Origin of the sequence: Marinobacter sp. Arc7-DN-1 (assembly GCF_003441595.1) — a bacterium.
GTDB lineage: Bacteria > Pseudomonadota > Gammaproteobacteria > Pseudomonadales > Oleiphilaceae > Marinobacter > Marinobacter metalliresistant.
Window position 1 is genome coordinate 2,530,608 of record NZ_CP031848.1, and the last position, 114,806, is coordinate 2,645,413.

Here is a 114,806-nt window from a genome sequence, read left to right on the forward strand (position 1 = left end):
GAGCCACCCGGTTGTTGATTTATCTGCTCTGACATATGCATGACTGTTCCTGTCTGTTTTTGTTCTGGTACAGTTCTAGCACTACGCTAGCACCCAATTCGTGACCACGGAATATGAACTGAAATGCATACCAAGAAGCTCAACATATCTCCCGCCTGGGTCTTCCGGACCGAGGACGGTGAACTGTTCGAGCCGGTTCTGTTCCGCCTGCTCGAAAGTATCCGCGACACCGGCAAACTCACCGTCGCCGCCGAGGCGGCCGGCATCTCCTATCGGCACGCCTGGAACCTGCTTAACCGTGCCACCCATGTCTTCGGCCTGCCCCTGGTCATCATGCGCAAGGGCCAGGGCACCAGCCTGTCGGACCTCGGCGAAAAGCTGCTCTGGGCCGATCACCGGGTCAAGGCCCGGTTGGGGCCTCAGATCGACAGCATGGCCTCGGAACTCAATGACCAGGTCCAGCAGCTTCTGGCCGGCAGCCACCCGGTCCTGCGCCTGCATGCCAGCCACGGATACGCCGTGGCCCTGTTACCGGAGTTCCCGGACCAGCTGGAGATCAACCTCCAGTACCGCAATCCGGAAGAGGCCCTGTCGGCACTCAACAACGGTGAATGCGACCTGGCCAGTTTCCATTTCCCCACTTGCCCGGAACGGGCCCGGGAAATTCTCGCCCACTATCGCCATCATTTATCCGGCAACAACCTGAAGCTGATCCGCTTCGTCACCCGCCGGGAGGGGCTGATGTTCCGGAAGAACCAACAAAACCGGATCCAAAGCCTGCACGATCTTGCCGATTCTCAGTTGCGCTTCATCGGCCGGGACCGCCATTCCGGCACCCGAATTCTGTTTAACCTGCTGCTCAAGCAGCAGGGCCTGGCCGAAGACGCCATTAACCGGTCACCCCAGCAGGAATTCACCCACACCGCCGTTGCCGCCTTTGTGGCCGCCGGCATGGCGGACGTCGGTTTTGGCGTTGAAGCCGCCGCCCGGCAATTCGGCCTGACCTTTGTCGAGCTGGCCCGGGAACACTACCTCCTGCTGTGCCGGGAGGACCGGCTGAATCAGACAAACCTCTCTCGCCTTATTGGCCTGATGCGGTCCGAACCGTTCATTGGGCGTCTGCAGGAGCTGCCCGGTTACGCTCCGGACAACCCCGGCGAAATTACCACCTTCGAGGCGCTGATCGCCGGGGATTCAGATAATCAGGAATCGGAGGGTGCCGGAACCAAAGCAGAAGGGTTCCGGCAATAACCTTGACAGGGAACAGCTAAATCGGGGAGTTAACGGAGGTCGGGATTCAATGTGTAGGTACCGGTTACCCGGGTACTGGCCAGTACGTGGCCGGCCATCGCCTCGCGCACGTCGTTACCATCAAACTCGCCCTCAAGGCCCAGACTGTCCACATCCAGTGCGTGCACTTCAAAATGGTAGTGGTGAATGATTTCATCGTTCCACGGCGGACAGGGACCGTCATAACCGGCATAGGTGCCTGCCATGTCCGGGTTGCCGGCCAGGAACTGGGTGTAAGTGTTGACACCACGGACACCGATGGGCCCCGGACCGGGATCCTTGCCCTTGGGGATCACGCCATCACTGTCCTCGCCCTCCGGAATCCGGGTAATACTGGCCGGGATATCCACCAGCAGCCAGTGGAAAAAGTCGACCCGCGGAATGTCTTTGGAGACGGTTTTACCTTCCTGGTTAACATCATCCGCCACGCTGGGCACATCCGGATCAAACACCATTACCACAAAGCTTTTTGCTCCTTCCGGCGTATCTTCCCAGACCATCTCGGGGTTCCGATTGGGCCCGAAGCTCATGTGATCCTCTTCGCTGTAGACCCCGAACGCGAATTTCTCCGGAATCGGCTGGCCTTCTTCAATGCCTTGAACCTTCAGTTTCACGGCTTTGCCTCCTGTTAATCGTTGGCCTTTGGCTCTCTGACGGTGTCTGGAATGAGCCCGTTCTGTGATAATAGGTTGTAACACAAAATCAACTGACCTGACCATGGAGCCCTGATGAGCCACCAGAAACCCGGCCAGCCGCAAAAGCCCGCCAACCAGAAGGATGAGGACGCCGTTGCCTTTGCCCAGGGTATTTTCGATCTCGCGCGCAATGGCGGTGCCGGCCCGCTCAGCGTGATGCTGGATGCCGGCGTACCGGTTAACATGCGCACCAGCGAGGGCGAAAGCCTGCTGATGCTCGCCAGCCGGAACGGTCATTCCGAGACGGTCCGCCTGCTACTGGAGAAAGGGGCTGATCCCGGGGCCCGGAATAACGAGGGTGAGACCGCGCTCACACTGGCGAAAACGGACAGCGTCCGGAGCCTGATCAGCGACTCGAACCAGTAACCCGCAATGTTCAACAAGGGCGAGATTATTCATCACACCCGGGATGCCCTTGGAAGTATTCTGGTGATCGACTACCGCAAGCACCGGGTACTCACCTTCAATTCGGTGTTCGAGCAGAGCAAGATCGACCGGCGCTATCCGCATCTCCCGGTGCACGAATACAATCGGGCCATGCTGTTACCAGCGGCTTTTGCCCCTCCCAGCCATGTCACCATCCTCGGCCTCGGCGGGGGCGTTATGGCCAGCGCTTTCCATCATCTTTACCCGGAATGCCGGATTCACGCCGTGGAACTCCGGCAGGCGGTTCTCGATACCGCCCGGGAATTCTTTGACCTGCCCGTCAGCAATCGCCTTGAAGTCACCATCGCCGATGCCCGCAATGCGCTGGAAAAACTGCCAGACGCCAGCACCGGCATGATCCTGGCTGATCTTTATAACGCCGACCGTATGAGCCCCGCCCAGGCCCAGAGACACTTCGTGGATGACTGCGCCAGGGTGCTAGGCAGCAATGGCTGGCTGGTGCTGAATTACCATCGCACGCCGGATGTCGAGGGGCTGTATTTCAGGCAACTGAAGAAACACTTCACCGTGTTGCTGATGTTCAAAAGCAAGAGCAACAACACAGTCATTTACGCCAGTAAACAGCATTTCCAGTCAGTCCACTCAAAAGACCCGATTCTGGCGGAGCTGGAAACCCGGCTACCGATCGACTGGCGCCGCCTTATGGCCAAGGTCAGTCGCCTCGAGTGAGCAGGAAACTACCCGGGATTTGATCTCAATCCTTGAGGATTGGTGAGGATGCACCATAGTTTGTTGTAAGGAACTCACAGAAACCTGTAGGGAGTGCTGCCATGAGCGAGGAAGACTACAAGAAGCTCCACCCGGTGCTGAGCGAGGTCACCAAAACCTACGTTGACCTGTACACCAACCGGCCAAATGAAAAGAACCGGGCGCAGCTGATCAAGCTGGAAGCCCTGTTGCACGAGAAACTGGAAGCCATTCAGAAGGCAAAGGAAAGCAAGGGATAGCAATCTTCATTCGCCATCCCCGATTTTGTCCTGGGTCCGGGTCTCGAAATCACTGGCATCGTGCCGTTCGTGCAGCTGTGTATTCGGCTCGCCCCAGGTGCGGTTCACTATGCGCCCGCGCTTGACCGCCGGCCGCTGGGCGATCTCGTCCGTCCACCGGAGAACATGGGCATAGGTGTGAGCTTCCAGGAACTCGGCAGCCTCATAAACCTTGTTCTTCACCAGGGCGCCGTACCAGGGCCAGATCGCCATATCGGCAATGGTGTACTCATCACCGGCGATATAGCGGCTATTTGCCAGCTGACGGTCCAGGACATCCAGCTGGCGCTTGACCTCCATGGCGTAACGGTTGATCGGGTATTCGTACTTCTCCGGCGCGTAGGCATAGAAGTGACCGAAGCCGCCACCGAGCATGGGGGCGCTGCCCATCTGCCAGAACAGCCAGTTCAGGGTTTCTGTGCGCCGGACAATGTCCCTGGGCAGGAAGGCGTCGAATTTTTCCGCCAGGTACAGCAGGATCGAGCCGGATTCGAACACCCGGATCGCAGGATCGGAGCTGTGGTCCATGAGTGCCGGAATCTTGGAGTTGGGATTCACCTCAACAAAGCCGCTGCCAAACTGCTCACCTTCGGTAATCCGGATCGGCCAGGCGTCATAGTCCGCCCCTTCAAACCCCTGCGCCAGAAGCTCCTCCAGCATCACGGTGACCTTCACGCCGTTGGGTGTCGCCAGCGAATAGAGCTGCAACGGGTGTTTGCCAACCGGCAGTTCCTTGTCATGGGTGGGCCCGGCGATGGGGCGATTGATGTTGGCAAATCTACCCCCGCTCTCGGAGTCCCATTTCCAGACTTTCGGTGGTGCGTAGGTAGCGTCGGTCATGGCATTTCTCCTCACAAAGTAGCAGTCAGCTGGTTCCGAGGTCGCATTGAGCCCGGGGCCGAAAACTCTAGCATGGAAGATCAGACAAAAAGAACCACAGGAGTACTCCATGGCGGGGCGCATTGTGCTCCTTTTCACCTGTCTGTTTATCTTGCCCGCAGCCGACGCGGAATTGTCGGACAGCAAGCGGGCAATGATCCGGGAGCTGTTCCCCTCGGCAACCGTGATTCAAGACAAGTTGCCGGACTTTCCCGTGTACCCGGTGTATCAACTCCAGGAGCTGCTGGGTTATGCCTACGAGTCCGTGGACCACAGCCGTCTCCAGGGCTTCGCCGGCAAACCCATCAGTCTGCTGATTGGCCTGGACACCAAGGGTCGGTTTACCGGCGTAAAGGTGCTGAACCACCACGAGCCGGTCTTCCTGCACGGGCTGGGTGAAGAACCCCTGTTCGCCTTTGTAGACCAGTACGAAGGCCGTTCACTTCGGGAACAGATTATTGTCAGCACCTCAAATTCCAGCCGGTCCGGGCGTACCAGCGACGGCAGTGTGGTGCACTTTGACGGCGTCAGCAAGGCCACCGTGTCGGTACTGATCATCAACGACACCGTGCTTTCCTCGGCGCTGAAAGTCGCCCGCACCAAACTCGAAGGTTTTGCCCAGAGCGCCCCGACGCGGGCGAAACCGGAGTTCTTCGAGCCCCTGTCCTGGCAGCAGCTGGTGGACCGTGGCTATATCGGCCACTGGCAGGCCTCAGGAGAGGCCATTGAAGCGGCGCTCGGGCGGCCGCTCAGCGACTATCCGGTGGATATCGAGCCCGCCGGGGGTGAGCCCTTCAGCGAGCTGTTCTTCGGTTATATCAACTCGCCCATGGTCGGGCGTAACCTGTTGGGTAACGAAGGCTACCAGCGACTAATGCAAAGGCTCGATGACAACGCCCAGGTGCTCGCTGTTATGTCCCGTGGTGTGTTTCCCCATGTGTCCGAAGAGTTTGTCCCAGGCAGCTCACCGGACCGGATCGGCCTTATCCAGAACAACCTGGCCGTTGAAATGCGGGATCTGAACCTGCTTGATCAGGATCTGGACTTCCATGCTGCCGGCATCCCCTCGTTTGAGGCCCGCCACCTGTTCCGCGTCGGCGGTAACGCCGGCTTCAACCCCGGCGCCCAGGCCAGCCTCAAACTCAACGTGGCGCTGGCCCGAAACCATCTGATGGTAGATAGCACCTCACTGACAATACCTGTCAAATTCAATGATTCGCTGTTTGAAACCGTTGAGGTTGCCCCCAACCCCCGGGATATGCGGGAACCGGTGTGGGTCGGCCTCTGGAAAGAACGCTGGTGGCAGATCTCGCTGCTGGTTCTGAGCCTGGCATTACTGACAATGTTCTTCGCCAAACAGAGAACACTGAGCCGGCACCCGAGACTGGTGCACCGTTTCCGTTGGGGATTCCTGTTTTTTACTCTGTTCTTTATCGGCTTTTATGCACAGGGCCAGCTTTCGGTCGTCAACGTCTATACCCTGTTCCTGGCCATCTGGGACGGTTTTTCCCTGAATGTTTTCCTGCTCGACCCGGTGATTTTCATTCTCTGGGTCTATACCTTTATCACCCTGTTTATCTGGGGCCGGGGCCTGTTCTGCGGCTGGCTGTGCCCGTTCGGGGCCCTTCAGGAAATGGCCGCCTGGCTCGGGGAAAAACTGAAATTCCGTCAGGCCAGAATACCCGAGCACTGGCACAGGCGCCTGATCCTGATCAAATACCCGATTCTGCTGGGACTGGTAGGTACTGCGTTCTATTCTCTCACCCTGGCCGGGCAACTGGCGGAAGTGGAGCCCTTCAAAACCAGCATTACGCTGCTCTTCGTTCGCTATTGGCCATTCGTGGTTTACGCCGTTGGCCTGCTGGTGACCGGCATGTTCATTCACAAGTTCTACTGCCGCTACCTGTGCCCGCTCGGGGCAGGCCTTGCGGTGCTGGGCCGTCTCCGGCTGTTCAGCTGGCTGGACCGGGTCGAGCTCTGCGGCAATCCCTGTCAGCACTGCAAAAACGCCTGCGGCATCAACGCCATCCGCAAGGACGGCCGGGTAGACTACGATGAGTGCATTCAGTGCCTGGAGTGCGTCGTTATCCTGCGGGATGAGGAAGCCTGCGTCGACAAGCGGCTCGAAAACAGGAAACGGGCAAGGCAGGAAAACATTCTGGCAACCGACGCCAGCTGACTGTTATTGATTGATTACTCAAGCTATAATTGAGCAGTCATTCAAAACACGGTATTGGTGATTCGTTGTTATGGCCAGACATGCACGCTACGACAGAAAAATCGCTCTGGAAAAAGCGGTGGGACTGTTCTGGGAGAAAGGCTACCACGGCAGCTCCATGAAACAGATTGAGCAGGCCCTTGATATGCGCCCGGGCAGTATTTACGCTACGTTCGGCAGTAAGGATGGCCTGTTTTCAGAAGCCCTGGCGGCCTACGCCGAACAGGGGGGGCTTGAACTGGCGGCCCACCTTAAAGGGTACGAGTCCATCGTTGACGGGCTACAGGACTACCTGCGCGGCATCGCCTGCAGTTGTGGCGGTGAAGATACACCACCCTCCCGGGCGTGCATGATCGTGAAAACACTGCTGGAATCCAGCAACACTCACCTGGCCCTGGCCGCCCAGGCCAACAGCATTCTTGCTGCCATCGAGCAGTCCATTACGGAACTGCTGGAACAGGCCAGGGCAAGGGGCGAGCTGGTGCAATCGGTGGATTGCCGGCGCCTTGCCCGGCTGCTTCAGGCCCAGATTATGGGGCTCCGATCCATGGGTGAGCGTAAGCTTGAGGCCCAGACCATAAAGGAGCTCGGCGACGACATGGCAGCTATTCTGGACTGTTACCGCACCCACCACTAGGTTTACCGGCCCCGGGGGCGGGGCGGGGCGGGGCTGAAGGTAGCGACACTGCGGTAGCATTAGCACCCTATCTTTCATCGGTTCCCCAGTGAGGACAGCCAAGCGTTTTGCCTGCAGAGCGCTTGGCTTTCTTCACTTACAGGTCTGATTGCTATGGACAAACTTCATCATATTGTTGTGGTTGGCGGCGGCGCTGGTGGTCTTGAGCTGGTAACCAGCCTGGGCGACAAACTGGGAAAGAAGCGCAGGGCCAGAACTACCCTGGTGGATGCCGGGCTCACCCATGTCTGGAAACCCCTCCTTCACGAAGTCGCCTCCGGTTCCCTGGACGCCAACGCCAACGAGATCAACTACCGCGCCCATGCCAGGAAGCATCACTACGAATTCCAGCTCGGGCGCATGAGCGGGCTGGACCGCACCGCCAAAAAACTGGTCATTGCTCCGTTTCACGACGAAGAAGGCGCAGAAGTGGTGCCCGAGCGCCACATCAGCTACGACACCCTGGTCATCGCCGTGGGCAGCACCGCCAATGATTTCGGTACGCCCGGCGCCCAGGACAACTGTCTGTTCCTCGACAGCCTGAAACAGGCCAGGCGCTTCCACAAGCTCATGCTCAATGCCTTCCTGCGCAAGAATCACAAGGCACTGCAAGGTGCAGAGCACACCCTGAACATCAGTATTATCGGCGCCGGCGCCACCGGAGTGGAACTGGCGGCAGAACTTCGCCTGGCGTCCCGGGAGCTGCCGGTGTACGGAATGAATCACCTGCAGGCATCCGACGTCTCGATCAGTGTGATCGAAGCCGCTGACCGCATCCTGCCGGCACTGCCAGCCCGGCTCTCGGCCGCGGCCACGCGAGAGCTGGAGCACCAGAATGTACAGGTACTCACCGGCCAGCCGGTCAGCGAGGTCCGGGAGGCCAGCATTATCATGAAGGACGGCACCGAGCTGCCCGCCGAGATGACCATCTGGGCAGCCGGAATCAAGGCCCCGGCGTTCCTGGCCGAGCTGGACGGCCTGGAGGTGAACCGCAGCAACCAGTTGGTGGTGGAGCAGACCCTGCAGACTACCCAGGACACCGATGTCTTCGCCCTCGGTGACTGCGCCGCCTGCCCGCAACCGGATTCAGACCGGCCGGTACCGCCCCGGGCCCAGGCTGCCCACCAGCAAGCCGACACCCTGTTCAAGACCCTGTGCAACCGGCTTGAGAACGGCGAAGCTGTGCCATTCGTTTACAACGATCATGGTTCACTGATCAACTTCAGCCGCTATACCACCGTTGGCAACCTCATGGGCAATCTGTCAGGCCGCAGCATGTATATTGAAGGCAAGGTTGCGCGCCTGTTTTATTTGTCGCTTTACCGGATGCACCAGGTGGCGCTGCACGGCATGCTCCGCACCGGCATCATCTGGCTGATGGACAAAATCAGCCGTGCCATGCACCCGCGTCTCAAACTACACTAGAAAGGAAACCGGCCGGAGAGGCAATGGAGCGGGTGAAGGGAATCGAACCCTCGTATGCAGCTTGGGAAGCTGCCGTTCTACCATTGAACTACACCCGCAAAACAATGGCCGCGTGAGCAATATAAGCGGTCAGCCCGGTTATGGGCAAGCATTCTGTCTGGAGAATAAATGGACCCCACCCTGACCCTGCTCGGTGCCCTGATGCTGGTCATCAGCATTGTGCTCAGCCCGCTTTCCAGCCGGGTGGGTATGCCTGTGCTGCTGATATTCCTGATCGTGGGCATGATGATGGGCGAGGACGGCCCGGGCGGAATCGAGTTCAATGATTTTGAACTGGCGTTCGTGATTGCCAACCTGGCCTTGGGCGTCATCCTGCTGGATGGCGGCATGCGTACCCGTTCAGAAACCTTTCGGGTAGGTCTGAAACCCGCCCTGGTACTGGCAACGCTGGGGGTGGCCATGACAGCCGCGGGCGCTGCCGTTGTCGCCTGGTGGGTATTTGACCTGCACTGGCTGACTGCGTTGCTGATCGGTGCCATCATTTCCTCCACCGATGCCGCCGCCGTTTTCTCCCTGCTTCAGGGCCGCGGCCTGCACCTGAATGAGCGGGTCAGCGCCACCCTGGAAATTGAATCCGGCAGCAACGATCCAATGGCCATTTTTCTGACCCTGATGCTGGTTACCCTGATTGGCAATACCGGCGACCAGGCCGGCTGGGCAGCGCTGACCATGCTGGTCAAACAGTTCGGAATTGGAGGTATAGCAGGCATTCTTGGCGGCTTTGCCGTAGTGGAGCTGGCCAACCGCATTCGCCTGACACCCTCTTTATATCCGCTGCTGGTGGCCGCTGCCGGCATTTCGGTATTTTCCGCCACCAACACCCTGGGAGGCAGTGGCTTCCTGGCGATTTACCTGACAGGTGTGGTGATCGGCAACCGCCATGTACGGATGATGCCGATGATCCTGCAGGTCCACGATGGCCTCGCCTGGCTGGCACAGCTTTGCCTGTTCCTGATGCTCGGCTTGCTGGTCAATCCGTCCGATCTGATTCCGCTGGCCGGTGGTGGCCTGGTGCTGGCACTCGCCCTGATCTTTGTCATTCGCCCACTCACGGTTATGCTCACGCTCTGGCCGTTTGCCTTTAACCGGCGGGAGCTGATTTTTATCAGCTGGGTTGGCCTGCGCGGGGCGGTTCCGATCGTCCTGGCCCTGTTCCCGATCATCGCGGACCTGCCGGAGGCGCAGCTGGTGTTCCACGCGGCCTTCTTCATTGTCCTTGTTTCCCTGCTGGTTCAGGGAACCACCATGGCGCCCCTGGCCCGTAAACTGCGCCTGGAGGTTCCTGCCGGAGAGGACCCCTATCGCCGGCTGCCCCTGGATGCCCCTGCGGCGGGTGATCACGAACTGATGCTGTTTCCCCTGCGCGGCAAGAGCTGGGAGACACCGCGCCGTCTGAGCCAGCTGCGATTTCCGGAAAACACGGCGGTGGCCGGTGTTTTCCGCAATCGGGTCTGCCTGCAACCAAAAGGGGATCTGGAAGTGGCCAGTGGCGATATGGTGGCGATGTTTGCCACGCCCGGCGTGTTGCCGGAGCTCGGTAAGGCACTCAGCGGCCGCCATGCCCCCAAATACCTTGCCGAGCGGGCATTCTTTGGTGATTTCGTTCTCAATGGCGATGCCCTGCTGGGGGACGTGGAGCAGGTCTACGGCATCGAGTTCGACGAACTGCCCCCGGAACTGTCCCTGGCCGAGTGCTTCACCAGACGGACCAAGGGGCACCCGGTTGTTGGGGATATCGTAACCCTTGGGCCGGTTACACTGGTTGCCAGGGCTACCAGTGCCGACCAGGTGACCAAGGTGGGTCTTAAAATGGACAGTTCACAAAACAGCTGAGGGACGACCCGGATAGCTAAAAAAGTTAACAAAACCCCTTAACAGATCGCTGACAGGCTATGGTATAAAACGCCTGTACAAAGATTAATCATTGGTAAGTTAACGATATGCTGGTTACTCGCGCTGCTTTCTACGCCTTGGTCCTGTTCTGGCTGGCAATGACACCTCAGGCTATGGCCACGGAGTTGCTGGCCAAAGCCGACCCCCGGATGCCTGCAGAAACCGCATACACCCCCGTCGATATTCAGGATGTCAGCAAGGTCGTGGTTCGCAAGGGTGAACGGCGCCTTTACCTCATGAGCGGGGATCAGGTGGTGCGCAGTTATCGCATTTCCCTGGGCGACAACCCGGAAGGCCATAAGCTGTATGAGGGTGACGAACGGACCCCGGAGGGCGACTACACCCTGGACTGGCGCAACGCCGAAAGCGATTTCTACAGATCCATCCACATTTCCTACCCCAGCGAGCGGGACCGGGAGCTGGCTTCTGCCTGGGGGCTGGATCCCGGTGGCAGCATCATGATTCACGGCTTGCCGAACGGCAAGGAAGACATGGCGTTTGCCTATCGCGGCCTGGACTGGACCGACGGCTGCATCGCCGTTACCAACGAAGAGATAGACGAAATCTGGCAACTCGTGTCCAACGGCACCCCGATCAGCATTCATCCCTGAAGAGAGTCTGGCAACAGCATTAAGTTGTTGTCATAAGCTAAGAATATTTACCTATCCTGAGTTAACATTTTACCTTACAGTGTTTTACACTGTTTAACGACTCCGGTAGTCATTGCCTATTGCACCTATCGGGCAGGTTGACAGGAAGTCGTCTATACTGACTTTCGGATCACAGGAAATAACTCGACCAATAAGGGGATTTACAATGCGTAAACTGACGATCGCCGGGCTTGCACTGGCCACTGTTCTGACTGCAGGCTGTGCCACGACGGATCAGGGTGCCGTCGACGAAGCAAATGCAACAGCAAGCTCCGCTGAGAGCACTGCTAAAAATGCACTGAGCACCGCGAACAGCGCTGCCGGCACTGCCCGCTCTGCCCAGCAGACTGCGCAAGAAGCACTGGCGGCAGCCAAGGCAGCTCAAAGGGCTGCTGACGAAGCCAACGAGCGTGCCAAGCGTATGCTCGAGCGCTCAAGCATGAAGTAAGGCTCACGCCGATGATGCTGAAAAGGCCGGGTTTTCCGGCCTTTTTTTATGCCTCGGCGTCCGGTTTTTCCGGAGTCACCGATTTGTTCTCCTTCAGGAACGTTGTCATCAATTCCATCGGCAGCGGAAACACGATGGTGGCCGTATTGGTATTACTCATGTCCGCCAGCGTCTGCAAGTACCGAAGCTGCATCGACCCCGAATTCGCTGACATCACATTCGCCGCTTCTACCAGTTTCTTCGACGCCTGCAATTCGCCTTCGGCGTGAATGACCTTGGCCCGCCGCTCACGCTCGGCCTCTGCCTGACGGGCGATAGCACGAATCATGGATTCGTTCAGGTCCACATGCTTGATTTCCACATTGGCCACCTTGATGCCCCACTCCTCCGTCTGGGAATCGATGATCTCCTGAATGTCCGAATTCAGCTTGTCCCGCTCCGAGAGCATTTCATCCAGATCATGCTTGCCCAGCACCGAACGCAGTGTCGTTTGCGCCAGCTGGCTGGTGGCCGAGTCGAAATTCTCAACCCGGATAATTGCTCGCTCCGGATCCACTACCCGATAATAGAGCACGGCATTTACCCGAACCGTGACGTTATCCTTGGAAATCACGTCCTGACTGGGCACATCCAGTACAATGACCCGCAGGTCAACCCGCACCATCTGTTGTATACCCGGGATTATGATGATCAGGCCCGGGCCTTTCACCCCCTGAAACCGGCCCAGAAAAAACACCACACCACGCTGATATTCCGGCAGTATCTTGATGGCCGAGCCGAGAATCAGTAATAACACCACGATAGGTGCAAGGTAAGGAATCAGTTCGCCAATCATACGGCCTCCTTGTTTTGCCGTTAGACTCTGTTTGCCGGATCAGCCGTTTTCCGGGATGACCCTGACGGTTACCGTTAAACCCTCGATTGCTGCAACACGGACCCGGTCGCCCTCTTTGACGGGCTCCTCGCTTATGGCATTCCACCGCTCACCGCTGAGTCTGACGTGCCCCCGGTAGTGACCATGTTCTCCGGAAAAATCGTCCAGCGACACGCCCTCCTCGTGGGTTAACTGCTCGGTGCCACTGACCGGAGACCTGCGGCGCAGACCAATGAACCGGGTGACCGTCCAGAGGATAAACCCGGCCGCAACCACGGCGGTGCCGCCGATGGTCGGCAGGGAAATATCCCGGTGACTGCCATCCATCAGGATCACCGATCCGGTGACGAAGGCGACGATCCCCCCGACACCCAGTATTCCGAAACTGGGTACGAAGGCCTCACCCACGATAAACGCCAACCCGAGCAGGATCAGCGCCAGACCGGCGTAATTCACCGACAGCACCTGGAAGGCGAAGAGTGCAAGAATCAGACTGATGGCGCCAATCACGCCGGGCACCACGGCACCGGGGTTGGCCAGTTCGAAAATAATGCCGTAGAAGCCAATGATCATCAGGAAATAGGCGACGTTCGGATCGGTGATCACGGACAGCAAGCGGGTGCGCCAGTCTGGCTGGGAGCGGACAATTTCAAGATTTGCGGTTGCCAGCGTCATGTCTCCCGACGCCATGGCAACCTGACGGCCGTCGACTTGCTGAAGCAGATCCCGGAGATTCGGAGAAACCACGTCTATGACGTTCTTCTCAAGCGCTTCGGCGGCACCAAGATTCACCGCTTCCCGCACCGCCTCTTCTGCCCAGTCGGCATTACGGCCGTGGCGCTCTGCGAGCCCGCGAATGTAACTGACGGCATCCTCCAGCACCTTGCGCTCCATGGCGGTGGTGCCACGACGTTTGTTGCTCTCTTCCCCGGCATTTTCTTCGGCAGCAGGCGACTCAGCTCCGGACTCAGCGCCCTCCCTGGCATCAGCGTCTTTGGGTGCGGGTTCACTGGCCGGCTCCTGACTTCCCGGCAGGCCGCCCATCTGCACCGGGGTTGCCGAGCCCAGGTTGGTTGCCGGTGCCATGGCGGCGATGTGACTGCCATACAGAATGTAGGTGCCGGCGCTGGCTGCCCGGGCGCCCTGGGGAGAAACATAGGTAGCCACGGGCACTTCGGAGGCAAGGATGACCTTGATGATGTCCCGCATGGAGTTCATCAGGCCGCCGGGTGTGTCCATTTCGATAATAACGAGGCCGGCGCCTTCGGACTCAGCCCGGCGGATGCCTCGGGTGACATAGTCCATGGTCGCGGGGCCGATGGCGCCCTCAACGGTGAGTACCAGGGCGATGCCGGACGACTTCTGCTGGGCAAAGACCTGGTGCGCCAGAGAAGCCAGTGCCAGAAGCACACCGGTCAACAGCACCAGGGCCCAGAGCCGCAGACGGGCGGGATTCTGTGATCGCATGGCACGGTGTACCTGCATGAGGCCTCCCCGGATGCGGAAGAAATTCAGAATATTCGGGCGAGCACCGAAACCGGCAGACGCCGAAGCAAAAATCCGATCGGAGTCCAGGGCCAGGTGGGCACAAAACACTCGTCCTTACCCGACTCAATCGCCTTGACCATGGCCCTGCATCCTGTTTTTGCATCAACAATAAAGGGCGTGTTGCGGACCTTCTCGTTGATCTCGGTTCGAATATACCCTGGGTACAGTGTAGTCACTTTTATCGGGGATTTCGCTTTCGCAAGGTCCACGCGCAAACCCTCGGACAGAGCCGCAATACCAGCCTTGGTTGCCGCGTAGGTGGTAACATTCCCTGGCAGGCCCCGCACGGCTGTTACTGAAGATACGGTGACCAGATGGCCCCGGTTCTGTTCCCGGAAGAGCTCCATGGCCGCTTCCATCTGGGCGAGGGCCGCCACGAAATTGGTCTCCGCCGTCTGCCGGTTGGCATCGAACTTGCCGGTGCCCAATGGCTGCCCCTTACCGATTCCGGCGTTGACAATAATCCGCTCCAGGCTACCGAACTCGTCACGAAACGCCCTGAATACCGAAAACACCTGATCATGATCGTTCACATCCAGAGCCCGAAGACTCACCATGATGCCTGGGTACTCCCGGCCGAGTTCCTCCCTGAGGTTCTCCAGGCGATCGGTGCGCCGGGCGCACAGGGCCAGATTGTCGCCGCGGGCCGCGAATTCGCGTGCCATGCCTTCCCCCAGGCCGGAACTGGCGCCGGTAATCAGAATGGTTTGACTCATGGACACTCCCGGTTTTTCATTATTGTGAGGAATTGGACTGGCCGCAAGCTCCCCCTCAGAAGTAAAGCCGCTGTTCCGGTTCGCTCTCGGATTCGGGCGTTTTCTCGTCAACGGTCCTGTCCGCAGCCATCCGGGTAACCCGTTCACCAATCATGGTGGGCAGGCCATCGGCCTGATCCACGGCAAGCTCAATGGCGCTGCGCTTCACCTCTACCCCCGGATGGCTTGCCCGGAAAGACTCAACTTCGGCAAATACCTGCTGCCACAAACGGTCCCGGTCCTCACTATTGTAGTCCTCATGGGGGCGGTGCACTTCGAGCCAGACCTCGCCATCGGAAAACCCGATCTTGACGGCATCATGCACTACCTGAACCGGCGTGCCCTTTTCAACCTGGTAAACGAACCTTGAAATGTCTTCGTTATACATCCGGAAACAACCGTGGCTGACGGGCATACCCACACCAAACTTTTTGTTGGTGCCGTGAATCAGATAACCCTTCTCACTCAGCAACAGGGCATGAGTACCCAGGGGATTCCCCGGACCAGGGGGAATCATTCGGGGCAGATAATCACCAGATGCCTCGTACTCGGCCCGGATACTGGCCGGCGGATACCAGGCAGGGGATTCCAGGGGCATGGTCACTTCCGCATCGGTCAGGGGTGAGGGATTTTCCGCGGTACCAACTCCGACCGGGTAAACCTGCACGCCCTGGTCGGTAAAATAATAGAGGCGATATTCGGCCAGATTAATGACAATCCCCTCACGCCGGGCATCCGGCAAAACGTACCGGCGCGGCAGGGTAATGGTGGTGCCTTCGCCGGGCAGCCAGGGGTCAACGCCGGGGTTGGCCTTCACCAGCTCCAGATACCCCATAGCCAAGCGGTTACCAATAGCCGCAAAGGTATCCTCGTAACTGGTTTCATAGACTCCCAACTGTCCCGCCAGGTCACCCTGGACCGGGAAGGTCGGAACACGGGGGCTTCGGTCCGGCGCTTCCGGGCTTTCGGGATCGCCGGCATTCTCTCCACCCTGTGCAGACACACCTTCTGCAGGTTCCGCAGCCTGAAGTGCCGGTAGCATCAGGAACTGCGCCAGGAAAAACACCACTAGAGATCTCAACCACATAAACAAAGTTCCGAAAGCATCAGGGGCACCCCGGTAGTGACAGCAGGTACCTTCAGGAGTTCACGTGCAGGAGTTCACGTAGGTCGCCCATACCGTGACTACAGCAAGCACAATAAACAGAACGCCCGCACCAGTTCGCGCTGTGGCCAGGGGCAACCGTTCCGTCAGCCAACGCCCCGTCATAATAACCGGTATGCTGGCCAGCAGCATCCCCACCGTGACTCCCGGGATAACCCAGCGGGTCTTGCTGACACGAGCAGCGAGCACAACCGTCGCCACCTGGGTCTTGTCATCGGTTTCCGCTATGGCAACTAAACCCGCATCCGCCATACCGGTATCGCCGCAACCGCCACAAACACCGCCACCAGCCACCAGGCCGAATGGAAGGCGTTGACCGTGGGCATGCCCGCACTGTGTTCACCAAACTCAATGGTCAGCGCCACCAAGTTGACGCCGAAGGCGCCGCCCAGCTGTCGCATGAAATTGAGAGTACTGGAACCGGCACCCAGCTCCTGCGGTTCCAGCGGATTCAGGGCACCCGTTGACAGTGCCGGAAGCATAAAGCCGATACCGATCCGGCCCAGCACTGCCCATAGGGCCAGCCAGCCAAAGGCCAGATCCAGATCCGAAAGGGCGAACAGCGCCGCCGACAAGGCAAATACTGCAATGCCGAAGATAACCAGCTTGCGGGCGCTCTGCTTGTCCGCCAGACGGCCCGCCAGGGGGAAGATCATGCCCAGGACAATGCCGGCCGGCAACATCAGCAACCCGGCTTCTGTCGCCGTGAACCCCAGGGCGGTCTGTACAAACAGGGGAATCAGGTAGGTGGATCCGAACAGGGCAAGGCCCAGTGCCATAGCACCCAGACAGGCATAGAGAAAGGCCGGCTTGCGCAACAGGCTAATGTTCACCAACGGGTGCCGGATGCGCCGCTCCCGGAAGATGAAGAGCGACAGGGTTGCTATCGCCAGCAGTGCCTCAGCCATAAGCCATGCCTGCTGTCCGTCCGCCTGCTGCAGCCTGTTCAGGGTGTCGAGTGACAGTGCGATGGTAAATCCGAGCAACGCCAGGCCGGGAAGATCAAAGGGGTAGGGAGCCGGCCGCGACACTGGCAGAGGCAGAAAGCGCCATGCCATCAGGACACCCACAAGCGTCACCGGAGCCGGGGCAAACATCACGTATCGCCAGCTCAGCTGATCAACCAGAAAGCCGCCCAGTACCGGACCCAGAGCCGGCGCCAGGATCACGCCCATGCCATAGATGCCCATGGCCTGACCACGCCGGTTCCGGGGAAAAATACGGAACACCAGGTACATCCCCATGGGTTGCATCAGACCGGCCATGGCGCCCTGACCAATCCGCGCGACAATCAACTGCTCCGGCGAGCTGGCAAACCCACCGGCAAGGGAAATCAGCGTGAACAGGAACATGGCCGTGGCCAGGGTTTTTCGAACCCCGAAATGATCCAGCAACCAGGAAGAGGCGAGCATGGTGGTGGTCATGGCGGCGATGAATCCGGTTGCCAGCCAGTGCACCTGGCCCTGACGGATACCGAACTCCACCATGATGTCGTGAAGCGCCACGTTGACCACAGTGGCGCTGAGAACAGTGGCCATGGTGCCCGTAACCACCGTAGCCAGTGCCAGCCAACGCCAGCGATCCCCGTAGCGGGCCTTCAGGCCCTCAACCGAGTTATCAGCCAAGGATTACTTCTGCTTTTCAGCGTTTTCCAGGATTTTGTGGAAAACCTCGACGGTACACTCGATCTCTTCGTCGCTGATGCCCTCAAGCATTTCCTCCCGAAGTACCTCGGCTCGCCCGGAAAGCTCATCCATAAAGGCACGGCCAGCGCCCGTCAGGTGCAGGCGGCGGGCCCGGCGATCGTTCGGGCAGGGCCGGCGTTCAATCAGCCCCTGCTGTTCCAGGCTGTCCAGCAGCCGAACCAGGGTCGGATTCTCGATAGCCATGAGGCTGGCCAGTTCACGCTGGGTCAGGCCTTCACCGCCCTTCTCCAGATACACCATGGTGCTCCACCGTGCCTGGGTTACGCCAAGATCCTTCAGGCGCTCATCCAGCATTTTTCTCCAGCGGCGGGTAACCCGGGCTACCGCAAAAGGAAACTGCTCTCTCATTTGTCGTCACTCCGTTCAAAAAGGGACAAGGTCAAGCCTTCAGAAAGACCGGCAATAAGCCAATAAGCCACATATCGGAAAGTTACCAATAGTATGCTAATCATTGAAATAAAAACAGATGTGGAAGTAAAAACAAAATCGGGGAAAACCGAGAGCTGCGTCAGCCGGCCTGACGCAGCTCGTCCTGCATCTCATCGACTTCAGGAGACTGGTGGAACTCGCTATTCCGTGGATCCAGCTCGGTAAGCACCGGAGACGTTTCCGGCATGGCCGGCACAAAGTGCTCCTGATCTTTCACCGCAACATCCTCGGTATGACTGATCCGATAGCTGGTGATAACCGCCAGCACCAGAAGGAAGCCGGCATTGCCCAGAAACAGCCCTTTCGGCCCAAGCAGATTGATCAGTTCGGCCATGGCGACCGGCCCGATGACACTGCCAACACCGTAGCTGAGCAACAGCGTGGCGCTGGTAGCAACAATGCGGGTACTCTCCATGCGGTCATTGGTGATGGCCACCGCAATCGGATACAGGGTGGCAGACAGGCCGGTAAACAAGCCCACCAGCAGGGTCAGCAACCAAGGGTTAGACGCCCCCAGAACCCCGATACCGCCAGCCGCGGAGGCGGCAAACACAGCCACCCAGAACATCACCCGACGACGGTCAAACCGGTCACAGAGCCGGCCCAGTGGCCAGGCCAGTATCATCGCGGCCACGATGGCACTGGCCATGAAGGTGGACGTCCTGGCAACGTCCAGCCCGACCATCGTGGCATAAACCGGGCCGAGGGCATAAAAGCCGCCAATCATGATGCCACAGACCAAAGCACCGGCGACGCCGGTGAAGGACTCACGGGCCAGCGTAAAGATGGAGATACGCTGAACCTGTTCAATCACCGGTGCTTCCATACGGGTCATCGCCAGCGGAACCAGGGCCAGCGTCAGCAGAATCGCAGCAATCGAGAACGGCATGAAGTTGGCCGGGTCGCCGATATTGACGATTAGCTGGCCACCGGCGGCCGAGAGGTAAAATACTATCTGGTAAACGGCAAACAGCGCGCCCCGGTTGGCGTTGGTTGCCCGGCTGGAAAACCAGCTCTCGATAACAACCAGAACCCCGGCAATGCTGAAACCGGAAAGCACTCGCAGTGCCGCCCAGAAAATCTCGGAAATGGCCATCGGATAGAGCAGGGAAGTCACGGCAGCAATCGCAGCCAGCACCGCAAAGGCACGGATGTGGCCAACACGACCTATAATCCGGTGGACGTAAAGGGTGCCAAGCACAAAACCGATGGAGTAACAGACCAGAATCCAGCCGATAATATCTGGCGATATGGCCTCAATGCTGAGGCGGATACCCAACAGGGTCATCAGGAACGCATTACCGCTGACCAGCAGAATGATACTCAGAATCAGGGCAGACAGGGAGGCGACCATTCGGGTCATTACAGCAGCTCCGGGCGTTACAGGATGTTTTCGGGGTGATGGAACTCAAAGTAGCAGCAAGCACCGGACCTTGCCGGCTACGTATTAGATCAGGAGCCTGAAGTAAAACCACTAAGCACTTCCCGAAACCTGTTAACTCTGTCACAAAATCCTGCAAAGGCCGCTATATTGCTGTTTAACAGAGTTTTACATTAATGTGCCGTAACAGACCCTGCGTGTCGGAGCGGGTAACATGAAATCAAGCTATTCATTGGATCACGAGCGCCTGGTTATGAAAAAAACGGACTGGCCCATCCGCTGGGATCTGCTGCTTCGCTACCGACTGATTGAAACCATTGCCCTGTGGGAAGGTCGACTGACCACCAACCACATCTGCCACAGCTTTGGCATTGGTCGTCAGCAAGCATCCAAGGACATCAATACCTACCTGCGTGAGCTGGCACCCGGCAATCTGGTTTATGATCGCCATCTGAAGGGCTATGTGCCAGCCGCGAAATTTCGGCCGGTGGTTACCCGGGGACTGGTGAACGAGTATCTGGACCTGCTTGCCCGCCAGCAGAGCCTGAGTAGCACCTTCAAGTCCCTGAACATCGGCCTGCCCGACAGTACGGTTGTCCAGGGCCCCAACCGGGTGATTGCGCCTGAAACCATGCGGACGGTGGTCGCGGCAACGCGGCAAGGCCGACAATTGCGGGCCAGCTACGCGTCCCTGAGCCGGCCTGAAGCCGTGGAAAGCATCCTTGAACCACACACCCTGGTTTGTGCCGGCAACAGCTGGCACCTGAGGGCCTGGTGCGATTCAAACCGGGAATTCCGCGACTTCGCCCTGAGCCGCTTCCGCACCTCCCCGGAAGCTCTGAGACCACGGGCAAAACACACTCGCGAGCAGGACGACGACTGGAACCGCGAAGTCACCCTGGTGGTAACACCGGATCAGCGCCTGACCGAGGCCCAGCAACAGATTATCGCCAGGGATTACGGCATGGAACGTGGCCGGCTGGAGATCGATACCCGCGCTGCGCTCGCACCCTACGTGCTGTCACGCCTGGGGATTACCTTCGATAACCAGCACCCGGACCCTCTGGTACAACAGCTTGAACTGGCCAACCCGGATCAGCTTGGTTTCGGCAGCAAACGCGAGCAGGCGCTCAAAGCCGTCGCCGGCCTCTGCTAGACTCCCGGTGTGAGCTCCAAAACCCGGTTTCTTCCCTTCCTCAGTTTTCTGGTTCTGCCGTTGCTGCCAATGGCAACAACGGCAGAACCAGGCTGTGGTGAACCGGCCACAGCTATTTCTGCTGTCCAGGGCGATGGCCTTGCCTCTGCCCTCACCGGCCAGACGGTGACGGTGGAGGGCATTCTTACCCTGGACTCCCGCTCAAAAGGCGGGTTCGGCGGCTTCTATCTTCAGCAGGCAGACCACCAGACCGACAACAACCCGGCCACTTCTGAAGCGATTTTCGTCTATACCAATCGGAATACCGGAAAACCCGGCATGCGTCTGCGAGTAACCGGCAAGGTCAGGGAATTCCACGGACTGACCGAACTGGTCGCCGTACAGAACCTCCGGATATGCGGCCAGGAAGCGCAGCCAGAGCCGGTCATCATTGAGCTGCCCTGGTCCAGGGACCCCGAGAGCCTGGAAAACATGAGGGTGACCTTCCGCTACCCCCTGACAGTGGTGGATAACTACAACCTCGCGAAATACGGCGAACTGGCATTGGCGGCATCGGATCAGGTCCAGCCCACCGAGTACCTGGCCCCCGGGCAACAGGCGCACCGGCTGTCCGCCAGCCACCGGCAGAACCGGGTGTTGCTGGATGACAACCGCTCCCAACGGGACCCCAGGCCGGTCCCCTGGCCGCCAACCGGCCTGTCGCCATCAGCCACCGTGCGGGCCGGTGATCAGATCGACCAACTCGCCGGCATCCTCGATTTCCGCTTTGATGCCTGGCGAATCCAGCCGGGGCAAGAGCCCCGCTTCGTCGTGACCAACCCGCGCAAAAAGGCGCCCCCACGTCTGCCAGGCGATGCTGTGCGGGTGATGGCCCTGAATCTCGGAAACTTCTTCAACGGAAATGGCCAGGGCGCTGGCTTTCCCACCCCGCGAGGCGCTGAAACCAGGGCTGAGTTCCGCCAACAGCGACAGCGTCTGATCCAGACTCTTCAGGCGCCAGACCCGGACATCCTGGCGGTTGCCGAACTGGAAAATGACGGTTATGGCGCCGCCAGCACAATCGCCGGGCTGGCCCGTTTTCTCGGGAGTCCATGGGAATTTGTCAGCACCCCGGGTAACGACGGTGGCGACGAAATCCGTACCGCCTTGCTATACCGCCGCGACCGGATAACACCAATCGGTTTACCCGAACGCCTGACCGAAGGTGTCTTTCGATCCGGAGGCCGCCCCCCTCTGGCACAGGATTTTCGCCGTGTTGACGGTGAGCAGACAGTCAGGGTTGTTGTCCCTCACCTGAAATCGAAATCCTGCCGGGGCGCCGTGGGCGAAGATCAGGATCAATCCGACGGGCAGGGTTGCTATACCAGCCGGCGGGTTGCCGAAGCCAGGGCCCTGGCCAACTGGCCCGGTGCCTTTTCCCGGGACACCCGATCCGCCGGAACCCTGATTGTCGGCGACCTCAACAGTTACGCCCGTGAACAGCCGCTTTCCGTTCTGACCAGGGCCGGCTTTACCAGCATGGTGCACCAGTTCCACCCCTGCACTCGCGCGACCTGCCCCCACTACACCTATCGTTACAAGGGTGAGAAAGGCACCCTGGATTACGCCCTGGCCTCCAAAAGCCTCCGACCACTGGTACTCCAGGCACAGACCTGGCTGATCAATGCCGATGAGCCCCGGGCGCTCGGCTATCAGGGCATTTCCCAATCCGATCAGCAAGGGCCCTGGCGATCCTCCGACCACAACCCGGTGATTATCGACCTCAGGCTCTGAGAACTGTCCGCCCGGTCAACGCTACCGATTGCCCGTCCGCCGGACCAGACCGGCAGTTGGCCTTTCGGGCCATTTTAATCCGTCAGCGAAGTCATGGGGGAATGCATCGAGAGTCGCCATAATCGGACACGCTATGCGATCCGCTAAATAACAACAACAGAACCCGACGAGGAAACCCCATGCGCGCCTCAGTATCAACGGCACAGGATCTTGGCATGCCGGCCATTTACCTGCACCTTCTGGCCGAACTGCTGAACACCATTGGTGTTGATGAGCAGGACCTTCTGCTCCGGGTCGGGCTGGACCCGGCCAGGCTGAAATCCACTGAACTCCGGGTCAGCCAGACCCAAGCCAGCGAGTTTGTCACCCGGGCCATCATCGAAAGCGGAGAGCCGGGACTCGGCATCATGCTCGCCCGGAAACTGAAGCTTCCGCTCCATGGTGCCCTGGGTACCGCCGTCATGAGCAGTCGCACCCTGGGTGACGCCATGGAGCTGATGACCCGGTACCTCACCCTGCGGGTACCTCACCTCCAGATCAGCAAACGCGAAAACGCCAACCTCGTCTGGTACATCGTGACCTGCGATATCGATCTCGGGCCGCTGCACGGCTTCATTATGGATGCCATGCTGTTCGGCTGCGTGTCCATGGGAGCCCAGTTGACCGGATCGGTCGTTGACGGCTTGCGGATCCTTCGACGGTGCCCGGAACCCGCTTATTTTCAGCGGTTTCGCTCACAGATACCGGTACCGGTGGAGTTTGGTGCCACCGACAACGCCCTGGTGATTCCCGTCTCCCGGCTGAGCCTGCCGGTGCGGTTCACCGACGACCAGCTGGCTGCTTCCTCCCGGGCCCAATGCGAAGAGGCGTTACGGCAGCTGACCGAGGACGCCGGATTCGCCTGTCGGGTACGGCGGGTTATTGAAACCAGCCATCCCTTTCCACCGAAACTCGCCCGGGTTGCCGGCACCCTGTTTATCTCCGAACGGACACTCAAGCGCCGGTTGCAGGAGGAAGAGGCCAGCTTTCAGCAGCTGGTGGATCAGGTCCGCCTGGAGCGGGCGGGCGACCTGCTACGAAACACCACCATGAACCTGAGCCAGATTGCCGATGCCCTGGGTTACGCCGATGCCGCCAATTTCACCCGGGCCTTCAAGCGCTGGACCAATACCAGCCCAAGCCATTACCGAAACGCTTCGAGGGCACCTGGCTCCGTGCCAGCGCCAACAGACCGGATACTGACAGCCGGGTAGTCAGTCGATACCGATGATCTTGTGCATTTGCAGGGTCAGACGCCATTGCGGGTGGGCCAGACAGTAATCCGTGGCAAGGCGGGTATTGCTTTGCCTGACGCCGTCAACACCACCTTCCGGCGCTGACGGCGATGCCATCGGGGAAAGAAAATAGTGACTGGCCCGAATGTGCAGGAACCGCTCCGGCGTGGCCAGAGGCTGCGGATACACCAGTTTCAGCTCGTCACAGGTTTCGATAACCACCGGCGCATCCGCCTTCGGGCTGACACACAGCCAGTCAATGCCAGCGGGGGCCGGCAGGGTGCCGTTGGTTTCCACACCGACTTCGAAACCCTCCCGGTGGAACGCCTCGATCGCGGCCGTGTCCAGTTGCAACAAGGGTTCACCGCCGGTACAAACCACATAGGGTTTACCGGGCGCATCCGGCCAGAGGCTGCGAATGTGCCCGGCCAGGGCTTCCGGTGAGTCAAACCGGCCACCGTTCTGGCCATCGGTGCCAACAAAATCCGTGTCACAGAAATGACAGACCGCACTGGCGCGGTCTTTCTCCCGACCGGTCCAAAGGTTGCACTTGCTGAACCGGCAGAAGACAGCGGCCCGGCCGGCCTGGGCGCCTTCACCCTGCAAGGTATAAAAGGCTTCCTTGACCCGGTACATCAGCAGTTATCCTCGTACTCGATTGGATCTGTAACACCATTGGCAGCAAACGCCTCAAGCCGCTCCACACAGGAGCCACAGCGGCCACAGGCGCGCTCGCGACCGTTGTAGCAGGTCCAGGTCTGTGCATAATCCAGCCCCAGACGGAGGCCTTCGGCCAGGATCCGGCCCTTATCCATAGCCATGAAGGGCGCTTCGATGCCCACCGGCTCATAGTTGGCCACACGGCACACCGCGTCCATCCTTGCCACAAATTCAGGGCGGCAATCCGGGTAGATGGCATGATCACCACCATGGGCACCGTACCATACAGCCCTGGCACCCACCGTTACCGCGTATCCGGTGGCCAGGGACAGCAGGATCATGTTGCGGTTGGGCACCACGGTGGCCTTCATGCTGTCTTCTTGATAGTGACCTTCGGGCACCTCGAGTTCCGAGGTCAGCGCCGAGCCGGCCATCACCTCGCTCATGGCCCGGATATCAATCACCTTGTGGGGAATGTCGTGGGCTTCACACACTGAACGGGCACACTCCAGTTCGCGGACGTGTCGCTGCCCGTAATCGAAAGACAGGGCATGAACCCGGTAACCACGATTTCTGGCCAGGTGTAGCAGCGTGTAGGAGTCCATACCTCCGGAATAGATTACAACCACGGTGTCAGTCATTCGGGCTCCCCGTATGGTGCGATTCGAGTTCGGCTGGTTTACTGTCGGGCCCGTTCCTGTTGCTGTCATCGGGCTTTTACAATGAATGGACATATTGTAACAGTGCAGGCTCAGGTTGGGTTCGCGTCTCGGGTTCGGGGCGGGTAAACTCGGCTAAAAACAACTCATCATCTACACTGATCCCATGACTACTATCCGCCCGGCATTTATCGATTTCGAGGCATCCAGTCTTGATCTGATCGCAAGCTACCCGATTGAGGTAGGCATCTGTATGCCGGACGGCACCCTGCACAGTTGGCTGATCTGTCCCTACGTTCTGTGGCGAGACTGGTCGGAGAGCGCTGAACAGATTCACGGCATTTCTCGCCAGACGCTTGAAGCAGAGGGCATTGCGGCCAGTGAAGTGGCTCGGGCCCTGAATGAGCTGCTACCGGAACAGGTATTTTGCGATGCCTGGACCTTCGACAGTTTCTGGCTGCACCGGTTATTCAGGGCAGCCCGTATCAGGCCCACCTTCCAGCTTGAGTCTATCTCGGCGCTGCTGAACTCGCAGCAGCTACGGCAGTGGTCCGCCATGCGCCAGCAGGTGATTTCAGAACTCGGCTTACCAGTACACCGGGCGGCCAATGACGCCCTGATCCTCCACAAAACCTGGGAACGGATCGCCCTGCCAGAAGACTCCACGATGCCACTGGCCGGCCACAGCCGCCAGGCCTGATCATTTATCGCCAGAGATGGGTCGGAAATCTGTACGAAAAATCTGTACGAACTAGTGGCTACGAGGTTTCCACTACGTTTTCACTAGGTAAAAAAACGCAGCCATAAAGGCTGCGTAGAAAGGAGAGATCCACCAACTGCCTGGCGCGGCAGGCAGCCGGGATTGCACAACGTAAAACACGTGACGCTGGGAATTATGCCAACCGCCCATGGCGCCGTCTGTAGGGGTTTGCCGAAGATGCCGGCCTATTGCAAACGGCCCGTTAGCCTATACACTGGTAGTCGAACCGAAACACAAGAGCCGGTATGACCAGAATGATTCCACAACTCATTGCTTACTACACAGCCGCAGGTTGCCATGCAGGGCAGTCTGTTCGCGCGATGGTGAACGACATCTGACGGCTTTCGGTCAGTCCCGGGAGCCTCTGTAGCGACCGGGTCAGCTTCTCCGCAAAACCCCGGTCGCCCTCGGCACCGGGGTTTTGTTTTTGCAGCCGCAAAACGACAAGGAGAACATCATGAAAAGACATCCGACAACACGAGCAGCGAACCAGCCCATGAACAATCGCCAGGGCCCGATCAAGCGTCCGGAAAAGCTGCCACTGCTGGATGCGATCTGCAAAAAACTGAATCAGCGGATCAATCTGGATGACGAGCAGCGGGTGCTGGGTGTGTATGAACGTGGCTGGATATTCAAGGGCGTTCTGGGCAATCTGGACGATGCCGAGGCCCGTTACGTCAGGGCACTGGCTAATCGCTATAACTCCTGGATTGCGCGTCAGGTCGCCTGACCGCCCTCTTCAGGGTTGGAACGTACAGGGCCTGAACCGGTCAATGGCGCCGGTTCAGGCCCTGTATCATGGCCATGTCTTCTCCGTGGACCATGGCGTAGTTGTTCACCACATCATGAATCTTTTCCTGGGAGTAGGGCTTCACCACATAACCGTTGGCGCCAGCACTGATGGCCCGCTGGATGCTTTCAATGGAATCATCGGCTGTCACCAGCACGATATGCTGCTGCTCCCGGCTGCGCTTGAACTCCAACATCAGCTCGTGGCCATCGCCGTCAGGCAGGCCCAGATCCAGCAGAATGATCTGAAACTCCTGGGCTTCAAAAGCCGCCCTGGCTGAGCCCGCATCCACACATTCGGCTACCTGCGTTGCCCCGGCCTTGTAGAGCATCTCCACCAGCCGCTCTCTCATCACCGGCTCGTCTTCTACTACCAACACTCTCAGATCTGTCATGGGTTGCTCCTGTCATACTGTTGGGTCGTTGCCCGTGCGCCGGGGCAGATCCAGTGGCGCAGGGCGGGGCTGGTCCGGCTCCCTGAGATCCGAGCTGGCCGATACCTCCTGCGGCCCGGTCAGTGATTCCTCCATACCAAATCGGGTCAGGATATTGCTGATGCTCACCGCCGTGGTGTACAGGGAGATGGCGATGATCAGGAGGATCGGCTGAACAAAGGTGACAAAGCCGGGCACATCGGAACTTCCCAGTATACTCAATATCAGAATGATTGCCGGGCCCAGCACCACAAACAGGGTCAGCGCGATAAAGAAAACGATGCGTTCCTTGTAGCGCCCCAGGTCCCGGTTGGTAACCAGCCCAAGCACAAACTTGCCAATGGCAAGACCGGCCAGAATGGCCGCCGCAATACTCAGATCCGGCCGGAGCAGGGTTTCGTAGAGCCGGCCTTCCCACAGCCGCTGCATACCAATGACCAGAAAGGGAAACAGGACGAACAGGATGTCCGCATAGGTCCCGTACATCATGCTGAGGGAATGGTGCTCTCGACGTTCCGGCAGTTCACTCATTGCGTTGCTCCTGTTGGTTGTTCACGGGTCGAATCAGCCCGGGGCCTCCGAAGCCGTCAGGGCGCGGTCTATCATTTCACCGAGACCTTCCAGTTCGCTGCGAACCCGATCCCAGTCCGGGTCAGTGGCTTTCAGAAGGTCTTCAAGCCTGCCCGCCTGGCGGGTCATCAGAGGATAGCCCATTGCCCCTGCTGTTCCCTTAATCTGATGGGCTTCCGTTCTTAAGACTTCCCGATCGCCATGGGCCAGCGCCTCTTCCATCCTATGCCGGCGATCCGCCAGACTGTCAAGAAACCGGGCTGCCAGGCCGGCAACCTCGGCCTCCTCACCGGCCTCCGTAACGGAGGCCGGGCTGGCAACCAGCAGTCGTTCCAGCAACGATCGGAGATGCGACTGATCAATAGGCTTGTTCAAAACCCCATCACAACCGGCATCAAGCAGAGCATCCGTTTCCTGCTGATCGCCGGCGGTAAAGGCAATCACCGGCCGCCGGAACCCCGCCTGGCGGAGCAGCGCGGTGGCGGCAACGCCATCCATGCCAGGCATATGGCGATCCATCAGGACCAGATGGATCGTGTCTGAAAGCGCCGTCCGGACCGCTTCATCCCCACTGGTAACGGCCACCACGTCCACCCCTTCACGGCGCAGCATACGCTCCACCAGCTGACGGTTTTCCTCGTTGTCTTCCGCCACCAGCACCTTGCCCTGATAACGCCGCGCGGGCCGTTGCGCACTGTCCGGGCTGACCACAAGATACTTGGCCAGGGTTTCGAAAAACCGCTGTTTGTCAATGGGCTTGGCCAGATGCTCATTACAGCCCGCCAGCCGGTAATCGGCAATATCCTCAGACATCACATTGGCAGTGAGGGCAATAACCGGCGTATTCACGCCGGCTTCGCGCAGCGCCGCAGTCGCATCCCGACCATTCATGACCGGCATCTGGATATCCATAAGAATCAGATCGAAAGGTTCACGAATGGCCAGCTCCAGTGCTTCGGCGCCATTGCCCACATGCACCAGCTCTGCCCCGGTGCGAGACACCAGCAGGGACACCAGACGCCGGTTAACGTCGTTGTCTTCGGCACACAGGATTCGGCCAGAGAGTCGCGGCGCCACCACCATGGGTATGGCTCTGCGACGCTGACTCAGCTCCGAGGCATCCCGCAGGAAATGCACCTGCTCCAATGACCCGGTACGGATCGAAAGCTCAAACTCACTGCCCTCGCCATAGGTACTGTCTACCCGGATACTGCCCCCTAACATTTCCGCCAGACGTCGGGAGATGCTAAGCCCCAACCCGGTTCCACCGTATTGTCTGGAAATGGCGGCACTACCCTGGGCGAAGGGATCAAACAGCCGGCCCAACTGCTCCGGCTTCATGCCGATACCGGTATCGACAATCCGGGCCACCAGTAGCTCCTGATCGCGATCGCATCGTACGACCAGGGAAATCGAGCCTTTTTCGGTGAATTTCAGGGCATTTCCACACAGATTTATAATGATCTGGCGCAACCGGGTCGGGTCCGTCTGGATTTGTTCCGGTAACGGGTATTCACAGATAATGCTGAAATCGAGGCCCTTTTCCCGGGCCCGGGGCGCAAAAAAAGCCCGGATTTCATCCAGCAGTTCCGGCAGGTTGACCGAGACGATATCCACGTCCAGTTTGTTGGCATCGATTTTCGAGTGATCAAGAATATCGTTGACCAGTTCTAGCAGATGGCGCCCGCTGCGCACCACTGTCTCGGCACTGCTTCGTTTCTCCGGCTCGCCCAGGTCCGGGTCAAGCAGGGTTTCGCCATAACCGATGATCGCTGCCAGCGGCGTGCGGATTTCATGGCTCATGTTGGCCAGGAACTGGCTTTTCGCCTCGGCCGAATTGCGGGCCAGCTCCTTCTCCAGACGCTCCTGCTCTCGTTCCCGTTCGATGCGCTGCCGGTTATGGCTCTCCGTGGCATCGATGCAGGTTCCCTCCAGGTGCGTCGGTTCGCCATCGGCGTCGTACACCGTATGCAATGAAATGGTGGCCCAGCGCTCATCGCCGTCCCGGGTCAGGTACCGGGCTTCGATACCCTTCACCGTGCCCCTGGACTCCAGCTGTTCGACCACCAGTTGGCGCAGGCGGGCATCGGCAATGCAGGTTTCCAGCACGTCCGGGTTGTGTTTGAGCAGCTCCCGGCTGCTGCTATAGCCCAGCAACCTGGCCATCGCCGGGTTAGCCGTGACAAAGCGCCGGTCCGGGGACATCTGGAACACCCCCTCAATGGCATTGTCAAACAGCGACTGGTAGCGCTGCAGATTCGACAAGGCCCGCTGGCTCCAGCCCAGGGCTTCGCCCTGGACCTGCTTGATCCGGTCCGCCAGCGCAAACGAAAAGAGTATGATCTGGGCGGTCAGACCGAACTGGGGTGAATAGCTGGTGAAGGTGTTCAGGGGCAGCAGGCCCATTACCGTAAAGGCATAGATCCCGAAGCCAACAAGCGCCAGGGTCCAGGCAAAGAAGTAGGAACGGGCCGCCGGGTTGTAATAGCGCCAGGACAGGTAACTGACCACGATCATGATCAGGCTCAGCAGGATCGAGCCGACAACAATCCATTCCATTGCTACGTGATAGGGCAGGAACAGCGACAGTACAAACGTGGTGACCACGGCGTAGAGACAAAGCCGGATGACCTGATCAAGATCCGCTGATCGCTCCCGGGTTTCCAGCAGCGACCGGGCCATCAGCAGGCCCCAGAACCAGGTCAGAGTGATCTGGAAGTGCAGAAACTGCTTGTTGAACAGGGCAGGCCGGCTCTCCAGTAACTGGATACCGTGGACCTGTTCGGTGAAAATAAAGACGGTCGCTGACACCAGATAGAGCACGTAATAGATGTTACTGCGCTCACGAACCGAAACGGCGACAAAAAGGTTATAGGCCAGAATCGCCAGCACCGCTCCCAGCAGGATACCCCGGACCAGTTCATCCACCGATACCTTTTCAATGTAGCTGTCGGGGTGCCACAGGCTGATGGGCAACCGGAAGGTATTGGTGTTGATGACCCGCAGGTAAACCCGGTTCAGGGTATCGGGCGCCAGGGACAGCCGGAAGGTCGGGTTGGGCACCGCCAGGTCCCTCTCCGCCCAGTTATCCTGGTAGCCGGCCCGTCGCTGCTCAACCAGGGTGCCGTCGCGAACCATGAACAGGGCGACTTCATCCACCAGGGGCAGGGCCAACTCCAGAATCCAGTCGGTCTGGTCCGGGTTATTGTCCGGGCGCAGATCAAGGCGTACCCAGTAGGCGGATTCCGTGTAGCCAAAGTTCAGCACGCCGCCGTCGTGACGGGTGAACGCGCCAGACTCAAGTTTGCGGACCTCATCCAGAGTCAGGGTCTGGCCCGGGTCCTCCAGGTACCAGATACAGCCCCCCAGATCCCGGATACTCTCGACCCCCGCACTCAGGATAATCTCGCCATCACGGCAGGGCCCGGCCGCACCGGCCGACGCCGGCATCGTGATGGTGGCCAGGAACAGCAGCACCATTAACGAACGCGTCACCGCTGGGAGCGCCAATGTAAGCCGTTGCCGCAAAATGTGATCTCCGCGAGGGTAGATACCGGTTTTATGTTTTATTGTCAGTAGCCGCACAGGGGCATTCGCCCCGCGGTCATTCACTTTAGCCGTTTACACCGTTTTTCGCATCCCGGGGCCTCCTGAAATGAGACATTCTTACCTGTTCGCCGCAACTTCCATTGTGACCCTGGTTCTGGCAGGGTGCGACCCGGACACCTCCGGTGGTGGCTATCTGAACCCTGCAACCGACGTAGACCTGCCGTTGGAAACCTTCCGGCTGAGAGACACTGAAGGGCTGGACTCGGTTCTGCAATACACAATCTTCCAGGACCTCTACCGGGGCATGGAGCCGGCAACCGGGGGCAACGATAACGGAAGCGCCATGGCGATTCGAAATCATCTGGATAACTTCCTGGGTACAGAGCCGGATTCCGGAGGGTCCGATTACATCAGCTTGCGCAACCCTCTCGACCTCATCAATGAGGTGATTCGCTCAGGCCAGGTGGATAACTTCAATGAGGGGCGTCGCCTGATGCGGGACAGCATTGAAAGGGACGAAGCCGCAAGCTTTAACACTCCGGCCAACGACGCACTGATCCGGTTCACCGAAACTGGAAGCGAGGACAGCGCCTCACAAGCCGACAGCACCTGGATCTACGTGATGCTGGACTGGACTTACAACCCTGCGATGAAGAAAGTGTTTCGTGCCAGCCAGTTTGTTGCCAGGCAACCGGCCGAGGATGACGAGAACCCGGCAGAAGTAGCCAGCGCGGCCTGGAGCGGCCGATTCAGCTCGAATACGTTTGGCACCACCGGATTCAACCAACCGGAATTTTCCGCCACAAGTTATACCGGTCGCACCCTTGGCAATGTGGAGCTTCTTCAGGAATTCATGGAAACCCAACGCGATACCCTGACACTCACTAACGCCTCAGGAATTGTCATTAACGGGGACGAGCCGGATTGCGTGAAAGTCATAATAAATTACGGGGAGACGCGGGCCCGGGTTTTTACCTCGAAAGACGAACCCGCCATGCTGGAAGAGGGAGACGCAAGAACGCGCAATCCGCAGCATTGCGGAAACCAACGGAGTGGAGATGAAGCTTTTATCTACACTACGATCAACGTCGAAGATCGTCAGTGACCCTCTTCGCGCAGATCCCAGTTCCGCAGAAAACCCTTTTTCCGGTCGATCATCCGCTCATAGGTGGAAATCATGATCGCCGCGTGCGGGGCTTTAACTAAACGAAGCGTTTCAATCCGGCGCTCAAGGCGCTCTACTTCCGAACGCACCTGCTGATGCACATGATTGCGAACACTGTCATGATGATCCAGCCTGACCTCGCGGGAGACAGACTGGTGGCTGGGTAGTGTGGGTTTGTCCATTCGGCCTCTCGTCCATTGAGTCGTGATAGATCCTTTTCCCATTTCGTAAGTCTGCACAACTGTCAGACAAAGCGCAATGAAAATGAATAGAGTTTCATTTTTAGGGTGATCGGATTATCTGGTTGATACATCAACCTACTGCTGGTGCATGCTTCCCTCGCTAATTCCAGCAAGAACCCCACACGCCTCAACTTCCCGGTCATCGTTGCAACTCGCTCTCAGTGAAACGAGTTGCTTCTCAAGCGCTTGCAGAGCGGTTATCTGCGACCGCACATGAGAGATGTGATCATCGAGCAAGGCGTTGACGGCAGTACAAGGCTGATGAGGGTCGTCCTGATAGCTCTGTAGTTCGTGAATCTCAGCCAATGAGAGGTCCAGGATTCTGCAGCGACGGATGAAGGCCAGCCGCTCACTATGCTTCTCGGTATAGACACGGTAACCGTTTTCCTGCCGATCAGGCGGCGGTAACAAGCCCTGCTGTTCATAGAAGCGGATCGTCTGTGTATCGACCCCTACTAACCGTGCCAACTGACCAATGCGCATCAGACTCCTCCTCAACGGATTCTCTCCGCTTTGTTGACCTTATAGTGGCTATATGGTTTTAAATGATAACCCAATAATGTTCAAGTGGAGTCGTATCATGAGCAAAACCTGTGGAGACGCCTGTGGCTGCGATGCAACGCCCCCAGCGGATACCGATATGCGGGACTCCTCCGAAGCATCGGGGAAATGGGTCAGCGTTTATGCCGTGCCGAAGATGGACTGTCCATCAGAAGAACGAATGATTCGCCTGGCCCTGAACGGCTTTGAAGATATTCGGACGCTGTCGTTCGACCTGTCGAACCGTCGGTTGGAGGTCGTGCACGACGGCGAGGTCGAGCCCATCACCGCGAAACTGACGACCTTGAGGCTAGGAGCCTCGCTTCAGGAAACTGTTGCTGCCGATCCGGAGACAATCAAGGCCGCCGAGTCCTCGGCAGCCTCTGCTACGCAAGAGTCCGGCACCCTGCGTTGGTTGCTCGGCATCAATGCAGTCCTGTTCGTGGTGGAAATGACTGCCGGTCTGATTGCCCAGTCCACCGGCCTGATTGGCGAGTCCCTGGACAATTTTGCCGATGCGGCAGTGTACGGGCTCGCCCTTTATGCCGTTGGGCATAGCGTGAAAATGCAGGTACGTGCCGCGCATCTTGCTGGTGTACTCCAACTGATCTTGGCTGTTGGCGTACTCGCAGAGGTGGTGAGACGCTTTTTATTCGGTAGTGAACCCGAATCGCTGATGATGATGGCTATCGCATTCGTCGCATTGATTGCCAATACCATTTGTCTGCTGCTGATATCCAAACACCGAGAGGGCGGGGCGCACATGAAGGCAAGCTGGATATTCTCGGCTAATGACGTGGTAATCAACGTGGGCGTCATCGCCGCTGGCGCCCTGGTCGCGTGGACCGGATCCAATTATCCGGATCTGATAATTGGTACCATCGCGGGGGTTGTCGTGCTTAACGGTGCCAGGCGTATTCTGGCGCTCAAGGGTTAAATAATGTCCATTATTGGCAAAAATCTCTCGCCGTATGCCCTGTTGTCCATATGAATACGTGGAGAAGGAATCTTTCAACCACCCCTACACCTTCGTGGCAGCCCAGACCGGCCTGGACGAGAAGACGGTACGGGAAATATTCAACGCCCGCGCCGAGTTCCTGGGTCGCTGGCACCGCTTCGAGACGCCCCGCATTTTGGGCATCGACGAGCTGTACCTGAACAAGCGCTACCGCTGCATTCTGACCAACATCGAGGAGAGGACCCTGCCCGATCTGCTGGCCACCCGCCGTCAAAGCCGTGCTGCCACAAGCCCGAATCGTCGTCGATAAGTTCCATCTGGTGCGCATGGCCAACGATGCCCTGGATGAGTGGAAAATCCGTATACCCCATTTTTATTTATGGGCTGGCAGAATCCGCATGCGGCTCAGGCAACAGAACCCCTGCTATAGTTCCCTGTAGACAAGAAATTTCCCACCCTTACAGGAGCTACCATGACCCAGACATCCGTGGCGGATACCCTGCGTGAATACCTGTCACTGCTGGAACTGCTGGACGATGCCTACTGGGAAGCCAGCAGCATTCATCACAAGGACATGCTGTATGACATCATCAGCATCTTCAGCCAGGAAGTGGCCGAGATCAACAAGCTCAGCATCCAGGATCACCACTATCCCTACGAAGTGATTACGGAAGGTATCAGGCGGGTTGTCCCAAAACTGGAACGGCTGGATGAAAACCGGGAGGACGTGATCCAGCGCACCCAGACACTGACCGATTTCCGCGACATACTGTCGTCTGTGCTGGGCATTCTGGAAGCACAGCTGCGAACCATGTGAGGCCTCCGCCTCAGGCGGCAATCATCGGTCGCCGGTGCTCCGGGATCAGTGGGAACCGGTTGCAGACAGTGTAGACAAACTTCCCCAGTGCCGGCAGGTGATGGCCAACAATCGGAAAGCCGGTGTTGAGCAGGCTGACCGAGATATCCCGGGCAGCATCGGCCCAGCACAGCTTGTTGATCAGACCAACATGGCCAAAGGCAAACCGGCTCTGCTGTCCCCAGAGACCCACCGGATTTCCGCCCAGCATCATGCCGGCACTGAACCGCATGGGCACCATCATGGTCCGGTCGATCTGGAGCGAGCCGAACTGCTGGATGGCACGACGAATGGTGAGCTCACTGCAGACCCGCCGGCCATTCCAGAGGCCCCCGTTCAGCATCATCTGGAAAAAACGCCCCATTTCTTCTGCTGTCCCACACAGGTTCCCTGCCGGGATCACAGCCTCCTGAAAGCGGGGGTCGCTGGCAACCCTCTCAACTGTCCGGATGTCGCCACCCAGGGCCCGGTTTACTATCCAGGAAACCGGGAACCTGGGCGTCGGACCGGTGGCGTAATTACTGGCCAGATCATTCAGGTGCTCGGGGGCAATGCCATAGGTAAACCATTTCATGCCCATCGGCCGGCGCAGGTGCCGGTCGAGATAGTTTTCGATGGTGTCCCCGGTGACACTCTCCAACACCCGCTGTAACACAAAGCCACCGGTGATGGCATGGTAGGCAACCTTGGCACCGTCCACTTCCACAGGCCTGGCCGCGCATAACAGGCGCCAGATCTCGTCGCGATCCCACAACACATCAATGGGCGTTTCCCTCGGAATGGCCGGAATACCGCCGCGGTGGGAGAGGATTTGATGGACCGTGATGGTCCGTTTCCCATTACTGGCAAACTCCGGGCAATAGTAGGACACCGGATCCATCAGGTTAACCAGCCCCTGTTCCGCCAGAATATGCATCAGCAGGGCAGTTACCGCCTTGGAGGCGGAAAAGTAGCAGATCGGTGTATCGGTGGTCATCGGAACCCGGACCGCATTCGGGGGGTCGTGCGGTCCGTTGCCGGTGGCGTGGCCAATGGCGCGATGCAGGATCTGTTCGCCCTGGTGGCGAACAGAAATCTGGATTCCGGGGTGCACTCCTGTCCGGTAAAGCCCCTGGACGCTGCGCCAGATCGTCTCGACAGTCTCTTCACTGACACCTGCGGCTGCCGGATTTTCACCCGCAGCGTCCCGGAAGGTGACGGTCTCGAGATCTCCGGGAATCTGGCAGGTGTGAAGCGCACGACGGGCAAATCGGTTCATCTGGTCAAACCTTTATCAAGATGGTTGTTTTTATTCTATCTTCAATTCAGCCGACACAAATGACATTGGCCGGATGGCGTCCGGGCCAGCGTCAACGACTCCCCCCGGCAAGGGCCTCAGGACTCATTATGAACCTGGTCGTGGAGGTGCGCCATGGCCACACAGTTACGGCCCCAGCCCTTCGCCAGATACATTGCCTTGTCCGCGGCGGCACACAGTGCTGCCCCGTTCTGGGCGTGTTCGGGGTAGACCGCGACACCGACGCTGATGGTCAGTGGCACGGTTTTTCCGTCGCCCAGTGGCTGTGGCGCCCCGGCTACTTTGCGGCGCAAACGCTCGGCGGTGTCACGTGCTTCGTCCAGACCCATTTCCGGCAATACAATCACAAATTCTTCGCCCCCGAACCGACCGATGGAATCGACACTGCGGACGCTGCCCAACAGCAGACGACTGATAGAACGGAGCACCGAATCACCCGCGGCATGGCCGTAGGTATCGTTAACGTCCTTGAAATGGTCAAAATCAATCCAGAGCAAAGCCATCGGTCGCTGGTAACGCCTGGCCCGCTCCAGCTCCTCCTCCAGAACCCTCGACATTTCCCGCCGGTTGAAGAGTCCGGTCAGTGGATCCCGGATCGCCAGTTCCTCCAGCTCGGATTCCAACTCCTTGCGGTCGGAGATGTCCAGGACAATGCCCTCGAGCACGACCGTGCCGTCCTCCTCCTCAACACCCCGGCCACGCTCCCAGACCCAGATCCGGCTGCCGTCCTTACGGGTCAGGCCATATTCCAGTGAAAACGATTTGTCGTTCGCCAGTGCCGCCTTCACTTCGCAGAAGATACGCTCACCGTCCTCGTCGTCCATCAGGCTGGCATAACTGGTTACGCGGTTTTCTATCAGTTCCTCCGGCTCGTAACCCGTCAACCGGGCACAACCCCGGGAGACAAACAGCATGGTCCATTGGGGATCGTACCGGCACCGGTAGGCCATGCCCGGGAGGTTGTCCATCAACACCTGGAGCTGGCGCTCCCGTTTACGCAGCGCCAGACGCTGGCCGTGCTGCAGGGCCAGCAGCGCCCGGTCCCTGGTGAGCTGGCGGAAAAGCACCGAAAACAGCACCAGGCCGGTCGTAAGGACAAAAAAGAAGCCTTTCCAGGTCTGAACCATAGACAGGGTCTTCGGGTCCGGAAACCAGACCTCGGCAAGGGCATCGGAAAACATAATCCAGGCGAAGCCGGCGATCAGGTACACCGTAACTGCCCAGCCGGCCCGACGCAGAGGCGTCTGATTGCTGCTCAAAGTACTCATTCCCCGATGTTTCGCCCCTGAAGGCGCCATGGACACACTGTCACCAGCGTTTGGATTTTCATGATGTACGAAAAATAGTCATAAGGGGACTTCAAGTCGAGGGCCAAATGTCATTACCGGTAAAATCAGCGGGGTTCCTGTCCCTCTCCGCCCGCCAGCGAGCAGTTGTCGCTCTCGTCCTTAGCTGATCTAATCCCGGAATCCAGTCATTCCGAAGGAGCCGAGCATGACGCCGGGCATCAACGCCGCACGCAAGGCCAACGTGGCCCATTCCATTCACGAGTATGACCATGATCCGTCCAGCGAGAGCTACGGCACGGAAGCAGCCGAGAAAATGGCCGTTGATTCCGCCCGGGTGTTCAAGACACTGGTGGTCGCCATTGATGGCAAGGAGCTTGCTGTCGGCGTGGTTCCGGTGACCACCATGCTGAACATGAAGCTGATTGCCCGGGCAGCCCGCGGCAAAAAGGCCGCCATGGCCGACAAACAGTCTGTACAGCGCAGCACCGGTTACGTATTGGGCGGAGTCAGCCCCCTGGGCCAGAAAAGAAAACTCAAAACCTTTATTGATGCGTCCGCCCGGAATTTCAAAACCATTTTTGTCAGCGCAGGCCGCCGGGGTCTGGAAATCGAACTGGCACCGGGCGACCTGGCCCGGCTGACCGGAGGCACCTTTGCCCCGTTGCATCAGGAGTAAGCGATGAATCACGCCACGGGGTGGTTGCCATCGACGATGCATGGAGGGCAATTCTCTTCAGCGTGCTGCTGGTATTCGCCGAATGTTCATTTTGCCGCTGGTTATCGGCTCCACCGGCATAAAAAAGCCCGTAAGACCAACACAGTCTAACGGGCTCCCGACGGAGGGCCGGGCGTGATTCCGTATCCTTATTTCACAGACGCTCGCGCATCGGCAAGGATCTTGTTGAAGGTTTCGCTCGGCTGCATCACCTTGCAAACCTCCTCCGTCGGCGGATGGTAGTAACCACCGAGATCAGCCGGATGGCCCTGGATCACACTCATTTCCTCAAGGATCTTGTCTTTGTTCTCTTCCAGCTGTGTGGACAGCTTACCGAAGAACTCCTTCAGCTCCTTGTCCTCGTCCTGGTTGGCCAACTCTTCCGCCCAGTAACGAGCGAGGTGGAAGTGGGAACCACGGTTATCCAGCTCACCGGTAACACGGGACGGCGACTGGTTGTTCTCCAGCAGGCGCTCGGTGGCCTTGTCCAGGGTCTGGCCCAGCAGGCAGGCGCGATCGTTCTTCTGTTTCTCGCCCAGCTCGTCCAGGGATACCGCGATGGCCAGGAACTCACCCAGGGAGTCCCAGCGCAGGTGGTTTTCCTGCAGCAATTGCTGTACGTGCTTGGGCGCGGAACCGCCGGCGCCGGTCTCGTAAAGGCCTCCACCGTTCAGCAGCGGAACAATGGACAGCATCTTGGCACTGGTGCCGAGCTCCAGGATCGGGAACAGGTCGGTGAGGTAGTCACGCAGTACGTTGCCGGTCACGGAGATGGTATCCAGTCCGCGGATCAGGCGTTCCATGGTCCAGCGGATGGCGCGAACCGGCGACATGATGTGAATCTCGAGGCCTTCGGTGTCGTGCTCTTTCAGGTAAGTCTCGACTTTCCTGATCAACTGGGCATCATGGGCACGCTCATCATCCAGCCAGAACACGGCCGGCATGCCGGTTGCACGGGCGCGGTTGACGGCCAGCTTGACCCAGTCCCGGATCGGCAGGTCCTTGGTCTGACAGGCGCGCCAGATATCACCCTGCTCAACGTTGTGCTCGGTCAGTACGGTGCCGTCTTCGGTCACGACACGGACAATGCCGTCTTCCCTGATTTCGAAGGTTTTGTCGTGGGAACCATACTCTTCCGCCTTCTGGGCCATCAGGCCGACGTTCGGCACCGTCCCCATGGTGGTGGGATCAAAGGCACCGTGGGTCTTACAGAAGTTGATCACTTCCTGGTAGATGGTGGCGTAGGTGGACTCGGGCATCACCGCCTTGGTGTCCTTGAGCTTGTTATCCCGGGCCCACATCTTGCCTGAGTTACGGATCATCGCCGGCATGGAGGCATCGACGATCACATCACTGGGCACGTGCAGGTTGGTGATGCCCTTGACGGAATCGACCATGGCAATTTCCGGACGGTGCTCGTAGCACGCATGCAGGTCTTCCTGGATCTGCTCCTGCTTGGATTCCGGCAGCTGCTTGATCTTCTCGACCACGCTGGAAAGCCCGTTGTTCGGGTTAACGCCGATTTCGTCGAACAGGTCGCCGTACTTATCGAACAGGTCCTTGTAGAAAACCTTCACCGCGTGACCAAACACGATCGGGTGGGAGATTTTCATCATGGTGGCTTTCACATGCAGGGAGAACATGACGCCGGTCTTTTCGCAGTCTTCGATGGCATCTTCGAAGAACTTCACCAGGGCCTTCTTGCTCATGAACATGCCGTCCAGCACTTCGCCTTCCTGCAGCGGCAGGTCAGACTTCAGAACGGTCTGTTCGCCCTTCTTGTTCTCGAACACAATGCGCGCGTTGGTGGCCTTGTCCAGGGTCACCGACTGTTCACTGGAGTAGAAATCGCCACCGCGCATGTGTGACACGTGGGTACGGGAAGCAGGACTCCATTCGCCCATGGAGTGCGGGTACTTGCGGGCAAACGCCTTGACCGCGGCCGGAGCCCGGCGATCAGAGTTACCTTCACGCAGCACCGGGTTTACCGCACTGCCGAGGACTTTGGCATAGCGGGACTGGATTTCCTTCTCTTCGTCAGTCTCGGGGTGTTCCTTGTACTCGGGAACCTTGTAACCCTGTTCATTCAGCTCCTTGATAGCCGCACGCAGCTGCGGGATGGAGGCTGAGATGTTCGGCAGCTTGATGATGTTGGCGTCGGGGTCTTTGGTGTAGTCGCCCAGTTCGGCCAGGGCATCCGGAACCCGCTGATCTTCTTCCAGATAATCCGGGAAGGTCGCCAGAATACGCGCCGCGAGAGAGATGTCGCTGGTTTCAAACTCGATACCAGCCGGCTTGGCGTAGGTTTCCAGGATCGGAAGAAGTGACCGTGTCGCGAGGGCGGGCGCCTCGTCGGTCAGTGTGTAGACAATCTTGGCTTTGGATGATGTCATTTTCGTCCTCAGGCTATTGGGTGGGTTCAGGACGGTCACGGCGGGGTCAGGCGTCTTTTGAACGTCCGACCTGGGCAATGACTGATTAGGAACTTTTGATAGACTGACTAAGATACCATTTTTTCGTAAATTTTGGTTACGATCTTAGTATAAGAACAGACTAAAAATGCCTGATCTTCGATTACAAGACGATGAAATGGCGGGAATTTACGAAACTTTCTAACATTGCCTTGGAGTAGACGCGGGGCGGGTAAAGCCTCCCAAAACACGCTCCTTGCGGCACATCCCTGTGGCGCTTGGGCTCCGCCATCCATGGCTCCGCACAGTTTTGGGAGGCTCCACCCGCCCCGCTGTTGGGCTATTCAGGTGAGTTCCGCAGGAAGAATCTCGCCCGTTTTCAGCGACTTATTGTCAACAAAACCAGCCTTATTCCGGCAACAACCCGACCGCAGCCAACCGCTCCCGAATATGGTCCAGGGCCTCGGGATTCCCAAGAGCATCCCGGTTGTCCGCCTTTTTCGAGCCGTTGATCAACCGCGCCACCGCCAGTTCCACCTTCTTGCCGCTGCGGGTGTACGGAATGTCATTCACCTGCACGATGTGCCTGGGCACGTGGCGTGGGCTGGCGCCTTCGCGGATCCGGCTCTTGAGCTGTTTCAGCAGGTCGTCGGTGATGGCCTGGTCTTCGGCAGGGACCACCAGCAGGACCACTTCCACATCGCCTTCGATCTGGCGGCCAACCACCAGGCTGTCTTTGACTTCGGCCACGGTCTCTACCTGACGGTAGATTTCCGCGGTGCCGATGCGGACGCCGCCGGGGTTAAGGGTGGCGTCGGAGCGGCCGTAAATGATGGCGCCGCCGTGTTCGGTGAATTCGATGAAGTCACCGTGGGCCCAGACACCGGGAAAGGTATTGAAGTAGGCGTCGCGGTAGCGTTCGCCCTCTGGGTCCTGCCAGAAGCACACCGGCATGGACGGCAGTGGCTGGCGGCAGACCAGCTCACCGCGGCCGTCGCTGACCGGCTTGCCGTCATCGCCATAGGCAACGGCATCCACCCCGAGGAAGCGACACTGGATCTCACCGCGGCGCACCGGCAGCAGCGGGGTAGAACCCACGAAGCAGCCACAGATGTCGGTACCGCCGGCGATGGAGCCGAGCAGCGCATCGGGGGCGCCATCGGTGTACATCCAGTCGTAATCTTCCGGCAGCAGCGGGGAGCCGGTGGAGAACACGACCCGCAGCTTGCTCTGGTCCAGGGTTTTCGCGGGCTGGAGCTCGGCCTTGCGGCAGCCGGCGATGAACCGGGCACTGGTGCCGAAGTGAGTGACCTTCTCCTCCGCCACGGTGTCCCAGAGGAAGCTGAGGCTCGGATAACCCGGGGAGCCGTCGACGGTAATCACCGCCGCGCCGGTCATCAGGGCGGAGGCCTGCCAGTTCCACATCATCCAGCCGCACGTGGTGAAGTAGAGGAACCGGTCCTCCGGGCCCACATCGCCGTGCAGCATCAGTTCCTTGGCATGATTCACCAGCAGGCCGGCGTTGCCATGGACGATGCACTTGGGTTTACCAGTGGTGCCGGAGGAGTACAGGATATAAACGGGATGGTCCGGTGGCAGCGGGGTGAACGAGGGCGGCTTGCCAGCACCGAAGGTCAGAGCGTCTTCCCAGGTGGTAACCAGGTCACCCGAAACAGGCGCTTCGTCCGGCAGTTGCTGGACACTGACGACGGTTTTAAGCGTCGGCAAGCCGTTGACCAGCCCGGCAAAGTCCTGCTGGCGGGCAAAGACCTTGCCGCCATAGCCGTAGCCGTTCACCACGATCAGTGCGGCGGGTTCAATCTGGCCAAACCGGTCGAGAATAGCACCCACGCCGAAATCGGGCGAGGCGGAACTCCACACCGCACCAAGGCTGGTAGCGGCCAGCATGCCGACCATGGCTTCATAACCGTTGGTCACGACACCCGCGACGCGATCCCCCTGGCGGATACCCCTGCTTCGCAGGAAGGCCTCCAGGGCGCCGGCGTCTGCCTTGAGCCGGGCATAACTGCGGCGCAGCACCGGCCGGGTTTCGCAATAGGCCACCACGGCCTCGCGGTCCGCATGCTCACCATCCGCCAGCCGGAGCAGGTTGGCGGCGAAGTTGAGTTTCATGCCCGGGAACCACTGGGCACCGGGCATATCGCGCTTGCCCAAGACCTGGTTAGCCGGGGTATCGCACACCAGGCCGCAGTAATCCCATACCTTCTGCCAGAAGGTATCCAGCTCATCAATCGACCACTGATGCAGGGCATGGTAATCCTCGAAAGGGCCGAAGCCCTGCTGCTCCAGCCAGGCCTTGAACTGGCCCATGCGGGAATTTTTCAGGGTGTCTTCCGAGGGAGACCAGACTACCGGTGATTGCTCTGTGTGACTCATCCGTCTCTCCTGTTACTCACTGCATGTGCCAGCCATGGCTGACCACGATGGATTGGCCGGTCAGCGCCGCGGACGGGAAGGCCGCCAGGTGCACGGCCAGTTCAGACACGTCCTCCAGCGTGGTGAACTCTCCGTCCACCGTATTTTTCAGCATCACCTTGCTGATGACCTCTTCCTCGGAAATGCCCAGTTCCTTTGCCTGTTCGGGAATCTGTTTGTCCACCAGTGGTGTGCGGACAAATCCGGGGCAGATGATATTGCTGCGTACCCCGTGTTCCGCGCCTTCCTTCGCAACCGCCCGGCACAGGCCCAGCATGCCGTGCTTGGCGGCGACATAGGGTGACTTCAGTGGAGACGCCTCCAGGGAATGCACCGAACCCATGTAGAGCATGGTACCACCGCCATTGGCGTACATCTGGTTCAACGCAGCCCGGGTGACCAGAAAGGCACCGTCAAGGTGCACGCTCATGACCTTCTGCCAATCGGAGAACGCCAGTTTGTGCACCGGGTCGATATGCTGGATGCCGGCGTTGGCCAGGGCGATATCCAGGCCGCCCCACTTTTCAACAATGGCGGCGACACCATCATCAACTGCCTTTTCATCGGTGACATCCATGGCCAGGGCCATGGCGGTGCCACCGGCCTTTTCGATGGCATCAACGGCTTCCCGGGCACTCTCCAGGGTCAGGTCGGCAACCGCAACCCTGGCGCCCTCGCGGCCATAATGTTCGGCGATGGCCCGGCCGATGCCGCGGCCGGCACCGGTAATCAGGGCAATCCTGTTTTCCAGACGCATTGTTATTTTCTCCTTAATCGTAAGCCACGCTCGGCAACCAGGTCGCGATTTCCGGTACCAGGAACACGATAGCCAGGGCTGCCAGCTGAATAATGATGAACGGCACAACGCCACGATAGATATCCGTTACCTTGATCTCCGGCGGCGCCACACCCTTGATGTAGAACAGCGCGAAGCCCACCGGCGGGGTCAGGAACGACGTCTGCAGGCACATGGCAAACAGGATGGTGAACCACACCAGGTCAAAACCGAGCTGCTGTACTACCGGTGCCACCAGGGGCAGGATGATCAGGGTGATCTCGACCCAGTCCAGGAAGAAGCCGAGCAGGAAGACAGCAAACAGGATGGTGAGAACCACGCCATAGGGGCCGAAAGGCAGGCCCAGCAGGGCGTCCTCGATCACCTGGTCGCCACCCAGACCCCGCAGTACCACGGAGAACGCGGTTGCACCCAGGAAAATGGCAAAGATGAACGCCGCCGTGCGGGTTGTCTGCTGCATGGAGGAGTTGAGCACTTCCAGGTTCAGTCGGCCAGACATCAGGGCCAACAGCAGAGCGCCCAGTGCGCCGACACCGGAAGCCTCCGTTGGTGTCGCTATTCCGGCAAAGATGGAGCCCAGCACACCCAGAATCAACGCGGCCGTCGGTACAACGGCCTTCGCCACTTCCCAGACGATGCCCCATGTCACTTTCTCCGTACCCTCCGGCACCGGCGCAATGTGCGGTTGCAGCATGGGACGGATAATGGCGTAGGTCACGTACATGGCACCCAGCATCAGGCCGGGGAAGAACGCCCCCATGAATAGGTCGCCGACCGACGCTTCGGGAACCGCCAGCCGGTCAGCCATCAGCACCAGCATGATGGAAGGCGGAATCAGGATACCCAGGGTCCCGGTGGCACAGGCCGTGCCCACGGCAAACCCCTTGTCGTACTTGTTCTCCATCATCACGGGCAGGGACAGCATGCCCAGCAGCACCACGGACGCACCGATGATACCGGTGGTCGCTGCCAGCAGTACGCCGATGACAATCACTGTAACCGCATAACCTCCGCGAACGGCGCCAAACAGTTTTACCATGCTGTTCATCAGCCGCTCAGCCACGCCAGACTGGTCAAGCATGATGCCCATGAAGATAAACATGGGCAGGGCGACAAGGGTCTCGCTGTTTACGACCTTCCATATCCGCTCAGGCACAAGCCCCATGGAGGAGGAATAGTCAAACCATAGATTGGCGCCAAAATTTTCGACCGCGATTACACCGATGACTGTCCAGATAACCGCGGTGCCACCCAACACCCACGCAACCGGGTAACCGGTCATCAACAGCGCCCCGAACGTGAGGAACATGCCGATTACAAACAGGGTTTCAAGCTCCATCAGGACGCATCCTCTTTCTTGTTATCCCCGGACTCGACCCGGATTGGCTTCGGAAAGCCGAAAAGCAGGGCAGTGACTTTCAGCAGACGGGACAGGGCAGCGATAATCAGCAGCACAAAAGACAGTGCCAGAACGCCCTTGAGAATCCAGCGATAAGGAAGGCCGGCGGGTGCCTGGCTGGTCTCGCCCTGTTGCCAGGAACTGAAGGCGTAGGGGACCATTTCGTAAACCGCTAACACGAGAAACGGTAGCAACAGGAATACCAGGCCAAACAGTTCAATCCAGGCCTGGCCTTTGAGGGACAGGCGCTCATGGATCACATCCACCCTGACATGATCGTCGGTCACCAGGGTATAGCCCAGCCCCAATAACCAGCCTGCACCGGCCAGGTGCCACTGGACTTCCTCCAGGGTTACCGACCCCGAGCCAAAGGCATAGCGACCGACCACGGCGTAGATGATTACGCCGGTAACCACAACCCAAAGCCAGGAGGCACTCTTGCCTATTGCAGAAATCACAGCGTCCATAACCTGGCTGAGCCAGGTTGTCGGAAACTCCGTGTGATGATGAATAAATTGACCGGCGTCCGACACCGATGCCCGCACACCAGACGGTGAGCCTTTATCAGACACTGCCATACAACAGTTCCTCGTTCAGAAAGCATGCCGTGAAACAGGGATGGCCCCGCAGGGCCATCCAGACTGGATCAGAGAACACCGGATTATCTTCCGGTGCTCAGGGTCAGCCCCGAACCTTACAGGTCCGCCGGAACATAGGCGCGTGTATCCCAGATCTTGTAGGTTTCCATGAACTCCTGCTGGCTTTCGTACACACGCTTGAAGTCGGCATCCTTGGACGCTTCTTCCTCAAGCACTTCCTGAGTCACGTCTTTCAGCTTGAGCAGAACGTCGCGGGGAATCTGGTCGGCCTGAACGCCCTTGTCCTGGAACTCGGCCAGAACCTTGCCATTCTTGTACTCACCCTCGGCCAGGCCACGGGTGGTGGCAGCGGTACAGGAGGCCTCAACCAACGCCTTCTGCGCCTTTGTAGCCTTGTTCCACTCATCCTTGTTGATCAGCATGTACTGGGCAGTAAATTGCTGGTGCCAGCCCGGGAACAGGTTGTACTTGACCACCTGATCAAAACCAAGGATCTGGTCAATGGCAGGCATGGAGAATTCGGTCGCATCAATGGTGCCTTTCTCCAGCGCCTGGTATAGCTCGCCGCCGGGCATCATGGTCACGGAAGCGCCCAGCTTTTCGAGCACCTTGCCACCCAGACCGGCGAAGCGAATCTTCAGGCCCTTGTAGTCTTCCAGTGTCTTGATGGGCTTGGAATACCAACCGGCTGTTTCAGGCCCGATAATGCCGCACAGCTGCGCATACACATTGAAGCCCTTGTTGGCGTAGGTTTCCTGCAGCATTTCGTGGCCGCCCCCGTAGTAGTACCAGCCAATGTAGGCCGGCGGCTTCATGCCGAAGGGTACAGCAGCAAACAGCGGAATCGCAGGCACCTTACCCTGGTCGTAACCGATCCAGGTATAACCTGCCGAAACCTTGCCGTCGGATACAGACTGAAGAATGTCGAAAGGGGGAACCAGTTTTCCCGGCTCATAAACACGAACCTGGATACTGCCGTCAGACGCAGTGGTCAGGTTTTCGGCAACCCAGGCGGCGGGAGAGCCGAGACCGGGAAGGTTGGTCGCGAAGGCAACCGGCATTTTCCAGCGCAGTTCGTCTGCGAAAGCGGAACCTGTGGTAAGGGCGACCGCACCGGCCACACCGGCGAGAACCTTAAGAAGTTTCATTGGCAAGTCTCCTAGCGTTGTTATTGTATCTGGCCTGGCGGCGTACAACCTGAAAGGCCTGGTCTGAGTATAGACAGAAATGCAGGAAAAGACGGACAGGGCAAAGTCGGGAGTCCAACGGTTGGCGTCAGTCTTGTTCTCTGCATTGTTCTGACGTCCTGCCACCGGACAAAGGCAGGCATCATGCCAAAAAATACTTTCCCTTTTATTTCATATACTTAAAAATATACAGAAGGCTCCAACAGAAACAAATCGTCCGATAATCCAGACACATTTAGACATCAGTCGTAGGTGATTGTACGGACACCAGGACAATCGTCCGGATTTCAGGACAATCTGGCGAGCTTTTCATACAGCACCGATCGGGAAATACCTAAAAGCTTGGCGGCCCTGGTCCGGTTGCCACGACTGGCTACCAGGGCTTCCTCAATGGCCTGGGCCTCGGCTTCAGCAAGTGTCTGGGATAAGGGCCGGACCGGTTGCGACGTTAATGAGGAGACTGAACGACTGCCATTTCGGGGTAGCACCTTGAAGATCGCATCGGCATCCAGCAGGCCACCATCCTCACCCATGGTCAGCGCCCGCTCCAGAACGTTCCGCAATTCCCGAATATTGCCGGGCCAGTCATAGCTGCCCAGGGCCGAAACGCCGGCGTCCGTAATTTCTCCCCGCAGCTCCAGGCCTTCACAAACCTCTTCCAGCAAGGCCTCGCAGAGCACCCCGAGGTCCGCCAGCCGGTCTCGCAAGGGTGGAATCGAAATTTCCAGAACGTTGAGCCGGTAATAGAGATCGGAACGGAACCCCCCTTCGGAAATCATGACTTCCAGATTGCGACTGGTAGCGGCAATAACCCGGACATTCACCGGAACAACTTTGTTGGAGCCCAAAGGTTCAATCTCCCCTTCCTGCAGCGCCCGGAGCAGTTTGGCCTGCAATGGAAGGGGCATATCACCCACCTCGTCCAGGAAAAGAGTGCCGCCATTGGCAAGCTGAAACTTGCCTTCCCGGGTTCTCCGATCCGCGCCGGTATAGGCACCCGGGGCCACCCCGAAAAACTCCGCTTCCAGCAGGTTGTCTGGAATGGCGGCTACATTGACACCCACAAACGGCTTTTCGGCACGGGCGGAAACCGAATGGATGGCCTGGGCCAGAACTTCCTTGCCGGTTCCGGTTTCCCCAAGCAACAGCACCGGCATGTCCCGTCCGGCAGCCAAGCGAGCCCGCCGCTTGACTTCAAGTGCGGCCGGGCTGGCACCGACAAAATCGCCCAGGCTGTACCGGGTTCCTCGCGCCTTCCTCGCCAAAGCCTTGCGGGCGGCAGCCAGATCCTGATGAAGTCGCCGGTATTTAGAAACCAGCGGCGTCAAGGGCTGCAGATCGTCATACAGGACAAACGCGACCGCGCCGACAATCTGTCCTTCCTCATCGTAAAAGGGGAGCCGGGTCACCACCAGCTGTTGCTGGTTGTGCTCCATGATATCCAGCAGCAGAGGCTTTCCGGTTTCGACCACCTCCGGCATCCGGGTCTGGGGAATCACCTGACGTACCGGCTTGCCAATGACCCGCGAAGGATCTCCCAGGCCCAGCAGGTGAGAATAGCTGGCGTTGATCCAGGTAATCCGGGCGTCCCGGTCCACGGCGATGGCACCGGCACTGGCCTCCTCAAACATCGGAAACAGGGCTTCAATCAGGTCCCGGGTCAGGCCACTCTTGTTCTTATCGGTAAACAGCTCTGTCATGTACCGCGCACCAACGGGTCGAATGTCATTCATGGTTAAAACCCCCGCACCCGGCCAGGCCGGATGCAGTCACGGAAGTATATGGGGCCCCCGGAGCGGGGGCAAACAAAGCCGGCCCGACACCAGCCCGGGCCGGCGAGCGACGCGGTTACTCCGGGATCCGGAGCTGGTTATCCACAAACACAATGCGGTCACCCTGGTCCGGGGCAGGATTGATTGCCGGCAGATTCACTTCCGCCAACGGTGTTGTGATGGCACCCCGGGGCACGGTCCGGACCACCTGGCTCGGTGGCAACGGCTGCTTCTCCGTCAGATTCGCCCAGACCAGATCCAGTGCCTGGAAGTAGTAGTGGTGCAGCGGAACATAGCGGTCGGCAACGCCCGGGAAACCGTTGAGCACGTCCAGATGATGGGCGTTCAGGATTTCGTAGTAACTCAGGTTGCTCTTGCCGCCTTCCACCCGCTGGTTCAGACCAAAATAGGGCCGGGAGGTATGATTAATGGGCAGGATGGCATCGGCGCGCCCGGTAACGAAAACCGCCGGCTTGCCCTGCAGATCACCGGTAGCACGCACTTCAGCAATGCCCTCAGCAATGGCGGATGCCAGCTCGGCTTGCGGGCCTGTCAGGGCCGCACCCGTCACCGCGTCACTGCCCCGGGCGAGGCTGCGCAGGCAAAGCAGGGCATCAAGGCCGTAATCGGGCTGACTGGAACTGGGCGAGGCACTGGCTGCGAGGTTGGTGGGCTGGCCCTCAGCGCTGTCATACACAATATTCACCCCGGCTGACGGCGGAATGCCGTTACTGGTCGCAAACAGGGCCGCCTCGGCGGCGGGCGCCAGTTGCGTCACCGCCCAGGCTGAATCGGTGGCGGCCAGGCTGAGGTCACATACCCGGTCTTCAACACCGGCGCGGCCGTAGGCATTGGCGTAGGTCAGCGAAATGCTCTGGGCCACGGCCAGCCCGAAGTGCACCGGCGCCAGCAGGTTCTGCTCAGGCTGAACCCCGAACCCCTCGTTCAGTATGCGCAAGGCATCGGTGGCCCGGTCGTCCAGGGTGGCACCGGTCACCAGCCCCTTATTGGCGAGCGAGTTACAGATGTTCTCGCCGATCACCGGAGGATTGAACGCCGCGTTCAGTGGCGCGGTGTCACGAATCGCCGGCGCCTGGTTGGCGCAACCCTGGTACACGGCCAGGGCCGTGGTGTAGTCCAGCAGGCTTCGGCTGTGCTCGGTAATCACCGGGCCTTCTCCCTGGCGGATGGTAAAGCTCCGGTCGACCGCCGGATTGACGTTTGGCTCGGATACGGCGATGCCATCAATCAGGCCATTCTTATCCTGTTCGGCGGCACGAATTGAAGCACCGCCGCCGTTGGACACACTGGACGCGATCACCAGAGTGTTCTTCGGCTTGATGGTCCGCAGAATCTCGCCATTGCCCAGCTCCCGGCCAAATTTTTCATTCAGCACGTAAAAGCCGAACTCGATGGACTGCAGCACATGGCGGCCCCAGTCTGCTTCCGGATTGGCCTTGGAATGGGCGTGCTTCCAGGCAAAGCGATCCGGCCAGCTGCTCTCGAACGCGGCCCTCTCTGCGTCGGTAAGGTCTGCCCGGAACTGAACGGCCCCGTCCGTGGCGCTCAGGGTGCCATCAATGCGTTGTGCGCTGTTGGTGGCAAGGTTGTGCGCACCGGTTCCCGTACCCTTGTCGGTATACACCACGGCACAGCCTTTCTTCAGACCCCATTCCCCGGCCGTGCCAATTGCACCGTAAATGCCACGGGAACCGGAGGACGGTGCCGTTACCATGCACGGGCGATCCGGATCAAAACTGTCTGGCACCTGGGCCATCACGGTCACCGGTACATCGGTACCAGGCACGGACATAAAGGCAATAAACTCCTCACCGGGAATCAGACCTTCACCGCCGCTACCCACCTGAGGACCAAAGAAGGTGCCGTAGCCGCCGCCCGGCGCAGTATCGACCAAAGCCCGGTAGTTGTTGTAAATCGCCAGACGCCGGAGTTCGGCGGCAGTGGGGTTGAGGGGATCAGCGAACGCCGGTGCCGGGCTACTGCCAAGACCAGTGGCACCCAGTCCTGCCGTCAGCAGGTCATCGGTAATGCCATCGTAGCTGGATTGCTGAATATCGCCCTGGACGAAATCAGGAATTTCATTGAACGGGGACTTGCCGTCCTTGCAGGCAGTCAACGCAAACCCCGTGGCGCCGATCAGGGCGAAGAGCATCATTCGTTTCATGGTCGTTCCTTGTTTGTTGTTGTTAACGAACGGGCCAGGCCCTGAGCCAGGCCCCGGGGAACGCCATGCGGATCCTGTGCCAATCACCCAGGGCATTGATTTTAAATGACCATATTTGAAATCCGGTAGATAGAGAGAAAGAATAATCCGGATATCCGGACAGTCCGGAGTGGGAAATGACGTAAAGATAGTGGTAAATACGAGCCTGGGCCAAGGTGTCCGGAAAATTGGACACCGTATGGATTATCGGACAAACGGCAACAGGCTCAGCCCCATAACCACCAAAATCGCCAGGCAGGCGGCCAGGGTCCTTAGCGGATGGCGTCTGAACATAAACCAGACACCGCCGGACTCGCCCCGGGCCAGGTTCTCCTCATAAACCCGCCGCTGGGTTTCCTGACGCTGCCGATGATAGGCCTCGAGCAACGCCCGGGCGCGGGCTGCCTCGTCGTCATCGTGTACCCAGAAGCCTCCCATACTGATACCCCAGCGGCTTGCCGGTGTCTCGTAATAAACCACGTCATGGGCTTCAAAAAGAGCCCGAATTTCGTCGGCTTCGTCATCGGGCACATGGCGCAGGTTCATCAGGTGGTGTGGCATGGCGGCTCGTTGTCTGGTATCGGAAGCGGGAATCCCTATATCCTAGCATCAAAGCATGATTGGCCGAATTCACCACCCGGGACACTGAATGACCGATAGCCCCCTCCGACTGCTGCTGGGTTTTGATGCCCAGGCCCAGCGGGACAAGTCACAGTCGCTGACCTTCCTCCATCGCCGGGACCGCAAGTTCGCACTGATCTGCGAAGAGCAGGGCGTTGACCCGAATGCGGCTCTTTGGCTGGCACACCTGAACCGTCTGAGCGGACCCGACACGACACCGTCAGCAGCGGACCAGACCCTGGGTTTCTGGCGCCGGGTCCATGCGGGTTTTGCAGCGGTCGGCCTTATCACAGGACTGCTTACCATGGCCGGACTGCTGTTTTACGACGGTGGCCAGCGTATCAATATCACCGTCTTGCTCGGCTTCGTGTTGCTCCAGTTGATACTCGCCCTGTTCACCAGCCTGCAGTCACTGGTCGGATGGCAGCCCTGGCGCTGGCTTCTTCGACGCTTCCGGACCAGCCCGGCCAACATTGTGATCAGCAGGCTCCATCCTTTGCTGATGGCCAGGGCCGCCCACATCGGCGGTCTTTGCTTCGCCATCTCGGGACTGGCCACACTACTGGTGCTGGTGGTGGTACAGGATCTCGCCTTCGGCTGGAGCACCACACTGGAGACGGCTGCCGCAAACTACCACCGGCTGGTGCAAATCATAGCTGTACCCTGGACCTGGTTGTGGCCAGCGGCGGTTCCGGATCTCGCCCTGGTCGAAGCCACGCGCTTTTTCCGGGCCGGAATAGATAATGCTAGCCCGGATCCCGGCCTCTGGGGCCAGTGGTGGCCGTTTGTCACCATGCTGTGGACAACCTGGGTACTGCTGCCGCGCCTGCTGATGTGGCTTGTGACTTCGGCCTTGATCCGGAACCGGGCTCGCCGGCTGCTATCCAGCCATCCGGCGATGCATGCGCTGTTGTACCGCATGGAAACGCCGGCCCTGGACACAGGCAATGAGCATAACGATGCCGACGACCTGCCGGATACCAGAGCCCGCGACAATCTGCTTCCGCTGCCTGAGAGCGACACCTTGCTGTGCTGGGCCGGAGCCGGCGAACCGGAACTGCCCGAAGCCCTGCGCTCAGGCAGGCACCTGATTCTCCGGGCCGGGGGCAGGGCCAGCCTCACAGACGACGAGCAGACCCTCAAGCAGGTGGCGGAGCACTGCCTGAAGACCCGTGGCAACGCCGTGATCCTGCTGACCCGGTGCTGGGAGCCGCCAACCGGCGAGCTTCAGGATTTCCTGGAATCGGCCCGCCGACTCTGGCCCGGTGGAATCCGGGTCGCGCTTGTACCCCTGGCGGCTGACACAAACCTCGAGCCGGATGCCCAACAGATCCAGCCCTGGCTCCGGTTCGCTGAGCGTGTCGGCAACGAGTTCGTGAGGGTGTCACTGCCACCGCTCCTGCGGCAGTTCCCTTACACGACCAGTGGGGAGCCCTCATGACACAAATACCCACCTTCGCCGTGGTCGGGCACCCGAACAAGGGCAAATCCAGCGTGGTAGCCACCCTGTCCCAGAACGATGCCATCGCCATTGCCCTGGAACCCGGCACCACCCGAAAACGCCAGGCCTATCCGCTGAAAGTGGACGGACAAACCCTGTACACCCTGGTGGACACCCCCGGCTTTCAACGCCCGAGACGGGTCCTGGAATGGCTGGAGGCCCACAGTGTGTCCGCCTCTGACCACGCCGACACCGTCAGGGCCTTTGTGACCCAGCACCAGGGCAATGGCCGCTTTACGGATGAATGCGAACTGCTGACACCGTTGCTGGAAGGCGCTGGCATTATCTATGTGGTGGATGGCTCGGTACCCTACAGCGCCGAACATGAGGCCGAGATGACCATCCTGCGCTGGACGGGCCGCCCGAGCCTGGCGCTGATCAACAGCATTGGTGCGGACGATTACAGCGACACCTGGCAGGCCGCGCTGGGCCAGTTCTTCCAGGTTGTTCGCAGGTTCGACGCCGTTCGCGCCCCGTTTGCACAACATCTCGGCCTGTTGCGGGCATTCGGCCAACTGGAGCCAGACTGGGAAAAGCCGCTTGAGCAGGCCACCGAGTTCCTGTCCGGGCAGCGGCGGCACCGCCGTCGGCAGGCCGCCGCGCTGGTTGCCAGAGCCCTGGAGGACATGATGTCGTTCCGGGAAAAACGCACCCTGACCGCCAGCCAGGCCGCCGAAACCAGCGACGGCTCACTGGCCGAACAGCTCCGCCAGCGCTGGTACCGTCATCAACGCCAGCGGGAACTGACCCTGCGTGTTGATATCGAGCATCTGTACCAGCACCAGCGCATCCGGCGCCAGGAAGCCGAGCTGGAGTGGCATAGCGAGCACGATCTGTTTTCCGAAGACAGCCGCAAGGCGTGGGCGGTCAGCAAACGCTACCTGGCAACTGCCGGTTTCGGCGCCGGAGCGGTGAGCGGAGCCGGCATCGACGCCCTGACCCTGGGTTCCTCCCTGGGAACCGGCGCCCTGGTGGGTGGGCTGATCGGCGCTGCCGGCAGTTATTTCTATGGCGACCGCCTCACCCTGCCGGCGCTGAACATCGGGGTGCTTCGGGACGGACTGAAAACAGCCACCTTCGGTCCTGTACAGGACAGCCAGTTCGGCTATGTTGTATTAGGGCGCGCGATTGATCACTGGTGGCACATCAGCCACCGGAACCACGCCGGCCGGGACCTGCTGGATCTGGAACCAGCGGGCCACCACTGGCTGGAAAGCCTTGATAAAAGCAGCCGACAGGACATCCAGCGGGCCTTCGACAAGTGCCGGAAACGGCGCCCCCTGGACCAGCGCCAAAGGGAGAAATTCACCGCAGCCATCGAGCAATCCATGGCGATCTACGACGACTGGCGGTTGAACCGGACCTGACAGGGATGTTTATACTGAAAGGCTGTTCCATCACACAATGGGGAATGCGAATGAAAATTGTACGAGTGCAAGACATCATTGGTACCGAGCGCGAAGTCACCGGTCCGGGCTGGACCAGTCGCCGGATGTTGCTTAAGAAGGACGGTATGGGTTTCTCCTTCCACGAAACCATCATTCCGGCCGGCGCAGAGCTCAACCTCTGGTACAAGCACCACCTCGAAGCGGTTTACTGCGTGGCGGGCAACGGCAGCATTCTGGACAAGGCCACTGGTGAAACCCACCAGATCACCGACGGCACCCTGTATGCGCTCGACAAGCATGACCAGCACACCCTGCGCGGTGGCACCGAGGACATGCGCCTGATCTGTGCCTTCAACCCGCCGGTCACCGGCCGTGAAGTGCACGACGAAGACGGCGCCTACCTGCCGGATACCAGTGAAGGCTGATTCGCTGATCCGTGGCTGAACACCAGGCCGCAACCACGCCGCCACCGCCAGCCAGGCTGCTGCCGGTGGCGGTGTTGCTTTGGCTCGCCGGCATTTATCTGCGTATACCCGTGCTGGTGGCCCCACCTCTGGCGCCGTTTATCAGTAATGAACTGGCACTGACCCAGGCCCTCACCGGGGCACTGACCACGCTGCCCATTCTGATGCTGGCCATCGGCGCCATGCCTGGCTCCCTGGCCATCGCCCGCATTGGTCCCCGGAACACCCTGGCTTTGGCCATGGTCATCATGGTGATCGGCTCCGCTGGCCGCGCCCTGGTACCCGACACCCTCACACTGATGCTGGCCAGCGCCGTCATGGGGTTTGGTGTGGCCATGATGCAACCGGCCTTGCCGGCACTTCTGCCGAGATGGCTCGAGCCCCACCACCTGGCCCTGGGTTCCGCCATCTACATGAACGGCATGCTGATGGGCGAGTTCATCAGCGCCGGTATGACCCTGCCAGTGCTCATGCCCCTGTTCGACAACAGCTGGCGCGCCACTCTCCTGGCCTGGTCACTACCGGCCCTGCTGGTGGCTGCTGCCCTCTACCTGCCCAAAAGAGAACAGGCAAAACCCGTGGGTAAAGTCGCCTGGCTTCCGGACTGGAGCAACCCGCTTACCCTGAAAATCGGCCTGCTTCTCGGCCTGTCCGGCTCCATGTTCTTCGGCCTCAATGCCTATATGGGCAACCTGCTGGAACAGCAGGGTCAGTTCGGCAAACTCTCCGACGCCCTGTTCTGGTTCAACCTCGCCCAGGTCCTCGCGTCCCTGATCATGCTCAAAATGGCCCGGGCCTGGGTCGGCCGCCGCTCCACCATCATCGTTACCGCTGCCCTGAGCATCCTGGGCGCCCTCGGCGCCATCACCGTCACCGGCTGGTGGTCCATCGTCAGCGCGACCCTGATGAGCCTGACCTCAGGCATCCTCCTGATCCTCCTGGTCGCCGTGCCACCCCTGGTCACAATCTCCCAGGAAACCGGCCGCCTCTCCGCCGGCACCTTCCTGGTCGGTTACACCCTGGCCTTCTCCATCCCCATGCTCGGCGGCCTGGTCGCCGACTGGACCGGCGACGCCAGACACGCCATTCTCACCATCATCGCCTATAGCCTGCTGGTTCTGCCCTGGGCCTTCACGCTGGACCTGAAACACAGCCCGGAAGCTGATCCTTTAAAAGCTGAAAATGGGGTCAGGTGAAAATGGGGTCAGAAGAAAGCTTTCTTCTGACCCCTTGGCCAGACCCCAAACCTAGATGTAGTAGTCCTTCAACGGGGGAAACCCGTTAAATTCAATAGCGCTATAGGTAGTCGTGTAAGCCCCGGTAGAGAGCCAATACATCCGATCCCCAATAGCGAGATTCAAAGGCAGCGGATACTTGTGGTGCTCATACATGATATCGGCACTGTCACAGGTGGGCCCGGCAATCACGCAGTCCTCGCCTTCGCCCACCTTCTCCGTCCAGATCGGAAACTTGATCGCCTCATCCAGGGTCTCGATCAGCCCGGAAAACTTGCCCACATCGGTAAATACCCAGCGGTGCAGGGCCGTTCGCGATTTCCTGGAAATCAGCACCACCTCACTTACCAGCACGCCGGCATTGGAAATCAGCGAGCGGCCAGGCTCAATGATGATCTCCGGCAGCTCGGCACCGAAATCCTCGTGCAGGAACCGGGCAATCTCCTCCGCGTACACCTTCAGTTCATTGGTGCGAGTGATGTAATTGGCCGGAAAGCCGCCGCCCATGTTGATCATCTTCAGCTCGATGCCATCTTCTTCCTTCAGGCGCTCGAAAATCACCTTCACCTTGTTCAGGGCCGCGTCCCAGGCGCCGATTTCCCGCTGCTGGGAGCCAACATGGAAGGACACACCGTAAGGTACCAGGCCCAGATCACGGGCCAGGATCAGCAGATCCATGGCCATATCGGTCTGGCAGCCAAACTTGCGGGACAAGGGCCAGTCCGCTGTCAACGTGCCTTCGGTCAGGATACGTACGTACACCCTTGAGCCCGGTGCCGCCTTGGCAATATTGCGTAGATCCGCCTCGGAGTCGGTGGCAAACAGGCGCACGCCCTTCTCGTAGAAGGTGCGGATGTCCTTGGCCTTCTTGATGGTATTGCCGTAGCTGATGCGCTCTCCGGTCACACCCAGGGCCATCACCTTGTCCAGCTCATACACCGACGCAATGTCGAAACAGGCACCCTTGTCACGCAGCATGGTCAGGACCTGCGGGGCGGGGTTGGCTTTCACCGCGTAGTACACCCTGGCGTAGGGGAAGCCTTCCACCAGCTCATCGTACTGGCGATCAACCGTGGCGGTATCAATCACCACGAACGGGGTTTCCCTGCCATCTGCAAAGTCTTTGATACGTTTGAACGTCTCGGCGCTGTAATAATCGGCGATGTTAGCGTTGGCTGACTCGGTCATGGATGGTGTTTCCCTCCACAGGGCAAACAGGCATAAAAAAAGGCGCCACAGCAACGCTGCAGCACCCGTTAGATGGCGCGATCATCAGGCTTTTTTTCAGGCCCGGATATGAGCATATCTACCCATGCGTAATCCGTGAAAAGCGACAGGCCAATGGCATGAAAGTTGGCGTGAAAATTCTCTGACAGCCACTGGCCACCAAGGCGCCGGCTCCACCGGGCCATCGGACAAATGCTTCAGCCGCTGCTACCCTTGAGCTGAACGATGCCCGGGACAGACAGTATGCAGGAGCTGGATACAAAGGCGGAGACTCTGCTGGCCGGTGTGCGGGAGGATTACCAGTCCGGTGCCACTCAGTTGGCCAGTCGCACGCTCAATGAACTGCTTTGGTACCTGGATGACGTCAACCCCGACGCTGAAACCCTGTCTCGCCTGATATCCGAACTTCGGGCCGCCCGTCCCAGCATGATCGTCATTGGCAACGCCCTTGGCATGGTCCGGGAACGCTGGGCAGAGGCCCCGGACCGACCCCGGCAGGCGATTCTGGACACCCTCCGACAACTCGAAAATGCGGGCATGGCGATCACCCGACACGCGCGAAGCCAGTTACCTGAGAATCCCGTGTTAATGACCCACAGCGCCAGCTCGGTGGTGCTCGCCCTGTTTCGGGCGCTGGCCGACGCCGGTGAGCCCTTTTCCGTCATCTGCACCCAGAGCAGCCCCGGGTTTGAGGGGCATATCCTGGCCCGCGCGCTGAATGACCTGGCGGTGCCTGTCACCCTGATTACGGATGCCCAGATGGGCGTGTTTGTCGCCAGCGCGGATGTGGTCATCACCGGGTGCGACACCTGGCTGACAGACGGCTATTTTGTGAACAAGGTCGGCACAGGGCCACTTGCACTGGCGGCACAGGCCGCCGGTAAGCCATTCTGGGTGCTGGCGGACAGCTTTCGCAACAGCGATGCCAGCCACAATTCGGCCACCCTTGAGGAAATGCCCGCCAGTGAGCTCAAGGCCCCGGAGGGGCACTGGATAACCCCGCGCAACGTGTATTTTGAAACCGTTCCGCAGCAACTGGTCGGCCTGCGGATCAGCGAGCAGGGCGTTTTTTCGCCCCCGGCTGGGCCTCGGCGGTAAACGGATCGACCGGACTCCGGTATTATGGCGGTTTTACTCTTGAACTCTTATAGTTGCCGCCCCACCCACAGATCGATTATCAGGGAGTCCGGTCATGCCCGCCATTCTGGTTGCTGTATGCCTGTTGCTGCTGGCCGGTTGTGCCGAAAACACCTCGGAATCCACCGGGAAGCGAATACTGCCGGCCCCGTCGCAGCAACCGATTGCCTTCGAGGCCGATGTCCAACCCATTCTTGAGCGCAAATGCCTGGCCTGCCATAGCTGCTACGACGCCCCCTGTCAGCTAAAGATGGAATACGCCGACGGCCTGATCCGCGGGGCTCATCCAAAGCCGGTCTATAACAGCGCTAGACTGCAGACCCAGGCCACCACCCGCCTGGGTATCGATGCCCAGACCGAACAGCAGTGGCGGGATCTGGGCTTTTACTCGGTGCTGGCGCAGGGCAACAAAACCCGTAGTCTGTTTGAAAACATGATCCGCCTGGGCAAGCAGCACGAGTTTGCCCCCAACAGCAAACTTCCCGGGGACATCGAACTGGGTATCGGGCGTGTCAACCAGTGTGTGACCAACGCGGAGTTTGGCGATTACGCCGACGACCATCCCTATGAGGGCATGCCCCTGGCGGTGACCGGCCTCACCGACGACGAATACGCCACCCTCGCCGGCTGGCTCAACCAGGGCGGCGCTATCCACCCTCACCAGGTTGAGGTGACCCCGGCGGAACAGCAGCATATCGAGCAGTGGGAACAATGGCTGAATCAGCCAGAAAACCACCAGCAACTGGTCAGCCGCTGGTTGTACGAACACCTCTATCTGGCCCACCTGTATTTTGTGGACGACGGTGCCAACACCCGCTTCTTCGAACTGGTTCGCTCGCGCACGCCGCCCGGCGCGCCCGTTGAGCTGATTGCCACCCGCCGTCCCAATGATACGCCCGGGGGCGCCCTTTACTATCGGCTGCGCCCGGTCGCCGGCAGCATTATCCACAAACGCCACATCACCTTAGCGTTTGGCCCCCAGCAACGGCAGCGGACACAACAGTTATTCTTTGGCCGCGACTGGCCGCTGGCCACCCTTCCGGGTTATGGTGCCGATGAACGGGCCAATCCCTTTGCCACCTTCACCGCCATTCCGGCACGCGCCCGCTACCAGTTCATGCTGGACAACGCCGAGTATTTCACCCGCACTTTCATTCGCGGGCCAGTGTGCCGTGGGCAGATTGCCACCGATGTGATCCGCGACCAGTTCTGGGCCGTGTTCCAGGCCCCCGACGACGATCTGTATGTCACCGATCCCGGTTATCGCCAACGGGTAACGCCGTTGCTGGCCCTACCCGGCCAGGACAGCGACCTGCTGGACTTTGGTGATAACTGGAGCACCTATAAGGCCAAGCGTAACGAATACAGCAGACTGCGCTCGACCGCTTATAGCCTTGCCTATCCGGATGGCGCCGGGCTGGACCAGGTCTGGGATGGTGACGGTTACAACACCAATGCCCTGCTCACCATTTTCCGCCATCACAACAACGCCTCCGTGCAGCGGGGCCTGATTGGCCAGGTGCCGACAACAAGCTGGTGGATGGACTACCCACTCTTTGAGCGCACCTACTACGAACTGGTGGTGAACTTCGATGTCTTCGGCAATGTCGCCCACCAGACCCAGACCCGGCTCTATTTTGACCTGATTCGCAACGGTGCTGAGCAGAATTACCTGCGCCTGATCCCGGCCGGAGAGCGCAACCGGGTGCTGAAACGCTGGTACCAGGGTGCCGGCAAGCTCAAACTGGGTTACAGCTATGCTGACATGGATGACCGCACCCCCTCCCAGGTACCCTATGTCACCAGCGCCCACAATGAGGAGCTCGGGGCCAGGTTGCTGCTCACGTTTCGCGACCTGAACGCCGAACGGAACGATCCGATCAACCGCTGCGGTGGTAGCAGCTGTGGTCGCCCTTATCTGCCTGAGTGGATTCGCAGCACCGACCAGACGCTGTCCCAACTGGCGTCGACCCGCGCCGAGTTCCTGCCGGCGATTACTTTCCTGCCGGAGGTCAGCTTCCTGCGGGTACGTAACGAAAAGGGTGAACGTACCGTTTACACGGTGATCCGGGACCGCGCCCACAGTAATGTTGCCTTCATGTTTGGTGAGGATTTCCGGTATCAGCCGGATGACGACAAACTGACCATTTATCCAGGCATCATTGGCAGCTATCCCAATTTCATGTTTGATGTACCGGCCGCGCAGGTGGCCCTGTTCACCAACACATTGCGGCGGCTGAAGACCCAGGAAGCATTCGACGAGCTGGTCAGCGTCTGGGGCGTACGCCGCACGCACCCGGACTTCTGGACCATCCTCCACGACATCACTGCCTGGCATCGGGAACACCAGCCGTTGCAGGCAGGCATCTTCGACATCAACCGCTACGAGAACCTCTGACGCGGTGGCGGGCGTTTCCTGATACCCGGCTGGGCCAGTGCGGTGAGCGAATCGTCGGGCCAGGGGTGATTCGTAACAACGTTGGAGCCATTCGTTGATAGGGAGTTATATGGTGCCGACCATGCTAAAATCGCGAGCTTTGAACTATGTTTAATTACGGGTAGCCAGGAAGCTACTTTTTACTGAAAGGAACTCTCACCATGAGCAATCTGACTGCCGCCTGCGTTGGCGATATGCACGTTTGCCCGATCAAAGGGCACGGCTCTTCCCCCATCCTGCCGAACGGCTCCAGCATCCTTGTTGAAGGTAAACCCATTGCCCGGGTGGGCGATGTTACCGGTTGCGGTGCAGTTATTACCTAAGGCTACCCGTTGGCGTTGGCCGATGGTATGCCGGTGGCCTACCTGGGCAGCCCCACCAGTCATGGTGGTTCAATTGTCAGCGGTAATTCTCGTGTGATTCTTGGCGTTGCCACCAATACCGCGCCGGTTGTCGATTTTGCCATGGCTGGTGCTCTGGATGACAAAGGCCAGCTCACGCCAGCAGCAAAAAAGTTGCTGGACAAAGATCCGCAGGAGTTTGTGCGCAAAGCTGCCCAGAAAGGCGCGTTGATTGACGAGGGCGTTTCGGACGAGTCACCGGCTGTCCGTTTATGTCTCAGGAGTGGGCACTAAATTTGGTGAGCCCGACGATGGTCTAAGTATGGGGTTGGGGCTGGGAGAGCAAGGCATCCTCAGGAAAATCGAGGAAGGCGCCGCAGACCTCGTCGTGCAACTGAAACGCTCCGTTTACGAACCAATAGATGAGTTGGTTCTGGATGTGTTCGGGTTTAGCCGTGGAGCCGCAACCGCCCGGCATTTTGTCAGCCGGGAAGTCTACGACACAACAGGCTCTTTGTACGGCGAATACAAAGGGAGGTTGGTCAAAGCTTTCGAGCGAGAGGGCATTCCATGGCCCGATAAGGGTGGTCGTCGGGCTATTCACCCGAATAAGAGCCAGTGAATGGATGGAGGCTACCATGAGTATCAAGCGTTGGGTAATTAGTATCTGTATTCTGGTTCTGGTCGGGTGTTCGGAGCAAACGGAATCCGAAGGGCAAAAATATGGCCCGAATGGGACCCATCGAAGTATCGGTGTGGTGGCACCGAAACACTACGATGTATGGGTTGACAAGTTTTTCATTGAATCCCTCTCCGAAGACATTGAGTGGCGGGCACCTATTGGTATTGTGTCCTGCTGCTGGGAAAAACCGTTTGGGGCGATGGCGGATTGGCAAACCATGCCAGAGGTGTTTTTAATTCGCTGGTTCTCGTTCGCGGAGCAACAATCCTATGAGGCTCTGATCCAACTGGAAAATCCAGATGAGATTGGGGAAAGAATGAAGGAGATCGCTCCCTTTGAAGCCTATGGCAAGATAGCAGAGCGTCCGCGAGACGTCTTGGTTCTTGGTTTGGCGCCAGGTGGAACTGTCGTGGTGTGGATTATGAATCGGGGTGAGAATGCTATCGAAGTGGGGCGGTATCAAGGAAAAAAATCGAAACCCATCGAGAGCACTACCGAGAGATTACGGAGCGCTACAACCGCGATCACGGCCAGTTTTTACAAGAAAACGGCATCCAACTTGAAGGCTGGTAACCCGAAGAACCTGCAGGCTGGGAGTTAGTCACCGCATAACCCATATGAGCCTTCAGATGGCGGGCGTTATGGGGTAATCCTACGCTGCCAGTAGCCAGGTTTTCTTGAGTGGTGGGCAAAAGCATCAGTCAGGCGTCTCCCGAGTGGAGATGGCCTCGCTTCCAGCCGACCCTAAACCCAACCCTTCAAACGAAGGCAGCCGCCGCCCGGTCTTCAGGTTTTTCAAAGTGCTTATTTGCCATCGAGGCGAATCAGCGAGCAGGGCGTTTTTTCGTTCCCTGCTGGGCCTCTGCAGTAAACGGATCGTCCGGCCAGGGATGCTTGGGGTAACGACCACGCATGTCCTTGCGCACGTCCGGGTAAACATTCTGCCAGAAGCTGGCGAGATCGGCGGTCACTGCCAGCGGGCGCTGAGCCGGTGACAGTAAATGAATGACCACCGGGACGCGGCCGCCAGCCACTCGCGGGGTTTCAGTCCAGCCGAACAGGGCCTGGAGCTTGGCTGCCAGCACCGGTCCGTTCTCCGGGCCATAATCGAGCCTGACCCGCTGGCCTGTGGGGATGGTCAGGGCAACCGGCGCGAGCGCCTGGAGCTGTTGTTGTGCCGGATAACCCAGAAGGCTGTTGAGAGCGTTCAACAGGTCCAGACGGCCCAGATCGGACCAGCGACTCTTACCGGCCAAAAACGGCCCCAGCCACTGCTCCAGATTCGCCAGCAAGGCCCCTTCACTGGTATCAGGCCAGTCATCATCGGGGAAGGTTTCGGCCAGCAACCGGACACGGGCGCACCATTGGTGGCCGTCGTCCGTCCAGGGCAGGCTTTCCAGCCCCTTCTTCCGGATGGCATTGAGCAGACCCCGCTGGACCAGCACCGGATCCACCTGCGCCAGCGGTTTTTCCTGCAGCACCAGCTCACCCAGTTTCCTGAGGCGCCGGGCCACCACCCTGCCCCTGGCATCGTCCCACAGTGCCTCTTCGGTGTCGTGAATGTGGTTGGCCAGATCCTGCTCCAGATCCGGGATATCCACCGGCGCCGCCAGATAGATGGTCGCTTCCCGGGCCTTGCCATCCAGCTCCGCGGCAACCAGCCAGTCGTGTCTGGCGAGAGGATCATCCTCTCTCAGGACCGCCCCTTTGCCATTGCTGAGCTGATACCTCGGCGCCGTGCCTGATCGCCGGCGAGCAACGCGGTCCGGATAGGCCTGGGCCAGTAAACGTCCGATGTCGGTTTCTGTGGGCATTTCCCGACCACCAGGGTTAGCAGTACCACACAGCCGCTTTGCCGCCTGTCGCACAGCCTTGAGGCGGGCAGGGTCCAACGAACGATCGCGACGCTCGCCATGGAGCACGCGAATACGCTCCTGCATATCCGCCCCGGCGCCGGGGCCAAGCAGATCACGCTCCCCCAGCAAAGCGGCCAGTTCCGCAGCAGGCACCTCTAGACCGAGCTCTCTTCCGCGCAACACCATATGGGCCAGGCGGGGGTGAATACCCAGCTCCCGGGCGGCCTTGCCATGATCGGTAATGGCGCCATCCGCATCCAGCATGTCCAGCCATTGCAGTAGGGCCACAGCCTGCTGCCAGTGGGCCCGCGGCGGTTCATCGATCCACGCAACGCCGGCGGCCTCACGGGCACCCCACTGGGCGAGTTCCAGGACGAGCGGCGCGAGATCGGCCTCCAGAATCTCTGGCGGCGTGTACTCCGCCAGCCCGAACTGCTCCGATTCACTCCACAACCGGTAACACATTCCGGGCTCTACCCGTCCCGCCCGTCCTTTTCTCTGTTCCGCGGAGGCCCGGGACACCCGGCCGGTCACCAAGCGGGTCATACCACTGTTGGGGTCAAATACCGCCCGACGCTGCTGGCCGGTGTCAATCACCACTCTGACACCTTCGATGGTCAGACTGGTTTCGGCAATGGCCGTGGCCAGCACGACTTTACGCTGGCCTTCCGGCGCCGGCGAGATGGCCTGATCCTGTTGCTCCGATTTCAGGTTGCCGTAGAGGGGCGCGACACGCACCTTCTCCGCCAGCGTGCCCCGAAGCTGTTGCTCCACACGCCGGATTTCCCCGGCACCCGGAAGAAACACCAGCACGGATCCGGTCTGATCCGCCAGTGCTGCTTCCTGAATGACTGCCACCACCTGATCCACCACCCGGGCATTGCGGGCCAGCGGCCGATACAACACCTCCACTGGGAAGGCCCGGCCTTCACTGGAGATTACCGGCACATCCCCGAGCACCCTGGCAATCGGGGCGGTATCCAGCGTGGCCGACATTACCAATAGCCGCAAGTCCTCGCGCAGCGCCTGCTGGGATTCCCGGACCAGGGCCAAGCCGAGATCCGCCTGCAGGGAGCGCTCATGAAACTCGTCAAAAATGACGGCCGCATAATCTTCCAGCATCGGATCGGCCTGGATCAACCGGGTCAGGATACCCTCGGTGACCACTTCAATGCGGGTGACCGCCGACACCCTTGTATCCAGCCGGGTTCGGTAACCGACGGTCTGGCCGGGCTTCTCATTCAGCTGTTTTGCCATAAACCGGGCTGCGGACCTGGCCGCAAGGCGACGCGGTTCCAGCATCAGGATCTTGCCATCACGCCGCCAGGGTGCATCCAGCAGGGCGAGGGGAACACGGGTGGTCTTGCCGGCACCGGGTGGCGCCTGCAAAAGAGCAGTACTGGTCTGTTCCAGGGCGTTTTTCAGCTCTGGAAGGATGGCATCGATAGGGAACATGGGATTCCGGACTTCGGTTTTACGGCGGCGACCAGGGTTTGAACAGCGTCAGGAACGGGCCCGGCCACGATTGGCCTTCGCCCACTGGTAAATACGCTCGAAGGCTTCGGCCAGCTGTTCGGGATTATGAGGCGGCTGAATCACCGCAGCAAGTTCACCATCCGGGTTCAGCAAGGCGAAATGGCCGCTGTGGTCCACCAGCAACTCGCCATCCACCTCTCGGTGCACGAACACCGCGCTCAGGCTTTTGGCCAGCGCACGCAGGGTTTCCAGATCCCCGGTCAGGCCATGAAAGTGCTCGCCAAAGAAGTCGGTGTACTCCCGGAGCTTCTCGGGAGTGTCATGTTCCGGGTCAGCACTGACCAGCAGATAGTTGGGCTGAGGCAGCTCATTCGACAGAAGCTGATCGGTACGGCGCAGATTCGCCATCGCCGCCGGGCAGATATCGGGGCAGTTGGTATAGCCCACAAAAGCAAAGATCCAGCGCCCCTTCAGGCTCTCCCGGGTCACCGTCTCGCCGTTTTCATTAGTCAATGTGAACTCGGCCAATTGCCGCGGCTGGTCATATACATAGGTATTGAGCTCGGTCAGTTCCGGTGCGGGGATCGGTTCCTGGCTGCCGATCAGGAACACCTGCCGTCCCACGACAAGCCCGAAGATCAAAACCACAATTAACAGGAGGCAGAAAAGGGTAAGGCGAATAGAGCTGTTCATGCTGAATCCAATTCGGTGACCAATCGAGCAGGCGGGAAGGGCTTTCCGAAACCGTGCGGAGCCAGGGATGGCGGAGCCGAGCGTACACGGACGTATTCACAGCGTGTTTCGGAAAGCCCTTCCCGCCTGCGCCCGCACGGTGTCTACTTCAGAAAAACACAAAATGATCCACAAGCAATACCACAAACAGGGCCATCAGGTAAGTGATGGAATACTTGAAGGTATTCAGAGCGACCCGCCGGTCATCGCCCTTCAGGAGCCGGACGGCGTACTGCAGGAAGCGCAGGCCAAGGGCCAGGGCGCCCACCAGGTAGATGCCGCCGGACATGCCTGTGACAAAAGGTAGCAGGCTGACCGCCAGCAGCATCAGGGTATACAACAGGATGTGGAGCTCGGTGAACTTGTTGCCATGGGTTACCGGCAGCATGGGAATACCCGCCTTGGCGTATTCCTCCTTGCGGTGGATCGCCAGGGCCCAGAAATGCGGTGGCGTCCAGGCAAAGATGATCAGCACCAGGAGCAGGGCGTGGCCTTCCACCTGGCCGGTAACCGCGGTCCAGCCCAGCAGTGGCGGCATGGCGCCGGCCAGGCCGCCAATGGTGATATTCTGGGGCGTGGCCCGCTTCAGGAACAGGGTATACACGCCCGCATAGCCCACCAGGGAGGCCAGGGTCAGCCAGGCTGTCAGGTGATTCACCTGCCACATCAGTACGGCCATGCCAATACCGGCAAGAATGGTCGCGAACAGGATGGCGTCCAGGGGTGAGATCTTGCCTGTGGCCACCGGACGCTTGCGGGTGCGGGCCATGACCGTGTCAATCTTCTGGTCCACCACATGGTTGACCACCGCCGCGGCACCGGCCAACAACGCAATACCCAGGTTACCCCACACCAGAACGCCCCAGCCAGGCACCCCCGGCGCAGCCAGCAACATGCCGATCACCGATGTGAGGATCATCAGCGCAACCACCCGGAGCTTGGTCAGCTCCAGGTAGTCACGCCACGAAATGGGTGTTCTGGATTCGCTCGCAATTGCCTGGGCCGGCAGCGCTTCCACTTGCTCGCTCATGCCGTAACCTCCTGGTTCATTGTTGTTGTGTGTGTTGCTGCCGCGGTGTGCGCTTTCGGTAACAGCTGATGCCGCCAGATCAGATGAATGACTGACAGGAGCAGTCCGGCGCCCATGGCGTTATGGGCGACGGCAACAGACAAGGGAATATGGAACAGGACGTTGGCCAGCCCCAGCAGGACCTGGACACCCAGCACTACGGCCACCAGTCGAATGGCATTGTCCAGGCCGGTGTTCCCCCGTCGGCGCCACATCAGGGCCAGCAATGTCGCAAGGTAAACCAGCACGACCACAGCTCCCAAGCGATGTGTCACGTGAATCGCTACCCGCCCGTCGGCAGTCAGCTGGCCGCCGAGATAGTTGGGGCCGACATGCTGGCTAACATCAAAGCCGTGGCGAAAATCCATACCCCCGGGCCACCACTGGCCCTGGCAGGTGGGCAGATCGGTACAGGCCACGGCGGCGTAATTGGCGGCTGTCCAGGCACCGAAGGCAATCTGCATCACCACCAGCACAAGCCCGCCATAAAGCCAGGGGCGGAAACCTGCTAACACTCCGGCGTGGCGGGGGTGCTCCCGAGTCTCCTCGCCTTTCGCCCGTTTCCGTAGCCGCAAGGTAAGGAGAGTAAGCAGACTGAGGGTGGTAAATCCTCCCAACAGGTGCAAGGCCACCACCTGGGGCCACAGCTTCAGAGTCACCGTCCACATGCCAAAGGCACCCTGCAGAATAATGAAACCCGCAATGAACAAAGGCAGTTTCACCGGCACGCCGCTACGCCGGTGGCGAACCGCACAGGCGGCCAGACCAAAGACCACCAGTCCGAGGGTACCGGCGGCATAGCGGTGAATCATCTCCGGCCATCCCTTCTCGACATCCACCGGCGTTTCCGGGAAACGCGCGTTGGCGATGGCGATGCTCGAGTCACTCTGGGGAACCGTCAGAAACCCATAACAGCCTGGCCAGTCGGGACAGCCAAGCCCGGCATGCACCAGTCGGGTCCAGGCGCCGAGCATGATCACCACAACGGCCAGCAAAACAGCAAGGGTTGCCCATCTGGCCATAACCCGGGCCGCGGGTGATGGTGAAAGGTACGACTGATTCAAGGCTGACTCTCCGGCTCTGACCATTAACCAATCTGCGACAGTTTGAGCAGATGTTTGAGATCCTCGAGCATGTCCTTACCCGTGTGCTCGGAACCGTAATGCATCAAGATGTTGCCGAAGGGGTCCACCAACAGGATACGGGGCTCCGCTTCCGGATCGATGCCGGCGGGCCAGGCAGGCTGAGTGCCGGCGGCTGGAACCAGCCGCTCCATTGAACTGTATTCCTGTGGCCAGCGGGCCTGCAGATCGGCCGGTACGCTGCCCAGTACCGTTGCCCGCGATACCCGGCTGGCATTCTTGCCAAGGGCAATGTTGACCTGCCTGGCAAGGTAGAGCAGTTCCTCACACTGGCTGCCACACTGCCCGGCCGCCACAATCATCATCCAGTCAGGATCGGCCTTGTCCGGGCCAAAGCGTTCGCTCAGTGGTGTCCCGGATGAAGTTTCAACATTAAGGGTTGAAACCGGCACGACCGGCTGGAGAAGAACCCCGTTGTTGGTGTGGCCGGCCGGGTTCAGCCAGCCGGTGTAGAACATGATGGTGGCAACAATGATCGGGCCAAAACCCAGTACGAACAGAAGGAGTGCGGTCCGACGGCCACGACGGGCCTGTTCCGGGGTGGGGCCTTCATTCTGCTCCTGGTCGGATATCCGGTTAGCCATCGTCATTGTCATTATTGGCTCCTGTCTTTCGGTAACTTGCCACTATAGTCAATATAGTCAGCGCCACAGCCAGCGCAAACCATTGCGTGGCATATCCGTAATGGGTTTGCGGTCCCATCAGATCCGGCTTCCAGTCGGCCCGGTAGGCTCCAGGCTGATGGTCGCCGGAAAGGCGAACGATCCTGCCGGGAAGCTCCGGGATTTCGGCTCGGGCCGCCTCTTTGGAGAGGCTTTGCACGCGCCGGGGCCAGGGGCCGGTTGCCGGGGGTTGATCACCAAGAACCGGCGGCACCGGGTAATCGCTGATCCGCCCCTGTAACGTGAAAACACCATCCGGCGGGTCAACCTCCGGAAGCTGGTCCCGGGTCCGGGGCGCTTGCACCCAGCCGCGATTGACCACCACCGGCGGACCCGAAACCGGGCGAAACACGGTGAGAACCTCATACCCTGGCACACCATCCCGGGTCCGGTTATCCAGCAGCCAGTTCCGGTTTCCGTAAAGACCGGTCAGGGTCACAGGCCGGCCATTGCTCAGATCCAGAGCCACCATGTCTGGCCAGTCCAGGTTTACAGCCTCCTGTTGCCACTGATCCAGCAGTAGCTGTTTCTCCGCTGCCCGGTTGAGCTGCCAGACACCCAAGCTGATCAGAACCGGCAGGAAGACCCCACTGAATACCAGCAACCGCCAATCGAATTGCCAGTGACGGCGTTGGCGCTGCGAATCAGACATGCTCTGCTATAGTGACCTCATCGAGCCCGGAAGACGTTCCGGACTGTATATTCACAACACCAATAAAAACAGGAAGTTCCATGCTCAAGGCCGTTATCGTTGTGTTGATGCTTGCCGTAGTCGTGAGCCTGTTCAGTGGCCTGTTCTTTCTCATCAAGGATGGTGGTAAAACCAATCGGGTGGTGAATTCCCTGGCGGTTCGGGTCACGCTTAGCATACTGCTCCTGGCGGTGATTCTTATTGCGCTCTGGCAAGGGAGCCTGACATTGAATCCGACTCCCTGACCCTGTACATCAAATGATGTAGACAAACACGAACAAACCCAGCCACACCACATCCACAAAATGCCAGTACCAGGCCGCGGCCTCGAAACCGAAGTGACTGTCCGCCGTGAAATGGCCCTTGTTGATACGCATCAGCATGATGAAAAGCATCAGTGTTCCCAGTGTCACATGGGCACCGTGAAAGCCGGTCAATAGGAAGAAGGTGCTGCCGTAGATGCCAGACTCCAGAGTCAGGTTCAGATCCTGGTAGGCGTGCATGTACTCCTCGGCCTGCAGGACCAGGAAGCCGATAGCCAGCAGAATCGTGGCAATCATCCAGATCTTGACCTTGGTGCGGTTGCCTGCTTTCAGCGCATGATGGGCAACGGTGATGGTGAACGAAGAAGTCACCAGCAGAATGGTGTTTACCAGTGGCAGGCCCCAGGGGCCGATGATGGCCTCTGGCGGCGGATAGGCTTCGGGATTAGGAGTCTGAATCAGCGGCCAGGTTGCCTGGAATCCCTCCCAGAGCATATTTGAGCTGCCCCGGTCCCCCTCACCGCCCAGCCACGGCACGGCGAACACCCGCACATAGAACAGAGCGCCAAAAAAGGCCGCGAAAAACATGACCTCGGAAAAGATAAACCAACTCATTCCCCAGCGGAATGACCGATCCATCTGCGGGCTATAGAGCCCCGCCCGGCTCTCCCGGATCACGTTGCCAAACCAGCCGAACAGTATGTAGGCCATAATCATCGCGCCAATCAGGAACATGATCCAGGCGCCGGTGGAGCTCTCACCCTTTTGCGCATTGACCATGATGGACGCGGCGCCATAGAGGGTTACCCCGAGGCCAACCGTGGCAATGATCGGCCATTTGCTCTGTTCCGGAACGTAATAGCTCTGGTTTTCCGCCATGACAGTCTCCGATGGCTTATTCGTTGTTAGTTGTTTTTGTCCTGGAGCGAGTGCGTCTTCACATCCCTATTTCACTTCCGGCGGTGTCGCGAAGGTGTGGTAGGGCGGAGGCGACGGCACCGTCCATTCCAGGCCCTGAGCGCCGTCCCAGGGCTTGGCAGCCGCTCTCTCACCGCCCCGGACACACTTGACCACAATGAACAGGAACAGGATCTGGGTAGCGCCAAACATGAAGGCACCAATGCTGGACACCATGTTGAAATCCGCAAACTGCAACGCGTAATCCGGAATCCGCCGAGGCATGCCCGCCAGCCCAAGGAAGTGCATGGGGAAGAAGGCAAGGTTCATGCCGATGAATGACAGCCAGAAATGGGTTTTGGCGAGGGTTTCGTCGTACATGTGGCCGGTCCACTTGGGCAGCCAGAAATACGCAGAGGCGAAGATTCCGAAGATCGCGCCCGGCACCAGCACATAGTGGAAATGGGCAACCACGAAGTAAGTATCGTGATACTGGAAATCAGCCGGCGCAATCGCCAGCATAAGACCTGAAAAACCGCCGATGGTGAACAGGATCACGAAGGCCACCGCAAACAGCATGGGCGCCTCAAAACTGAGCGAACCCCGGAACATGGTGGCTACCCAGTTGAACACCTTCACCCCGGTGGGGACGGCGATCAGCATGGTGGCGTACATGAAGAACACCTGGCCGGTAATGGGAATGCCCACCGTAAACATGTGGTGCGCCCAGACCACGAACGACAGCAGGGCAATGGCACCGACCGCATACACCATGGAGGCATAGCCGAACAGGGGCTTGCGGGAGAAGGCCGGAATGATGTGGGACACCGCCCCGAACGCCGGCAGGATCATGATATAGACCTCGGGGTGGCCGAAGAACCAGAACACATGCTGGAACAGAACGGGATCACCGCCGCCGGAGGCATCAAAGAAGCTGGTGCCGAAGTTGATGTCCATCAGCATCATGGTCACCACACCGGCCAGCACCGGCATTACTGCGATAAGCAGGAACGCGGTGATCAGCCAGGTCCAGACGAACAGGGGCATTTTCATCAGGGTCATGCCCGGGGCTCGAAGGTTCAGGATGGTGGCAATCACATTGATGGCACCCATGATCGAGGAAATACCCATGATATGGACGGCAAAGATGAAGAAGGTGGTGCTTGGCGGCCCGTAAGTGGTCGACAGGGGCGCGTAGAAAGTCCAGCCAAAGTTGGGCGCGCCACCTTCCATGAACAGGGTGGAGACCAGGATCAGGAAGGCGCAGGGCAGCAGCCAGAAGCTCCAGTTGTTCATCCGTGGCAGCGCCATGTCCGGCGCGCCGATCATCAACGGAAGCATCCAGTTCGCCAGCCCCACAAAGGCCGGCATGACGGCGCCAAAGACCATGATCAGACCGTGCATGGTGGTCATCTGGTTGAAGAATTCCGGCTGCACAATCTGCAGACCGGGCTGGAACAGTTCGGCGCGAATGACCATGGCCATAGTTCCGCCCAGCAGGAACATGGTGAAGCTGAATATCAGGTACATTGTCCCGATATCCTTGTGGTTTGTGGTCAGCAGCCAGCGGCTGATGCCTTTAGCCGGGCCGTGATGATGATCCTGGGCGTGGGTATCTGCAACCGCACTCATGAAAACCCCCGTTACCGCCATTTATTGTGGCTGGTGATATCTGTTATCTGGCGTTGATTACTGCTGGTTCTTGTAATCAAAGATCTCTTTTGGTGTGACCATCTCGCCGGTACTGTTACCCCAGGCATTCCGCTCATAGGTAATGACTGCGGCCAGGTCCACCTCGCTCAATTGATTCCCAAAGGCCTGCATCGCGGTGCCGGATTTACCATTCACAACGATGTCGATGTGCGCTGCCATATCTTCTGTGGCTATTTTGCTGCCTTTCAACGCCGGGAACGCCGGCGGTGCACCACTGCCATCGGCCTGATGACAGGCGGCACAAGCAGTTTGATAAGCCTTTTCGCCCCGCTCCATCAGCTCAGCCATGGTCCAGTCTTTCTGGGTCAGCTCACGCTCTTGCTCGGCTGCCTCCTTCTGCTCGGCCACCCAGGCCGCGTACTCTTCCTGAGGAACAGCCTTGACCACCACGGGCATGAAGCCGTGGTTTTTGCCACAAAGTTCGGTGCACTGGCCACGGTAGATGCCCGGCTCGTCCACCCGGGTCCAGGTTTCGTTGATGAAGCCGGGAATGGCATCTTTCTTCACGCCAAAATCCGGCACCCACCAGGAGTGGATCACATCGTTGGCCGTCAGCAGGAAGCGAACCTTTTTACCTACCGGAATCACCAGGGGGTTATCGACTTCCAGGAGGTAGTTCTCGCCTTTGACCTGCCGGTTTTCAATCTGGTCCATAGGCGTGGACAGGTTCGAGAAGTAACCAAAGTCCTCGTTGATATACTCATACTGCCACTTCCACTGGTACCCGGTGACCTTGATGTCTACCTCGGACTTTGTGGAGTCGTACATGTCCACCAGCGTAGCAGTGGCAGGAATCGCCATAACCACCAGGATCACAAAGGGTATGATGGTCCAGAGAATCTCGACCAGGGTGTTTTCGTGGAAATTGGCAGGTTTTGCGCCCTGGGATTTCCTGTGGGCGAAGATGGACCAGAACATGACACCGAATACCACCACGCCGATGACGACGCAGATCCAGAGTATGGTCATGTGAAGGTCAAAAATCTCGTTACTGGTGCCGGTCACCCCCGGGGTCATGTTCAGTGTCCAGTCCGCCATGGACCAGGCGGGGAACATCAGACCGCCTAAAAGGGCACCTGCCCGCTGAGCGTGCACGCGCATACTGTGTCTCCACAGAGTGTTATTCTTGTCGGATTTTGCGTTACCCCTCTGGCCTGACTGGCGCTCGCATACACCGGAAAAACCAGAGTGGAAGCCTACTTACGGATACATCAGTTCCGAGTATAGACACAGATCAAGAAAAGACTAAAAAATCGGCTAAACCCAAAAAATCTAACTGATAATTTTTAAGAATTAAAACGAATATGTTATTTAACCTTCCGGTAACCAACCGGCGTCTCTGGGTGCTGGCCTGACCATTGATGCTCACCAACCTCACCGTTCCCCTGCTGGGGCTGGTGGACGCCGCCGTGCCAGGGCTCCTCGATAGCCCCGAGTCTCAGTATGGGTAGCTGTGCCGCTCTCATACCCGAAACGGACGATGGTTTGAGAGCCAGTGACCGGAGTTCAATCTGTAACATTACGACTGTGTATTTTCACAATGCCGGAAAAGCAGTTGGCCGAATCTCGGCTACACTTGTCAGAAAAGGCAGGCACGATGGGGTAGCCAGCCCTACTCTTTACCTGCCCGGGAACTCGTTGCTAACTGCTACTAACAACGGGAGGCGCCTTGCGACCTCAATTCGTTCAAACATTGGCATCTCCTGAAATGACACCACAGGTAGTCCTCGAAATTATTGATCAGGCTCGGCGCAAGGAAGCCCGCTCCGGCACCTTCCTCCGGCAGCTGCATGCGAAGGTTGCCGCGTTGCCCTCTGCCGTCACTATCGAGGGCTACCAGCCGGCCACCTGTCTGTTCCAGTTTGTGGTTGAATACGTAGAGTTGGCACCGAGACTGATTGAATGCGTCGAAGCCTGTGCCCGTGAGGCCGGCAAAGCCGATCTGTTTGAACCGTTTGTCAGTGCCGCCATCCGTTACTTCACCCAGCCCTCAGCCCTGTTGGTGCGTTATGACGGCCTCGATGGCCTGCTGATCCGGGCCTATCTGTGCCACCGGCTGATGGAAGAAATGTATGAAAACAACCGGTGCACCCGGACCAGCAAACTGGTGGATATGGAGGCGACTCGTGCTAACCTGCTCGCTCACCAGCTGATTGGCGAGCCTTTTGCCAATGAACTGGACGACTCCATAACCGTGACCGTGTTGCAGATAGCCGGCACGCCGGACTATTACGAGCTCAACCTCGACCCCTTCGTCGAACAGGTCAACAACGCCGCCTGGGACTGGATGCGGCATTACTGGGAAAATCTGCTGGTAAGGAACCACATTCGATTCTCCCTCGGTTCCGGCCTGTCCTGACAGGTTTTGAGTGCTCTGCCGTGGCCTGCCGTGATGCGGCGACCATCAACAGTACACTGGAGACCCACACCTTGCTCGAAAACGCTGATCTGGGAAAACTGATTATCCGCCTGACCCTGGGCGGCCTGATACTGTTCCACGGTATTGCCAAACTGCTCAACGGTGTTGGTTTCATTGAAGGCGCGCTGGCCAGCCACGGGCTGCCCAGCTTCCTGGCTTACGGGGTTTTCGTGGGTGAAATCATTGCCCCGCTAATGGTGATTCTGGGCTACCAGACCCGCATTGGCGCCCTGCTGATCGTGTTCAATATGCTGGTGGCAATTGTGCTTGTGCATACCAACGAATTACTGACCCTGGGCCGCAACGGAGGCTGGGCGCTGGAACTCCAGGGGTTCTTCCTGTTCACAGCGGTGGCAGTGATTTTCCTCGGGCCTGGGCGTTACAAGCTGAAAAACTGACTGCTCTGGTCAGGCGCCGGGGACCGACGCCGCCCCGAATCCACGGGCAACCATTACCCGGTTGCGGCCCGATTCCTTGGCGGCATACAGCGCCTCATCGGCCTGCCGGATCAGCTCGTGGGCTGCCATGCCCGGAGTGGGCACCAGGGAGGCGACACCCACACTGATGGTCAGGCTGACCGGTGCCACCCGCTCCCTGGAATGCACCGGATGGCGGGCCACCGCCTGGCGAACCCGCTCGGCCACCTCAACCGCGCCTTGTTCCGGCGTTGCCGGTAACAGAATACTGAATTCCTCACCGCCATAACGGGCCAGCAGATCTCCGGATCTTTGGATTTCACTGGCACACAGGGCTGCGACTTCCGTCAGGCAATCGTCACCCACCAGGTGCCCAAGCTCGTCATTTACCCGTTTGAAACGATCGATATCCAGCATCAACAGACTCAGCGGATGGCCGTGACGCTGGGCCCGACTCCATTCGTCAGCAAGCTTTTCATCGAACCGCCGTCGGTTCGCAACGTGCGTCAGGCCATCCGTCAGGCTGATAGCCTTGAGCTGCTCGTTGGCCCGCTCCAGCTCTTCGGTGCGCTCCTGAACCCGCGACTCCAGGGTCTGGTTGGCCTGCTGCTGAATAACCAGCGCCTGTTCCTGAGCCTGGTGTCTCCGGCGGCGCTCCAGGTTGATGCGATAGGCCATGGCGAATGAAAGCAGGATCACTTCCAGGGCTATTCCCACCTGGGGCACGAACTCGGTCATGAAGCTGCGGGGCATGACACCCAGCTTGCTTAAGGCCAGAATCAGATGGCCGATCAGCAGCGGCGTCCAGGCAAGCACATAGAAGCCACCCAGGATCTGGCCTTTGCGCCAGACCAGCATGCCAATCAGCCAGGCCGCCGGTGTTACCACAGCGGCAAGCACACTGATCAGCACGATTCCCGCCTGGTAGCTGCCGAACAGGCCGAACAGAAACGCAAATCCGGCGCCCGCCAGAGCCAGTTGCAGAAACCGGTAACTGGCATGGCTGTAGAGGCGGACGTTCAGGAACCGAAGGGTAAACATGGCGGCACAAAACAGGGCAAGGCTGATGGCCGGCACCGTGAAGTAGCGGTTGATAACGGGTAAATCCGGCCACAGCCACTGGAACAGCAGGCCATGGAAATTCAGTTGTACCAGCCCGGTGGCAACGACCGTCAGCACGTACCAGAGGTAGGTTGAATGACGGACAATAACGAACAGGAACAGGTTGTACAGCGCCATCGCGATGATGATGCCCAGAAACACCGTTTGCCAGCCATAGGACAACTGCTCATTGGCCAGAAACTCGGCCGAAGGCGTGACCGCCACGGGAATCTGAACCGATCCCAGGGTTTTCACCCGCACGAAGGCGGTCACCGGCTGGGTATTCGAGGGCACCAGGAACACGAAATTGCGATGATAGATGGGGCGACTGCTGAAAGGCAGGGTGTCGCCAGTCTGGTGAGTCTGGATCAGCTCCCCATTGAGCACCCAGTACACAGAAACCTCGTCCAGCAGCGGATAGCCAATCTCAAGCACCCGGTTGGCCGGCTCTGGCGGAACCTCGATCTTAAGCCAGAAACTGCCATTGCTGAAACCGCGATTGAAAACCTCGCTGGCGCCAAAGCGCTGCCAACTGGCCGACGGCGCAGCGCGGACATCAGCCAGCGCCAGCTCATTGGCCGGCGCCTCCAGCCACTCGAAAGCCACCGGGGCTGCCTGAACGGGGGCGCTGGCCAGACCTGTCAGCCACAATAGAATCAGGAATACGCAGGAGGCCTGCCAAGTCATAGCGGTTTCCGGTTTCCGGGGCCGGGTAGTTGTTCTACACTTCAGGCCCTGGCTGAGTCTTTTCGCATCCCTGCCATTCCTGATCAAGTTTATACGGTTACGCCCCCTGCGTCCCCCGTAAAAGCAGGGTTCAACAGGCCTGAATCCGCCGAGGTACAGGATGACAGAACATAAAAACACGATACGGCCCGGCCGCTATCGCCACTACAAGGGCAAGGATTACGAAGTGATCGGCATCGCCCGGGACAGTGAAACCGAAGAGCAGATGGTGGTTTACCGCTGCCTGTACGGCGACTACAGCCTCTGGGTACGCCCTCTGACCATGTTCCGGGAAACCGTGGAAGTGGCCGGCGAGCAGGTTCCCCGTTTTGCCCGCCTCGACGAAGCCTGACGGTAATCACGTACCTTGACTGCCGGCGTCAGTCGTCTGCCCCGGCCTTGAAAAACACCACCTGCCGGACGGTGTGATCGTCCTCGTTCTTGCGCTTGTTCACCCGGGTTTCCAGCTCCGGGCTGGTCGGCTGTTCGACGTCAGACACCGCATCGGTGAAGCCACAGGCCACGCACTCGCGTACCTGGTCATCGTCATCGGTGGTGAACATCATGATCTTGTCCATCTCACCACAGCGAGGGCAGACGGCCCCGGCGATAAAACGTTTTGGACTCGCCATAAGAGTACTCCCGTCAATATGGGTATTGGTTGTCGGGTTACGGCCTTTGGCCTGACCCGACACCGTTTATTCTCAGGCGGCTTCGTCCGTGATGCCGGATTGTCTCAACAGGGCATCCACCTGCGGTTCCCGGCCGCGGAACGCTTTGAACAGCTCCATGGGCTCCTGCGAGCCGCCTTTCTCCAGGATGTTGTTCAGGAAGGCCTTGCCGGTTTCAGGATCGAAGATGCCTTTCTCCTCGAACAGTGAGAAAGCATCGGCCGCCAGTACTTCCGCCCATTTGTAGCTGTAATAACCGGCTGCGTATCCACCCGCGAAAATGTGCGAGAACGAGTTCGGGAAGCGGTTGAATTCCGGGGCTTGCACCACCGCAATTTCGCTGCGCACCTTGCGGTGCATATCCAGCGGGTTGGTGGGCGCCTCTCTGGTGAACTCCGCGTGCAGGCGGAAGTCAAACAGGGAGAATTCCAACTGGCGCACCATGGCCATTCCGGACTGGAAGTTCTTCGCTGCCAGCAACTTCTGCAACAGATCTTCCGGAAGCGGTTCGCCGGTTTCGTGATGCGAAGCGATCAATCCCAGGGATTCCGGGTTCCAGCACCAGTTCTCCAGGAACTGGCTGGGCAGCTCCACCGCATCCCAGGCCACGCCGTTAATGCCGGATACGTCCAGCACGTCGACCTGGGTCAGCATGTGGTGCAGGCCGTGACCGAACTCATGGAACAAGGTGGTGACCTCGTCGTGGGTCAACAATGACGGCTTGCCGTTCACCGGGGGCGTGAAGTTGCAGGTCAGGAAAGCGACCGGTAGCTGCAGGTGACCACGCTGGTTGCGCCAGCGAACCCGGCAATCCGCCATCCAGGCGCCGCCGCGCTTACCCTGGCGGGCAAACAGGTCCAGGTAAAACCAGGCCAGGGGTTCGCCGTTACGGCTGATGCAGTAGGCGGTGGCGTCTTCGTGCCAGGTCTCCACCTCAGGTCTGGCTTCGATCTGCACATCAAACAACTTCTCCGCCACCCGGAACAGGCCAGGCACTACATTGTTCACCGGGAACCAGGGGCGCAGGGTTTCCGGGGAAATGTCATAACGTTTCTGGCGCAGTTTTTCGCTGTAGTAGCCAATGTCCCAGGCCTGCATGTCCTCCACGCCATACTCGTCTTTGGCAAAAGCCTTCAGTTCGGCAAACTCTTTCTCGGCCTGGGGCCTGGACCTGGCCGCCAACTGGGTCAGGAACTCCAGCACCTCGTCGCTGCTGCGGGCCATCTTGGTGACCAGGGAGCGCTCGGCGAAGTTGTCAAAACCGAGCAGTTGGGCGAGAGCATGGCGGCGCTTCAGAATCTCCGCCATCACCGGCGTGTTGTCCCACTGGCCGGCATCCGGGCCCTGATCCGACGCCCGGGTAACAAACGCCTCGTAGACTTCCCGGCGCAGATCCCGGTTGTCACAGTAGGTCATCACCGGGAAGAAGCTGGGGAAATCCAGGGTAATCACATACCCGTCCAACTCCTTCTGCCGGGCCGCCTGCCTGGCGCCTTCGATGGCGGTTTCCGGAATGCCGGTCAGCTCATCCACATCGGTGATGTGTTTGAACCAGTGCTGGGTCGCATCCAGAACGTTGTCGCTGAAGCGGTTGGACAGCTCTGCCAGCTCCCGGGACAGATCGGCGTACTGCTTTTTCTTGTCCTCGGGCAGGTCGACACCGCCCAGGTGGAAATCCCGCAGGGTATTGTCCACCGACTTGCGCTGGGCTTCGCTCAGATCCCTGAAATCCTCCCGTGCCGCCAGTTTCTTATAGGCGTTGCACAGTGCCTCGTTCTGGCTGACTTCGGTGCTGTACTCGGTCAGCTTCTCCAGGCAGTTCTTGTACACCTTGCGCAGGTCGTCGCTGTTCATCACCCCGTTCAGGTGTGAAATCACCGACCAGGCGTTGCTCAGTTTGTCTTCCATTGCCTGCATCGGCTGCGCCAGGGTATCCCAGGTGGGGTCCTCCTGCCCGGCCAGTTGGCTGATCTTCATCCGGTTTTCACTGAGAATCTGGTCAATTGCCGTTTCCATGTGTTCCGTGCGGACATGGTCAAACTTCGGCAACAGGTCATCGGTCAGTAACGGGTTATTCATAAGTCCCCTTCTCAGCTCTTTGTATCTAAGGTAGTTTCGGTGTATCAACTACCGGGGCAGGCACCTGTGGGAGAGGCCCTTCCAAAACACGCTCCTTGCGGCACGTCCATGTGACGCTTGGGCTCCGCCATCCATGGCTCCGCACAGTTTTGGAAGGGCCTCTCCCACAGGTACCCCGGGCCACCGGGTAAACGCTTAATTAACAGGTACTATGTAATGACAAATGTACGCTCACACAAGGGTATCACGCCACATTTTGGACAGCGCGCCTGGGTTGATCCCAGTGCCGTGGTGATTGGCGATGTCCAGACCGGTGATGACGTCTCCATCTGGCCCATGACGGTCGTGCGTGGGGACATGCACCAAATCCGGATCGGGGATCGCTGCAGCATTCAGGACGGATCGGTGCTGCACATCACGCACGCCAGTGATTATAACCCCGGGGGTTACCCACTAACGCTGGGAGATGATGTAACCGTCGGCCACAAGGCGCTGCTGCATGGTTGCACCATTGGTAGCCGGGTGCTGGTGGGTATGGGCTGTATCATCATGGATGGGGCCGTGGTGGAAGACGAGGTGATTGTCGCTGCCGGGTGTCTGGTGCCGCCGGGGAAGACGCTGGAATCGGGGCATCTGTACGTTGGCTCGCCGTGTAAAAAGGCCCGGGCGCTGACCGACCAGGAGCGGGGGTTCTTTAAATACACGGCCGCCAACTATGTCCGGCTGAAAGATGAATACCTTGAGGCGCCACAGTCCGGTGGGGATTAATTCCGATCAAAATCCGAACACCCAGCCCTTGAAAACCCTTCGTGCGCACCTACATTCGAAATTAGCAGAGGTTCACGGATAACCATCCGGCTGGCGCCACCGGCATGGAGCTGTTCCGTGATCGAAGCTGATGTCTGTTTATTCAGATTCGTTCACGACGAAAAGGAGGAAATCCTTATGAGCAATATTACCCGCTGGAATCCGGTCAATGAGTTTGAAGACCTGATGAACCGCTATAACCGCATGTTTGGCCTGACCCGCTCCGGTGGCGAGCGCGAAGGCAGGGATCTGTTCAGCCGCAGCGACTGGGCCCCGGCGGTCGACATCAAGGAGACGCCGGAAGCCTTTACCATTGAAGCCGAGTTGCCGGGCATGTCCAGGGAAGACGTGAAAGTCACCGTGCACGAGGGCGTTCTGAGCATTCAGGGCGAACGCAAGAGCGAGGAAGAAGCCGAAGACAAGAAGCACCACCGGATTGAGCGCTTCTACGGCAGTTTTCTGCGCCGCTTCACGCTGCCGGACAATGTCGATGAAAACAGCGTGAAGGCCAGCTTCAGGGACGGCATGCTGACCCTGACACTCCAGAAGACGGAACCGAAAGAGCCCAAGGCCATTGAGGTCGACGTGCAGTAACTTCCGCCGGCTTCAGACCGCGAGACGCGGCCGCACCGGGATCAGCTCCCGGCTGCGGTCGTTTTTTTGGCACCGGCGTTTTCCAGCGACCGGGCGTAGTCCACACTCCGACGATGCCGGGAAATCAGATCAAGGATGGTTTCACCCTCGCCGTTGGTGGCGTTCAGATCCCGGCCCTCGGCAACGAAGAATCCGATAAAGCGCTCGAAATCTCCGGCCCGCATGGCCTGGTAGGCCTTCAGCAGGGCGTTGTAATCGGCGTTTTCAGCAGCATCCCAGGGCAGGATGTCCAGGAAACTCCTGACCCGCTCATCACTCCATTCCTCGCCAATGACTTTGGGCTTGTCCGGTCCACTCATGGTTGTTCTCTCATTCCGCTGTGCCAGTGAATTATCGGGGGCATAGTATAAAGCCCTGAAAGCACGTCAGTTATATGGATTGCGCATGAGAGGCTGCGCAGCAGATATAAGGCTCAGGGCAGGATTTCGACCGGAAGATCGCCGGTGGCAACCTCGTCATTGCATTCCGGATTGCGAATGGCGATTTCCACCCGGCGGTTCAGCGCCCGGTTTTCGAGTGAGTCGTTAGGCACCAGCGGGTTGGTCTCGGCGCGACCGGCCGCAACCACCCGCTCCGCCGGAACCTGGCGGTTCATGACCAGCTCATGGACCACGGAAACCGCCCGGGCCGCTGAAAGATCCCAGTTCGAGCGATAACGGTCACTGGAAATGGGCCGGTCATCGGTATATCCGGATACCAGAACGTCACCGGTACAGGCTGACAGCACGTTCACGACACGTTCGATAATCGGCATCATCTCCGGCTTGATAGCGGCTTCCCCGGAGCGGAAGGTGGCTTCCTCGGAGAACCGGATAACCACTTGGTTTTCATCGTAATTGACGCTCAGGGCCTCTGAGGCCACCTCCGGTTCCAGCTCCCGGATCATCCGGCTGGCCAGATCAATCACGCCGCCGGGAATCTTGGTAGGGGCGGCGCCATCTGTGCGCTCGTCAATAAACTCCGGCACCCTCGCCTGGGATTCGGATGGCTGAGGAAGCGAAACGGACTCCGATTCGATCAGGGTCAGGGGCGAGCCGCCGACATCGTCTGCCAGCACATTGCTGGACCCGAAAGCGACCGCCATGGAGTTGGCCATGGCCCGGTATTTCTCGACATCCAATTCTGCAAAGGACAACAGTAAAATAAAAAAGGTGAGCAGCAGGGTGGCCAGGTCGGCAAAGGTGACGATCCACGCCGGAGTGTCGTTCTTCAGACGCAGCTTGTTTTTCTTCCGGACCAGCTCCAAAGCCTCAGGCCTCCCGCTCCGGCGCCAGACCGGTACGCTGCTCCGGAGTGACGAACGATGACAACAGCTCGGTCATTACCCGCGGATTCTCGCCACGCATGATGTTCTTGATCGAGGTAAGAATCAGTAGCTGGTTGCGCGCCTCGTCCTCCGCCTTGAGCTGGAGTTTGTCCGCCAGGGGCAGGGCGATCAGCTGGGCGATGAAGGCACCATACAGGGTGGTCAACAGGGCAATGGCCATGGCCGGGCCTATGGACGAGGGGTCGTCCAGGGTATTGAGCATCTGCACCAGCCCCACCAGAGTACCCAACATGCCGATAGCCGGCGCGGATTCCCCGATGCCGCGGAACACCCGCTCGGCCACCTCATAGCGTTCGGCGGTCTGCTGGGCCTCCTGGGCCAGAGCTTCTTCGACCAGTTCAGGCGAATGGCCATCAACACAGAGATTGATGGCTTTCTGCAGGAACTCGTTGCCGGTCTGATGATTCTCCAGCCCGAGAATACCCTCCTTGCGCACCACCACGGCCAGCGAGCCTACCTCCCGGATCAACTCCGCGGGCCGGGCCATGCGGTCGGTGAACGCCGCCGACATGGCCAGGCGGAAGGCGCTCATCACGGACGCCATGCGGAACTTGATCAGGGTAACGGCAAAGGTTCCGCCCAGCACAATGGCCAGGCCCGGGAGGTTCAGAAATGTCAGGAATGAGGCATTGGTCAGCATTGCCAGGATGACAATCAGGACACCGGCTACAAGCCCCACAAGGGTAAGAATATCCATTGAAAATCCTTACGGAATGTTGACCCTGAGCATAGCCCAATCCGGGGCCAGGGGCTCAGTCGTCGCGCAATTCATCAATCACCGGCGCGGTTTCCGGGGCCACACCACGCCAGATCCGGAATGATTCCGCCGCCTGCTCCACCAGCATACCAAGACCGTCGTAAACGGTTTGCGCGCCCTGATCGAGGGCCCACTGATTGAAGGTCGTGGTCTGCAAGGAATACATCATGTCGTAGACCACCGTTTTCTCACCAATCACCTCCGGTGAAAGAGGTGGCAGATCGCCCTGCAAGCTGGCGCTGGTGCCGTTGATGATCAGGTCATAGGGTTCCCGGGGCTCGTCAAAAGCGCAGGCAGACAGCTGTGTGGAGCCGGCAACCGGTGCAAACAGCTCAACCAGGGCTTGCGCCCGGGCAAGCGTGCGGTTGGCGATGGTAAGAGAGGCCGGCCGCTCCGCCAGTAGGGGGCCCAGAACGCCGCGGACCGCCCCTCCGGCACCCAGAACCAGAATATCGGCACCCTCAAGGCGCACCCCATGATTCCGGACCAGATCCCGGACAATGCCGCAGCCGTCGGTATTGTCGGCGGTCAGCACGCCGGCGCCATCCTGATAAAGGGTGTTGGCCGCCCCGGCCTTCTCCGCCCGCTCGGTCCGGCGTTCAGCCAGCTTCCAGGCGTCTTCCTTGAACGGCACCGTCACATTCAGGCCCTGGCCACCGCGCTCGAAAAACTGCCTCACGGTGCCCGGGAAACCGTCCAGGGGCGCCTGGATGGCGGTGTATTCCACCGCCTCGCCGGTCTGGCTGGCAAACAGGCTGTGAATCCTTGGCGACTTGCTGTGGCTGACCGGGTTGCCAACAACGGCGTACAGATCGTTAGTCATGGTTGGCCTCCAGCCAGTCCCGGCCGGTCAGGAAAAACTCCGTGAGCCGGGCCTCGTCAGACCCCGGTTCCACGGTCCGGTTGTAATCCCAGCGCACCAGGGGCGGCAGGGACATCAGGATGGACTCCGTCCGGCCGCCGGATTGCAGCCCAAACAGGGTGCCGCGGTCGTACACCAGATTGAACTCCACGTAACGCCCACGCCGGTAGAGCTGGAAATCCCGCTCACGGTCACCGTAAGGGTGATCCATCCGGCGCCGGACAATGGGCTCATAGGCTTCAATATAGCTGTCACCGACGGCTTTCATCAGGCCGAAGTCCTGCTCGAAATCCCCGGTGTTGTGATCATCAAAGAAAAGACCACCCACACCCCGGGGCTCGTCCCGGTGCTTGAGATAGAAATAATTGTCGCACCAGTGCTTGAAGCGATGGTAGGTACCCTCACCAAAGGCTTCGCACGCGGCCCGGGCGGTCTTGTGCCAATGCACACAGTCCTCCTCGAAACCGTAATAGGGGGTGAGATCGTAACCGCCGCCAAACCAGTAAACCGGCTCACTGTTCCGGGGCCTGGCAATGAAAAAGCGGACATTGGCGTGCGAGGTGGGCACATAGGGGTTGTTCGGATGAATCACCAGGGAAACGCCCATAGCCTCCCAGGGCGCGCCGGCAAGATGGGGTCGGTGGGCCGTGGCTGAAGCCGGCATGGTCTCTCCCATCACATGGGAGAAGTTGACTCCGCCTTTTTCAAACACTTTCCCTTCGGTAATTACCCGGCTGACACCGCCGCCACCTTCCGGGCGGTCCCAGGCATCCCGGATAAAGGCAGCGCCGCCATCCACGACTTCCAGGCGGCTGCAAATATTTTCCTGCAGACTCAGCAGGTACTCTTTTACCGCATGGCTATCGGGCTGCTGTGACATGAATTCTCCTAACGAAGCTGCTTACCGTTGACAATATCAATAATCCGGCTGGGTTTGCGATTGCCGCCAAGCGAGCCGGGCACAATCCAGTCGAGCTGGTTACCGAAATACCGCCGGACCTGCCAGATATTCCGCGCCGGCTGGCGCCCGGCCGGGTTGCAGGAAGTGGATACCAGCGGCATGCCAACCGTGTCGCACAGGGCACGCACCACTGGATGCTCACTTACCCGAACCGCAATGGAATGATGCTGGCCACGCACCCATTCCGGCACCTGCTGCTCTACATCCGGCAACAGGCAGGTCACCGGCCCGGGCCAGTGACGTTCTGCTTCGGCCTGAAGCGACCGGGGCAGGGGATCCAGCAGGAAACGAATCTGGTCCACAGAGGAGGCTACCAGAATCACCCCTTTTCCGACGGGACGACGCTTCAGTTCCAGAATCCGTTCCACCGCCTGTTGGTCCCAGGGGTCACAGCCCAGGCCCCAGACCGCTTCGGTCGGATAAGCGATCACACCCCCGTGCATCACAGTGCGGCGAACACAATGCAATTGCCAGTCAGAAAGCGGGTGGGAAACAGCCATACTGCTCTTGTCAGAATCAATCAGGGTGGATGATCACACGGGGCTCAGGCGATTTTCTGGAAGCCTCCCGGTGCCGAGCTCACCAACCCTTGCAACTCCAGTAGCAACAGGGATTGCATGAGCTGGTCAGCGGGGAGACCGGTGGCTGAACTCAGTGCGTCGGTTGATTGTGGATCATACCCTAAAGCCTCAAATACCGCGATTTCCCGGCTGTCCAGACCGGCCAGCAACTGGCTGGACCGGTTCTGCCGCTTCGGCTCCGGCGTGGTGGCGACATCTTCCGTCAATGACCCGGACCACCAGGACCCCAGTTCCTCAAGAATGTCGTCCACTGTTTCTACGAGGCGCGCGCCCTGCCTGATCAGATGGTGACAGCCCCTGGCGACCGGACTGTGGATCGACCCCGGGATGGCAAACACCTCGCGTCCCTGCTCCAGGGCCATCCTCGCGGTGATCAGGGAACCACTGCGGAGACCCGCTTCCACCACCAGGACGCCGCGGCTCAGGCCACTGATAATCCGGTTACGCTGGGGAAAGTGGGCCGCTTTGGCCGGGGTACCAGGCGGGTATTCGGAAATCATCAGCCCCTCGGCAATCACCCGCTCGCCAAGGCGGCGGTGCTGGTTTGGATAAAGACGATCCAGCCCACACCCGATCACCGCCGTGGTCGGGAAGCCCGCATCCAGGGCGCCGGCATGAGCGGCGCCGTCCACACCCAGCGCCAGACCACTGGTGACCAGCAACTCCCGGGCGCTGAGTTCAGCCGCGAACCGGCGTGCATGGTCCAGACCGGCCCGTGTGGCCTTGCGGCTCCCGATAATGCCAATCTGCTCCCGACCCAGAAGCCCCGTGTTGCCAAGGGTATAGAGTACCAGTGGGGCGTCGTGAATGTGCCTTAGCTGCTCCGGATAGTCGACATCCTGCCAGGTGAGAATGCCAATGTTATGGCGCCGGCAGTTTTCCAGAATGGTCCGGACCTCACGCACCACCGGATGCGATTCGTCCTGCTGCTGCCACGCCTGGATGGCCGCACGGCTTTCTGCGGCCAGGCCAAGTGCCCGCAGGGTGGCCGGGTTCATGGTGAGCAGGTTCTTCAGTTCAGGGATTTCCGCCAGCAATTCGCGGCGTCGGGCATGGCCGAATTTTGGTAAACAGGTAAGCAGCAGCCAGGGGGCCAAAGGGGAGGAAAACACAGCATCATCCTTGCAGTAAGCGTCGGCCGGCCTTCCTGGTCCGGCCACTCAATATCAGTCGATCAGGGGTTGGTGACCTTGTCACCAACTGCCAGGGCACGACTGGCCTGAAGCACCAGGCCATAACTCATTTTTTCATAGGCCTGGAAAACCATCAGCAGCCCGGCGCGCTCTGAGGGCAGCTCAATGGTTTCACCCGTCACGGGATCGCGAACCAGGTTGCCACTCTTCAGCACCGCCATCACATTACCCGCTTCCAGGCCTTCGCGGGTACCGCGGTTGATGGCAACCACGTCAAACTGGCCGATCTGGCTGACACCACCATCGACGGAGATCATCTGACCCTCTACGTTTTCGCTGGGTACGCTGGGCACAAAGCTGGTGGTCAGGCGGCGGTCTTCGCTTACCAGCAGCCGGTCGCCAATACGAACTTCTTCATTGGAGCTGGTCAGGTTCACAGTCAGTACGTCACCATTTTCACGGGCCACGTCACCGCGGGCGATGCTGCGGGCCTCAAGACCAAGGAATTCGCCCGTCCCCGGATCCCTGAATTCCTTGCTGCGACGGAAGACTCCAACCTTGTTGGCCGGCTTTTCTCCGCGGGCGTAGATCCGGTCGCCAGCGCCGGTAATAATCCGGCCATCCTCACCTTCCAGCACGTAAGGAGCACCATTGAGTTCTTCCGGGCTTACGATGCGGGTGTCGGTCAGGAAGCTGCCGATGGCATCCAGCGGAATTGCGGGGATCGGCGTATCGATGGGCTCGGAACGGACCTGTGGCGACAGCCTGACCTCGTCGCTGGTTGCTACCTTGGTAATACGGGGCTTGCCATCAATGTAAACCAGGGCAAGGCGATCGCCGGGGTAAATCAGGTGAGGGTTGGCGACCTGCGGGTTCACATGCCATATTTCCGGCCAATACCACGGGTTATTCAGAAAACGGGCCGAAATGTCCCAGAGGGTATCACCTTTCACAACGGTGTAACGCTCGGGATGATCGGACCGCAACTCCGGTGCCGCATGGGCCCAGGAGGTTAACAGCAGCGTAGTTGCTGCCAGAGCGTACAGCAGTTTCCTCATTGTGTAAGTCCTTGATCGCGTGCCTTGATTCTTTTGCATTCTGTTGGGATGCAGTCAGTTACCTGCAGCTTATTACGTTGGTATTCCAGTTACTATAGAAGAAGTCTCGCAAATTGTGATGTTATCTTTTGTTCTTCCAGTAAATTCTATCCCACCGGTGAAAGATTTTAACTATTAACTGATCAGTTTGTACTCAATCGCCGAATTGTTAGATAATAGTGGGCCTAACGTTGGATACTCCGTCAGCCGTTGAAAGCTGAGGCCCCGCCCCGATAATGGTAAAGTCAGGGCGAAAATTTGCGCAGTACGCTGTCGCATTTCGGAGATCACTTTCACAATGCTACAAAAGTTACAAAAGTTAAAAGGTTACAAAGTTAAAAGAGACGTCGGCCGGATCGACTGGCGTCCTGTCATTCAGACTAAAAGTATGAATATATGATATTAGAGATTCTCGAATACCCGGATCCCCGTCTGCGCACCGTCGCCAAACCGGTTGAAGAGGTGACAGACGCCGACCGCAAGCTGATCGACGACATGTTGGAGACCATGTACGATGCGGCTGGCATTGGCCTTGCGGCCACCCAGGTGAACGTTCACAAACAGATCATCGTTATGGATCTGTCGGAAGACAAGAGCGAGCCCCGGGTGTTTATCAACCCGCAGGTGGAAGTACTGGATGGCGAAAAAGAAGCCATGCAGGAAGGCTGCCTGTCAGTACCCGGCTTCTATGAAGAGGTTGAGCGGATCGAACACTGCAAGATCCGGGCGCTGGGTCGTGACGGCAAACCATTCGAGCTGGAAGCCCGGGGCCTGCTGGCGGTTTGTATCCAGCACGAGATGGATCACCTGAACGGCAAGCTGTTCGTGGACTACCTCAGCTCCCTGAAGCGTACCCGCATTCGCAAGAAGCTTGAGAAACTCCACAAGAAGAGCGCCTGATCCGCCTGCGGGCGGGTAACAAAAACCAGGCACTATTCCGGACCGGGTCACGACCCGGTCTTTTCGTATTCAACGGAACAGAGACCAAAACACCGTGCGACTTGTTTTTGCCGGCACTCCGGATTTCGCTGCCACCGCTCTCCAGACCCTGATCGGCACCCACCACAGCATCGTGGGCGTCTACTCCCAGCCGGACCGGCCCGCCGGCCGTGGCCGGAAGCTGCAACCCAGCCCGGTCAAGCAGGTCGCCCTGGATAACGGCATTCCGGTGCTCCAGCCCGAGAGCCTGAAAACACCGGAAGCCAGGCAAGAGCTGGCAGACCTGCGGCCGGACGTCATGATCGTCGCCGCCTATGGTCTGATCCTGCCGAAAGATGTACTGGAGATCCCGACCCACGGCTGCCTGAACATCCACGCCTCCCTGCTGCCCCGCTGGCGCGGCGCCGCGCCTGTCCAGCGGGCCATTGCCGCCGGCGACCAGGAAACCGGAATCACCATCATGCAGATGGACGAGGGCCTGGATACTGGCGCCATGCTCCTCAAATCCCTGACCATCATCGGAAAAAACGATACCGGCGGCAGCCTCCACGACCGGCTGGCAGAGATGGGCGGCAAGGCCATTGTCAAAGCCCTCGAGTTGCTGGAGAAAGGTGAACTCCGTGGCGAACCCCAGAACGACGATCTCGCCTGCTATGCCCGTAAGTTAAGCAAGGACGAGGGACACATCGACTGGCACACAGATGCCATCTCCATTGAACGGCTGATTCGTGCCTTCCACCCCTGGCCCGGGACCTACACCGATCTGGGCGATCAGCGCATCCGGATTCACCAAGCCAAAGCCCTCAATGACACTGGCGACAAACCGGCAGGCACGGTACTCCGGCGGGAGCGGGACGGCATCGACATCGCCTGCGGAACCGGAACCCTGCGCATCAGCCGGCTGCAACTGCCCGGTTCCCGGGCCCAGAGCGTGAACGACCTGATTAACGGCGGCAAGGAGCTGCTCATGCCCGGCCAGGAGTTGCACTGACATGGGCGACCAACAACAGCCCATGCGTGCCATCGCCGCCGGCGTGATGCTGGCGGTGGAGCATGGCCAGTCCCTGTCCCAGTGCCTGCCGCCGGCCCTGAACCGCCTGCCACCGAATGAGCGCCCGGAACTCCAGGCCCTGTGTTACGGCACCTGCCGCTGGTTCCACCGGCTTGATAGTGAGCTCAATGGCCGACTGAAGAAACCTCTGCGCAAACCGGACCGGATTGTCCATCACCTGATGCTGGTTGCGCTCTTTCAGTTGCGCTTCAGCCAGCAGGCTACCTACGCCGTGCTGAACGAAACCGTGGAAGCCTGCCGGGCATTGGACAAGCCGCACCTCACCGGTCTGGTCAATGGCGTATTGCGAGCGGCCGAGCGAGAAGGCTCGCCCGAACCTGCCAATGACTCTGCCCGTTTCAGCCACCCGGTGTGGATGGTGGAAAAGCTGCGCCACAACTGGCCGGAAGACTGGCAACGGATTCTGGGAGCCAACAACGCTCAGGCGCCCATGACCCTGCGGGTTAACGCCCTGCGTTTTCACCGGGACCAGTATCTGGCGCTGCTGAAAGAAGCCGGCATTGAGGCCAGCCCGACCCGTTTCGCGCCCCATGGCATTCAACTGGCCAGCCCGGTTCCCGTGGAGCGCCTGCCCTGGTTCGCCGACGGCGCTGCCAGTGTCCAGGACGAGGCTGCACAGCTTTGCACCACGTTACTGGATTTGGCTCCGGGTCAGCGGGTTCTGGATGCCTGTGCCGCTCCCGGAGGTAAAACCTGTGCAATCCTGGAAAGTTGTGCGGAACTGTCAGAAGTTGTGGCCATTGATGAGTCCGCCGATCGACTACCCCGGGTACAGGAAAACCTCGATCGCCTGGATCTGGACGCAACCCTGAAACAGTCGGATGCTGCCGCTACCGGTCAATGGTGGGATGGCCAGGCTTTCGACCGGATTCTTCTGGATGTGCCCTGCAGCGCCAGCGGCGTCATCCGCCGCCACCCGGACATCAAGTTACTGCGCCGGGAATCGGATATTGTCCCACTGGCCGCTATCCAGCTTGGTCTGCTGGACGCCATGTGGGCTATCCTGAAACCCGGTGGCCGGCTGGTGTATGCCACCTGCTCGGTGTTCCCCCAGGAAAACCACCGTATAATTCAGCGGTTCTGCAAACAGCAAACCGATGCCATCCTTGTTGGGCCCAACGCTCAATGGGGGCGTGACATGGGTGCCGGGCGGCAATTGCTCCCGGATCCGTTCAGCCATGACGGCTTCTTCTACGCCGTGCTGGAGAAACCCGAACCATGAAAATCCTGATTCTCGGTGCTGGCCAGGTGGGCGGCACACTCGCGGAAAACCTCGCCAACGAAGCCAACGACATCACCATTATCGACAGCGATAGTGCCCGGTTGCGTGAACTTCAGGACCGGCTCGACATCCGCACCGTTCAGGGCGAGGCATCTTATCCGACGACACTGCGACAAGCCGGCGCCGAAGACGCCGACATGCTGATCGCCGTCACCAACAGCGACGAAACCAACATGGTGGCCTGCCAGGTCAGCAAGCTCCTGTACAAGACGCCAACCACCATCTGCCGGGTGCGGGCCAGTGCCTACCTGGCGAAATCCGAGCTGTTTTACCAGCGGGATCAGACAAAAGATCTGGACAGCCTGCGTGGCTTTCCCATCGACGTACTGATCAGCCCGGAACATCTGGTAACCAAACACATCACCCGGCTGATCGAAAACCCGGGGGCATTGCAGGTTCTGGAATTCTCCAAAGGCCTGACCCGGCTGGTTGCCCTCCGCGCCACCCGGGGCGGGCCACTGGTCGGCCATGAGCTGTCTTACCTTCGCACCCACATGCCCAAAATCGATACCCGGGTGGCCGCCATTTTCCGGAAAGACCGGGCCATCATGCCCGAGGGCAACACCGTCATTGAGGATGGCGACGAGGTCTTCTTTATTGCCGCAGGCGATCATATAAAATCGGTTATGAGCGAGCTTCAGCCACTTGTGAAGCCCTACAAACGCATTTTTATCTGCGGTGGCGGCAACATCGGCCAACGGCTGGCCCATACCCTGGAAAACCGTTTCCAGGTCAAGCTGCTGGAACGGAGCCATGAACGCTGCGTGATGCTGTCGGAAAACCTCCGCAAGACCGTGGTCCTCGAAGGCAATGCCGCCAACAAGGATATTCTGCTGGAAGAGAACATCGAGAATACCGATGTGTTCTGCGCGGTCACCAACGACGACGAGGCCAACATCATGGCCTCGCTGCTGGCCAAGCGCCTGGGCGCCCGGAAAGTACTCACCCTGATCAACAACCCGGATTATGTCGATCTGATCCAGGGCGGCGACATCGATGTCGCCATTTCTCCCCAGCAAACCACCATCGGCAGTCTGCTTACCCACGTTCGCAGAGGCGACGTTGTGAATGTTCACTCACTGCGCAGAGGGGCCGCCGAGGCCATCGAAGCCATCGCCCATGGTGACCACCGGTCATCGAAGGTGGTCGGCAAACGGCTGGACGAGATCAATCTTCCGGAAGGCACCACCATCGGTGCCATCGTGCGGCGCAGCGAAGTACTGATTGCCCACGACCACCTCCGGATCCAGCCAGATGACCACGTTATCCTGTTCCTGGTGGACAAAACCCGGATACGGGAAGTGGAAAAACTGTTCCAGGTGGGTCTCACCTTCTTCTGATTTAGAAATACGCATCCAGCACGCGTATAATGCGCCTTTTTTCGGAGTGCCCCGAAGGATAACCGGGGTGCCACACACAGACTGATCAGCAGGCAACCGTCGTGACAGACAAGGCAACGAAACAGACAAATCCGGACATCGGGACCTTCCAGGGCCTGATCCTGGCTCTGCAGAATTTCTGGGCGCAACATGGCTGCGTGGTTCTCCAGCCACTGGATATGGAAGTGGGCGCCGGCACCTTCCACCCGGCCACCTTCCTGCGGGCCATCGGGCCGGAAACCTGGAATGCCGCCTACGTTCAGCCCAGCCGCCGACCGACTGATGGCCGCTACGGCGAGAACCCCAACCGTCTGCAGCATTACTACCAGTTCCAGGTGGTCCTCAAGCCGTCGCCGGACAACATTCAGGAGCTGTACCTGGATTCCCTGAAGGCTCTGGGCCTGGACCCGCTGGTGCACGACATCCGGTTTGTGGAAGACAACTGGGAATCACCCACCCTCGGCGCCTGGGGTCTGGGCTGGGAAATCTGGCTTAACGGCATGGAAGTCACCCAGTTTACCTACTTCCAGCAAGTGGGGGGCCTGGAATGCTTCCCGGTGACCGGCGAGCTCACCTACGGGCTAGAGCGGATCGCCATGTACCTGCAGGGTGTCGACAGTGTCTACGATCTGGTCTGGACCGAAGGCCCTGATGGTGTGGTCACCTATGGTGATGTGTTCCACCAGCAGGAAGTGGAGATGTCCACCTACAACTTTGAACACGCCGATACCGAGTTCCTGTTCCACAGCTTCGATGTCCACGAGCGGGAGAGTGCCCGCCTGATCGAAGCCGGCCTGGCGCTGCCAGCCTATGAGCAGGTTCTGAAAGCCTCCCACACCTTCAACCTGCTGGACGCCCGCCACGCCATCTCGGTGACCGAGCGCCAGCGCTTTATCCTGCGGGTACGTACCCTGGCGCGTTCAGTCGCCCAGGCGTACTTCGACAGCCGCCGGGCACTGAGCTTCCCGCTGGCGCCCGAGGCTCTGCGCAAGGAAGTGCTGGCCGCCGCCGAGGCCGCCGATGACAAGGCGAAGAGCCAAAACGGCAAAAAAGCGAAGAAGGCACAGCAGGAACAGGGGAACGCATAATCATGGCAACACAGGATTTTCTGGTCGAACTGGGCACCGAAGAGCTGCCCCCCAAGGCCCTCAAGCCACTGTCTGACGCCTTCACCCAGGGCATTGCCCGGGGTCTGGATGAGGCCGGCATCGAATTCGGCAAGATTGAGGCCTTCGCGGCACCGCGCCGTCTGGCGGTCCGTATCCGGAAGCTGGCCGATGCCCAGCCGGACAAGTCTGTTGAGAAACGCGGCCCGGCGGTCAAGGCCGCCTTCGACGACGCCGGCAACCCGACCCGGGCGCTGACCGGCTTCGCAACCTCTCTGGGCGTAACCCCGGACCAGCTCGACACCCTGGAGACCGACAAGGGTGCCTGGGTGGTTTACCGAACCGTGGAGCAGGGCAAGCCCACCGTGGAACTGATGCCGGAACTGGTGGAGCAGTCCCTGGCGGGCCTGCCCATTCCCAAGCGCATGCGCTGGGGTGCCCACCGGACCGAGTTTGTGCGCCCGGTACATTGGGTCATCATGCTGTTCGGCAACAAGGTGATTGATACGCCCATCATGGGCCTGACTCCGGGCAACAAGACCCGTGGCCACCGCTTCCATTGCCCGAAATCCCTGATTGTACCCACACCCGGCGATTACGAAGTGGTGCTCAGACAGGAAGGCTATGTGATTGCCGATTTCGCCGGGCGCCGGGAACAGATCCGCGCCGGCGTGACCGAACTGGCCGAGAAGGAAGCCGGCGGCAAGGCGGTAATTGATGAAGACCTGCTGGACGAAGTAACCGCCCTGAACGAGTGGCCGGTGCCCCTGATGGGCCGCTTCGAGGAGCGGTTCCTGGAGGTTCCCGCGGAAGCCCTGATTTCCTCCATGAAGGAGCACCAGAAGTACTTCCACGTGGTGGCTGCCGATGGCGACATGCTGCCCCTGTTCATCACCGTCGCCAACATTCAGAGCAAGGATCCGGCGCAGGTGATTTCCGGTAACGAGAAGGTGATCCGGCCCCGCCTGTCCGACGCCGCCTTCTTTTACGAAACCGACCGGAAAACCAGGCTCGAGGACCGCGTTGACGCCCTCAAGCCTATCGTGTTCCAGGAAAAGCTCGGCAGCATCTACGACAAGTCCGTCCGTGTCGCGGCCCTGGCCCGGAAAATTGCCGGTGCCATCGGCAGTGACCCGGCCCTGGCCGAGCGTGCCGCCATGCTGGCGAAGACCGATCTGGTCACCGAGATGGTGCTGGAGTTCACCGACCTTCAGGGCATCATGGGCCAGTACTACGCCGCCAACGATGGTGAGCCGGAAGACGTGGCCAAGGCGCTGAACGAGCAGTACATGCCCCGTTTCGCCGGTGACAACCTGCCCACCACCCTGACCGGCTGCGCCATTGCCATCGCCGACCGCCTGGATTCCCTGGTCGGCCTGTTCGGCATCCACCAGCCGCCATCCGGTACCCGGGACCCGTTCGCCCTGCGCCGTGCTTCCCTCGGGGTACTGCGTATCATCATCGAACGTGAGCTACCGCTGGATCTGCAGACCTGCTGCGAGTGGGCGCAAGAGAACTTCACGGTGCTGACCGAGCAAAACACCGCCAGCACCGTGGTGGACTACATGCTGGAGCGCTTCCGGGCCCATTACGACGAGCAGGGCATCGGCGCCGAGGTTTACCTGGCCGTTCACGCCCGGCGCCCGACCCGCCCGCTGGACTTCGACCGCCGGGTGAAGGCCGTCGAAGCCTTCCGCCAGCTGCCGGAAGCCCAGGCCCTGGCGGGCGCCAACAAGCGGGTGTCCAACATCCTGACCAAGCAGGGCGGTGACAGCATCGGTGAAACCGTCGACGCCAGCCTGTTGCAGGACAGTGCCGAGAAAGCCCTGGCCGAACAGGTCGACCAACAGGCCGCGAAGGTCCTGCCTCTGTTCGAGAACGGCGACTACGCCAGCGCCCTGAGCTCCCTGGCCAGCCTGCGGGAGCCGGTGGACAACTTCTTCGATGAAGTGATGGTGATGGCCGACGACGAAGCCATCCGGAACAATCGCCTGGCACTGCTGAACCGGCTGCGCAACCTGTTCCTGCGCGTTGCGGATATTTCGTTGTTGCCCGCCGCCGGCTAATTCGCTGACCTACTGCGTGGCGCTGATGCTGATTATCCTGGACCGGGACGGGGTCATCAACGAGTACGATGGCAACTACATCTGCTCAGCGGATGAATGGCACCCGATTCCCGGCAGCGTAGAAGCGATGGCCCGGCTCTGTAATGCCGGCCACCGCATCGCCATCGCCACCAACCAGTCCGGTATCGCCCGCGGTTACTACGGCATCGACGAACTGGATGCCATGCATGAAAAGCTGGAGCACCTGGTGGAAGCCCAGGGCGGCTGCATCGATTTCATCGCCTACTGCCCCCATCACCCCAACGACCGGTGTCACTGCCGAAAACCGCGAACCGGCTTACTCGAACAGATCCGCCAGCATTTTCACCTGACGAGCCTCGAGGGCGCCATCATGGTCGGCGACAGCCGCAAGGATCTGGAGGCAGGCTACGCCGCAGGTTGCCAACCGGTGCTGGTGAGAACCGGCAATGGACTGGACACTGAACGCCACCTGGACGCCAGGCCGATACCCGGCGCCCATGTCAGCATCTACGACAATCTCAGCAAATTCACGGATGCGCTTTTATCCGCCGAGGGCTGGTAAAACCAAAGCGAATCCGTATAATACCGGCCGTTGATCGGCGTGTGGCGCAGCTTGGTAGCGCACTTCGTTCGGGACGAAGGGGTCGCAGGTTCGAATCCTGCCACGCCGACCACTTTCCCGCTCTCCACTGACATCTTTCCCCAGACTTGCCTATCCATTCGCAGCCAGTCGTGGTTATTCTGCTGCAGGCTTGCTCCGCAAGGATCAAATCAGGCGGTCTGCACTCTGCGAGAATCGGCCAGCAATGTGCGAATGGTGCCTGGCGATCATTGACCGTGATGAGAATTCAACATTGCCTCGCGGTATAGCCCGCAGGATTTCACGCTGATCTATGGGAATGCGACGAGGCTCACATCAAACTGGGCTACCCAGCAGCAAATGATTCTGATCGAATACTCATGTGCCCGTGGCGGGGCTTTAAATTCCAGATTATTGAGCGCAAACACGTAGGATCTAGCCCAATGGCGGTCTATGCCATTCGGGTTAACTGACGGAGAAACGCTACCCTCCACTTGCCTCAGTTCAGTGACCGATATGGCACAAATCGCCAGCAAAACCAGCCTGCCCAGACCACTCACCCCAAGCGCTTTACTTTGCTTCTTTTGTAAAGGGATGTTATTCTTTACGTATAGTCAATAGTAAAGAGGCCCGTATGCCAGTTGTCAGCCAAAAAAGACAAGTTACTCTTCCCGTCGAACAATGCTCAATTGCAGGAATTCAGCCCGGCGATGAGTACGAGAGCTTTGTCAGTCGAAAGGGTGTAATTTCCATAGTTATTAAGCACAAAGGGGCCGCCAAGGGCCTGCTTAAAGGGATTCCGGTCAATGACCAGGTGAACGAGGAAGAATCCCTTGCGAGTGCCATGCGCTGATGATTGCCGTTGATACAAATGTGGTACTCCGCTACCTGCTGCAAGATGATGTGAAGCAGTCGTCAAAAGCAAGTAAGCAGTTCATGGGGCATGAGAAAATCCTGATCACCGATGTGGTCTTGGTTGAAACTATCTGGACGCTTCGGGGTAAGCGTTATGCGCTCTCCAAAGAGGCGCTGATAGAGGTAATACACAGCCTAATCGAAGAACCGAATGTCGTGTGGGAAGATGGCCATGCAGTCTGGTGCGCCCTAGATGATTTTGTTAACGCCAAGCCGATAAAGGTCAGTGGAAAGACCAAGCAAGCCGACTTTGCCGATGCATTGATTGTGAACAAGTCCCAGCGATACGGGATCAATAAAACTTTGTCGGTTTTTCCTTTGTATACCTTTGACAAAGCGGCTCTGGAAATTAATGGGACTAAAGAGCCCAAGTAAGCATGAAACCGAATAAGGAATCAAATATATGGCTGCGAAAGCGATGTGGAAAGGTCACGATGGCTTCAAGGCATTTGTCTGGGCTTCGGCTCTGAGTTACAACTGGTTCGGCTGGCACGACTCGGGCCGGATTAGCCTCCAGGCCTGGTTCGGAAAGCTGACAAAAGCATGCATGGACAAGCCATGCAAGGAACGCCCATGGCGGCATCGAGTTCGACGAACAGACCTGCTGGAGCACCTGGACGCAAAGGTACTGCTGGATCTGGACCGCATTGCCTTTATCGGCAAGAACATGAGTTCGCCCATGCTGGCGGTGTGCAAACCGTTCAACGGTGAGCCGAACCATCCGGGCAACGGCAATATGCTGGCCCTTCAGCCGGGCTCAAAACAGGCAGTGGATGCCCATTACCACAAGGCCATCGAGCTGGGTGCTACCTGCGACGGCGAACCCGGCCAGAGAATTCCCAACCAGTTTTACGGCGCCTACGTGAAAGACCCGGACGGCAACAAGCTGGCGTTTTTCCACTTCGGTTAATGATGAATGGCCTTACCTAAAGGGAGGGCCACTTTTATTGTCTTTCATTCTGCATTCAGGTTAACGCGGCCGGTCTGGAATTTTCCTGCCCCGATATTTATATTGTTATTGCTGCAGCCAGAGTGCCTGATGTGTGTTAGCTTCGTGTCGTGATTAAAGGGATCGCTCATTCCCCGCCAATGGTCACCCGCATAAGGGGAATGTGCCCATCAACGATAGGTCCACCAGGGAGGTGACTATGTCTGACGCACCAATCTTCCCCGGGCAAAATCATTTACTGGCCGCCTTGCCGAAAAGTGCCAGAGAGCGGATATTTCCAAAGCTCAAACTGGTTGAGCTGAATCTGGGCGACGTGATTTACGAATCCGGCCAGCCCATCGAATTCGTCTATTTCCCGACCAATTGCATCATTTCGCTGCTTTACGTCATGATCAACGGCTCATCCGCTGAGATCTCGGTGGTTGGCAATGAGGGTATGGCCGGTATCGCCGTATTCATGGGCGGCGACAGCACCCCCAGCCGAACGGTTGTGCAAAGCCGGGGGTTCGCTTACCGGCTGCCCGCCCCGGAACTCAAGGCTGAGTTCAATAATAGCCCCGAGGTAAGGGTGCTGGCCCTGAGGTACACCCAGGCGCTGATCACCCAGATGTCCCAGACTGCCGTGTGTAATCGCCATCACTCGATCGATCAGCAACTGTGCCGCTGGCTGCTGTTGTCCCTTGATCGCCTCCCGGACAACCGGCTGGCCATGACCCAGGAACTCATTGCCAACATGCTGGGGGTTCGCCGCGAGGGTGTCACGGAGGCTGCGGGCAAGCTGCAGAAACTGGGAGTTATCGAGTACCACCGCGGGCACATTACCGTGATTGACCAGCCAGGACTCGAAGCGCTCTGCTGTGAATGCTACGTTGTGGTCAAGCGGGAAACCGACCGCCTGACCTACGCCAACACCCTATCCTAGAGCAGCCGCTGCAGACTCGTCGGAACGGGTATCAGGCTCCCGGCGACGGGGCGCCGATTCAATGTCTTTAGCCGATACATGGCTCTATCCGCGAGTTTCAGGAGTTCGTCGGCAGTCTCTCCGTTGTCCGGGTATACACTGACCCCGATACTGAGCTGAAGCGACACCTCATGGCCACCAATAACCATAGGCTCGGCGGCGGCTTCGCGTATTTTATCGGCAACGGCGTAGGCGTGATCCGGCTGGGCGATTTCGGCCAGCAACACCACAAACTCATCCCCTCCATACCGGCAAACCGTATCCGCCGCTCTGACGCAGCTCTTCAGTTTGCCAGCCAGTACCTCCAGGATCATGTCACCACTGTTGTGGCCAAGAACGTCGTTGACGCTCTTGAAGTTATCAAGGTCAATGAACAGGAGGCCCATCTGGACGCCATGCCGCCGTGCCAGTGCCCGAGATTGGTCGAAGCGCTCGTAAAAGGCGTTGCGGTTGTGCAACCCCGTCAGCTCATCATGTTGGGCAAGGTATGCCATACGGGCGGTGGTTTCCCGGGAAAAGCGGGCGTCGTGGAATACGATGACCGCGCCAACAACCACCCCATGGCGGTTGTGGATGGGCGCTGCAGAGTCTTCAATGGCCAACTCCACGCCGTTTCTGGCCACCAGCAGGGCATTCGCCTCCAGGGCAACAATACTGTCCGACAGTATCGCCCGCCGTGCCGGATCGGAAGTAGGCTTGTGCGTGTTTGCATCCACCACATGAAAAATCTCACTCAGGGGTCGTCCAATAGCCTCATGGCGACCGAAGCCGGTGAGCGTTTCCGCTACGACGTTCATATAGGACACACGGCCGTCGATATCGGTGCTCAAAACCGCATCCCCAATCGAGTCGAGCGTCACCTGTGCCCGTTCCTTTTCATCAAACAGCTGCTCCTCGGCCTGTCTCCGGGCTCTCTCATGGGCTTTGTAGGTGCTGATGCCCTCGACCGTGTGTACGTAACCATGCCCGGGCATGCCATCCGTCAGCAAGGCCGCGTTACGACGGGTCCAGATGACCTGGCCGTTAGCACACTTCAATCGGGCTTCGCACAGGAAGGCCTCATGCCCCAGCACTGCTTTATCCCAGTGCCGGAGCGTCTTGTCGAGATCCTGTGGGTGGATAACCGAACTCCAGTGCGATCCGATCAGCTCGTCGCCGGTCCAGCCACAGAGTTTCTGGTAGGCGGTATTGCTGTAGAGGCATTTGCCATCCCTATCCGTCACCAGTATGCCCAGGGGCAAAGCATCGCTCAGCGGAATACCCCTGCCCAGGCCCGCGCTGGCTTGGGTATCCGCCGCCAGCGGGAAGAAGTCGCGATAGCGCAACATGCCCTTACTCCCTGTTCTCAATGATGACCTCAACACGGCGATTCTGCTGACGACCTGTTGCAGTGTCGTTGCTGGCGACGGGGCGTTCGAAGCCGAACCCGGACACCGTGAGTCTTCGGCTGTTAATGCCACGATTTACCAGAAACCGTTGGACCGACTCAGCCCGTTGACGTGACAGTGTCTGGTTGAAAGCGGCGCTGCCCACGTTATCGGTATGGCCTTCAATCAACACCTGGCGATCGGGGTACTGATTGAGGAAATTCACCAGTTTCTCCAGGTTCCGGTTCGTACCGCCCTGGATGGCAGCGCTGCCAGTGGCAAACAGAACATCGCCCAGAGTCAGGACCAGCCCCCGTTCGGTCGCTTCGGCCTCAAGAGTGTCGATCTGCCGTTGCAACTCCTCGGCTTCGCGGGCTGACATGGCGGCCGCCTGTGCTTGCGAGCTGCGCGCACTCTCCGCCTCGGCGTGCGCCCGGTCTGCCTCCCGGGTGCGGGCCGAAAGCCTGGCCGCGTCGCGTTGCTCGCCTAACCGTACCCGCTCCGCTTCCATCAGCCGGGTCTCGCCTTTGGCACGGGCAATTTCGACCATCCGGTCTGCCATGTAAATCCTGTGAGCTGCCAGCGCGGCTTCGTCGTTACCCAGTGGCTGCTCGGCCAGTTGGACCGCGGCTTCCGCGTCACGCAATTCCACACGGGCATAGTTCATCATGTCCGGGTTCTGTTGCAGCATCGTCAGCTTCGCGCGCACATCCTCTGAGCCATCGGGGCTCGTCGGCGACATGGCGCAGGCCGTCAGGAGCAACGAGGAAAGCAATACCACGGTTATGGTCTTCACGCCCGGAACCGGTCTCAAAAACGATGGAATATTCATTGCCTGTCTCCCCGACGCTGCATCTCTTCATCCAGAGCCTCGGCACTGCGCCCCATTTCACGATTAATGGCAGCCGCCTTTGCGGCTTGTGTCCGGGCTATGGCCAATTCAGCAGCGATATGGGCCTGTTTGGCCAGACGATCCGCCTCCGCCATGCGTTCTGCCTCAACCGCTTTAACGGCCGCCGCCAGGTGCCGGTTCGCCTCTTCCAGTTCGGCCCCGGCGTACTGCCGGGCTTCGGCCTGCTCAGCACTGGCAATGGCATCCCGGGCCGCGTTCAGAGACTCCGTTGGTGGCAGTAGCGCAGACGCGCAGGCAGCCAGAGTCAATGCGGCGAACATCAGGGCGGTGAAAAGACCGATGCGTCTCAAAGCGCACCGGATTATGTCGGTATTCATAACATGGCTCCTTATGCCACGGAGTCGCCCGAACCTCAGCAGTCCTAACACACTCCTGACAACCACATTAGGCCCTCAGCCGGCAGACCTTCCGTTCGCTAACGCACAAAGAAGGTCCCCCCTGTTAAAAAACACCTGACGCGCGCTATTAGCCTGTCTCGGGGTGGCGTAGTATTGAATGGCACAGCTCAGACGCCGATTTTGCGAGGCGCATTTTGGAGGGACTCTTTGGAGGGACTATGGCCGACAAGCACGGATACCCGAATGCCGAAAGTCATGAGCGGCTGCGCCGCAGCGCCAGGGAGCTGATTGATCACGGGGTGCCACCACCTCACCGTGGCGGCACTCTCAGCGTGGATGCACTGCAATTGCTTTACCAGCGAGCGAGCACACCCGAATCCGCTGCCGAAGCCCAAAAACTGCTTCATGAGCTTCAGACTTATCAGGTGGAGCTTGATCTGCTGTATGAGCAACTACAGGCCAACGAATATGAAATCACTGAAGAGTTGACACACTACCGATCACTCTTCGAACTGGCTCCCGCGGCCTACCTGGTTGTCGCCACTGACGGTGAAATTATTGAAGGTAATCAGGCGGCAGGTGTGCTTTTCGGGGAATCGGCCATGACATTGACCGGCAAAGCCCTTGCCTCGCTTCTGGCGCCTGGCCAGAAAAACGCCGTAGCGGCACTCATCGGGAATTCAGGAGAACAGGAGACGAGCATTCGGCCCGCCCGACACGGTTCGGTTGAACTTCCGGATCACCGGAAGCTGGCGATCAACGCCCGGTCTGCCGCCGCCGGGGACAGCATTCTGATGATACTGACCGAAGCCACGACAACCTCCGCCAGTTCCTGATGCGTATCGTTGGTATCGGCGCCTCCGCTGGCGGCCTGGCCTCCCTGGAGGACTTCTTCCGCAATACGCCTTGCGATGCCGACATGGCGTTTCTGGTGGTGCAGCATCTGGATCCGACCCAGAAGGCTCTGTTACCGGAACTCCTGCAACGCTACACTGAAATGCCGGTGTATGAAGCCGAACAGAACATGGCCATTCATGCGGATTCCATTTACGTCATCCCGCCGAACCGGGAACTGCGTGTGCTCAACAACACCGTGAAGCTGGATCGGCCAGCGGAACCCCGCGGATTGCGCCTCCCCATCAACGTACTGTTCTCGTCCCTGGCCAGCGCACAGAACGAGCAGGCCATAGCCGTTGTGCTCTCGGGCATGGGTTCTGATGGCACCCTGGGCCTGCAGGCCATCAAGGCCACAGGGGGGCTGACCGTGGTGCAGGCCCCCGAATCGGCCCAGTTCGATGCCATGCCCAAAAGCGCGATTGCCGCCGGCTGTGGCGATATCGTGGCGCCTGCTGCTGAATTGCCAGCTCGCATACTCGACTACGTCCGGCGCGTTCCCGAAACGGATCATCGCCCTGAGCCTGACCACCAGGCTAAAACCTCACTGCCGCAGCTCGACCGGATTCTCCACTTGTTGCAGGAACAGACCCGGCATGACTTTTCCCTGTATAAGCCGACGACCCTGAATCGCCGTATTGAGCGCCGCATGGCCATCCATGGCATTTCGGATCTGGCTGACTACTCGCGCTTCCTGGCCGACAACACTCAGGAAGTACAGCTGTTGTTCCGGGAATTATTGATCGGTGTTACCCATTTCTTCCGGGATCCAGACACCTGGACCTACCTGATTGAGGCCGGTCTGCCGGAGTTGCTCGCCGGACTCCCGCCGGAATACACGCTACGAGCCTGGGTGGTGGGTTGCTCAACCGGTGAAGAGGCCTATTCCCTGGCCATGGCATTCACGGAAGCGCTGGAACACACCCAGCCGGGGCGGGAGCCCAGTGTGCAGATTTTCGCTTCCGACATCAGCCCCGAAGCCATTACCGTGGCAAGGCGGGGGCAGTACCCGCTCACTATTGAAAACTCTGTCTCTGAGGACCGGTTGGCGCGCTTTTTCACCAAACACGACAGCTATTACCAGATAAAGCCATCCATACGGGACAAGATCCTGTTTGCCCAGCACGACGTCATCCTGGATCCACCGTTCACCAAGCTGGATCTGATTGCCTGCCGCAACCTGTTGATTTATTTTGATCTGAAACTGCAACGCCGGATACTGCCCCTGTTCCACTACAGCCTGCGTCCGAACGCGCTGTTACTGCTGGGCAGTTCAGAAACCGTTGGCCGGCTGAACCATCTGTTCGCGCCGTTGAAGCCAAAACTGCGCCTTTACCGGAGCAAGCCCTACAAATCCGTCCGCCACTCTGGGTTCCTGCTAGAATCCTTTCCTCCCATGTCCACCCTGCCCAAGGAGCAACCCGTGCCGACCAAGCCGGTTCCGCCACAGGACGCCTTCAACAGCCTGCAATCCGCCGCGGATCATGTGTTGCTGCAGGTCTATGCACCAGCCGCCGTCGTGCTTAATTCCGGGGCTGATATCGTGTACATCAGCGGGCGTACCGGCAAGTATCTGGAACCTGCTGCCGGAAAGGCCAACTGGAACATCCACGCCATGGCCCGTGAAGGTTTGCGGGAGCCACTGTATGCCGCGGTGAAACAGGCGGCTTCCCAATCCGAGCCAGTGGAGCTTACCGGGCTGTTGATCCAGACCGGCTCCGGTATCCAGTTGGTTGATGTGACCGTCCAGGCCCTCCGTGAGCCCGATGCCCTGAAAGGCATGACCATGGTGGTGTTCCGCGATGCGCCTGCCAGGGTTGGCGCCCGGCGGCGCAAATCCGCGCAACCCGGCGATGCGGACAACGGCGCGCAGATCCAGCAATATCGGCAGGAAATCGAACACCTGAAAGAGCAGGCACGACTGTCACGGGAGGAATTGCAGGCCTCCAATGAGGAACTGCAGTCCACCAACGAAGAGTTGCAGTCCGCCAATGAGGAACTGACAACGTCCAAGGAAGAAATGCAGTCGATGAACGAGGAACTGCAAACCATCAATACAGAGCTGCAAACCAAGCTGGATGACCTCGCGCTCGCCCAGAGCGATATGCAGAATGTGCTCAACAGCATCGAAATTGCGGTTCTGTTTCTCGATCAGGATCTGAATGTGCGGCGCTATACCGAGCGGGCCTCAACCATCATCAGCCTGCGGGAAAGCGACATCGGCCGCCCACTCAGCGACCTGGCCACCAGCCTCCGTTACCCCGGACTCCAGGAAGATACCCGGAAGACCCTGGACAGCCTGGTAGCCACCGAAAAACAGATAACCACCAGCGATGACCGCTGGTTTTCGGTCAGGATCATACCTTACCGGAGGCTGGATAATATGATTGATGGAGTGGTCATCACCCTGGTGGATATTACCGAGACCAAGAACCTGGAATCGTCATTACGGCAGAAGCCGAAGCTCTGACGCGGGACCAAACGGAGGCTTTCCACAGCATCCTTGATTAACCCGCGAGAGGCTATTTCAGTTCCATACCGTTCGTGACCGATTTCACACCCTTGACACCACGGGCCACTCTGACAGCGGTATCAATGTCCTCCCGCGAGCTAACAAAACCTGACAGCTGAACGACACCTTTGTATGTCTCAACATTGATTTCGGCGCTCTTCAGTGTTGATTCGTTAAAAATCGCCGCCTTGACCTTGGTAGTGATCACCGTATCGTCGATGTACTCACCAGTACCCGAACTGGATTCCGTAGAGGCGCATCCGACAAACAGGGCCAAAAGCATCGCCATCGCCAGCATCGGGACCGATCGCATTATCCGTTCCATATCGTGTTCTCCTCTGACCACCAACACCAGACACCGTAGGTCCACTGGGAACCAAGCCCCGGCGGTTGGCTAACCGGGCAACTTCAAGATTAACGCTGCTCCCGCAACCGGTCTGTTCGATTGCCAACAGAGGTCACTTTTCAGCATGATTTTTCGGGAACCACCAAGGTGGCAAAAGCCGATGGATCGACGGCTGTAGGAACCGGTCATCAATCAGCCAGATCACGCCCCGGTCCTCCGGCGTGCGAATCACCCGACCGGCGGCCTGGGCCACTTTCTGAAGGCCCGGAATCAGATAGGTGTAGTCGTAACCGGTGCCAAAGCGCTGCTCAAGGCGGACCTTCAGGGTTTCATGCCAGACATCGAAGGGCGGCAGACCGAGGGTGGCCACGAAGGCACCGATCAGCTGATCCCCGGGCAGATCAATCCCTTCACTGAACACCCCACCCAGGACGGCAAACGCCACACTGCCTTCCGGCTCTTTAAAACCCGCCAGGAACGCGGCTCGCTGCTGAGGCGACATGCCCGGCTGCTGGCTCCGCTGGGGAACATCCGGCGCTTGTTCAGCCAGGGCTTCGCAGACCTGCTTCGCGTATTTGAAGCTGCTGAAAAACGCCAGATAGTGCCCCGGTCTCTCCCGGAACTGGCGGGCGATCAGTTCGGCAACCGGCTTCAACGACGTGTCCCGGTGAACCTGGCGAGTGCTGATGCCCGGCGTGAAATGCACCTGCAACTGATCGGCGCTGAACGGGCTGGGCAGGGAGGTAAACCGCGAGTCCTCGGGAAGTCCCAGCAGATCCCGGTAGTAGACACCGGGGCTCAGGGTGGCGGAAAACAGCAGCACCGAGTGCGCCGCCTCAAACCGGTCCCGCAAAAAGTCCGCCGGTATCAGATTCTGGATGGTCAGGCTGGCCCGGCCCCGGCCGGCGCGCTGAAATTCACACAGGGAGTGGTCGCCGAAGCGGTCCGCCAGTTTCATAAAGGCCACGCTTTCGAACAGCAGTTCCTGCAAGGCCAGGTCCGGGGGGTTATCGGCCAGGTAATCAGTCAGGCTGGAGACCAGGCCCTGCAGGGCACCAAGTAACTGGGCCGGCAGTGTTTCCAGGAACTGCGGGCTTTCAGGGGCAGCCTGATGATCCCGGATCAGGCTCTGCCAGGCCCGGGCCGTGCGGTCAATCGCCGACTTCAACGGCTTCGGTGCCACCTTTTTTAGTGTCAGCAATCGTTGCTGCTCCAGCCGCACGGAATACATGCCCCGGCCCCGGTCCACCAGGTTATGGGCTTCATCCACCAGCACACTGGCCTTCCAGTTGTTCTGCCTGATCAGGCCATGGAGCAGGGCGGACTGATCGAACAGCCGGTTCACGTCGCCGATGACCACATCACTCCAGCGGGCCATTTCCTGGGCCAGAAAATAGGGGCAGATGTCGTGACCGGCCGCGATCTTCGCCAGGGTGTTCTGATCCAGCGTACCTTCGATCTGAGCCGCTTCGGCCCGGGCATCGGGCAGCCGGTCGAAAAAGCCTTTCGCCAGGGGGCAGGAGTCGCCATGGCAGGCCTTGTCCGGGTGCTCGCAGGCGTCGTCTTTCGACACCAGTTCCAGGGTTCTCAGGGGCCATTCCGGAGCGGCCTGAGCCGAACGCAGGCGCGCCACCGCATCCATGGCCAACTGGCGGGCGGTGTTGCGGCAGGTGAGGTAGAGCAGCCGGTCCTGCTGCGCCGGCGGCATGGCCATTAACGCCGGGAACAGGGTGCCCAAGGTTTTGCCGAGGCCGGTCGGGGCCTCAAGCAGCAGGGTGCCGGACTTCACCGCGTTCTTGTACACGGTCTCCGCCAACTGGCGCTGTCTGGGGCGGAACGCCGGGAAGGGAAACGTCAGATTGGACAGCAGGGCATCCCGCTGCACCCGGTGGTGTTCTTCCTGCCCGGCCCAGGCCTTGTATTGGCGGCACAGGGTTTCCAGTTCCTGCCAGAGCGCCTCTGCACTGGCGGTTTCCACCACCGGCGTTTCCTTGTCCTTGCCGGTGTCATAGTAGATCAGGGCAAGCTCCAGGTTTTTCCAGCTCTCCTGCCGGCACAGCAGGGCACCGTAGGCCCTCAATTGGGCCCGGTGGAGCGCCCGCTGATGATCACGAATGCGGGACAGGTCGCCCCGGTGGGTCTTGATCTCTTCCAGCCGCCCACGGTGCGGGTTATAAACATCCGCACGCCCGGAAAGCTCTAGTCCCAGGCACTCTCCAGTCAGTAAATACTCACTTTTATAACCATAGCCACGCCGGGACTGGATCGCCTGGTGACCGGCAATACCCTCCTCGGCACTGGGTGCCGGCGTATAGCGGAAATCCAGATCGCCCCGGCGGGCAGCAAACTCGCAGAGGGTGCGGATGGCAACCTTCACGGTCATTCCATCACCCTGTTATCCTGCCAGCGCACATAGCACACGCTCGCGGAAATTCCCTCACCCGCGAAAAATTCGAGCCACCGAATCTGGTGATCCTGAAGCCGATCGCCCGGGCCTTTCACTTCGATCATCTCATAGCGCCGACCAGACGCGGTATTGCCGGGGTGAAACCGGATCAGGTCCGGAAAGCCGCTGCGATGCTCCCGGATATTCAGCAACAGGCGCCGGAACAGGCGTTCGAGATCCGCCGGGGGAATGCAACCCAGCGCCAGATTCAGCACTTCGTCGGTAATCACCGGCCAGATCACGAAAGGGTTGGTGGTGCCTTGCCTGGCCCGGTAATTTGCCAGGATACGGTCCCGGTAACTGCCATCTTGCAGGCAGGCGAAACACCGGTCGAACGACGCCTGGCGACGGGCCACGAAATCCTCCCGGGTCAGATCCGCCGGCCCCACGTGAAACGGATGGAAGAAGGCCCCGGGCACGGGCTCAAAGATGGTCTGCCAGCACAACAGCCCGAACAAACCGTTGACCAGGGTGTTCTCCACATAGAACACCGGGGTATCGTCCCGCCACAGGTGTTGTTGCACGGCGACTTCGACCGAACCCAGCGCCGGTTTTGGCAGAGTCAGGGTGAATTCCCGGATTGGCGGCTGCATGGAAGCAGGTGGGGGCGTCTCGTCGAGCCTGCTTGCCAGGCGTTTCAGAATACGGGCCAGGCCCTGGGCCTCGGCATCGCTCAGTTGCTGTGCCTGCCACCTGGAGGCGATGCCCCAGGCTTCCCGATGGCGTTTCATCCGCTCCAGTAGCCGGAGCTGTTTCAGTCGCGCTTCCCGGTGGCCACCGGCACCAAACGCCTGCAAGGCCAGTTCCCGGTCGCCCTGCCGTTCAGCCTGGCGGCCCAGCTCCAGCAACAACCGGTCCCGACGACTGCTCAGCCAGGCGTTGTCCGACGGCGCCGGCACCTCTGGCCAGACCTCACGAGCGGGCACGCCCTCATCCAGCCATTCCCGGCACTGGTGCATGGCCAGATACAGGTCCACCTCCGAACGAAGCTGAAAAGCCCGGGAATCCGGGGTGAAGGTCACCGGTTCATAGCGCTGATGGCCCAGCTCCACCAGAACGAAATCGGACCAGCTTTGGCGGAGATTGCCGAAGAACATCAATCGGACCCGGTCAAACAGCGCCATGTGGTTAATGCAGACAACAGGATTTACCGCTGTCCCCAGCCAGTCCGCCAGCGGGCGTGCATCGGGAAAGGATTGCCGCAAAGCCTCCAGCATGTGCCCCTTCGGCAGTATTTTCGGCCATCCCGCTTCCTGCAGCACCGCTGCAAACACCGGGCGTAACTCACCCAGCGTGTAGAGGCGAAACAGTTGATCGATGGTGAGCACGGGGCCGGTATCCACCCAGTTGCCAGTAACCAGTTCTTCCAGGGCCACGGATTCCGGTACGCCGAGCTCCGGGTAACGCAGTTTATCGGCACGAAACAGCTCGCCCGTACGCATGACCATCCGGGTCAGCAGTGCCCGGGCAGGCACTGAAAGCTCCCGGAATGCGCTCAGTCGATCCCGCTCCTCCCTGATCAGCAAATCAGCATGATGGCTCAGCACCCAGCCGATCACGGTTTCCATGTTTTCAAGGTAATACAGCGGATTGTCGAAATCCGCCGTGCCCGGTCTGTTATCCATCGGTCTCCGTGCTGCCATAGCCTGTCTTGAAGAGGGCCAGCCCGTCATCGTCACCTGTCGCACCTACCGGCCGGCGGTCGACGCCCTGCACAAAGCCGGTGCCGGTTACACCCATGCGGATTTTGCCACGAATGTAAGGTATCGATGCCTTTGTTGAAACCCTCAAGACGAAAACCGGCCGCCTCAGGGCCATCATTCACAATGCCCCGGGCTGGCTGCCCCGGGAGTGCTCCCTTTATGATATCGATGCGGTTGTGGATCATGACTGCAGCGATCAGGCGTTTCAGACTGTCTGAATCTGTGGTCACATACGGTAACCTGTGGCATCAGGATTGAACTGCTCACCAGACAAGGAAACCCATGGCTGCTCCGTCCACCGATAAACCCACCACCATCGAACCCGGCTTTCACGCCATCCACGCCAACCATCTGGAAGACCTGCGCCGGGCGGTGGTGTACATCTGCCGGCAGAGCCCCATGCCGCCGCTGCAGAGCGAAACCTTCCTGGTGCAGAGTAACGGCATCGCCCAATGGCTGAAGCTGGCGCTGGCGGAGAAGCGGACGGACGATGGTGCAGAGGGTGGTCTGGGCATTGCCGCCGGCATGGACTTCCTGTTCCCGGCCCGTTTTATCTGGCAGGCCTACCGGGCCGTTCTGTCGGACGGGGAAGTACCGGAGCAGTCCCCCTTCGACAAGCGCCGGCTGGTTTGGCGGCTGTACCGGTTGCTGCCGGAACTGGTGGGGCAGGACGACGCCTTCACCCCGTTGGCACGGTTTCTGGAAGGCACGGATCCGGATCTGCGTAATTTTCAGTTGGCCGAGAAAGTGGCCGACCTGTTCGACCAGTACCAGGTCTTTCGCGCTGACTGGCTGGCGGCCTGGGAGCAGGGCAAGGATGCGATCATCACCGCCCGGGGCCAGGAAAAAGCCCTGGACACGGAGACCCGCTGGCAACCGTTGCTTTGGCGCAAACTGGTGGAAGACGTTGGCGAAGCCGCCGACACCAGCCGCTCCCAAATCCACACCCGCTTTATGGAACAGGGCCAACAGGTCAACAGCCCGGCCAATCCGGCCCGGTTGCCCAGGCGCATTGTGGTATTCGGGGTGTCGTCACTGCCCCGGCAGGCCCTGGAAGCCTTATACGTACTCAGCCGCTTCAGCCAGGTGGTGCTTTGCGTCCACAACCCCTGCCAGTTCTACTGGGCCGACATCATCAGCGATCGGGAACTGTTGAAAGCCGAACGCAAACGGGGTGTGGCCCACCCGGTGCTGTCACAGATTGCCGATCCGGACCAGCTGCACCAGCACGCCAACCCGTTGCTGGCCGCCTGGGGCAAGCAGGGCCGGGACTACATCCGGCTGCTGGACGAGTTCGACAACCCGGACGACTACCGCAGCAGCTTCCAGACCCCGGACCAGAAGATCGACATCTTCTCGGAACATGGCGCCGGCGAAGCCCCCTGCCTGCTGTACCAATTGCAGAACGATATCCACAACCTCACCCCGCTGCAGGAAATCCGGGAACAGCAGCGCCAGCTGGATCTGGTCCACGACCATTCCCTGGCATTCCACGCGGCCCACGGCCCCCAGCGGGAAGTGGAGATCCTGCACGACCAGTTGCTGGCCGCCTTCAATGCCGACCCGAACCTTCGGCCCCGGGATATCATCGTGATGGTGCCGGATATCAACGTCTACGCGCCCCACATTCAGGCGGTCTTCGGCCGCTACCAGCCCGGCCGCAAACGCCACATTCCCTTTACCATTTCCGACCAGGGCCAGCGCCACCACGAACCGGTGCTGATCGCCCTGGAAACCCTGATGTCGTTGCCCCGAAGCCGTTTCGGCGTGAGTGAAATCATCAGCCTGCTGGAGGTGCCCGGCATCCGCGACCGCTTTGGCATCCGCGAAGACGAGATTCCCGTGGCCCGGCGCTGGGTGGAAGGCGCCAACATCCGCTGGGGCCTGCACGGCCGCCACCGGGAAAGCCTGGACCTGCCGGCAGAGCTGGAACGCAACACCTGGCAGTCCGGCCTGCGGGCCATGCTGCTGGGCTATGGCATGGGCGAGGACGAACCCTGGGCCGGCGTGGAGCCCTATGGCGAAATCGGCGGCCTGCAGGCCAGCCTGGCCGGGCGTCTGAGCGAATTCGTGCACCAGTTGGAAACCCTGTGGCAGGCACTGCAAACCAGCCGAAGCCCGGGCGACTGGGAAACCCTGTTTTCGGACATGCTCGGGCAGTTTTTCCACAAGGTCGAAGGCAGCGATCTGTTACTGCTCAACCGTTTCCGCCGGCAGCTGGAACAATGGCTGGAGGATTCCCTGGCCGCGGGACTTGAGGAGCGGAAACTCCCCCTGAACATCGTCAAGGATGTGCTGCTCGAAGGCCTGGACGAGGGCGGCCTGAACCAGCGCTTCCTGGCCGGCAAGGTCAATTTCGCCACCCTGATGCCCATGCGGGCCATCCCCTTCCGCAAGGTCTGCCTGCTGGGCATGAACGATGGCGACTACCCCCGCTCCCGGCCACCGGTGGATTTCGACCTGATGGCCCAGGATTACCGCCCGGGGGACCGCTCCCGACGGGAGGACGACCGCTACCTGTTCCTGGAAGCCGTGCTGTCAGCACGGGAACAGCTTTATATCAGTTGGGTAGGGCGCAGCATCAGGGACGATTCCGAACGGCCGCCGTCGGTATTGGTCGGACAGCTTCAGGATCATCTCGACAGTCTGTGGACAGTGGCCGGCGACCCCGATGCGAAAGTCACCAGAGCCCTGACGATCCAGCATCCACTGCAACCCTTCAGCCGGGCCTATTTCCCGAAAGCCAATGGCATGGGCGAAAGCGGGGCTGATAGTGAACACAGCCCGCCGAAACCCCTGGCCGAGGTGCTTCAGGCCCGCAACCTGTTCACCTACGAACGGGAATGGCGCGGCGCCCATGGCGTTGAAGCGTCCGAACAGACTGGCACTGCCCTGCCGTACCAGACACCGGAAGAACCCATCAGCCTGAACGATCTGGCCGGCTTCCTGAAAAAGCCCATCGACACCTTCTACCAGCGTCGCCTGCAGGTGCGGTTTGAGGATGTCGAAGACGACGATACCGACAACGAAAACTTTGATCTGAATGGCCTGGACCGCTGGCGTCTGGACAACGAACTGATTCAGGACAGCCTACTGAAAGCCGGCTCCGAAGAGGAGCTGCACGAGCGGCTGGAAAACACTCTGGATCGCATGGCCCGCCGGGGGGATCTGGGCATGGGGGTGACCGAACACCGGCTGCGCTCGGAGCTGTCCGGGCGTTTGCCGGATCTGTTCGAACGTTACCAGAGCGCTCTCGCAGAATGGCCGGAGGCCGTGGCTGAACTCTTGCCCTTCGACTACCGGTTCGAAAACTCGATGGGTGCCGTGGACGTGGCGGATCTGATTGACAGCCTGCGCTGCAACCCTGCGGGCCAGCTGTGCCGCCTGGTGGTGGCCAGTTCCGGCCTGCTGACCGGCTCTGGAGGCAGCAGGAAAGTGCGCTACGCCAACCTGATGCGGGACTGGGTGATTCACCTGGCCGGCCAGCTCGGTGGCCAGCCGTTTGAAACCCTGATTCTGGGCAAGGAAGAGGGTCGGAAATTCCGTTTCGCGCCGCTGGCGCCGGAGATTGCCAAGCGCCATTTTGATGCCATCCTCAGCCGCTGGATGGATGCCACCACCCGGGCACTGCCCATTCACTGCGACGCCGGCTTTGCCTGGATTTACAGCTTCTACCAGAGTAAGAAATTCCTGGGTGACCACGAACGGGCCATCAGCGATGCGGAACAGGCCTACAGCACTGCCCTGGAGCGGGATACCGGCTACCTGCGCGGGGCCTTTGAAAGCCCGGAGTTATTGCTGGCCAGTGGCGAGTTCGAAGCTTTGTTGCATGAACTCTATGTGCCCCTGTGGGAAGCGGAGCAGGGCAAGTCGGCCGCGGACCAGATTGGGAGTTTGGAATGAGCGACCTTTTTTGGAAACGATGCAACTTCCTCGGGTTTTGTCGTGGCATAGTGAGTCTGGCCACCTGATTTCGAGCGTGCCAGGGTTGCACAGTGGTAGCTGCCTGGGATGCAATGGGCCTGGGAAGCCACGCCTACAGCGAAATGATGGCTCCTGTCATACCAGTGTGACCGCGTCTTACCACATCTGCGATAAAGTCGAGCAAACCTGGCTAGATTTTTAAGGGAAAAACCATGTTGATAGAAAGCCTTCGCATCAAAAACTTCAAAAGCTTTCGCCAAGCCCAGATGAAAAACCTCCCCCGGTTTTGCGTTGTGGTTGGTGCCAACGGAAGCGGGAAGTCCAACTTGTTCGATGTCTTTGGCTTTCTGAAAGACTGCCTGACATTCAACGTAAAACAGGCTCTCCAGGTCAGGGGAGGATTTCGTGAGGTGCTCAGCCGAGGCGTAGACGATACCAAATCCATTGAGCTGGAAATCAAATTTCGGATGAATATTGCGGGAGTCGAGCGACTGGTAACCTACCTTATCGAAGTTGGTATGGATAACCGCCAGGTAGTGGTACTTCGTGAAGTGCTGCGTTACAAACGCGGGCGTTATGGCTCCCCTTACCACTTCCTCGATTTTACCAAAGGAACCGGCTATGCCATTACCAACGAGGAGGACTTTGACAAGCAGGATGAGGAGCTCGAGAGGGAACAACAGAATGTCGGCAAAGATGCGCTTGCCATCAAAGGCTTAGGGCAGTTCGAGCGCTTTAAAGCCGCCAATGCTTTTCGGCAGCTTATTGAGAACTGGCATGTGTCGGATTTTCACATCAACCTCGCCAGAGGTAGCAAAGAGGCCATTGGTGAGTACGAACATCTGTCGGTTTCCGGTGATAACCTACAACTGGTGGCTCGCAACATCTATGAAAGTCACCCGGAAATTTTTCAGAACATCGTCACCGCAATGA

The 114,806-nt window shown here is 59.3% G+C and carries 107 protein-coding genes, 2 tRNA genes and 1 pseudogene (2 of these 110 cut by a window edge); 52 read left to right on the forward strand and 58 right to left on the reverse strand.

The annotated features are described in order from the left end of the window. On the reverse strand, positions 1–35 hold the beginning of the coding sequence (locus D0851_RS11915) for a formate dehydrogenase subunit gamma (RefSeq protein WP_227539279.1). The gene continues 496 nt to the left of window position 1, outside the view; only the first 35 of its 531 coding nucleotides appear in the window; the start codon lies at positions 33–35; its stop codon lies off the left edge, out of view. An 88-nt stretch (positions 36–123) separates the two neighbouring features. Here D0851_RS11915 and D0851_RS11920 point away from each other — a divergent pair, with 88 nt between their 5' ends. Continuing rightward, positions 124–1,251: a substrate-binding domain-containing protein gene (locus D0851_RS11920; protein WP_117618840.1), complete on the forward strand. Its 1,128-nt coding sequence runs from the start codon at positions 124–126 to the stop codon at positions 1,249–1,251. 29 nt (positions 1,252–1,280) lie between these two features. Here the strand turns inward: D0851_RS11920 and D0851_RS11925 are convergent, their stop codons facing one another. Then, the gene (locus tag D0851_RS11925; protein WP_117618841.1) at positions 1,281–1,904 is read right to left on the reverse strand and encodes a YbhB/YbcL family Raf kinase inhibitor-like protein; all 624 of its coding nucleotides are present in this window, start codon (positions 1,902–1,904) and stop codon (positions 1,281–1,283) included. 114 nt (positions 1,905–2,018) lie between these two features. On the opposite strand from D0851_RS11925, the gene D0851_RS11930 reads away from it, so the two are divergent. The 3 genes from D0851_RS11930 (at position 2,019) to D0851_RS20215 (ending at position 3,379) form a co-directional block, all read left to right on the forward strand. Further along, on the forward strand, positions 2,019–2,351 hold the full coding sequence (locus tag D0851_RS11930) for an ankyrin repeat domain-containing protein (protein ID WP_117618842.1): 333 nt from the start codon (positions 2,019–2,021) through the stop codon (positions 2,349–2,351). A gap of 6 nt (positions 2,352–2,357) precedes the next feature. Next, positions 2,358–3,101 carry a spermidine synthase gene (locus tag D0851_RS11935; protein ID WP_117618843.1) on the forward strand — a complete coding sequence of 248 codons (744 nt, stop codon included), beginning with the start codon at positions 2,358–2,360 and terminating at the stop codon, positions 3,099–3,101. A gap of 101 nt (positions 3,102–3,202) precedes the next feature. Then, positions 3,203–3,379: a hypothetical protein gene (locus D0851_RS20215; protein WP_162893729.1), complete on the forward strand. Its 177-nt coding sequence runs from the start codon at positions 3,203–3,205 to the stop codon at positions 3,377–3,379. Between the two features lie 6 nt (positions 3,380–3,385). Here the strand turns inward: D0851_RS20215 and yghU are convergent, their stop codons facing one another. Next, positions 3,386–4,258 carry a glutathione-dependent disulfide-bond oxidoreductase gene (yghU, locus tag D0851_RS11940; protein WP_117618844.1) on the reverse strand — a complete coding sequence of 291 codons (873 nt, stop codon included), beginning with the start codon at positions 4,256–4,258 and terminating at the stop codon, positions 3,386–3,388. A gap of 109 nt (positions 4,259–4,367) precedes the next feature. On the opposite strand from yghU, the gene D0851_RS11945 reads away from it, so the two are divergent. The 3 genes from D0851_RS11945 (at position 4,368) to D0851_RS11955 (ending at position 8,616) form a co-directional block, all read left to right on the forward strand. After that, positions 4,368–6,476: a NosR/NirI family protein gene (locus tag D0851_RS11945; protein WP_117618845.1), complete on the forward strand. Its 2,109-nt coding sequence runs from the start codon at positions 4,368–4,370 to the stop codon at positions 6,474–6,476. 70 nt (positions 6,477–6,546) lie between these two features. Then, complete coding sequence (locus D0851_RS11950; RefSeq protein WP_117618846.1) at positions 6,547–7,152, forward strand: TetR/AcrR family transcriptional regulator; 606 nt, start codon at positions 6,547–6,549, stop codon at positions 7,150–7,152. 153 nt (positions 7,153–7,305) lie between these two features. After that, the gene (locus D0851_RS11955) at positions 7,306–8,616 is read left to right on the forward strand and encodes an NAD(P)/FAD-dependent oxidoreductase (protein ID WP_117618847.1); all 1,311 of its coding nucleotides are present in this window, start codon (positions 7,306–7,308) and stop codon (positions 8,614–8,616) included. A gap of 24 nt (positions 8,617–8,640) precedes the next feature. Here the strand turns inward: D0851_RS11955 and D0851_RS11960 are convergent. Further along, positions 8,641–8,714, reverse strand: a tRNA-Gly gene (locus D0851_RS11960). 70 nt (positions 8,715–8,784) lie between these two features. Between D0851_RS11960 and D0851_RS11965 the strand changes: the two genes are divergently transcribed. From D0851_RS11965 to D0851_RS11975, 3 genes are all read left to right on the forward strand, one after another. Next, entirely contained in the window at positions 8,785–10,509 is a 1,725-nt protein-coding gene (locus D0851_RS11965) for a potassium/proton antiporter (RefSeq protein WP_117618848.1), read from the forward strand. 107 nt (positions 10,510–10,616) lie between these two features. Then, entirely contained in the window at positions 10,617–11,180 is a 564-nt protein-coding gene (locus D0851_RS11970; RefSeq protein ID WP_117618849.1) for a L,D-transpeptidase family protein, read from the forward strand. 205 nt (positions 11,181–11,385) lie between these two features. Beyond that, positions 11,386–11,667 carry an Lpp/OprI family alanine-zipper lipoprotein gene (locus D0851_RS11975; RefSeq protein ID WP_117618850.1) on the forward strand — a complete coding sequence of 94 codons (282 nt, stop codon included), beginning with the start codon at positions 11,386–11,388 and terminating at the stop codon, positions 11,665–11,667. A gap of 46 nt (positions 11,668–11,713) precedes the next feature. On the opposite strand, the gene D0851_RS11980 is transcribed toward D0851_RS11975, so the two are convergent. The 8 genes from D0851_RS11980 to D0851_RS12015 all read right to left on the reverse strand — a co-directional run bounded on the left by D0851_RS11980 (position 11,714) and on the right by D0851_RS12015 (position 19,507). Continuing rightward, on the reverse strand, positions 11,714–12,502 hold the full coding sequence (locus D0851_RS11980; protein WP_117618851.1) for a slipin family protein: 789 nt from the start codon (positions 12,500–12,502) through the stop codon (positions 11,714–11,716). A 39-nt stretch (positions 12,503–12,541) separates the two neighbouring features. Then, positions 12,542–14,026, reverse strand: coding sequence for an NfeD family protein (locus D0851_RS11985; RefSeq protein WP_117618852.1), 1,485 nt, complete (start codon positions 14,024–14,026; stop codon positions 12,542–12,544). Positions 14,027–14,052: 26 nt separating this feature from the next. Then, entirely contained in the window at positions 14,053–14,805 is a 753-nt protein-coding gene (locus tag D0851_RS11990; protein WP_205422187.1) for an SDR family oxidoreductase, read from the reverse strand. A 55-nt stretch (positions 14,806–14,860) separates the two neighbouring features. Further along, a complete protein-coding gene (locus D0851_RS11995) occupies positions 14,861–15,931 on the reverse strand; it encodes a L,D-transpeptidase family protein (protein WP_117618854.1) in 1,071 nt (356 codons plus the stop codon). Positions 15,932–15,991: 60 nt separating this feature from the next. Further along, positions 15,992–16,261 (reverse strand): TMEM165/GDT1 family protein, encoded by a 270-nt coding sequence (locus D0851_RS12000; RefSeq protein ID WP_117618855.1) that lies wholly within the window; start codon positions 16,259–16,261, stop codon positions 15,992–15,994. After that, entirely contained in the window at positions 16,243–17,634 is a 1,392-nt protein-coding gene (locus tag D0851_RS12005) for an MDR family MFS transporter (protein WP_117618856.1), read from the reverse strand. The genes D0851_RS12000 and D0851_RS12005 overlap by 19 nt, the downstream gene beginning before the upstream one ends. 3 nt (positions 17,635–17,637) lie before the next feature. Further along, on the reverse strand, positions 17,638–18,063 hold the full coding sequence (locus D0851_RS12010; RefSeq protein ID WP_117618857.1) for a MarR family transcriptional regulator: 426 nt from the start codon (positions 18,061–18,063) through the stop codon (positions 17,638–17,640). A 160-nt stretch (positions 18,064–18,223) separates the two neighbouring features. After that, positions 18,224–19,507: an MFS transporter gene (locus D0851_RS12015; RefSeq protein ID WP_117618858.1), complete on the reverse strand. Its 1,284-nt coding sequence runs from the start codon at positions 19,505–19,507 to the stop codon at positions 18,224–18,226. Between the two features lie 271 nt (positions 19,508–19,778). Here D0851_RS12015 and D0851_RS12020 point away from each other — a divergent pair, with 271 nt between their 5' ends. From D0851_RS12020 to D0851_RS12030, 3 genes are all read left to right on the forward strand, one after another. Beyond that, positions 19,779–20,681 carry a helix-turn-helix transcriptional regulator gene (locus D0851_RS12020; protein WP_205422338.1) on the forward strand — a complete coding sequence of 301 codons (903 nt, stop codon included), beginning with the start codon at positions 19,779–19,781 and terminating at the stop codon, positions 20,679–20,681. Between the two features lie 9 nt (positions 20,682–20,690). Further along, entirely contained in the window at positions 20,691–22,454 is a 1,764-nt protein-coding gene (locus tag D0851_RS12025; RefSeq protein WP_227539280.1) for an ExeM/NucH family extracellular endonuclease, read from the forward strand. Between the two features lie 179 nt (positions 22,455–22,633). Then, positions 22,634–23,707: an AraC family transcriptional regulator gene (locus D0851_RS12030; protein WP_117618860.1), complete on the forward strand. Its 1,074-nt coding sequence runs from the start codon at positions 22,634–22,636 to the stop codon at positions 23,705–23,707. Here the strand turns inward: D0851_RS12030 and queE are convergent, their stop codons facing one another. Next, positions 23,708–24,364, reverse strand: a complete 657-nt coding sequence (gene queE, locus D0851_RS12035; RefSeq protein ID WP_117618861.1) for a 7-carboxy-7-deazaguanine synthase — start codon at positions 24,362–24,364, stop codon at positions 23,708–23,710. Next, positions 24,364–25,029: a 7-cyano-7-deazaguanine synthase QueC gene (gene queC, locus D0851_RS12040; protein WP_117618862.1), complete on the reverse strand. Its 666-nt coding sequence runs from the start codon at positions 25,027–25,029 to the stop codon at positions 24,364–24,366. The genes queE and queC overlap by 1 nt, the downstream gene beginning before the upstream one ends. Positions 25,030–25,213: 184 nt before the next feature. Here queC and D0851_RS12045 point away from each other — a divergent pair, with 184 nt between their 5' ends. Further along, positions 25,214–25,747 (forward strand): hypothetical protein, encoded by a 534-nt coding sequence (locus D0851_RS12045; protein ID WP_117618863.1) that lies wholly within the window; start codon positions 25,214–25,216, stop codon positions 25,745–25,747. A gap of 517 nt (positions 25,748–26,264) precedes the next feature. Next, the gene (locus D0851_RS12050; RefSeq protein WP_117618864.1) at positions 26,265–26,537 is read left to right on the forward strand and encodes a hypothetical protein; all 273 of its coding nucleotides are present in this window, start codon (positions 26,265–26,267) and stop codon (positions 26,535–26,537) included. Between the two features lie 40 nt (positions 26,538–26,577). Here the strand turns inward: D0851_RS12050 and D0851_RS12055 are convergent, their stop codons facing one another. The 3 genes from D0851_RS12055 to D0851_RS12065 are packed head-to-tail and all read right to left on the reverse strand — an operon-like array spanning position 26,578 to position 31,080. Next, positions 26,578–26,991: a response regulator gene (locus D0851_RS12055; RefSeq protein ID WP_117618865.1), complete on the reverse strand. Its 414-nt coding sequence runs from the start codon at positions 26,989–26,991 to the stop codon at positions 26,578–26,580. A gap of 12 nt (positions 26,992–27,003) precedes the next feature. After that, positions 27,004–27,561, reverse strand: a complete 558-nt coding sequence (locus D0851_RS12060; protein ID WP_117618866.1) for a hypothetical protein — start codon at positions 27,559–27,561, stop codon at positions 27,004–27,006. Between the two features lie 33 nt (positions 27,562–27,594). Beyond that, positions 27,595–31,080 (reverse strand): response regulator, encoded by a 3,486-nt coding sequence (locus D0851_RS12065; protein ID WP_117618867.1) that lies wholly within the window; start codon positions 31,078–31,080, stop codon positions 27,595–27,597. A 175-nt stretch (positions 31,081–31,255) separates the two neighbouring features. Here D0851_RS12065 and D0851_RS12070 point away from each other — a divergent pair, with 175 nt between their 5' ends. Continuing rightward, positions 31,256–32,254, forward strand: a complete 999-nt coding sequence (locus tag D0851_RS12070; protein ID WP_117618868.1) for a hypothetical protein — start codon at positions 31,256–31,258, stop codon at positions 32,252–32,254. On the opposite strand, the gene D0851_RS12075 is transcribed toward D0851_RS12070, so the two are convergent. Further along, a complete protein-coding gene (locus tag D0851_RS12075; protein ID WP_117618869.1) occupies positions 32,248–32,496 on the reverse strand; it encodes a hypothetical protein in 249 nt (82 codons plus the stop codon). The genes D0851_RS12070 and D0851_RS12075 overlap by 7 nt on opposite strands. A gap of 135 nt (positions 32,497–32,631) precedes the next feature. Continuing rightward, on the reverse strand, positions 32,632–33,039 hold the full coding sequence (gene cadR / locus D0851_RS12080) for a Cd(II)/Pb(II)-responsive transcriptional regulator (RefSeq protein WP_117618870.1): 408 nt from the start codon (positions 33,037–33,039) through the stop codon (positions 32,632–32,634). 97 nt (positions 33,040–33,136) lie between these two features. Here cadR and D0851_RS12085 point away from each other — a divergent pair, with 97 nt between their 5' ends. The 3 genes and pseudogenes from D0851_RS12085 (at position 33,137) to D0851_RS12095 (ending at position 34,871) form a co-directional block, all read left to right on the forward strand. Further along, on the forward strand, positions 33,137–34,033 hold the full coding sequence (locus D0851_RS12085) for a cation transporter (protein ID WP_117618871.1): 897 nt from the start codon (positions 33,137–33,139) through the stop codon (positions 34,031–34,033). 31 nt (positions 34,034–34,064) lie between these two features. Continuing rightward, a pseudogene (locus tag D0851_RS12090) lies at positions 34,065–34,401 on the forward strand (transposase); the annotation flags it as partial. A 125-nt stretch (positions 34,402–34,526) separates the two neighbouring features. Next, positions 34,527–34,871 carry a hypothetical protein gene (locus D0851_RS12095; RefSeq protein WP_099618196.1) on the forward strand — a complete coding sequence of 115 codons (345 nt, stop codon included), beginning with the start codon at positions 34,527–34,529 and terminating at the stop codon, positions 34,869–34,871. Between the two features lie 10 nt (positions 34,872–34,881). On the opposite strand, the gene D0851_RS12100 is transcribed toward D0851_RS12095, so the two are convergent. Then, positions 34,882–36,168 (reverse strand): serine hydrolase domain-containing protein, encoded by a 1,287-nt coding sequence (locus tag D0851_RS12100; RefSeq protein ID WP_117618872.1) that lies wholly within the window; start codon positions 36,166–36,168, stop codon positions 34,882–34,884. Positions 36,169–36,284: 116 nt separating this feature from the next. After that, on the reverse strand, positions 36,285–37,475 hold the full coding sequence (locus D0851_RS12105) for a sensor domain-containing diguanylate cyclase (protein WP_117618873.1): 1,191 nt from the start codon (positions 37,473–37,475) through the stop codon (positions 36,285–36,287). 226 nt (positions 37,476–37,701) lie between these two features. On the opposite strand from D0851_RS12105, the gene ybaK reads away from it, so the two are divergent. Then, positions 37,702–38,172: a Cys-tRNA(Pro) deacylase gene (gene ybaK, locus D0851_RS12110; protein WP_117618874.1), complete on the forward strand. Its 471-nt coding sequence runs from the start codon at positions 37,702–37,704 to the stop codon at positions 38,170–38,172. A 188-nt stretch (positions 38,173–38,360) separates the two neighbouring features. Here ybaK and D0851_RS12115 read toward each other — a convergent pair whose 3' ends face one another. The 9 genes from D0851_RS12115 to D0851_RS12155 all read right to left on the reverse strand — a co-directional run bounded on the left by D0851_RS12115 (position 38,361) and on the right by D0851_RS12155 (position 51,596). After that, positions 38,361–40,604: an NADP-dependent isocitrate dehydrogenase gene (locus D0851_RS12115; RefSeq protein WP_117618875.1), complete on the reverse strand. Its 2,244-nt coding sequence runs from the start codon at positions 40,602–40,604 to the stop codon at positions 38,361–38,363. Between the two features lie 426 nt (positions 40,605–41,030). Continuing rightward, on the reverse strand, positions 41,031–43,019 hold the full coding sequence (locus D0851_RS12120; protein WP_117618876.1) for an acetoacetate--CoA ligase: 1,989 nt from the start codon (positions 43,017–43,019) through the stop codon (positions 41,031–41,033). A gap of 16 nt (positions 43,020–43,035) precedes the next feature. Continuing rightward, complete coding sequence (locus tag D0851_RS12125) at positions 43,036–43,815, reverse strand: 3-hydroxybutyrate dehydrogenase (RefSeq protein ID WP_117618877.1); 780 nt, start codon at positions 43,813–43,815, stop codon at positions 43,036–43,038. A gap of 13 nt (positions 43,816–43,828) precedes the next feature. After that, positions 43,829–45,193 (reverse strand): TRAP transporter large permease, encoded by a 1,365-nt coding sequence (locus D0851_RS12130; RefSeq protein WP_117618878.1) that lies wholly within the window; start codon positions 45,191–45,193, stop codon positions 43,829–43,831. Next, positions 45,193–45,831, reverse strand: a complete 639-nt coding sequence (locus tag D0851_RS12135) for a TRAP transporter small permease subunit (RefSeq protein WP_117618879.1) — start codon at positions 45,829–45,831, stop codon at positions 45,193–45,195. Before D0851_RS12135 ends, D0851_RS12130 begins: the two co-directional genes overlap by 1 nt. Before the next feature lie 116 nt (positions 45,832–45,947). Next, positions 45,948–47,000, reverse strand: a complete 1,053-nt coding sequence (locus D0851_RS12140; RefSeq protein WP_117618880.1) for a TRAP transporter substrate-binding protein — start codon at positions 46,998–47,000, stop codon at positions 45,948–45,950. Between the two features lie 326 nt (positions 47,001–47,326). Next, positions 47,327–48,739 carry a sigma-54 interaction domain-containing protein gene (locus D0851_RS12145; protein ID WP_117618881.1) on the reverse strand — a complete coding sequence of 471 codons (1,413 nt, stop codon included), beginning with the start codon at positions 48,737–48,739 and terminating at the stop codon, positions 47,327–47,329. A 148-nt stretch (positions 48,740–48,887) separates the two neighbouring features. Continuing rightward, entirely contained in the window at positions 48,888–50,996 is a 2,109-nt protein-coding gene (locus tag D0851_RS12150; protein WP_117618882.1) for a 3-hydroxybutyrate oligomer hydrolase family protein, read from the reverse strand. A 243-nt stretch (positions 50,997–51,239) separates the two neighbouring features. Then, a complete protein-coding gene (locus D0851_RS12155) occupies positions 51,240–51,596 on the reverse strand; it encodes a DUF6164 family protein (protein WP_117618883.1) in 357 nt (118 codons plus the stop codon). An 88-nt stretch (positions 51,597–51,684) separates the two neighbouring features. On the opposite strand from D0851_RS12155, the gene D0851_RS12160 reads away from it, so the two are divergent. From D0851_RS12160 to D0851_RS12175, 4 genes are read left to right on the forward strand one after another with little or no spacing between them, the layout of a single operon-like run. After that, a complete protein-coding gene (locus D0851_RS12160; RefSeq protein WP_117618884.1) occupies positions 51,685–53,097 on the forward strand; it encodes a DUF2868 domain-containing protein in 1,413 nt (470 codons plus the stop codon). Next, positions 53,094–54,524, forward strand: a complete 1,431-nt coding sequence (locus D0851_RS12165) for a GTPase/DUF3482 domain-containing protein (RefSeq protein WP_117618885.1) — start codon at positions 53,094–53,096, stop codon at positions 54,522–54,524. Before D0851_RS12160 ends, D0851_RS12165 begins: the two co-directional genes overlap by 4 nt. Before the next feature lie 50 nt (positions 54,525–54,574). Next, positions 54,575–54,970 carry an ectoine synthase gene (locus D0851_RS12170; RefSeq protein ID WP_117620386.1) on the forward strand — a complete coding sequence of 132 codons (396 nt, stop codon included), beginning with the start codon at positions 54,575–54,577 and terminating at the stop codon, positions 54,968–54,970. 11 nt (positions 54,971–54,981) lie between these two features. Then, positions 54,982–56,205 carry a CynX/NimT family MFS transporter gene (locus D0851_RS12175; RefSeq protein WP_117618886.1) on the forward strand — a complete coding sequence of 408 codons (1,224 nt, stop codon included), beginning with the start codon at positions 54,982–54,984 and terminating at the stop codon, positions 56,203–56,205. A 51-nt stretch (positions 56,206–56,256) separates the two neighbouring features. Here the strand turns inward: D0851_RS12175 and D0851_RS12180 are convergent, their stop codons facing one another. After that, the gene (locus D0851_RS12180; protein ID WP_117618887.1) at positions 56,257–57,432 is read right to left on the reverse strand and encodes a type III PLP-dependent enzyme; all 1,176 of its coding nucleotides are present in this window, start codon (positions 57,430–57,432) and stop codon (positions 56,257–56,259) included. Between the two features lie 282 nt (positions 57,433–57,714). Between D0851_RS12180 and D0851_RS12185 the strand changes: the two genes are divergently transcribed. From D0851_RS12185 to D0851_RS12200, 6 genes are all read left to right on the forward strand, one after another. Beyond that, entirely contained in the window at positions 57,715–58,569 is an 855-nt protein-coding gene (locus D0851_RS12185) for a translation initiation factor eIF-2B (protein ID WP_117618888.1), read from the forward strand. Between the two features lie 94 nt (positions 58,570–58,663). Continuing rightward, positions 58,664–61,006, forward strand: a complete 2,343-nt coding sequence (locus D0851_RS12190) for a fatty acid cis/trans isomerase (RefSeq protein WP_117618889.1) — start codon at positions 58,664–58,666, stop codon at positions 61,004–61,006. 200 nt (positions 61,007–61,206) lie between these two features. Next, positions 61,207–61,368 carry a PAAR domain-containing protein gene (locus D0851_RS20575; RefSeq protein ID WP_227539282.1) on the forward strand — a complete coding sequence of 54 codons (162 nt, stop codon included), beginning with the start codon at positions 61,207–61,209 and terminating at the stop codon, positions 61,366–61,368. Positions 61,369–61,377: 9 nt separating this feature from the next. Further along, complete coding sequence (locus tag D0851_RS20580) at positions 61,378–61,680, forward strand: hypothetical protein (RefSeq protein ID WP_227539283.1); 303 nt, start codon at positions 61,378–61,380, stop codon at positions 61,678–61,680. Continuing rightward, complete coding sequence (locus tag D0851_RS20585; protein ID WP_264756445.1) at positions 61,670–62,008, forward strand: DUF2235 domain-containing protein; 339 nt, start codon at positions 61,670–61,672, stop codon at positions 62,006–62,008. Before D0851_RS20580 ends, D0851_RS20585 begins: the two co-directional genes overlap by 11 nt. A 16-nt stretch (positions 62,009–62,024) precedes the next feature. Next, positions 62,025–62,669, forward strand: coding sequence for a DUF2931 family protein (locus tag D0851_RS12200; protein WP_162893730.1), 645 nt, complete (start codon positions 62,025–62,027; stop codon positions 62,667–62,669). Positions 62,670–62,892: 223 nt separating this feature from the next. Here D0851_RS12200 and hrpB read toward each other — a convergent pair whose 3' ends face one another. The 6 genes from hrpB to D0851_RS12230 all read right to left on the reverse strand — a co-directional run bounded on the left by hrpB (position 62,893) and on the right by D0851_RS12230 (position 69,657). Next, positions 62,893–65,379 (reverse strand): ATP-dependent helicase HrpB, encoded by a 2,487-nt coding sequence (hrpB, locus tag D0851_RS12205; protein ID WP_117618891.1) that lies wholly within the window; start codon positions 65,377–65,379, stop codon positions 62,893–62,895. Positions 65,380–65,427: 48 nt separating this feature from the next. After that, complete coding sequence (locus D0851_RS12210) at positions 65,428–66,093, reverse strand: SCO family protein (RefSeq protein WP_117618892.1); 666 nt, start codon at positions 66,091–66,093, stop codon at positions 65,428–65,430. Positions 66,094–66,241: 148 nt separating this feature from the next. After that, complete coding sequence (cyoE, locus tag D0851_RS12215; protein ID WP_117618893.1) at positions 66,242–67,162, reverse strand: heme o synthase; 921 nt, start codon at positions 67,160–67,162, stop codon at positions 66,242–66,244. Then, positions 67,159–68,223 carry a COX15/CtaA family protein gene (locus tag D0851_RS12220; protein ID WP_205422339.1) on the reverse strand — a complete coding sequence of 355 codons (1,065 nt, stop codon included), beginning with the start codon at positions 68,221–68,223 and terminating at the stop codon, positions 67,159–67,161. The genes cyoE and D0851_RS12220 overlap by 4 nt, the downstream gene beginning before the upstream one ends. Positions 68,224–68,288: 65 nt before the next feature. Continuing rightward, on the reverse strand, positions 68,289–68,927 hold the full coding sequence (locus D0851_RS12225) for a hypothetical protein (RefSeq protein ID WP_117618895.1): 639 nt from the start codon (positions 68,925–68,927) through the stop codon (positions 68,289–68,291). Then, the gene (locus tag D0851_RS12230) at positions 68,920–69,657 is read right to left on the reverse strand and encodes an SURF1 family protein (RefSeq protein ID WP_117618896.1); all 738 of its coding nucleotides are present in this window, start codon (positions 69,655–69,657) and stop codon (positions 68,920–68,922) included. Before D0851_RS12230 ends, D0851_RS12225 begins: the two co-directional genes overlap by 8 nt. An 80-nt stretch (positions 69,658–69,737) precedes the next feature. On the opposite strand from D0851_RS12230, the gene D0851_RS12235 reads away from it, so the two are divergent. Beyond that, a complete protein-coding gene (locus D0851_RS12235; protein WP_099618222.1) occupies positions 69,738–69,941 on the forward strand; it encodes a twin transmembrane helix small protein in 204 nt (67 codons plus the stop codon). Positions 69,942–69,950: 9 nt separating this feature from the next. On the opposite strand, the gene D0851_RS12240 is transcribed toward D0851_RS12235, so the two are convergent. From D0851_RS12240 to coxB, 3 genes are all read right to left on the reverse strand, one after another. Further along, positions 69,951–70,838, reverse strand: coding sequence for a cytochrome c oxidase subunit 3 (locus D0851_RS12240; protein ID WP_117618897.1), 888 nt, complete (start codon positions 70,836–70,838; stop codon positions 69,951–69,953). Between the two features lie 66 nt (positions 70,839–70,904). Beyond that, positions 70,905–72,488, reverse strand: a complete 1,584-nt coding sequence (gene ctaD / locus D0851_RS12245) for a cytochrome c oxidase subunit I (protein WP_117618898.1) — start codon at positions 72,486–72,488, stop codon at positions 70,905–70,907. A gap of 57 nt (positions 72,489–72,545) precedes the next feature. After that, positions 72,546–73,670: a cytochrome c oxidase subunit II gene (gene coxB, locus D0851_RS12250; RefSeq protein ID WP_117618899.1), complete on the reverse strand. Its 1,125-nt coding sequence runs from the start codon at positions 73,668–73,670 to the stop codon at positions 72,546–72,548. A gap of 607 nt (positions 73,671–74,277) precedes the next feature. Between coxB and D0851_RS12255 the strand changes: the two genes are divergently transcribed. After that, the gene (locus D0851_RS12255) at positions 74,278–74,928 is read left to right on the forward strand and encodes a hypothetical protein (RefSeq protein WP_117618900.1); all 651 of its coding nucleotides are present in this window, start codon (positions 74,278–74,280) and stop codon (positions 74,926–74,928) included. Between the two features lie 71 nt (positions 74,929–74,999). After that, positions 75,000–75,386, forward strand: a complete 387-nt coding sequence (locus D0851_RS12260; RefSeq protein ID WP_117620387.1) for a DoxX family protein — start codon at positions 75,000–75,002, stop codon at positions 75,384–75,386. A gap of 9 nt (positions 75,387–75,395) precedes the next feature. On the opposite strand, the gene D0851_RS12265 is transcribed toward D0851_RS12260, so the two are convergent. Then, positions 75,396–77,192 carry a diguanylate cyclase gene (locus D0851_RS12265; protein ID WP_205422194.1) on the reverse strand — a complete coding sequence of 599 codons (1,797 nt, stop codon included), beginning with the start codon at positions 77,190–77,192 and terminating at the stop codon, positions 75,396–75,398. A 160-nt stretch (positions 77,193–77,352) separates the two neighbouring features. On the opposite strand from D0851_RS12265, the gene D0851_RS12270 reads away from it, so the two are divergent. Further along, positions 77,353–77,583: a DUF1653 domain-containing protein gene (locus D0851_RS12270; RefSeq protein WP_117618901.1), complete on the forward strand. Its 231-nt coding sequence runs from the start codon at positions 77,353–77,355 to the stop codon at positions 77,581–77,583. A 28-nt stretch (positions 77,584–77,611) separates the two neighbouring features. Here D0851_RS12270 and D0851_RS12275 read toward each other — a convergent pair whose 3' ends face one another. Further along, positions 77,612–77,863, reverse strand: a complete 252-nt coding sequence (locus tag D0851_RS12275) for a YheV family putative zinc ribbon protein (protein WP_117618902.1) — start codon at positions 77,861–77,863, stop codon at positions 77,612–77,614. 72 nt (positions 77,864–77,935) lie between these two features. Continuing rightward, positions 77,936–79,981: an oligopeptidase A gene (prlC, locus tag D0851_RS12280; protein WP_117618903.1), complete on the reverse strand. Its 2,046-nt coding sequence runs from the start codon at positions 79,979–79,981 to the stop codon at positions 77,936–77,938. 216 nt (positions 79,982–80,197) lie between these two features. Here prlC and D0851_RS12285 point away from each other — a divergent pair, with 216 nt between their 5' ends. Next, positions 80,198–80,749 (forward strand): gamma carbonic anhydrase family protein, encoded by a 552-nt coding sequence (locus D0851_RS12285; RefSeq protein ID WP_117618904.1) that lies wholly within the window; start codon positions 80,198–80,200, stop codon positions 80,747–80,749. 177 nt (positions 80,750–80,926) lie between these two features. Next, on the forward strand, positions 80,927–81,382 hold the full coding sequence (locus D0851_RS12290; protein ID WP_117620389.1) for an Hsp20/alpha crystallin family protein: 456 nt from the start codon (positions 80,927–80,929) through the stop codon (positions 81,380–81,382). Between the two features lie 41 nt (positions 81,383–81,423). Here D0851_RS12290 and D0851_RS12295 read toward each other — a convergent pair whose 3' ends face one another. From D0851_RS12295 to D0851_RS12330, 8 genes are all read right to left on the reverse strand, one after another. After that, the gene (locus D0851_RS12295; RefSeq protein ID WP_117618905.1) at positions 81,424–81,741 is read right to left on the reverse strand and encodes a PA4642 family protein; all 318 of its coding nucleotides are present in this window, start codon (positions 81,739–81,741) and stop codon (positions 81,424–81,426) included. 113 nt (positions 81,742–81,854) lie between these two features. Further along, positions 81,855–82,688, reverse strand: coding sequence for a flagellar motor protein MotB (locus D0851_RS12300; protein WP_117618906.1), 834 nt, complete (start codon positions 82,686–82,688; stop codon positions 81,855–81,857). 4 nt (positions 82,689–82,692) lie between these two features. Then, a complete protein-coding gene (locus tag D0851_RS12305; RefSeq protein ID WP_117618907.1) occupies positions 82,693–83,466 on the reverse strand; it encodes a MotA/TolQ/ExbB proton channel family protein in 774 nt (257 codons plus the stop codon). 55 nt (positions 83,467–83,521) lie between these two features. Further along, positions 83,522–84,349, reverse strand: coding sequence for a shikimate dehydrogenase (gene aroE / locus D0851_RS12310; RefSeq protein WP_117618908.1), 828 nt, complete (start codon positions 84,347–84,349; stop codon positions 83,522–83,524). Beyond that, complete coding sequence (hemF, locus tag D0851_RS12315; protein ID WP_117618909.1) at positions 84,342–85,268, reverse strand: oxygen-dependent coproporphyrinogen oxidase; 927 nt, start codon at positions 85,266–85,268, stop codon at positions 84,342–84,344. The genes aroE and hemF overlap by 8 nt, the downstream gene beginning before the upstream one ends. An 8-nt stretch (positions 85,269–85,276) precedes the next feature. Next, the gene (locus D0851_RS12320; protein ID WP_117618910.1) at positions 85,277–85,849 is read right to left on the reverse strand and encodes an L-threonylcarbamoyladenylate synthase; all 573 of its coding nucleotides are present in this window, start codon (positions 85,847–85,849) and stop codon (positions 85,277–85,279) included. Between the two features lie 44 nt (positions 85,850–85,893). Beyond that, positions 85,894–87,042, reverse strand: a complete 1,149-nt coding sequence (gene dprA, locus D0851_RS12325) for a DNA-processing protein DprA (protein WP_117618911.1) — start codon at positions 87,040–87,042, stop codon at positions 85,894–85,896. 62 nt (positions 87,043–87,104) lie between these two features. After that, a complete protein-coding gene (locus tag D0851_RS12330) occupies positions 87,105–88,121 on the reverse strand; it encodes a LysM peptidoglycan-binding domain-containing protein (RefSeq protein ID WP_117618912.1) in 1,017 nt (338 codons plus the stop codon). A 435-nt stretch (positions 88,122–88,556) separates the two neighbouring features. Here D0851_RS12330 and def point away from each other — a divergent pair, with 435 nt between their 5' ends. From def to D0851_RS12395, 12 genes are all read left to right on the forward strand, one after another. Then, entirely contained in the window at positions 88,557–89,060 is a 504-nt protein-coding gene (def, locus tag D0851_RS12335; RefSeq protein WP_117618913.1) for a peptide deformylase, read from the forward strand. Positions 89,061–89,154: 94 nt separating this feature from the next. Next, the gene (fmt, locus tag D0851_RS12340; RefSeq protein ID WP_117618914.1) at positions 89,155–90,090 is read left to right on the forward strand and encodes a methionyl-tRNA formyltransferase; all 936 of its coding nucleotides are present in this window, start codon (positions 89,155–89,157) and stop codon (positions 90,088–90,090) included. 1 nt (position 90,091) lies between these two features. Beyond that, the gene (gene rsmB / locus D0851_RS12345) at positions 90,092–91,393 is read left to right on the forward strand and encodes a 16S rRNA (cytosine(967)-C(5))-methyltransferase RsmB (RefSeq protein WP_117618915.1); all 1,302 of its coding nucleotides are present in this window, start codon (positions 90,092–90,094) and stop codon (positions 91,391–91,393) included. Then, the gene (trkA, locus tag D0851_RS12350) at positions 91,390–92,793 is read left to right on the forward strand and encodes a Trk system potassium transporter TrkA (protein WP_117618916.1); all 1,404 of its coding nucleotides are present in this window, start codon (positions 91,390–91,392) and stop codon (positions 92,791–92,793) included. The genes rsmB and trkA overlap by 4 nt, the downstream gene beginning before the upstream one ends. Before the next feature lie 101 nt (positions 92,794–92,894). Continuing rightward, complete coding sequence (glyQ, locus tag D0851_RS12355) at positions 92,895–93,920, forward strand: glycine--tRNA ligase subunit alpha (RefSeq protein WP_117618917.1); 1,026 nt, start codon at positions 92,895–92,897, stop codon at positions 93,918–93,920. Between the two features lie 2 nt (positions 93,921–93,922). Beyond that, the gene (glyS, locus tag D0851_RS12360; RefSeq protein WP_117618918.1) at positions 93,923–96,004 is read left to right on the forward strand and encodes a glycine--tRNA ligase subunit beta; all 2,082 of its coding nucleotides are present in this window, start codon (positions 93,923–93,925) and stop codon (positions 96,002–96,004) included. A gap of 25 nt (positions 96,005–96,029) precedes the next feature. Continuing rightward, positions 96,030–96,587 carry a D-glycero-beta-D-manno-heptose 1,7-bisphosphate 7-phosphatase gene (gene gmhB, locus D0851_RS12365; RefSeq protein WP_117618919.1) on the forward strand — a complete coding sequence of 186 codons (558 nt, stop codon included), beginning with the start codon at positions 96,030–96,032 and terminating at the stop codon, positions 96,585–96,587. 35 nt (positions 96,588–96,622) lie between these two features. Further along, a tRNA-Pro gene (locus D0851_RS12370) sits at positions 96,623–96,699 on the forward strand. A gap of 540 nt (positions 96,700–97,239) precedes the next feature. Beyond that, positions 97,240–97,458, forward strand: a complete 219-nt coding sequence (locus D0851_RS12380) for an AbrB family transcriptional regulator (protein WP_117618920.1) — start codon at positions 97,240–97,242, stop codon at positions 97,456–97,458. Beyond that, the gene (locus D0851_RS12385; RefSeq protein ID WP_117618921.1) at positions 97,458–97,895 is read left to right on the forward strand and encodes a PIN domain-containing protein; all 438 of its coding nucleotides are present in this window, start codon (positions 97,458–97,460) and stop codon (positions 97,893–97,895) included. The genes D0851_RS12380 and D0851_RS12385 overlap by 1 nt, the downstream gene beginning before the upstream one ends. A gap of 172 nt (positions 97,896–98,067) precedes the next feature. Then, positions 98,068–98,430 carry a VOC family protein gene (locus D0851_RS12390; RefSeq protein ID WP_117618922.1) on the forward strand — a complete coding sequence of 121 codons (363 nt, stop codon included), beginning with the start codon at positions 98,068–98,070 and terminating at the stop codon, positions 98,428–98,430. Between the two features lie 238 nt (positions 98,431–98,668). After that, the gene (locus D0851_RS12395) at positions 98,669–99,391 is read left to right on the forward strand and encodes a Crp/Fnr family transcriptional regulator (RefSeq protein ID WP_117618923.1); all 723 of its coding nucleotides are present in this window, start codon (positions 98,669–98,671) and stop codon (positions 99,389–99,391) included. Here D0851_RS12395 and D0851_RS12400 read toward each other — a convergent pair. Genes D0851_RS12400 through D0851_RS12410 form a run of 3 tightly spaced genes read right to left on the reverse strand, consistent with a single transcriptional unit; the run spans position 99,388 to position 102,027 of the window. Then, complete coding sequence (locus D0851_RS12400) at positions 99,388–100,758, reverse strand: diguanylate cyclase domain-containing protein (RefSeq protein WP_117618924.1); 1,371 nt, start codon at positions 100,756–100,758, stop codon at positions 99,388–99,390. The genes D0851_RS12395 and D0851_RS12400 overlap by 4 nt on opposite strands. Before the next feature lie 4 nt (positions 100,759–100,762). Next, complete coding sequence (locus tag D0851_RS12405) at positions 100,763–101,629, reverse strand: OmpA family protein (protein WP_117618925.1); 867 nt, start codon at positions 101,627–101,629, stop codon at positions 100,763–100,765. Then, a complete protein-coding gene (locus D0851_RS12410; RefSeq protein ID WP_205422196.1) occupies positions 101,626–102,027 on the reverse strand; it encodes a DUF4398 domain-containing protein in 402 nt (133 codons plus the stop codon). Before D0851_RS12410 ends, D0851_RS12405 begins: the two co-directional genes overlap by 4 nt. 239 nt (positions 102,028–102,266) lie before the next feature. Between D0851_RS12410 and D0851_RS12415 the strand changes: the two genes are divergently transcribed. Both D0851_RS12415 and D0851_RS12420 read left to right on the forward strand, forming a co-directional pair. Beyond that, a complete protein-coding gene (locus tag D0851_RS12415; RefSeq protein ID WP_117618926.1) occupies positions 102,267–102,884 on the forward strand; it encodes a PAS domain S-box protein in 618 nt (205 codons plus the stop codon). Continuing rightward, positions 102,884–105,412, forward strand: a complete 2,529-nt coding sequence (locus tag D0851_RS12420; protein ID WP_117618927.1) for a chemotaxis protein CheB — start codon at positions 102,884–102,886, stop codon at positions 105,410–105,412. Before D0851_RS12415 ends, D0851_RS12420 begins: the two co-directional genes overlap by 1 nt. Positions 105,413–105,464: 52 nt before the next feature. Here D0851_RS12420 and D0851_RS12425 read toward each other — a convergent pair whose 3' ends face one another. The 4 genes from D0851_RS12425 to D0851_RS12440 form a co-directional block, all read right to left on the reverse strand. Beyond that, positions 105,465–105,779: a BON domain-containing protein gene (locus D0851_RS12425; RefSeq protein WP_117618928.1), complete on the reverse strand. Its 315-nt coding sequence runs from the start codon at positions 105,777–105,779 to the stop codon at positions 105,465–105,467. A gap of 133 nt (positions 105,780–105,912) precedes the next feature. Continuing rightward, entirely contained in the window at positions 105,913–108,183 is a 2,271-nt protein-coding gene (locus D0851_RS12430) for an ATP-dependent DNA helicase (protein WP_227539288.1), read from the reverse strand. Continuing rightward, complete coding sequence (locus D0851_RS12435) at positions 108,180–109,871, reverse strand: VRR-NUC domain-containing protein (RefSeq protein ID WP_227539289.1); 1,692 nt, start codon at positions 109,869–109,871, stop codon at positions 108,180–108,182. The genes D0851_RS12430 and D0851_RS12435 overlap by 4 nt, the downstream gene beginning before the upstream one ends. After that, positions 109,864–110,067, reverse strand: a complete 204-nt coding sequence (locus tag D0851_RS12440) for a hypothetical protein (protein WP_117618930.1) — start codon at positions 110,065–110,067, stop codon at positions 109,864–109,866. The genes D0851_RS12435 and D0851_RS12440 overlap by 8 nt, the downstream gene beginning before the upstream one ends. A gap of 164 nt (positions 110,068–110,231) precedes the next feature. On the opposite strand from D0851_RS12440, the gene recC reads away from it, so the two are divergent. Both recC and D0851_RS12450 read left to right on the forward strand, forming a co-directional pair. Next, positions 110,232–113,852 (forward strand): exodeoxyribonuclease V subunit gamma, encoded by a 3,621-nt coding sequence (gene recC, locus D0851_RS12445; protein WP_117618931.1) that lies wholly within the window; start codon positions 110,232–110,234, stop codon positions 113,850–113,852. A 233-nt stretch (positions 113,853–114,085) separates the two neighbouring features. Next, positions 114,086–114,806: the 5' portion of an AAA family ATPase gene (locus D0851_RS12450; RefSeq protein ID WP_117618932.1), read on the forward strand. It continues 470 nt past the right edge of the window; 721 of the gene's 1,191 nt are visible here — the first part of the coding sequence; it begins with the start codon at positions 114,086–114,088; its stop codon lies off the right edge, out of view.

Bases quoted from the DNA above. Each gene is read 5' to 3' on its own strand.
- ybaK (WP_117618874.1), top strand. From the start codon at position 37,702: ATGACGCCGGGCATCAACGCCGCACGCAAGGCCAACGTGGCCCATTCC.
- D0851_RS12125 (WP_117618877.1), bottom strand. From the start codon at position 43,815: ATGCGTCTGGAAAACAGGATTGCCCTGATTACCGGTGCCGGCCGCGGC.
- D0851_RS12170 (WP_117620386.1), top strand. From the start codon at position 54,575: ATGAAAATTGTACGAGTGCAAGACATCATTGGTACCGAGCGCGAAGTC.
- D0851_RS12235 (WP_099618222.1), top strand. From the start codon at position 69,738: ATGCTCAAGGCCGTTATCGTTGTGTTGATGCTTGCCGTAGTCGTGAGC.
- D0851_RS11935 (WP_117618843.1), top strand. From the start codon at position 2,358: ATGTTCAACAAGGGCGAGATTATTCATCACACCCGGGATGCCCTTGGA.
- gmhB (WP_117618919.1), top strand. From the start codon at position 96,030: ATGCTGATTATCCTGGACCGGGACGGGGTCATCAACGAGTACGATGGC.
- D0851_RS12190 (WP_117618889.1), top strand. From the start codon at position 58,664: ATGCCCGCCATTCTGGTTGCTGTATGCCTGTTGCTGCTGGCCGGTTGT.
- cyoE (WP_117618893.1), bottom strand. From the start codon at position 67,162: ATGAGCGAGCAAGTGGAAGCGCTGCCGGCCCAGGCAATTGCGAGCGAA.
- D0851_RS12285 (WP_117618904.1), top strand. From the start codon at position 80,198: ATGACAAATGTACGCTCACACAAGGGTATCACGCCACATTTTGGACAG.
- prlC (WP_117618903.1), bottom strand. From the start codon at position 79,981: ATGAATAACCCGTTACTGACCGATGACCTGTTGCCGAAGTTTGACCAT.
- D0851_RS12050 (WP_117618864.1), top strand. From the start codon at position 26,265: ATGAAAAGACATCCGACAACACGAGCAGCGAACCAGCCCATGAACAAT.
- D0851_RS12255 (WP_117618900.1), top strand. From the start codon at position 74,278: ATGACACCACAGGTAGTCCTCGAAATTATTGATCAGGCTCGGCGCAAG.
- D0851_RS12180 (WP_117618887.1), bottom strand. From the start codon at position 57,432: ATGACCGAGTCAGCCAACGCTAACATCGCCGATTATTACAGCGCCGAG.
- D0851_RS12030 (WP_117618860.1), top strand. From the start codon at position 22,634: ATGCGCGCCTCAGTATCAACGGCACAGGATCTTGGCATGCCGGCCATT.
- D0851_RS12140 (WP_117618880.1), bottom strand. From the start codon at position 47,000: ATGAAACTTCTTAAGGTTCTCGCCGGTGTGGCCGGTGCGGTCGCCCTT.
- D0851_RS11920 (WP_117618840.1), top strand. From the start codon at position 124: ATGCATACCAAGAAGCTCAACATATCTCCCGCCTGGGTCTTCCGGACC.
- D0851_RS12410 (WP_205422196.1), bottom strand. From the start codon at position 102,027: ATGAATACCGACATAATCCGGTGCGCTTTGAGACGCATCGGTCTTTTC.
- D0851_RS12435 (WP_227539289.1), bottom strand. From the start codon at position 109,871: ATGGATAACAGACCGGGCACGGCGGATTTCGACAATCCGCTGTATTAC.
- D0851_RS12065 (WP_117618867.1), bottom strand. From the start codon at position 31,080: ATGGTGCTGCTGTTCCTGGCCACCATCACGATGCCGGCGTCGGCCGGT.
- D0851_RS12095 (WP_099618196.1), top strand. From the start codon at position 34,527: ATGACCCAGACATCCGTGGCGGATACCCTGCGTGAATACCTGTCACTG.
- D0851_RS12440 (WP_117618930.1), bottom strand. From the start codon at position 110,067: ATGATGGCCCTGAGGCGGCCGGTTTTCGTCTTGAGGGTTTCAACAAAG.
- D0851_RS12165 (WP_117618885.1), top strand. From the start codon at position 53,094: ATGACACAAATACCCACCTTCGCCGTGGTCGGGCACCCGAACAAGGGC.
- D0851_RS20215 (WP_162893729.1), top strand. From the start codon at position 3,203: ATGAGCGAGGAAGACTACAAGAAGCTCCACCCGGTGCTGAGCGAGGTC.
- D0851_RS12200 (WP_162893730.1), top strand. From the start codon at position 62,025: ATGAGTATCAAGCGTTGGGTAATTAGTATCTGTATTCTGGTTCTGGTC.
- D0851_RS12385 (WP_117618921.1), top strand. From the start codon at position 97,458: ATGATTGCCGTTGATACAAATGTGGTACTCCGCTACCTGCTGCAAGAT.
- D0851_RS12305 (WP_117618907.1), bottom strand. From the start codon at position 83,466: ATGGATATTCTTACCCTTGTGGGGCTTGTAGCCGGTGTCCTGATTGTC.
- def (WP_117618913.1), top strand. From the start codon at position 88,557: ATGATATTAGAGATTCTCGAATACCCGGATCCCCGTCTGCGCACCGTC.
- D0851_RS12155 (WP_117618883.1), bottom strand. From the start codon at position 51,596: ATGCCACACCACCTGATGAACCTGCGCCATGTGCCCGATGACGAAGCC.
- D0851_RS11995 (WP_117618854.1), bottom strand. From the start codon at position 15,931: ATGTGGTTGAGATCTCTAGTGGTGTTTTTCCTGGCGCAGTTCCTGATG.
- D0851_RS12290 (WP_117620389.1), top strand. From the start codon at position 80,927: ATGAGCAATATTACCCGCTGGAATCCGGTCAATGAGTTTGAAGACCTG.
- ctaD (WP_117618898.1), bottom strand. From the start codon at position 72,488: ATGAGTGCGGTTGCAGATACCCACGCCCAGGATCATCATCACGGCCCG.
- queC (WP_117618862.1), bottom strand. From the start codon at position 25,029: ATGACTGACACCGTGGTTGTAATCTATTCCGGAGGTATGGACTCCTAC.
- D0851_RS12400 (WP_117618924.1), bottom strand. From the start codon at position 100,758: ATGTTGCGCTATCGCGACTTCTTCCCGCTGGCGGCGGATACCCAAGCC.
- D0851_RS12145 (WP_117618881.1), bottom strand. From the start codon at position 48,739: ATGACAGAGCTGTTTACCGATAAGAACAAGAGTGGCCTGACCCGGGAC.
- D0851_RS11985 (WP_117618852.1), bottom strand. From the start codon at position 14,026: ATGCAGGTACACCGTGCCATGCGATCACAGAATCCCGCCCGTCTGCGG.
- D0851_RS11980 (WP_117618851.1), bottom strand. From the start codon at position 12,502: ATGATTGGCGAACTGATTCCTTACCTTGCACCTATCGTGGTGTTATTA.
- D0851_RS12275 (WP_117618902.1), bottom strand. From the start codon at position 77,863: ATGGCGAGTCCAAAACGTTTTATCGCCGGGGCCGTCTGCCCTCGCTGT.
- yghU (WP_117618844.1), bottom strand. From the start codon at position 4,258: ATGACCGACGCTACCTACGCACCACCGAAAGTCTGGAAATGGGACTCC.
- D0851_RS12225 (WP_117618895.1), bottom strand. From the start codon at position 68,927: ATGGCTAACCGGATATCCGACCAGGAGCAGAATGAAGGCCCCACCCCG.
- rsmB (WP_117618915.1), top strand. From the start codon at position 90,092: ATGGGCGACCAACAACAGCCCATGCGTGCCATCGCCGCCGGCGTGATG.
- D0851_RS12395 (WP_117618923.1), top strand. From the start codon at position 98,669: ATGTCTGACGCACCAATCTTCCCCGGGCAAAATCATTTACTGGCCGCC.
- hrpB (WP_117618891.1), bottom strand. From the start codon at position 65,379: ATGTTCCCTATCGATGCCATCCTTCCAGAGCTGAAAAACGCCCTGGAA.
- D0851_RS12020 (WP_205422338.1), top strand. From the start codon at position 19,779: ATGAAAAAAACGGACTGGCCCATCCGCTGGGATCTGCTGCTTCGCTAC.
- D0851_RS11955 (WP_117618847.1), top strand. From the start codon at position 7,306: ATGGACAAACTTCATCATATTGTTGTGGTTGGCGGCGGCGCTGGTGGT.
- D0851_RS12100 (WP_117618872.1), bottom strand. From the start codon at position 36,168: ATGAACCGATTTGCCCGTCGTGCGCTTCACACCTGCCAGATTCCCGGA.
- D0851_RS12185 (WP_117618888.1), top strand. From the start codon at position 57,715: ATGCAGGAGCTGGATACAAAGGCGGAGACTCTGCTGGCCGGTGTGCGG.
- D0851_RS11945 (WP_117618845.1), top strand. From the start codon at position 4,368: ATGGCGGGGCGCATTGTGCTCCTTTTCACCTGTCTGTTTATCTTGCCC.
- D0851_RS11930 (WP_117618842.1), top strand. From the start codon at position 2,019: ATGAGCCACCAGAAACCCGGCCAGCCGCAAAAGCCCGCCAACCAGAAG.
- D0851_RS12150 (WP_117618882.1), bottom strand. From the start codon at position 50,996: ATGAAACGAATGATGCTCTTCGCCCTGATCGGCGCCACGGGGTTTGCG.
- D0851_RS12105 (WP_117618873.1), bottom strand. From the start codon at position 37,475: ATGAGTACTTTGAGCAGCAATCAGACGCCTCTGCGTCGGGCCGGCTGG.
- D0851_RS12265 (WP_205422194.1), bottom strand. From the start codon at position 77,192: ATGACTTGGCAGGCCTCCTGCGTATTCCTGATTCTATTGTGGCTGACA.
- D0851_RS12210 (WP_117618892.1), bottom strand. From the start codon at position 66,093: ATGAACAGCTCTATTCGCCTTACCCTTTTCTGCCTCCTGTTAATTGTG.
- D0851_RS12130 (WP_117618878.1), bottom strand. From the start codon at position 45,193: ATGGAGCTTGAAACCCTGTTTGTAATCGGCATGTTCCTCACGTTCGGG.
- D0851_RS12380 (WP_117618920.1), top strand. From the start codon at position 97,240: ATGCCAGTTGTCAGCCAAAAAAGACAAGTTACTCTTCCCGTCGAACAA.
- D0851_RS12230 (WP_117618896.1), bottom strand. From the start codon at position 69,657: ATGTCTGATTCGCAGCGCCAACGCCGTCACTGGCAATTCGATTGGCGG.
- D0851_RS12045 (WP_117618863.1), top strand. From the start codon at position 25,214: ATGACTACTATCCGCCCGGCATTTATCGATTTCGAGGCATCCAGTCTT.
- D0851_RS12085 (WP_117618871.1), top strand. From the start codon at position 33,137: ATGAGCAAAACCTGTGGAGACGCCTGTGGCTGCGATGCAACGCCCCCA.
- D0851_RS12015 (WP_117618858.1), bottom strand. From the start codon at position 19,507: ATGACCCGAATGGTCGCCTCCCTGTCTGCCCTGATTCTGAGTATCATT.
- D0851_RS12240 (WP_117618897.1), bottom strand. From the start codon at position 70,838: ATGGCGGAAAACCAGAGCTATTACGTTCCGGAACAGAGCAAATGGCCG.
- trkA (WP_117618916.1), top strand. From the start codon at position 91,390: ATGAAAATCCTGATTCTCGGTGCTGGCCAGGTGGGCGGCACACTCGCG.
- aroE (WP_117618908.1), bottom strand. From the start codon at position 84,349: ATGACTAACGATCTGTACGCCGTTGTTGGCAACCCGGTCAGCCACAGC.
- D0851_RS12000 (WP_117618855.1), bottom strand. From the start codon at position 16,261: ATGGCGGATGCGGGTTTAGTTGCCATAGCGGAAACCGATGACAAGACC.
- D0851_RS12060 (WP_117618866.1), bottom strand. From the start codon at position 27,561: ATGAGTGAACTGCCGGAACGTCGAGAGCACCATTCCCTCAGCATGATG.
- D0851_RS12070 (WP_117618868.1), top strand. From the start codon at position 31,256: ATGAGACATTCTTACCTGTTCGCCGCAACTTCCATTGTGACCCTGGTT.
- D0851_RS20575 (WP_227539282.1), top strand. From the start codon at position 61,207: ATGAGCAATCTGACTGCCGCCTGCGTTGGCGATATGCACGTTTGCCCG.
- D0851_RS12330 (WP_117618912.1), bottom strand. From the start codon at position 88,121: ATGAGGAAACTGCTGTACGCTCTGGCAGCAACTACGCTGCTGTTAACC.
- D0851_RS12320 (WP_117618910.1), bottom strand. From the start codon at position 85,849: ATGGCTGTTTCCCACCCGCTTTCTGACTGGCAATTGCATTGTGTTCGC.
- recC (WP_117618931.1), top strand. From the start codon at position 110,232: ATGGCTGCTCCGTCCACCGATAAACCCACCACCATCGAACCCGGCTTT.
- D0851_RS11970 (WP_117618849.1), top strand. From the start codon at position 10,617: ATGCTGGTTACTCGCGCTGCTTTCTACGCCTTGGTCCTGTTCTGGCTG.
- D0851_RS12390 (WP_117618922.1), top strand. From the start codon at position 98,068: ATGGACAAGCCATGCAAGGAACGCCCATGGCGGCATCGAGTTCGACGA.
- D0851_RS12420 (WP_117618927.1), top strand. From the start codon at position 102,884: ATGCGTATCGTTGGTATCGGCGCCTCCGCTGGCGGCCTGGCCTCCCTG.
- D0851_RS12415 (WP_117618926.1), top strand. From the start codon at position 102,267: ATGGCCGACAAGCACGGATACCCGAATGCCGAAAGTCATGAGCGGCTG.
- queE (WP_117618861.1), bottom strand. From the start codon at position 24,364: ATGTACCGGGTCAAGGAAGCCTTTTATACCTTGCAGGGTGAAGGCGCC.
- D0851_RS12120 (WP_117618876.1), bottom strand. From the start codon at position 43,019: ATGAGTCACACAGAGCAATCACCGGTAGTCTGGTCTCCCTCGGAAGAC.
- D0851_RS12270 (WP_117618901.1), top strand. From the start codon at position 77,353: ATGACAGAACATAAAAACACGATACGGCCCGGCCGCTATCGCCACTAC.
- glyS (WP_117618918.1), top strand. From the start codon at position 93,923: ATGGCAACACAGGATTTTCTGGTCGAACTGGGCACCGAAGAGCTGCCC.
- D0851_RS12135 (WP_117618879.1), bottom strand. From the start codon at position 45,831: ATGGCAGTGTCTGATAAAGGCTCACCGTCTGGTGTGCGGGCATCGGTG.
- D0851_RS12160 (WP_117618884.1), top strand. From the start codon at position 51,685: ATGACCGATAGCCCCCTCCGACTGCTGCTGGGTTTTGATGCCCAGGCC.
- D0851_RS12295 (WP_117618905.1), bottom strand. From the start codon at position 81,741: ATGAGTGGACCGGACAAGCCCAAAGTCATTGGCGAGGAATGGAGTGAT.
- D0851_RS12405 (WP_117618925.1), bottom strand. From the start codon at position 101,629: ATGAATATTCCATCGTTTTTGAGACCGGTTCCGGGCGTGAAGACCATA.
- D0851_RS12010 (WP_117618857.1), bottom strand. From the start codon at position 18,063: ATGAGAGAGCAGTTTCCTTTTGCGGTAGCCCGGGTTACCCGCCGCTGG.
- D0851_RS12055 (WP_117618865.1), bottom strand. From the start codon at position 26,991: ATGACAGATCTGAGAGTGTTGGTAGTAGAAGACGAGCCGGTGATGAGA.
- D0851_RS12075 (WP_117618869.1), bottom strand. From the start codon at position 32,496: ATGGACAAACCCACACTACCCAGCCACCAGTCTGTCTCCCGCGAGGTC.
- D0851_RS11990 (WP_205422187.1), bottom strand. From the start codon at position 14,805: ATGAGTCAAACCATTCTGATTACCGGCGCCAGTTCCGGCCTGGGGGAA.
- D0851_RS12115 (WP_117618875.1), bottom strand. From the start codon at position 40,604: ATGACATCATCCAAAGCCAAGATTGTCTACACACTGACCGACGAGGCG.
- D0851_RS11965 (WP_117618848.1), top strand. From the start codon at position 8,785: ATGGACCCCACCCTGACCCTGCTCGGTGCCCTGATGCTGGTCATCAGC.
- D0851_RS12430 (WP_227539288.1), bottom strand. From the start codon at position 108,183: ATGACCGTGAAGGTTGCCATCCGCACCCTCTGCGAGTTTGCTGCCCGC.
- cadR (WP_117618870.1), bottom strand. From the start codon at position 33,039: ATGCGCATTGGTCAGTTGGCACGGTTAGTAGGGGTCGATACACAGACG.
- D0851_RS12220 (WP_205422339.1), bottom strand. From the start codon at position 68,223: ATGGCCAGATGGGCAACCCTTGCTGTTTTGCTGGCCGTTGTGGTGATC.
- D0851_RS12425 (WP_117618928.1), bottom strand. From the start codon at position 105,779: ATGGAACGGATAATGCGATCGGTCCCGATGCTGGCGATGGCGATGCTT.
- coxB (WP_117618899.1), bottom strand. From the start codon at position 73,670: ATGCGCGTGCACGCTCAGCGGGCAGGTGCCCTTTTAGGCGGTCTGATG.
- D0851_RS11950 (WP_117618846.1), top strand. From the start codon at position 6,547: ATGGCCAGACATGCACGCTACGACAGAAAAATCGCTCTGGAAAAAGCG.
- hemF (WP_117618909.1), bottom strand. From the start codon at position 85,268: ATGTCACAGCAGCCCGATAGCCATGCGGTAAAAGAGTACCTGCTGAGT.
- D0851_RS11975 (WP_117618850.1), top strand. From the start codon at position 11,386: ATGCGTAAACTGACGATCGCCGGGCTTGCACTGGCCACTGTTCTGACT.